Origin of the sequence: Pseudomonas sp. LPB4.O (assembly GCF_038383825.1) — a bacterium.
In the GTDB taxonomy this organism is placed as follows: domain Bacteria; phylum Pseudomonadota; class Gammaproteobacteria; order Pseudomonadales; family Pseudomonadaceae; genus Aquipseudomonas; species Aquipseudomonas putida.
Map to the genome: position 1 here is coordinate 358,187 of NZ_CP151298.1, position 114,435 is coordinate 472,621.

95 protein-coding genes, 1 tRNA gene and 2 pseudogenes (2 of these 98 only partly in view) are annotated in these 114,435 nt (G+C 62.7%); 43 read left to right on the top strand and 55 right to left on the bottom strand.

Going from position 1 to position 114,435, the window contains the following annotated elements; translation table 11 throughout:
* Nucleotides 1–240, bottom strand: partial view of a glycine-betaine demethylase subunit GbcA gene (gene gbcA, locus MRBLPB4O_RS01530; RefSeq protein WP_059394973.1) — the beginning only. 1,053 nt of this gene lie to the left of the window's left edge; 240 of the gene's 1,293 nt are visible here — the first part of the coding sequence; it begins with the start codon at nt 238–240; its stop codon lies beyond the left edge, outside the window.
* A 308-nt stretch (nt 241–548) separates the two neighbouring features.
* On the opposite strand from gbcA, the gene gbcB reads away from it, so the two are divergent.
* On the top strand, nt 549–1,649 hold the full coding sequence (gbcB, locus tag MRBLPB4O_RS01535) for a glycine-betaine demethylase subunit GbcB (protein WP_049274014.1): 1,101 nt from the start codon (nt 549–551) through the stop codon (nt 1,647–1,649).
* A 47-nt stretch (nt 1,650–1,696) separates the two neighbouring features.
* Here the strand turns inward: gbcB and MRBLPB4O_RS01540 are convergent, their stop codons facing one another.
* On the bottom strand, nt 1,697–3,322 hold the full coding sequence (locus MRBLPB4O_RS01540; RefSeq protein WP_341797341.1) for a methyl-accepting chemotaxis protein: 1,626 nt from the start codon (nt 3,320–3,322) through the stop codon (nt 1,697–1,699).
* A gap of 276 nt (nt 3,323–3,598) precedes the next feature.
* On the opposite strand from MRBLPB4O_RS01540, the gene MRBLPB4O_RS01545 reads away from it, so the two are divergent.
* The 3 genes from MRBLPB4O_RS01545 to mcpH all read left to right on the top strand — a co-directional run bounded on the left by MRBLPB4O_RS01545 (nt 3,599) and on the right by mcpH (nt 6,253).
* Nucleotides 3,599–3,829 carry a hypothetical protein gene (locus MRBLPB4O_RS01545; protein ID WP_019470193.1) on the top strand — a complete coding sequence of 77 codons (231 nt, stop codon included), beginning with the start codon at nt 3,599–3,601 and terminating at the stop codon, nt 3,827–3,829.
* Nucleotides 3,826–4,128, top strand: coding sequence for a cell division protein ZapA (locus tag MRBLPB4O_RS01550; protein ID WP_016484532.1), 303 nt, complete (start codon nt 3,826–3,828; stop codon nt 4,126–4,128). Before MRBLPB4O_RS01545 ends, MRBLPB4O_RS01550 begins: the two co-directional genes overlap by 4 nt.
* Nucleotides 4,129–4,315: 187 nt before the next feature.
* Nucleotides 4,316–6,253 carry a methyl-accepting chemotaxis protein McpH gene (gene mcpH / locus MRBLPB4O_RS01555; protein ID WP_341797342.1) on the top strand — a complete coding sequence of 646 codons (1,938 nt, stop codon included), beginning with the start codon at nt 4,316–4,318 and terminating at the stop codon, nt 6,251–6,253.
* A gap of 105 nt (nt 6,254–6,358) precedes the next feature.
* Here the strand turns inward: mcpH and MRBLPB4O_RS01560 are convergent, their stop codons facing one another.
* Entirely contained in the window at nt 6,359–7,399 is a 1,041-nt protein-coding gene (locus MRBLPB4O_RS01560) for a low specificity L-threonine aldolase (RefSeq protein WP_341797343.1), read from the bottom strand.
* Between the two features lie 324 nt (nt 7,400–7,723).
* Here MRBLPB4O_RS01560 and MRBLPB4O_RS01565 point away from each other — a divergent pair, with 324 nt between their 5' ends.
* The 7 genes from MRBLPB4O_RS01565 to fdhA all read left to right on the top strand — a co-directional run bounded on the left by MRBLPB4O_RS01565 (nt 7,724) and on the right by fdhA (nt 16,745).
* The gene (locus MRBLPB4O_RS01565) at nt 7,724–8,977 is read left to right on the top strand and encodes a serine hydroxymethyltransferase (RefSeq protein WP_341797344.1); all 1,254 of its coding nucleotides are present in this window, start codon (nt 7,724–7,726) and stop codon (nt 8,975–8,977) included.
* Nucleotides 8,978–8,992: 15 nt separating this feature from the next.
* Nucleotides 8,993–10,243 (top strand): sarcosine oxidase subunit beta family protein, encoded by a 1,251-nt coding sequence (locus MRBLPB4O_RS01570; protein WP_016484536.1) that lies wholly within the window; start codon nt 8,993–8,995, stop codon nt 10,241–10,243.
* A 14-nt stretch (nt 10,244–10,257) separates the two neighbouring features.
* Complete coding sequence (locus tag MRBLPB4O_RS01575) at nt 10,258–10,593, top strand: sarcosine oxidase subunit delta (RefSeq protein WP_016484537.1); 336 nt, start codon at nt 10,258–10,260, stop codon at nt 10,591–10,593.
* The gene (locus MRBLPB4O_RS01580; RefSeq protein WP_341797345.1) at nt 10,590–13,604 is read left to right on the top strand and encodes a sarcosine oxidase subunit alpha; all 3,015 of its coding nucleotides are present in this window, start codon (nt 10,590–10,592) and stop codon (nt 13,602–13,604) included. Before MRBLPB4O_RS01575 ends, MRBLPB4O_RS01580 begins: the two co-directional genes overlap by 4 nt.
* A 169-nt stretch (nt 13,605–13,773) precedes the next feature.
* Nucleotides 13,774–14,406, top strand: coding sequence for a sarcosine oxidase subunit gamma family protein (gene soxG, locus MRBLPB4O_RS01585; RefSeq protein ID WP_341797346.1), 633 nt, complete (start codon nt 13,774–13,776; stop codon nt 14,404–14,406).
* Between the two features lie 11 nt (nt 14,407–14,417).
* A complete protein-coding gene (purU, locus tag MRBLPB4O_RS01590) occupies nt 14,418–15,275 on the top strand; it encodes a formyltetrahydrofolate deformylase (protein WP_016714526.1) in 858 nt (285 codons plus the stop codon).
* Nucleotides 15,276–15,545: 270 nt separating this feature from the next.
* Nucleotides 15,546–16,745 carry a formaldehyde dehydrogenase, glutathione-independent gene (gene fdhA, locus MRBLPB4O_RS01595; RefSeq protein WP_016497631.1) on the top strand — a complete coding sequence of 400 codons (1,200 nt, stop codon included), beginning with the start codon at nt 15,546–15,548 and terminating at the stop codon, nt 16,743–16,745.
* A 202-nt stretch (nt 16,746–16,947) separates the two neighbouring features.
* Here fdhA and MRBLPB4O_RS01600 read toward each other — a convergent pair whose 3' ends face one another.
* Entirely contained in the window at nt 16,948–17,871 is a 924-nt protein-coding gene (locus MRBLPB4O_RS01600; RefSeq protein ID WP_341797347.1) for an RHS repeat-associated core domain-containing protein, read from the bottom strand.
* Nucleotides 17,872–18,064: 193 nt separating this feature from the next.
* Between MRBLPB4O_RS01600 and MRBLPB4O_RS01605 the strand changes: the two genes are divergently transcribed.
* A complete protein-coding gene (locus MRBLPB4O_RS01605) occupies nt 18,065–18,640 on the top strand; it encodes a DUF2780 domain-containing protein (RefSeq protein ID WP_341797348.1) in 576 nt (191 codons plus the stop codon).
* A 47-nt stretch (nt 18,641–18,687) separates the two neighbouring features.
* Here MRBLPB4O_RS01605 and MRBLPB4O_RS01610 read toward each other — a convergent pair.
* Both MRBLPB4O_RS01610 and MRBLPB4O_RS01615 read right to left on the bottom strand, forming a co-directional pair.
* Nucleotides 18,688–18,843 (bottom strand): annotated as a pseudogene (locus MRBLPB4O_RS01610) (Putrescine importer PuuP); the annotation flags it as partial.
* 195 nt (nt 18,844–19,038) lie between these two features.
* Complete coding sequence (locus MRBLPB4O_RS01615; protein ID WP_341797349.1) at nt 19,039–19,821, bottom strand: RHS repeat-associated core domain-containing protein; 783 nt, start codon at nt 19,819–19,821, stop codon at nt 19,039–19,041.
* 170 nt (nt 19,822–19,991) lie between these two features.
* On the opposite strand from MRBLPB4O_RS01615, the gene MRBLPB4O_RS01620 reads away from it, so the two are divergent.
* On the top strand, nt 19,992–20,567 hold the full coding sequence (locus MRBLPB4O_RS01620; RefSeq protein ID WP_341797350.1) for a DUF2780 domain-containing protein: 576 nt from the start codon (nt 19,992–19,994) through the stop codon (nt 20,565–20,567).
* A 510-nt stretch (nt 20,568–21,077) separates the two neighbouring features.
* Here MRBLPB4O_RS01620 and MRBLPB4O_RS01625 read toward each other — a convergent pair.
* The 3 genes and pseudogenes from MRBLPB4O_RS01625 to MRBLPB4O_RS01635 all read right to left on the bottom strand — a co-directional run.
* Nucleotides 21,078–21,338, bottom strand: a pseudogene (locus tag MRBLPB4O_RS01625) (RHS repeat-associated core domain-containing protein); the annotation flags it as partial.
* A gap of 89 nt (nt 21,339–21,427) precedes the next feature.
* The gene (locus MRBLPB4O_RS01630) at nt 21,428–22,777 is read right to left on the bottom strand and encodes an APC family permease (RefSeq protein ID WP_341797351.1); all 1,350 of its coding nucleotides are present in this window, start codon (nt 22,775–22,777) and stop codon (nt 21,428–21,430) included.
* 230 nt (nt 22,778–23,007) lie between these two features.
* A complete protein-coding gene (locus MRBLPB4O_RS01635) occupies nt 23,008–23,895 on the bottom strand; it encodes an acyltransferase (RefSeq protein ID WP_341797352.1) in 888 nt (295 codons plus the stop codon).
* A 182-nt stretch (nt 23,896–24,077) separates the two neighbouring features.
* Between MRBLPB4O_RS01635 and MRBLPB4O_RS01640 the strand changes: the two genes are divergently transcribed.
* From MRBLPB4O_RS01640 to creD, 4 genes are all read left to right on the top strand, one after another.
* Complete coding sequence (locus MRBLPB4O_RS01640) at nt 24,078–24,578, top strand: ATP-dependent zinc protease (protein ID WP_341797353.1); 501 nt, start codon at nt 24,078–24,080, stop codon at nt 24,576–24,578.
* A gap of 92 nt (nt 24,579–24,670) precedes the next feature.
* Nucleotides 24,671–25,351: a two-component system response regulator CreB gene (gene creB / locus MRBLPB4O_RS01645; protein WP_341797354.1), complete on the top strand. Its 681-nt coding sequence runs from the start codon at nt 24,671–24,673 to the stop codon at nt 25,349–25,351.
* Nucleotides 25,351–26,787 carry a two-component system sensor histidine kinase CreC gene (gene creC / locus MRBLPB4O_RS01650; RefSeq protein ID WP_341797355.1) on the top strand — a complete coding sequence of 479 codons (1,437 nt, stop codon included), beginning with the start codon at nt 25,351–25,353 and terminating at the stop codon, nt 26,785–26,787. The genes creB and creC overlap by 1 nt, the downstream gene beginning before the upstream one ends.
* Nucleotides 26,788–26,975: 188 nt before the next feature.
* Nucleotides 26,976–28,304, top strand: coding sequence for a cell envelope integrity protein CreD (gene creD, locus MRBLPB4O_RS01655; protein ID WP_341797356.1), 1,329 nt, complete (start codon nt 26,976–26,978; stop codon nt 28,302–28,304).
* Nucleotides 28,305–28,452: 148 nt separating this feature from the next.
* Here the strand turns inward: creD and MRBLPB4O_RS01660 are convergent, their stop codons facing one another.
* The 5 genes from MRBLPB4O_RS01660 to aceE form a co-directional block, all read right to left on the bottom strand.
* Nucleotides 28,453–29,076, bottom strand: coding sequence for a glutathione S-transferase (locus MRBLPB4O_RS01660; RefSeq protein ID WP_041167498.1), 624 nt, complete (start codon nt 29,074–29,076; stop codon nt 28,453–28,455).
* 3 nt (nt 29,077–29,079) lie between these two features.
* Nucleotides 29,080–29,748 carry a peptide-methionine (S)-S-oxide reductase MsrA gene (gene msrA / locus MRBLPB4O_RS01665; protein ID WP_341797357.1) on the bottom strand — a complete coding sequence of 223 codons (669 nt, stop codon included), beginning with the start codon at nt 29,746–29,748 and terminating at the stop codon, nt 29,080–29,082.
* A 151-nt stretch (nt 29,749–29,899) separates the two neighbouring features.
* Nucleotides 29,900–32,587, bottom strand: coding sequence for an EAL domain-containing protein (locus tag MRBLPB4O_RS01670; RefSeq protein WP_016497643.1), 2,688 nt, complete (start codon nt 32,585–32,587; stop codon nt 29,900–29,902).
* Nucleotides 32,588–32,902: 315 nt separating this feature from the next.
* Nucleotides 32,903–34,540, bottom strand: coding sequence for a dihydrolipoyllysine-residue acetyltransferase (gene aceF / locus MRBLPB4O_RS01675; protein WP_016497644.1), 1,638 nt, complete (start codon nt 34,538–34,540; stop codon nt 32,903–32,905).
* Between the two features lie 13 nt (nt 34,541–34,553).
* Entirely contained in the window at nt 34,554–37,199 is a 2,646-nt protein-coding gene (aceE, locus tag MRBLPB4O_RS01680) for a pyruvate dehydrogenase (acetyl-transferring), homodimeric type (RefSeq protein WP_019470533.1), read from the bottom strand.
* Nucleotides 37,200–37,582: 383 nt separating this feature from the next.
* Between aceE and glnE the strand changes: the two genes are divergently transcribed.
* From glnE to MRBLPB4O_RS01720, 8 genes are all read left to right on the top strand, one after another.
* Nucleotides 37,583–40,516 carry a bifunctional [glutamate--ammonia ligase]-adenylyl-L-tyrosine phosphorylase/[glutamate--ammonia-ligase] adenylyltransferase gene (gene glnE / locus MRBLPB4O_RS01685; protein WP_341797358.1) on the top strand — a complete coding sequence of 978 codons (2,934 nt, stop codon included), beginning with the start codon at nt 37,583–37,585 and terminating at the stop codon, nt 40,514–40,516.
* Nucleotides 40,517–40,742: 226 nt separating this feature from the next.
* A complete protein-coding gene (waaF, locus tag MRBLPB4O_RS01690; RefSeq protein ID WP_016497647.1) occupies nt 40,743–41,792 on the top strand; it encodes a lipopolysaccharide heptosyltransferase II in 1,050 nt (349 codons plus the stop codon).
* Nucleotides 41,793–42,851, top strand: a complete 1,059-nt coding sequence (gene waaC / locus MRBLPB4O_RS01695; protein ID WP_016497648.1) for a lipopolysaccharide heptosyltransferase I — start codon at nt 41,793–41,795, stop codon at nt 42,849–42,851. It begins immediately after the preceding gene.
* Nucleotides 42,851–43,975 (top strand): glycosyltransferase family 4 protein, encoded by a 1,125-nt coding sequence (locus MRBLPB4O_RS01700; RefSeq protein ID WP_016497649.1) that lies wholly within the window; start codon nt 42,851–42,853, stop codon nt 43,973–43,975. The genes waaC and MRBLPB4O_RS01700 overlap by 1 nt, the downstream gene beginning before the upstream one ends.
* The gene (gene rfaP, locus MRBLPB4O_RS01705) at nt 43,972–44,778 is read left to right on the top strand and encodes a lipopolysaccharide core heptose(I) kinase RfaP (RefSeq protein ID WP_341797359.1); all 807 of its coding nucleotides are present in this window, start codon (nt 43,972–43,974) and stop codon (nt 44,776–44,778) included. The genes MRBLPB4O_RS01700 and rfaP overlap by 4 nt, the downstream gene beginning before the upstream one ends.
* On the top strand, nt 44,778–45,512 hold the full coding sequence (locus tag MRBLPB4O_RS01710) for a lipopolysaccharide kinase InaA family protein (RefSeq protein ID WP_016497651.1): 735 nt from the start codon (nt 44,778–44,780) through the stop codon (nt 45,510–45,512). Before rfaP ends, MRBLPB4O_RS01710 begins: the two co-directional genes overlap by 1 nt.
* The gene (locus tag MRBLPB4O_RS01715) at nt 45,509–46,261 is read left to right on the top strand and encodes a lipopolysaccharide kinase InaA family protein (RefSeq protein WP_049272914.1); all 753 of its coding nucleotides are present in this window, start codon (nt 45,509–45,511) and stop codon (nt 46,259–46,261) included. The genes MRBLPB4O_RS01710 and MRBLPB4O_RS01715 overlap by 4 nt, the downstream gene beginning before the upstream one ends.
* Nucleotides 46,261–47,703 (top strand): lipopolysaccharide kinase InaA family protein, encoded by a 1,443-nt coding sequence (locus MRBLPB4O_RS01720; protein WP_341797360.1) that lies wholly within the window; start codon nt 46,261–46,263, stop codon nt 47,701–47,703. The genes MRBLPB4O_RS01715 and MRBLPB4O_RS01720 overlap by 1 nt, the downstream gene beginning before the upstream one ends.
* An 18-nt stretch (nt 47,704–47,721) precedes the next feature.
* Here MRBLPB4O_RS01720 and MRBLPB4O_RS01725 read toward each other — a convergent pair whose 3' ends face one another.
* The 8 genes from MRBLPB4O_RS01725 to MRBLPB4O_RS01760 form a co-directional block, all read right to left on the bottom strand.
* Nucleotides 47,722–50,505, bottom strand: coding sequence for a DUF6543 domain-containing protein (locus MRBLPB4O_RS01725; protein WP_341797361.1), 2,784 nt, complete (start codon nt 50,503–50,505; stop codon nt 47,722–47,724).
* A 67-nt stretch (nt 50,506–50,572) separates the two neighbouring features.
* The gene (locus tag MRBLPB4O_RS01730; protein WP_016497655.1) at nt 50,573–50,758 is read right to left on the bottom strand and encodes a hypothetical protein; all 186 of its coding nucleotides are present in this window, start codon (nt 50,756–50,758) and stop codon (nt 50,573–50,575) included.
* A complete protein-coding gene (locus tag MRBLPB4O_RS01735) occupies nt 50,755–51,867 on the bottom strand; it encodes a PepSY-associated TM helix domain-containing protein (protein WP_341797362.1) in 1,113 nt (370 codons plus the stop codon). Before MRBLPB4O_RS01735 ends, MRBLPB4O_RS01730 begins: the two co-directional genes overlap by 4 nt.
* A 55-nt stretch (nt 51,868–51,922) precedes the next feature.
* On the bottom strand, nt 51,923–54,355 hold the full coding sequence (locus tag MRBLPB4O_RS01740) for a TonB-dependent siderophore receptor (RefSeq protein ID WP_341797363.1): 2,433 nt from the start codon (nt 54,353–54,355) through the stop codon (nt 51,923–51,925).
* A gap of 158 nt (nt 54,356–54,513) precedes the next feature.
* Nucleotides 54,514–55,470, bottom strand: a complete 957-nt coding sequence (locus MRBLPB4O_RS01745; protein ID WP_341797364.1) for a FecR family protein — start codon at nt 55,468–55,470, stop codon at nt 54,514–54,516.
* On the bottom strand, nt 55,467–55,985 hold the full coding sequence (locus tag MRBLPB4O_RS01750) for an RNA polymerase sigma factor (protein WP_341797365.1): 519 nt from the start codon (nt 55,983–55,985) through the stop codon (nt 55,467–55,469). Before MRBLPB4O_RS01750 ends, MRBLPB4O_RS01745 begins: the two co-directional genes overlap by 4 nt.
* A 130-nt stretch (nt 55,986–56,115) precedes the next feature.
* A complete protein-coding gene (locus MRBLPB4O_RS01755; RefSeq protein WP_341797366.1) occupies nt 56,116–56,826 on the bottom strand; it encodes a 3'-5' exonuclease in 711 nt (236 codons plus the stop codon).
* The gene (locus MRBLPB4O_RS01760; protein ID WP_341797367.1) at nt 56,823–58,760 is read right to left on the bottom strand and encodes a DUF294 nucleotidyltransferase-like domain-containing protein; all 1,938 of its coding nucleotides are present in this window, start codon (nt 58,758–58,760) and stop codon (nt 56,823–56,825) included. Before MRBLPB4O_RS01760 ends, MRBLPB4O_RS01755 begins: the two co-directional genes overlap by 4 nt.
* Nucleotides 58,761–58,876: 116 nt before the next feature.
* Between MRBLPB4O_RS01760 and MRBLPB4O_RS01765 the strand changes: the two genes are divergently transcribed.
* Nucleotides 58,877–59,416, top strand: a complete 540-nt coding sequence (locus MRBLPB4O_RS01765) for a response regulator (RefSeq protein ID WP_341797368.1) — start codon at nt 58,877–58,879, stop codon at nt 59,414–59,416.
* A gap of 120 nt (nt 59,417–59,536) precedes the next feature.
* On the opposite strand, the gene MRBLPB4O_RS01770 is transcribed toward MRBLPB4O_RS01765, so the two are convergent.
* A complete protein-coding gene (locus tag MRBLPB4O_RS01770) occupies nt 59,537–61,714 on the bottom strand; it encodes a malate synthase G (protein ID WP_341797369.1) in 2,178 nt (725 codons plus the stop codon).
* A 449-nt stretch (nt 61,715–62,163) separates the two neighbouring features.
* Between MRBLPB4O_RS01770 and MRBLPB4O_RS01775 the strand changes: the two genes are divergently transcribed.
* Nucleotides 62,164–62,682 (top strand): ACT domain-containing protein, encoded by a 519-nt coding sequence (locus MRBLPB4O_RS01775; protein ID WP_341797370.1) that lies wholly within the window; start codon nt 62,164–62,166, stop codon nt 62,680–62,682.
* Nucleotides 62,683–63,016: 334 nt separating this feature from the next.
* Here the strand turns inward: MRBLPB4O_RS01775 and rarD are convergent, their stop codons facing one another.
* The 4 genes from rarD to MRBLPB4O_RS01795 form a co-directional block, all read right to left on the bottom strand.
* On the bottom strand, nt 63,017–63,904 hold the full coding sequence (gene rarD / locus MRBLPB4O_RS01780) for an EamA family transporter RarD (RefSeq protein ID WP_016497665.1): 888 nt from the start codon (nt 63,902–63,904) through the stop codon (nt 63,017–63,019).
* 64 nt (nt 63,905–63,968) lie between these two features.
* Nucleotides 63,969–64,943: a serine/threonine protein kinase gene (locus MRBLPB4O_RS01785; RefSeq protein ID WP_019470553.1), complete on the bottom strand. Its 975-nt coding sequence runs from the start codon at nt 64,941–64,943 to the stop codon at nt 63,969–63,971.
* Between the two features lie 152 nt (nt 64,944–65,095).
* Nucleotides 65,096–65,860, bottom strand: coding sequence for a TOBE domain-containing protein (locus MRBLPB4O_RS01790; RefSeq protein WP_341797371.1), 765 nt, complete (start codon nt 65,858–65,860; stop codon nt 65,096–65,098).
* A 59-nt stretch (nt 65,861–65,919) separates the two neighbouring features.
* On the bottom strand, nt 65,920–66,651 hold the full coding sequence (locus tag MRBLPB4O_RS01795; RefSeq protein ID WP_341797372.1) for a ComF family protein: 732 nt from the start codon (nt 66,649–66,651) through the stop codon (nt 65,920–65,922).
* Nucleotides 66,652–66,740: 89 nt separating this feature from the next.
* Here MRBLPB4O_RS01795 and bioB point away from each other — a divergent pair, with 89 nt between their 5' ends.
* The 9 genes from bioB (at nt 66,741) to MRBLPB4O_RS01840 (ending at nt 77,235) form a co-directional block, all read left to right on the top strand.
* On the top strand, nt 66,741–67,799 hold the full coding sequence (bioB, locus tag MRBLPB4O_RS01800; protein ID WP_016497669.1) for a biotin synthase BioB: 1,059 nt from the start codon (nt 66,741–66,743) through the stop codon (nt 67,797–67,799).
* A 1-nt stretch (nt 67,800) separates the two neighbouring features.
* Nucleotides 67,801–68,973, top strand: a complete 1,173-nt coding sequence (gene bioF, locus MRBLPB4O_RS01805) for an 8-amino-7-oxononanoate synthase (protein ID WP_341797373.1) — start codon at nt 67,801–67,803, stop codon at nt 68,971–68,973.
* A complete protein-coding gene (locus MRBLPB4O_RS01810) occupies nt 68,966–69,697 on the top strand; it encodes an alpha/beta fold hydrolase (RefSeq protein ID WP_341797374.1) in 732 nt (243 codons plus the stop codon). The genes bioF and MRBLPB4O_RS01810 overlap by 8 nt, the downstream gene beginning before the upstream one ends.
* Nucleotides 69,690–70,508: a malonyl-ACP O-methyltransferase BioC gene (bioC, locus tag MRBLPB4O_RS01815; protein ID WP_197898037.1), complete on the top strand. Its 819-nt coding sequence runs from the start codon at nt 69,690–69,692 to the stop codon at nt 70,506–70,508. The genes MRBLPB4O_RS01810 and bioC overlap by 8 nt, the downstream gene beginning before the upstream one ends.
* A 10-nt stretch (nt 70,509–70,518) precedes the next feature.
* Nucleotides 70,519–71,199, top strand: a complete 681-nt coding sequence (gene bioD, locus MRBLPB4O_RS01820) for a dethiobiotin synthase (RefSeq protein ID WP_019472548.1) — start codon at nt 70,519–70,521, stop codon at nt 71,197–71,199.
* Between the two features lie 191 nt (nt 71,200–71,390).
* Nucleotides 71,391–71,687, top strand: coding sequence for a hypothetical protein (locus tag MRBLPB4O_RS01825; protein ID WP_016497674.1), 297 nt, complete (start codon nt 71,391–71,393; stop codon nt 71,685–71,687).
* Between the two features lie 288 nt (nt 71,688–71,975).
* Nucleotides 71,976–73,781, top strand: a complete 1,806-nt coding sequence (locus tag MRBLPB4O_RS01830; protein ID WP_341797375.1) for a phenylacyl-CoA dehydrogenase — start codon at nt 71,976–71,978, stop codon at nt 73,779–73,781.
* A 267-nt stretch (nt 73,782–74,048) separates the two neighbouring features.
* Nucleotides 74,049–75,332: a GGDEF domain-containing protein gene (locus MRBLPB4O_RS01835; RefSeq protein ID WP_341797376.1), complete on the top strand. Its 1,284-nt coding sequence runs from the start codon at nt 74,049–74,051 to the stop codon at nt 75,330–75,332.
* 124 nt (nt 75,333–75,456) lie between these two features.
* A complete protein-coding gene (locus MRBLPB4O_RS01840) occupies nt 75,457–77,235 on the top strand; it encodes an acyl-CoA dehydrogenase C-terminal domain-containing protein (protein WP_341797377.1) in 1,779 nt (592 codons plus the stop codon).
* Nucleotides 77,236–77,606: 371 nt separating this feature from the next.
* Here the strand turns inward: MRBLPB4O_RS01840 and MRBLPB4O_RS01845 are convergent, their stop codons facing one another.
* Nucleotides 77,607–78,530: a LysR family transcriptional regulator gene (locus MRBLPB4O_RS01845; RefSeq protein WP_016484586.1), complete on the bottom strand. Its 924-nt coding sequence runs from the start codon at nt 78,528–78,530 to the stop codon at nt 77,607–77,609.
* Nucleotides 78,531–78,740: 210 nt separating this feature from the next.
* Here MRBLPB4O_RS01845 and MRBLPB4O_RS01850 point away from each other — a divergent pair, with 210 nt between their 5' ends.
* Together MRBLPB4O_RS01850 and MRBLPB4O_RS01855 are read left to right on the top strand one after the other, a co-directional pair.
* The gene (locus MRBLPB4O_RS01850) at nt 78,741–80,021 is read left to right on the top strand and encodes an aminotransferase class III-fold pyridoxal phosphate-dependent enzyme (RefSeq protein WP_341797378.1); all 1,281 of its coding nucleotides are present in this window, start codon (nt 78,741–78,743) and stop codon (nt 80,019–80,021) included.
* 152 nt (nt 80,022–80,173) lie between these two features.
* Nucleotides 80,174–80,332: a YqaE/Pmp3 family membrane protein gene (locus MRBLPB4O_RS01855; protein WP_003177654.1), complete on the top strand. Its 159-nt coding sequence runs from the start codon at nt 80,174–80,176 to the stop codon at nt 80,330–80,332.
* Between the two features lie 126 nt (nt 80,333–80,458).
* On the opposite strand, the gene MRBLPB4O_RS01860 is transcribed toward MRBLPB4O_RS01855, so the two are convergent.
* From MRBLPB4O_RS01860 to MRBLPB4O_RS01915, 12 genes are all read right to left on the bottom strand, one after another.
* Nucleotides 80,459–82,282, bottom strand: a complete 1,824-nt coding sequence (locus MRBLPB4O_RS01860) for a S9 family peptidase (protein ID WP_341797379.1) — start codon at nt 82,280–82,282, stop codon at nt 80,459–80,461.
* Nucleotides 82,248–83,408 (bottom strand): pyrroloquinoline quinone biosynthesis protein PqqE, encoded by a 1,161-nt coding sequence (pqqE, locus tag MRBLPB4O_RS01865; protein ID WP_341797380.1) that lies wholly within the window; start codon nt 83,406–83,408, stop codon nt 82,248–82,250. Before pqqE ends, MRBLPB4O_RS01860 begins: the two co-directional genes overlap by 35 nt.
* Nucleotides 83,380–83,655: a pyrroloquinoline quinone biosynthesis peptide chaperone PqqD gene (gene pqqD, locus MRBLPB4O_RS01870; protein ID WP_341797381.1), complete on the bottom strand. Its 276-nt coding sequence runs from the start codon at nt 83,653–83,655 to the stop codon at nt 83,380–83,382. The genes pqqE and pqqD overlap by 29 nt, the downstream gene beginning before the upstream one ends.
* The gene (gene pqqC / locus MRBLPB4O_RS01875; protein ID WP_012270176.1) at nt 83,652–84,407 is read right to left on the bottom strand and encodes a pyrroloquinoline-quinone synthase PqqC; all 756 of its coding nucleotides are present in this window, start codon (nt 84,405–84,407) and stop codon (nt 83,652–83,654) included. The genes pqqD and pqqC overlap by 4 nt, the downstream gene beginning before the upstream one ends.
* Before the next feature lie 155 nt (nt 84,408–84,562).
* The gene (gene pqqB / locus MRBLPB4O_RS01880) at nt 84,563–85,474 is read right to left on the bottom strand and encodes a pyrroloquinoline quinone biosynthesis protein PqqB (protein ID WP_063424396.1); all 912 of its coding nucleotides are present in this window, start codon (nt 85,472–85,474) and stop codon (nt 84,563–84,565) included.
* Between the two features lie 79 nt (nt 85,475–85,553).
* The gene (gene pqqA, locus MRBLPB4O_RS01885; protein ID WP_008365141.1) at nt 85,554–85,625 is read right to left on the bottom strand and encodes a pyrroloquinoline quinone precursor peptide PqqA; all 72 of its coding nucleotides are present in this window, start codon (nt 85,623–85,625) and stop codon (nt 85,554–85,556) included.
* A gap of 171 nt (nt 85,626–85,796) precedes the next feature.
* Nucleotides 85,797–88,085 carry a pyrroloquinoline quinone biosynthesis protein PqqF gene (gene pqqF / locus MRBLPB4O_RS01890; RefSeq protein WP_341797382.1) on the bottom strand — a complete coding sequence of 763 codons (2,289 nt, stop codon included), beginning with the start codon at nt 88,083–88,085 and terminating at the stop codon, nt 85,797–85,799.
* Between the two features lie 143 nt (nt 88,086–88,228).
* Nucleotides 88,229–89,023: a carbon-nitrogen hydrolase family protein gene (locus MRBLPB4O_RS01895; protein WP_341797383.1), complete on the bottom strand. Its 795-nt coding sequence runs from the start codon at nt 89,021–89,023 to the stop codon at nt 88,229–88,231.
* Between the two features lie 14 nt (nt 89,024–89,037).
* On the bottom strand, nt 89,038–90,720 hold the full coding sequence (locus MRBLPB4O_RS01900; RefSeq protein ID WP_132843037.1) for an NAD(P)/FAD-dependent oxidoreductase: 1,683 nt from the start codon (nt 90,718–90,720) through the stop codon (nt 89,038–89,040).
* Between the two features lie 162 nt (nt 90,721–90,882).
* The gene (locus tag MRBLPB4O_RS01905; protein WP_341797384.1) at nt 90,883–91,197 is read right to left on the bottom strand and encodes a transcriptional regulator; all 315 of its coding nucleotides are present in this window, start codon (nt 91,195–91,197) and stop codon (nt 90,883–90,885) included.
* Nucleotides 91,175–91,537, bottom strand: a complete 363-nt coding sequence (locus tag MRBLPB4O_RS01910) for a toxin (protein WP_341797385.1) — start codon at nt 91,535–91,537, stop codon at nt 91,175–91,177. Before MRBLPB4O_RS01910 ends, MRBLPB4O_RS01905 begins: the two co-directional genes overlap by 23 nt.
* Nucleotides 91,538–91,725: 188 nt before the next feature.
* Nucleotides 91,726–92,187 (bottom strand): Lrp/AsnC family transcriptional regulator, encoded by a 462-nt coding sequence (locus tag MRBLPB4O_RS01915; protein WP_341797386.1) that lies wholly within the window; start codon nt 92,185–92,187, stop codon nt 91,726–91,728.
* A 159-nt stretch (nt 92,188–92,346) separates the two neighbouring features.
* On the opposite strand from MRBLPB4O_RS01915, the gene MRBLPB4O_RS01920 reads away from it, so the two are divergent.
* Both MRBLPB4O_RS01920 and MRBLPB4O_RS01925 read left to right on the top strand, forming a co-directional pair.
* Nucleotides 92,347–92,901, top strand: a complete 555-nt coding sequence (locus tag MRBLPB4O_RS01920; RefSeq protein ID WP_341797387.1) for a serine acetyltransferase — start codon at nt 92,347–92,349, stop codon at nt 92,899–92,901.
* Nucleotides 92,902–93,066: 165 nt separating this feature from the next.
* Nucleotides 93,067–93,189, top strand: coding sequence for a hypothetical protein (locus MRBLPB4O_RS01925; RefSeq protein WP_341797388.1), 123 nt, complete (start codon nt 93,067–93,069; stop codon nt 93,187–93,189).
* A gap of 230 nt (nt 93,190–93,419) precedes the next feature.
* Here MRBLPB4O_RS01925 and MRBLPB4O_RS01930 read toward each other — a convergent pair.
* From MRBLPB4O_RS01930 to rpsU, 5 genes are all read right to left on the bottom strand, one after another.
* Nucleotides 93,420–93,496 (bottom strand) — tRNA-Ile (locus MRBLPB4O_RS01930).
* 16 nt (nt 93,497–93,512) lie between these two features.
* Nucleotides 93,513–97,256, bottom strand: coding sequence for an EAL domain-containing protein (locus MRBLPB4O_RS01935; protein ID WP_341797389.1), 3,744 nt, complete (start codon nt 97,254–97,256; stop codon nt 93,513–93,515).
* A 229-nt stretch (nt 97,257–97,485) separates the two neighbouring features.
* Nucleotides 97,486–99,336: an RNA polymerase sigma factor RpoD gene (gene rpoD, locus MRBLPB4O_RS01940; protein WP_016497695.1), complete on the bottom strand. Its 1,851-nt coding sequence runs from the start codon at nt 99,334–99,336 to the stop codon at nt 97,486–97,488.
* A gap of 67 nt (nt 99,337–99,403) precedes the next feature.
* A complete protein-coding gene (dnaG, locus tag MRBLPB4O_RS01945; RefSeq protein WP_341797390.1) occupies nt 99,404–101,386 on the bottom strand; it encodes a DNA primase in 1,983 nt (660 codons plus the stop codon).
* 304 nt (nt 101,387–101,690) lie between these two features.
* Nucleotides 101,691–101,906, bottom strand: coding sequence for a 30S ribosomal protein S21 (gene rpsU / locus MRBLPB4O_RS01950; protein WP_003255575.1), 216 nt, complete (start codon nt 101,904–101,906; stop codon nt 101,691–101,693).
* 204 nt (nt 101,907–102,110) lie between these two features.
* On the opposite strand from rpsU, the gene tsaD reads away from it, so the two are divergent.
* The gene (tsaD, locus tag MRBLPB4O_RS01955; protein ID WP_016497697.1) at nt 102,111–103,136 is read left to right on the top strand and encodes a tRNA (adenosine(37)-N6)-threonylcarbamoyltransferase complex transferase subunit TsaD; all 1,026 of its coding nucleotides are present in this window, start codon (nt 102,111–102,113) and stop codon (nt 103,134–103,136) included.
* Nucleotides 103,137–103,153: 17 nt separating this feature from the next.
* Here tsaD and plsY read toward each other — a convergent pair whose 3' ends face one another.
* On the bottom strand, nt 103,154–103,723 hold the full coding sequence (gene plsY / locus MRBLPB4O_RS01960; RefSeq protein ID WP_043202462.1) for a glycerol-3-phosphate 1-O-acyltransferase PlsY: 570 nt from the start codon (nt 103,721–103,723) through the stop codon (nt 103,154–103,156).
* A 74-nt stretch (nt 103,724–103,797) separates the two neighbouring features.
* Here plsY and folB point away from each other — a divergent pair, with 74 nt between their 5' ends.
* Both folB and folK read left to right on the top strand, forming a co-directional pair.
* The gene (gene folB / locus MRBLPB4O_RS01965) at nt 103,798–104,154 is read left to right on the top strand and encodes a dihydroneopterin aldolase (RefSeq protein ID WP_004375185.1); all 357 of its coding nucleotides are present in this window, start codon (nt 103,798–103,800) and stop codon (nt 104,152–104,154) included.
* Nucleotides 104,145–104,654 (top strand): 2-amino-4-hydroxy-6-hydroxymethyldihydropteridine diphosphokinase, encoded by a 510-nt coding sequence (folK, locus tag MRBLPB4O_RS01970; RefSeq protein WP_341797391.1) that lies wholly within the window; start codon nt 104,145–104,147, stop codon nt 104,652–104,654. Before folB ends, folK begins: the two co-directional genes overlap by 10 nt.
* 108 nt (nt 104,655–104,762) lie before the next feature.
* Here folK and MRBLPB4O_RS01975 read toward each other — a convergent pair whose 3' ends face one another.
* From MRBLPB4O_RS01975 to pdxA, 9 genes are all read right to left on the bottom strand, one after another.
* A complete protein-coding gene (locus MRBLPB4O_RS01975; protein ID WP_341797392.1) occupies nt 104,763–105,869 on the bottom strand; it encodes a multifunctional CCA addition/repair protein in 1,107 nt (368 codons plus the stop codon).
* A 55-nt stretch (nt 105,870–105,924) separates the two neighbouring features.
* A complete protein-coding gene (locus MRBLPB4O_RS01980; RefSeq protein WP_043202470.1) occupies nt 105,925–107,493 on the bottom strand; it encodes a SpoVR family protein in 1,569 nt (522 codons plus the stop codon).
* On the bottom strand, nt 107,490–108,764 hold the full coding sequence (locus MRBLPB4O_RS01985; RefSeq protein WP_016497702.1) for a YeaH/YhbH family protein: 1,275 nt from the start codon (nt 108,762–108,764) through the stop codon (nt 107,490–107,492). Before MRBLPB4O_RS01985 ends, MRBLPB4O_RS01980 begins: the two co-directional genes overlap by 4 nt.
* A 131-nt stretch (nt 108,765–108,895) precedes the next feature.
* On the bottom strand, nt 108,896–110,818 hold the full coding sequence (locus tag MRBLPB4O_RS01990; protein WP_016497703.1) for a PrkA family serine protein kinase: 1,923 nt from the start codon (nt 110,816–110,818) through the stop codon (nt 108,896–108,898).
* A gap of 284 nt (nt 110,819–111,102) precedes the next feature.
* Nucleotides 111,103–111,435, bottom strand: a complete 333-nt coding sequence (glpE, locus tag MRBLPB4O_RS01995; RefSeq protein WP_341797393.1) for a thiosulfate sulfurtransferase GlpE — start codon at nt 111,433–111,435, stop codon at nt 111,103–111,105.
* A gap of 14 nt (nt 111,436–111,449) precedes the next feature.
* Nucleotides 111,450–112,316, bottom strand: a complete 867-nt coding sequence (locus MRBLPB4O_RS02000; protein ID WP_341797394.1) for a symmetrical bis(5'-nucleosyl)-tetraphosphatase — start codon at nt 112,314–112,316, stop codon at nt 111,450–111,452.
* Complete coding sequence (gene apaG / locus MRBLPB4O_RS02005; protein ID WP_016497705.1) at nt 112,316–112,696, bottom strand: Co2+/Mg2+ efflux protein ApaG; 381 nt, start codon at nt 112,694–112,696, stop codon at nt 112,316–112,318. The genes MRBLPB4O_RS02000 and apaG overlap by 1 nt, the downstream gene beginning before the upstream one ends.
* 201 nt (nt 112,697–112,897) lie before the next feature.
* Nucleotides 112,898–113,701, bottom strand: coding sequence for a 16S rRNA (adenine(1518)-N(6)/adenine(1519)-N(6))-dimethyltransferase RsmA (rsmA, locus tag MRBLPB4O_RS02010; protein WP_016497706.1), 804 nt, complete (start codon nt 113,699–113,701; stop codon nt 112,898–112,900).
* Nucleotides 113,698–114,435, bottom strand: partial view of a 4-hydroxythreonine-4-phosphate dehydrogenase PdxA gene (pdxA, locus tag MRBLPB4O_RS02015; RefSeq protein ID WP_341797395.1) — the 3' portion only. It continues 252 nt past the right edge of the window; 738 of the gene's 990 nt are visible here — the last part of the coding sequence; its start codon lies beyond the right edge, outside the window; its stop codon occupies nt 113,698–113,700. The genes rsmA and pdxA overlap by 4 nt, the downstream gene beginning before the upstream one ends.

The window sequence follows — 114,435 nt, forward strand, 5'->3', positions numbered from 1 at the left end:
CGGGTTTTTGCCGATCTGCAGGGTGATGTAGTTACCTTTCGCCGGAATTTCGCAAGTCATGCCGGCGATCAACCATTCTTTCTGGAAGATCTCCTGCATGTCGATCTGGAACAGACGCTCGTCGGTGTAGAAAGGCTGGGGCAGCGAGTAGGTGCGCTCGCGGGTCTGCAGCATCTCGGCGGTAGCCTTGCGTGCAGGTTCCAGTGGATCGCCCAGGCTCAGGGTTGCGGTGACGTCCATCGTGTATTCCTCGGGGCCGTGTGCGGCCGGCAAAAGGTGGCTAATCGTTGTTGTTGCCGCAAGGCTTTTTTCAGCGGCTCTTTGTTTAAACAGCTGGCGTGTTTATTTGCCGTGGAGTGTGCGTCCGAAGCTGCTACGAACCGTATCCATGGGCGACATGGCCGATTTGAATTACGACGCGCCAGCCCTTGTAGCGCGGGGCTGGTCGCGATAAGCACGCCGATGTCGCTGGCAGGAATGTACGTCGCTCTCAGCTTGCGCATTATCCAAGCCATAAAAAGCCCGATAGTCGGCTGCTGGAGATGAACATGTCCGATACCTTCCTCAATCCGGTCACCACCCAGACCTGGGCCAACGGCCGCCACATCGTGCGCTGCGTCAAGGTCATCCAGGAGACCTGGGACGTGCGCACTTTCTGCTTCATGGCCGATCAGCCGATCATGTTTTTCTTCAAGCCCGGGCAGTTCGTCACCCTGGAGCTGGAGATCGAAGGCAAGCCGGTGATGCGCTCCTACACCATCTCCAGTTCGCCGTCGGTGCCGTACAGCTTCTCGATCACCGTCAAGCGCGTGCCGGGCGGCCTGGTGTCAAACTTCCTGCACGACACCATGCACGAAGGCGCCGAGCTGCCGGTGCACGGCCCGGTGGGGCTGTTCAACGCCATCGACTTCCCGGCGGGCAAGGCGCTGTACCTGTCTGGCGGTGTGGGCATTACCCCGGTGATGTCGATGGCGCGCTGGTTCTACGACACCAACGCCAATGTCGACATGGTGTTCGTGCACAGCGCCCGTTCGCCGAAGGACATCATCTACCACCGCGAGCTGGAACAGATGGCTTCGCGCATCCCCAACTTCAGCCTGCACATCATTTGCGAAAAGCATGGCCTGGGCGAGCCATGGGCGGGGTACCGCGGTTACCTGAACCAGCGGCTGATGGAGCTGATTGCGCCGGACTACATGGAGCGCGTGGTGTTCTGCTGCGGCCCGACGCCTTACATGACGGCAGTCAAGCGCATGCTCGAAGCGGTCGGCTTCGACATGAAGAACTACCACGAGGAGTCGTTCGGCGCGACGCCACCAGAGGCCAAGGCCGATGCAGTGGAGCACGCCGAGCAGGCGGCCGATGCACCGGAGCTGGATATTTCCGACCTCAACCTGGTGGAGTTCATCGGCAGCGACAAGAGCATCCGCGTTGCCCCGGGCGAGACCGTGCATGCTGCGGCAGCCAAAGTTGGCCTGATGATCCCCAAAGCTTGCGGCATGGGCATCTGCGGCACCTGCAAGGTGCTCAAACTGGGCGGCGAAGTAGAGATGGAGCACAACGGCGGCATTACCGAAGAGGATGAAGCCGAGGGCTACATCCTGTCGTGCTGCAGCGTGCCGAAAGGGGATGTGCGGATCGATTACTGATCCACTGATCCGAGATTGCCGGGGGCCGCAAAGCGGCCCCAACTTTTTCAGGTGCGGAAACGGGCTACCAGACCATTCAGGTCCACAGCCAGGCGCGACAGCTCTGCACTCGCCGCACTGGTCTGATGGGCACCGGTAGCGCTCTGCACCGACAGGTCATTGATGTTCACCAGGTTGCGGTCCACTTCCCGCGCCACCTGCGCCTGCTCTTCCGCCGCGCTGGCGATTACCAGGTTACGTTCGTTGATTTGCGCGACCGCACCGGCAATGGTGTCCAGCGCCATGCCGGCGCCTTTGGCGATGTTCAGCGTCGACTCGGCGCGTTCGGTGCTGGTGCGCATCGATTCGACCGCCTCTTCGGTACCGCCCTGGATGCTGCCGATCATCCGCTCGATTTCGCTGGTCGACTGCTGGGTGCGGTGCGCCAGTGCGCGCACTTCATCCGCCACCACGGCAAAACCACGGCCCGCTTCGCCAGCACGCGCCGCCTCGATGGCAGCGTTGAGCGCCAGCAGGTTGGTCTGGTCGGCCAGGCCACGGATCACGTCGAGTACCTTGCCAATGTCGCGCGACTGTTCGGCCAGGTGAGTGATCAGTTTGGCAGTGGCCTGCACATCACCGCTCATGCGCTCGATGGCGCCCACGGTCTCCATCACCAGGTCGCGGCCGTCGCCGGTGGAGCGGCTGGCTTCACTGGACGCTTCCGAGGTGCTCACGGCGTTGCGCGCCACTTCCTCCACCGCGCTGGTCATTTCGGTGACGGCGGTGGCGGCCTGTTCAATCTCGTTGTTCTGCTGTTGCAGGCCACGGGCACTTTCGTCGGTGACGGCATTCAGCTCTTCGGCGGCTGAGGCCAGCTGGGTGGCAGAGCCTGCGATCTGCTGCAGGGTGTCGCGCAGCTTGTCCTGCATGCGGGCCATGGCGCGCAGCAAACGCGCGGCTTCATCAGTACCCTCGGCGCGGATGACATGGGTCAGGTCACCGTCGGCGACTTGCTCTGCGCACTTGAGCGCCTCATCGATCGGCTTGACGATGCTGCGGGTCAGCAGGAAGGCGCAGGCGAAGGTCAGCACGGTGGCGGCAACCAGCAGGCCGATAACCAAGGCAAAGGCCGCAGCGTATTGGCTGGCGGCTTTCTCGTTAGTGGCGCGGGTCTGGTCGGTGTTGATGCGCACCAGCGTGTCCATGACCTTGTTGATCTGTTCGGAGTTGGCCAACAGGTCGCGGTTGAGCAGGTCGCGCAGTTCGTCGACGCGGTCGGCCTGGCTCAGGCTGCGCATGCGCGATTCCAGTTGGCGGTACTGGTCAAGCAACTGGCCGTACTGGTCGAACGCGGCCTGTTCGTCGGCGGCACCGATCATTGGCAGGTAGGCCTGGCGTGCGCGGTCGATCTGGCTGTTGCGCTGGGCCAGCAGGTTGAGGGTATCGCTTTGGATTGCAGGCTCGCGGTTGGTCAGCAGGCGGTAGGAGAGCGTGCGCATGCGCAGGTTAAGCGCGGTGATTTCGTCGAGGATCTTGATGCTGGGCACACTGACTTGCTCGATGGCCACGCCCGCCTGACGGATGTTGCCCATCTGCACCAGCGAGAAGACACCGAGGCCAAGCATCAGCAGGCCGATAAGCGCAAAGCCGAGCAGCGCGCGCGGGGCGATATTCATGTTACGTAGAGACATGGAGAGGAGGATCCAGGCAAGGGATAAAGAGTGCGCAAAGTGCGACAAAACATGACTTGCCGGGCTATCGGTCGTGACTGGCCAGTCTTGAGTGCAACCCGCAAAAATTGTGAGGTAGCTAACCTTTTCCTGACCGGCGGTTGACCCAGGTCGGAACAAGGGGGTGATTACCCTGTCAATCTGCGGGCCAGACACCTTGTGAATCCGATTTTTAATGGCGATGGGCCGCGCTTTTCTTTATCGTGTGCGCCCCTCGCAACAACCTGAGATAGACCCATGCTGGAAGCTTCCCTGAATCAAATCGAGCAACTGGTCAGCGACCTGATGCAGAAAAACGCTCAACTCACCGAGCAGAACGCTGCCCTCGGCACGCAACTGGCCCAGGCCAAGGAAGAGAACGAAACCCTGCAGCTGTCGCTGATGGAGCAGGAAGAGAAGAACGGCAGCACCGCCGCTCGCCTGCAGGCCCTGGTTGATCGCGCCAGCGCTGGCGTTGTTGGCGCATGAGATTGCAAGAGCAGCCGGTCAATGTGGTGTCGATTCTCGGCATCGACTATTCGATCAAGGCGCCCGAAGGCCAGGAAGAAACCCTGGCCCAGGCGGTGCGGATGCTCAACACCGCCCTGAACGAAACCAAGCGTCAGTACCCGACCCTGATCGGTGACAAATTGCTGGTGCTGGCTGCCCTTAACCTGTGCTCCAAACAGGTTGAACTGCAGAAAGAACACCAGCAGACCCTTGCGCGTACCCAGGCGCAGATCGACGCCACGGTGGACGCCATCGTGCGGACTATTGCAGAGTCCTGATCGATAGCTGAAAGGCCCAAGGCCGCTCCTCCAGGGGTTATGCATTCCCCTGTAGGAGCAGCCTTGTGCTGCGAATGGGCTGCGCAGCAGCCCCAAAGCCCCATCTCATTGTTCCAGGTCACTGGATTAACTGGATACGCAAGTGTATACACTTCTCGCAAAACAATAATGTGCGGGGGGTAGGGGCATGCGTATCTTGCGTAAAAGCATCCAGTGGCAGTTGATCACCAGCATGGGCGCCGCCCTGCTGGCCAGCATCCTGGTGGTGGTCATCATCTTCACCGTGGCGCTCAACCGCCTCACCGACCGCTACCTGGTCGACACTGCCCTGCCCGCCAGTGTCGAGGCGATCCGCAACGACATCGAACGCATGCTCGGCCAGCCACTGGTGGCTGCGGCGGACATTGCCGGCAACACCTTGCTGCGCGACTGGCTGGCAGCCGGTGAAGACCCCGCCCAGGCTGCGGCATTCATCGAATACCTGGGCGCCGCCAAACAGCGTAACCGGGCCTTCACCACCTTGTTTGCCTCGACCGAAACCGGCCACTACTACAACGAGAATGGCCTGGACCGCACCCTCAGCCGCAGCAACTCCAAGGACAAATGGTTCTACGGCTACATCGACAGCGGCGCCGAACGGTTTATCAATATCGACATTGACGGTGCCACTGGCGAGCTGGCGCTGTTTATCGACTATCGCGTGGAAAAGGCCGGCAAGCTGGTGGGCGTGGCCGGCATGGGCCTGCGCATGACCGAGCTGTCGCAGCTGATTCACGACTTCAGCTTTGGCGAGCATGGCAAGGTCTTCCTGGTACGTAACGACGGCCTGATCCAGGTGCACCCGGACGCTGCTTTCAGCGGCAAGCGCCAGCTCGCCGAGCAGCTCGGCACGGACGCTGCCAAGGCCGTGATGACCGGCGGCGAAGGCCTGCGCAACAGCCGTTTCAGCCGTGACGGCGAGCGCTACCTGGCGCTGGGCCTGCCCCTGCGTGACCTCAACTGGACGCTGGTGGCCGAGGTGCCGGAGTCGGAAATCTACGCACAAATGCATCAGGCGGTATGGCTGACCAGCCTGATCGGTGGCGCCGTGGCGCTTGTGTCGCTGCTGCTGGTGGTGCTGCTGGCGCGGGGCCTGGTGCGGCCTGTGCGCCGCGTTACCGCTGCGCTGGTGCAGATTGGCAGTGGCGCAGGCGACCTCAGCCACCGCCTGGATGATTCGCGCCAGGACGAACTGGGTGACCTGGCCCGGGGCTTCAACCGCTTTCTCGACAGCCAGCGCAGCCTGATTGGCGAGGTGTTGCAGACTTCCGAACGGCTGCATCGGGCGGTTGAGCAGGTGACCCAGGTGGTGGAAAACACGGCCGAGCGCTCCGGGCGACAGCAGGAAATGACCGAAATGGTTGCCACTGCGGTACATGAAATGGGCCTGACCGTGCAGGACATAGCCCGCAATGCCGGTGATGCAGCGCAGGCCTCGCAGTCGGCACGGGATGAGGCCTTGCAGGCGCGCGAGGTGGTACGGCGTTCAATTCAGGGCATCGAGGGCATGTCGGGCGACATCGGCAAGGCAGCCGATGCAGTCAGCCAATTGGCCAACGAAGTCGCCTCTATCGATGAAGTGCTGGCGGTTATCCGCAGTATTTCCGAGCAAACCAATTTGCTGGCGCTGAACGCCGCCATCGAGGCCGCGCGGGCAGGGGAAATGGGCCGCGGGTTTGCTGTGGTGGCCGACGAAGTTCGCACGCTGGCGCGGCGCACGCAGCTATCCACCGACGAAGTGCAACAGATGATCCAGCGCCTGAAGCAGGGCGCGGGTTCGGCGGTGAGCTCGATGCAGGCGGGGCAGCAGGCGACCGGCAGTGGGGTGGAGTCGAGCCAGCGCACCGGGGCGTCGCTGGGGGCGATTACCGACCAGGTGGAACACATCAGCGACATGAACCATCAGGTGGCCACGGCGACTGAAGAGCAGTCGGCGGTGACTGAGGAAATCAACCGCACGGTGCAGGGCATTTCCGACCTGGCGCGGGAGACGGCGGCAGAGGTGCAGGGCTGCCGCGAGGAGTGCCAGGCGTTGCGTGGCTTGGCTGATGACCTGGCTCGGCAGATGGGCGGGTTCAGGCTTTAGATCGGTGTGGGCTTCATCGCCGGCAAACCAGCTCCCACAGGATCACCACAGGCTTGAGCGTTGTGGGGTCCATGTGGGCGCTGGCCTGCCGGCGATTGGGGTCTGTCAGGCGGTGATGATGCTGCGGATATCCGCCGCCAGCTCGCGCACCCGCTCTTCCTGGGTATCCCAGGAACACATGAACCGCGCCCCGCCGCTGCCGATAAAGGTATAGAACCGCCAGCCCTTGGCGCGCAGCGCTTCAATCGCGTGCTCCGGCATTTGCAGGAACACCCCGTTGGCCTCCACCGGGAACATCAGTTCCACCCCCGGCAAGTCACTCACCAGCAACGCCAGCAGCTGCGCGCAATGGTTGGCGTGGTTGCCATGGCGCAACCAGGCGCCATCTTCCAGCAGGCCCACCCACGGCGCGGACAGGAAGCGCATTTTGGACGCCAGTTGCCCGGCCTGCTTGCAGCGGTAGTCGAAGTCCTCGGCCAGTTGGCGGTTGAAGAACAGGATCGCCTCGCCCACCGCCATGCCGTTCTTGGTGCCGCCAAAGCACAACACGTCGACGCCGGCCTTCCAGGTCAGCTCGGCCGGGCTACAGCCCAGGAACGCGCAGGCATTGGTAAAGCGCGCGCCGTCCATGTGCAGGTTCAGGCCCAGCTCCTTGCAGGTGGCGCTGATGGCCTTGAGCTCATCGGGGCGGTACACCGTACCCACCTCGGTGGCCTGGGTGATGGTTACCACGCGCGGCTTTGGGTAGTGGATGTCCTGGCGCTTCAGTGCCACTTCGCGGATCGACTGCGGGGTCAACTTGCCGTTGACGCTGGCCGCCGTCAGCAGCTTGGAGCCGTTGGAGAAAAACTCCGGCGCGCCGCATTCGTCGGTTTCGACGTGGGCAGTCTCGGAACAGATCACGCTGTGGTAGCTCTGGCACAGCGAGGCCAGGGCCAGGGAGTTGGCGGCGGTACCGTTGAAGGCGAAAAACACCTCGCAGTCGGTTTCGAACAGGTTGCGGAAGTATTCCGAGGCGCGCTCGGTCCACTGATCGTCGCCATAGGCGCGGTCGTGGCCGTGGTTGGCCTTCTCCATCGCCGCCCAGGCTTCGGGGCAGATACCGGAATAGTTGTCGCTGGCGAATTGTTGGCTCTTATCTGTCATGACACGGTCCTGTGAACGACGCAGAACAGCACTCTAAACCATCGATTCAGCGGTTGCCTATACAACCCGTACAGCGATTTCTGTTCATTCTGTGCCGGCCTCTTCGCGGGCACGCCCGCTCCCACAATGGTCCTGCACACGCCAATCACTGTGGGAGCGGGCGCGCCCGCGAAGGGGCCAGCATGGGCGGCACAAAGAGAATGTCGTAAACGCGCCATTGCAAGGCGTGCGCAGGCATCTGACCCGACCCCGCCAGTCATACCATCGCCACAAAGGGTCACAGTGCCCCACGACAAAAAAACGATCGCTGCCGGGAGATACACGATGTTCAGCAAGCAAGACCAGATCCAGGGTTACGACGACGCACTGCTGGCGGCGATGAATGCCGAAGAACAGCGCCAGGAAGATCACATCGAGCTGATCGCTTCGGAGAACTACACCAGCAAGCGCGTCATGCAGGCCCAAGGCAGCGGCCTGACCAACAAGTACGCCGAGGGCTACCCAGGCAAGCGCTACTACGGTGGCTGCGAGCACGTGGACAAGGTAGAAGCCCTGGCCATCGAGCGCGCCAAGCAGCTGTTCGGTGCCGACTACGCCAACGTCCAGCCGCACTCCGGCTCGTCGGCCAACGGCGCCGTCTACCTGGCCCTGCTGCAAGCCGGTGACACCATCCTCGGCATGAGCCTGGCCCACGGTGGCCACCTGACCCACGGCGCAAAAGTGTCGTCCTCGGGCAAGCTGTACAACGCCGTGCAGTACGGCATCAACACCGACACCGGCCTGATCGACTACGACGAAGTCGAGCGCCTGGCGGTCGAGCACAAGCCGAAAATGATCGTTGCCGGTTTCTCGGCCTACTCCAAGATCCTCGACTTCCCACGCTTCCGCGCCATTGCCGACAAGGTCGGTGCGCTGCTGTTCGTCGACATGGCCCACGTAGCCGGCCTGGTTGCCGCTGGCCTGTACCCGAACCCGATCCCGTTCGCCGATGTGGTGACCACCACCACCCACAAGACCCTGCGCGGCCCTCGTGGCGGCCTGATCCTGGCCAAGTCGAACGAAGAGATCGAGAAGAAGCTGAACGCCGCTGTATTCCCGGGCGCCCAGGGCGGCCCGCTGATGCACGTGATTGCCGCCAAGGCCGTGTGCTTCAAGGAAGCGCTGGAGCCTGGCTTCAAGGCCTACCAGCAACAAGTGATCGAAAACGCCCAGGCCATGGCCCAGGTGTTCATCGACCGCGGCTACGACGTGGTGTCCGGTGGCACCGACAACCACCTGTTCCTGGTCAGCCTGATCCGCCAGGGCCTCACCGGCAAAGATGCCGACGCCGCCCTGGGCCGCGCGCACATCACCGTCAACAAGAACGCCGTGCCGAACGACCCACAGTCGCCGTTCGTCACCTCGGGCCTGCGCATCGGCACCCCGGCCGTCACCACCCGCGGCTTCAAGGTTGCGCAGTGCGTGGCCCTGGCCGGCTGGATCTGCGACATCCTCGACAACCTCGGTGACGCAGACGTCGAAGCCGATGTGGCGAAGAACGTCGCGGCGCTGTGCGCAGACTTCCCTGTTTACCGCTGAGTGGAGTAAACGACCATGCAACGCTACTCGGGCTTCGGCCTCTTCAAACACTCCCTCAGCCACCACGAAAACTGGCAGCGCATGTGGCGCACGCCAACCCCTAAAAAGGTTTACGACGTGGTTATCGTCGGCGGTGGCGGGCATGGCCTGGCCACGGCCTACTACCTGGCCAAAGAGCACGGCATCACCAACGTTGCCGTGATCGAGAAAGGTTACCTGGGCGGCGGCAACACCGCCCGTAACACCACCATCGTGCGCTCCAACTACCTGTGGGACGAGTCGGCGCAGCTGTACGAGCACGCCATGAAGCTGTGGGAAGGCCTGTCCCAGGACATCAACTACAACGTGATGTTCTCCCAGCGCGGCGTGTACAACCTGTGCCACACCCTGCAGGACATTCGTGACTCCGAGCGCCGCGTCAGCGCCAACCGCCTCAACGGTGTCGATGGCGAGCTGCTGAACACCGCCCAGGTCGCGGCCGAAATCCCGTACCTGGACTGCTCGAAGAACACCCGTTACCCGATCCTTGGCGCAACCGTTCAGCGCCGTGGTGGCGTAGCCCGCCACGACGCCGTGGCCTGGGGCTATGCCCGCGCTGCCGACGCCCTGGGCGTGGACCTGATCCAGCAGACCGAAGTGATCGGCTTCCGCAAGGAAAACGGCGCGGTCATTGGTGTGGAAACCAACAAAGGCTTCATCGGCGCCAAGCGCGTTGGCGTGGTCACCGCGGGTAACTCCGGGCACATGGCCAAGCTGGCCGGTTTCCGCCTGCCGCTGGAATCGCACCCGCTGCAAGCGCTGGTATCCGAGCCGATCAAGCCGATCATCGACAGCGTGATCATGTCCAACGCCGTGCACGGCTACATCAGCCAGTCCGACAAGGGCGACCTGGTAATCGGTGCTGGTATCGACGGCTGGGTCGGCTACGGCCAGCGCGGTTCGTACCCGGTGATCGAGCACACCCTGCAGGCCATCGTCGAGATGTTCCCCAACCTCTCGCGCGTGCGCATGAACCGCCAGTGGGGCGGCATCGTCGACACCTCGCCGGACGCCTGCCCGATCATCACCAAGACCCCGGTCAAGAACATGTTCTTCAACTGCGGTTGGGGTACTGGCGGCTTCAAGGCGACCCCGGGTTCGGGCAACGTCTTCGCCGCGAGCCTGGCCAAGGGCGAAATGCACCCACTGGCCGCGCCGTTCTCCATGGACCGTTTCTACAACGGCGCACTGATCGACGAACACGGCGCCGCCGCCGTCGCCCACTAACCGGAGACACCGTCATGTTGCATATTTTCTGTCCCCACTGCGGCGAGCTGCGCTCCGAAGAAGAGTTTCACGCCTCTGGCCAGGCGCACATCGCCCGCCCGCTGGACCCCGCCGCCTGCTCCGACGAGGAGTGGGGTACCTACATGTTCTACCGTGATAACCCACGCGGTATTCACCATGAACTGTGGGACCACGTTGCCGGTTGCCGCCAGTACTTCAACGTCACCCGCGACACCGTGACCTACGAAATTCTGGAAACCTACAAGATTGGCGAAAAGCCGCAAGTGACCGCCAACGGTAAAGCTGCGAACGCACCGTCGACCGTCAAAGGCCAAGGGGAAAAAGTATGAGCCAGACCTATCGCCTCGCCAGCGGCGGCCGCATCGACCGCAGCAAGGTCCTGAATTTCACTTTCAACGGCAAGACCTACCAGGGTTATGCCGGTGACAGCCTGGCCGCTGCGTTGCTGGCCAACGGCGTAGACATCGTCGGCCGCAGCTTCAAGTATTCGCGCCCACGCGGCATCATCGCTGCCGGTACCGAAGAACCGAACGCCATCCTGCAGATCGGTTCCAGCGAAGCCACCCAGATCCCGAACGTGCGCGCTACTCAACAAGCGCTGTATGCAGGCCTTGTCGCCACCAGCACCAACGGCTGGCCGAACGTCAACAATGACGTGATGGGCATCCTCGGCAAGGTGGGCGGCAGCATGATGCCGCCGGGCTTCTACTACAAAACCTTCATGTACCCGAAATCGTTCTGGATGACGTACGAGAAGTACATCCGCAAAGCTGCAGGCCTTGGCCGTGCACCGCTGCAGAACGACCCGGACAGCTACGACTACATGAACCAGCACTGCGATGTGCTGATTGTCGGCGCCGGCCCTGCTGGCCTGGCCGCTGCACTGGCTGCTGCGCGCAGCGGCGCACGGGTGATCCTGGCTGACGAGCAGGAAGAGTTTGGCGGCAGCCTGCTCGACAGCCGCGAAACCCTCGACGGCAAGCCTGCCGCCGACTGGGTCAATGCCGTGGTCAAAGAGCTGGAAGGCCTGCCGGACGTGACCCTGCTGCCACGTGCCACGGTCAACGGCTACCACGATCATAACTTCCTGACCATTCATGAGCGCCTTACCGACCACCTCGGCGACCGCGCCCCGATCGGCCAGGTACGTCACCGTGTGCACCGTGTACGCGCCAAGCGCGTGGTACTGGCGCCCGGCGCCCACGAGCGGCCGCTGGTGTACGGCAACAACGACGTACCGGGCAACATGCTGGCCGGTGCCGTTTCCACCTACGTTCGCCGCTACGGCGTGGCACCGGGCCGCAAGCTGGTGCTGTCGACCAACAACGATCACGCCTACCGCGCCGCGCTGGACTGGCACGACGCTGGCCTGCAAGTGGTCGCCATCGCCGACGCCCGCCACAACCCACGTGGCTCGCTGGTTGAAGAAGCGCGTGCCAAAGGCATCCGCATCCTCACCTCCAGCGCCGTGGTCGAGGCCAAAGGCAGCAAGCATGTCACCGGCGCCCGCGTGGCGGCCATCGATGTGCAGGCGCACAAAGTCACCAGCCCAGGCGAAACCCTTGAGTGCGACCTGATCGCAACCTCCGGTGGCTACAGCCCGATCGTGCACCTGGCTTCGCACCTGGGCGGTCGCCCAGTGTGGCGTGACGACATCCTCGGCTTCGTACCGGGCGATGCGCCGCAGAAACGCGAGTGCGTGGGCGGTATCAATGGCGTCTACGCCCTCGGTGACGTGATTGCCGATGGCTTCGAAGGCGGCGTTCGCGCAGCCACCGAGGCGGGCTTCAAGGCCTCTGTCGGCACCCTGCCAAAAACCGTGGCGCGCAAGGAAGAGGCCACCGTGGCACTGTTCCAGGTGCCGCACGACAAAGGCACCAAGGGGCCGAAGCAGTTCGTCGACCAGCAGAACGACGTGACCGCCGCAGGTATCGAGCTGGCCACCCGTGAAGGCTTCGAGTCGGTCGAGCACGTAAAACGCTACACCGCGCTGGGTTTCGGTACCGATCAGGGCAAACTGGGCAACATCAACGGCCTGGCCATCGCCGCCCGTTCGATCGGCATCACCATCCCGGAAATGGGCACCACCATGTTCCGCCCCAACTACACGCCGGTGACGTTCGGCGCGGTAGCGGGCCGTCACTGTGGCCACCTGTTCGAGCCCGTACGCTTCACCGCCCTGCATGCCTGGCACGTGAAGAATGGCGCCGAGTTCGAAGACGTTGGCCAGTGGAAGCGCCCTTGGTACTTCCCCAAAGCCGGTGAAGACATCCATGCCGCCGTGGCCCGCGAGTGCAAGGCCGTGCGCGACAGCGTGGGCCTGCTGGACGCCTCGACCCTGGGCAAGATCGACATCCAGGGCCCGGACGCGCGTGAGTTCCTCAACCGCATCTATACCAATGCCTGGACCAAGCTGGACGTGGGTAAGGCCCGCTACGGCCTGATGTGCAAGGAAGACGGCATGGTCTTCGACGACGGCGTAACCGCCTGCGTCGGCGACAACCACTTCATCATGACCACCACCACCGGCGGCGCCGCCCGTGTGCTGCAGTGGATGGAGCTGTACCACCAGACCGAATGGCCAGAGCTGAAGGTGTACTTCACCTCGGTTACCGACCACTGGGCCACCATGACCCTGTCCGGCCCTAACAGCCGCAAGCTGCTGAGTGAGCTGACCGACATCGACATGGACAAGGAAGCCTTCCCGTTCATGACCTGGAAGGAAGGCAACGTCGGTGGCGTGCCGGCCCGTGTGTTCCGTATCTCGTTCACCGGCGAGCTGTCGTACGAAGTGAACGTGCAGGCCAACTACGCCATGGGCGTGCTGGAACAGATCATCGAGGCGGGCAAGAAGTACAACCTGACCCCGTACGGCACCGAGACCATGCACGTACTGCGTGCCGAGAAGGGCTTCATCATCGTGGGCCAGGACACCGATGGTTCGATGAACCCGGACGACCTGAACATGAGCTGGTGCGTTGGCCGCAACAAGCCGTTCTCGTGGATCGGCCTGCGTGGCATGAACCGCGAAGACTGCGTACGTGAGAACCGCAAGCAGCTGGTGGGCCTGAAGCCGGTCGACCCGACCAAGTGGCTGCCGGAAGGCGCCCAGCTGGTGTTCGACCCGAAACAGCCGATTCCGATGGACATGGTCGGCCACGTCACCTCCAGCTACGCGTCCAACTCCCTGGGCTACTCGTTCGCCATGGGTGTGGTCAAAGGCGGCCTCAAGCGCATGGGCGAGCGTGTCTACTCGCCGCAGGCAGATGGCAGCGTGATCGAGGCGGAAATCGTGTCTTCGGTGTTCTTCGATCCGAAGGGTGAGCGGCAGAACGTCTAAGGCCCCGGTCCAACCGGTGTCAGGCGTGGAATGAGGTCTCTGTGGGAGCGGGCGTGCCCGCGAAGAGGGCGGTGAATTCAACATCGCATTCGCGGGCATGCCCGCTCCCACAGGATGGCCGCCTCCCGCAGGCATCGTGGTCGAATCCAGAATTCAAGGCAGGTAAGAAATGAGCGCTATCAACGTCTTCCAGCAAAACCCCGGCGCCGAGGCCAAAGCCCAGTCGCCACTGCACCATGCCGACCTGGCCAGCCTGGTAGGCAAAGGCCGCAAGAACGCAGGCGTGACCCTGCGTGAACGCAAGTTCCTCGGCCACCTCACCCTGCGCGGTGATGGCCACAACCCGGAATTCGCCGCCGGCGTGCACAAGGCCCTGGGCCTTGAGCTGCCAGTGGCCCTGACCGTGGTTGCCCACAACGAAATGTCGCTGCAATGGGTCGGCCCCGACGAGTGGCTGCTGATCGTGCCCGGCGGCCAGGAACTGGCGGTCGAGCAAAAGCTGCGTGCAGCCCTTGAAGGCCAGCACATCCAGGTGGTCAACGTCAGCGGCGGGCAAAGCCTGCTGGAACTGCGCGGCCCGAACGTGCGCGAAGTGCTGATGAAATCCACCAGCTATGATGTTCACCCGAACAACTTCCCGGTGGGCAAGGCCGTGGGCACCGTGTTCGCCAAGTCGCAACTGGTGATCCGCCGTACCGCCGAAGACACTTGGGAGCTGGTGATTCGCCGCAGCTTCGCCGATTACTGGTGGCTGTGGCTGCAGGACGCTTCTGCCGAATACGGCCTGAGCATCGAAGCCTAAGGAGCAAGAACATGAGTCGGGCACCGGATACCTGGATTCTCACCGCCGACTGCCCGAGCATGCTCGGCACCGTCGACGTGGTGACGCGTTACCTCTTCGAGCAGCGCTGCTACGTGACGGAGCACCACTCCTTCGATGACCGGCAGTCGGGGCGCTTCTTCATTCGCGTCGAGTTCCGTCAGCCGGACGATTTCGACGAGGCGGGCTTCCGGGCCGGCCTCGCCGAGCGCAGCGAAGCGTTCGGCATGGCCTTCGAGCTGACCGCGCCCAACCACCGCCCCAAGGTGGTGATCATGGTGTCCAAGGCTGACCATTGCCTGAATGACCTGCTGTATCGTCAGCGGATTGGGCAACTGGGCATGGACGTGGTCGCGGTGGTGTCCAACCACCCTGATCTCGAACCGCTGGCGCAGTGGCACAAGATCCCTTACTACCACTTCGCCCTCGACCCCAAGGACAAGCCTGGGCAAGAACGCAAGGTGCTGCAGGTGATCGAGGAAACCGGCGCCGAGCTGGTGATCCTCGCGCGCTATATGCAGGTACTGTCGCCCGAGCTTTGCCGCCGTCTGGATGGTTGGGCGATCAATATTCACCACTCGCTGTTGCCAGGGTTCAAGGGCGCCAAGCCTTACCACCAGGCCTACAACAAGGGCGTGAAGATGGTCGGTGCCACGGCGCACTACATCAACAACGACCTGGACGAGGGGCCGATCATTGCCCAGGGTGTCGAGGTGGTGGATCACAGTCACTATCCCGAAGACCTGATTGCCAAGGGGCGGGATATCGAATGCCTGACCCTGGCGCGTGCGGTGGGGTATCACATCGAGCGGCGGGTGTTCCTCAACGCCAACCGCACGGTCGTGCTCTGACATCCTGTACCGGCCTCTTCGCGGGACAAGCCCGCTCCCACAGGTTCATCGCCATGTTCGAAAGAGCGGTGAGCCTGTGGGAGCGGGCTTGCCCGCGAATGGCCTCACACCTTTGTACCTGCCGCTAAAAGACATCCCCCTGTCGTTTCCAGTCAGTGCAGCCCGGCCTATCAGGCCCACAATTCCCTGCATTCCAGTAACACAAGCCGCCCATGGATGGCGGCGCGTTCAACCACCGCTGCATAAATAAAAATCAAGCGAGGTAAGAGCATGTCTGGCAATCGTGGAGTGGTATATCTCGGCGCCGGCAAGGTCGAAGTGCAACACATCGACTACCCGAAAATGCAGGACCCGCGTGGCAAGAAGATCGAGCACGGCGTCATCCTGAAGGTGGTCTCCACCAACATCTGCGGTTCTGACCAGCACATGGTCCGTGGCCGCACCACTGCCCAGGTCGGCCTGGTCCTGGGCCACGAAATCACCGGTGAAATCGTCGAGATCGGGCGTGACGTCGAACGCCTGAAAATCGGTGACCTGGTGTCGGTGCCGTTCAACGTTGCCTGCGGCCGCTGCCGCTCCTGCAAAGAGATGCACACCGGCGTCTGCCTCACCGTCAACCCGGCTCGCGCCGGTGGTGCCTACGGCTACGTCGACATGGGCGACTGGACCGGCGGCCAGGCTGAGTACGTGCTGGTGCCATACGCCGACTTCAACCTGCTGAAACTGCCGGACCGCGACAAGGCCATGGAAAAGATCCGTGACCTTACCTGCCTGTCCGACATCCTGCCCACCGGCTACCACGGTGCCGTGACGGCTGGCGTAGGCCCAGGCAGCACCGTTTACGTTGCGGGCGCTGGCCCTGTCGGCCTGGCCGCTGCTGCCTCGGCCCGCCTGCTGGGCGCCGCCTGCGTCATCGTCGGTGACCTGAACCCGGCCCGCCTGGCCCACGCCAAGTCGCAAGGCTTCGAAGTGGTCGACCTGTCCAAGGACACCCCGCTGCACGAGCAGATCATCGACATCCTCGGTGAGCCGGAAGTGGACTGCGCCGTCGACGCCGTCGGCTTCGAGGCCCGTGGGCATGGCCACGAAGGTGCCAAGCACGAGGCCCCTGCCACCGTGCTGAACTCGCTGATGCAAGTGACCCGCGTGGCCGGCAACATCGGTATCCCGGGCCTGTACGTGACCGAAGACCCGGGCGCGGTGGATGCCGCTGCCAAGATCGGCGCGCTGAGCATCCGCTTTGGCCTGGGCTGGGCGAAATCGCACAGCTTCCACACCGGCCAGACCCCGACCATGAAATACAACCGCCAGCTGATGCAGGCGATCATGTGGGACCGCATCAACATTGCTGAAGTGGTGGGTGTGCAGGTGATCAACCTGGATCAGGCGCCGGAAGGGTATGGCGAGTTTGATGCCGGTGTGCCTAAGAAGTTTGTGATCGACCCGCACAAAATGTGGGGCGCGGCGTAATCAGCGTCGAGTAAAAAGAGCCCCTCGCATTGAGGGGCTTTTTGTCCATTCTGATAAGGCATCTCGGCCGGAGGTGCTTGTCACAAAATTTTCATCGCTTTGAGATCGAGCGCCGCCCGCACATACCCCATCAGTTCCGAAGCCTGGAGAGTGGCGGTGGAGCGAAGAGCCACTGCGCAGTCATTTTCATGCAGACAGTTAATTACTTCGATTGTGGCCGGCGCGTCTCATTATTTGCGTCGATTGCCCCGAATTGGTAGTTTCTGTCGTCATTAGGATCGTCATATTTTTTTTGCGTGTAGAACATGTTTCTTCTATCGGTGTTCCCGCTCGTTGGGCGGTTAGTATCAGGGGTTGAATTTGTTATAGCTTGTTGGGCATGGTAATGTTCGGAGAAAATGTATGCATGATCTTTACTTTCTACGTATCTATTTATGCCGCGTGCCTTTCTTAAACCCCTGTCAAGCGTTTTTTGGAGGGTTTTTCTAGCGGCCTCAATTCTTGGGGCGACTGTTTTTCCTCCGTATTCTCTTTTGTTGACTAAATTATTGAGTTCGGCGGTTTGCGTTTTCATTGTTTCATTAATGATCTCTATGCTTGCCAGGCGCTGATCCATTTTTGCTTGGTCACTACGAAACCACGTTCTAGGCTTGAAAAGAGCCCACATCCCCGTTTCGTCTTTCCGATTGACTGGGTCGTTCACACAGTACGCGAAAGCATTGACCCCGCCTCGGGCGAATGGGCTTTCAGCATTGTCCGGTCCGATGAACCGTCTCATCTCGGTGCTAAAGCCACGGTGTCCTTGGCCTAGGAGATAAAGGTGCATGTTGTCCAATATGAACTCGCCGTTGAATCCCATCGCTGTGGATCCTGATGGCAGTTTGTCGTTGTATCCAAAGGGGGTGTAGTTGTGATTGTTTTGCTTTCCGTCAGGCGTGCTCACGACAAGCACTGAGTCCATCTCATCCGTTGCGAAAAGCTGGGAGCTTCTTGCTTCTTTGCCAGCGGACTCAGCAAGAGGGAGCGTTCCAATCCGCAGGAATGAACGCTTCTGATCGTTTCCAATGACAGTGGTCAGTTTGCTGGTCTGGTAGAAATATTTGGGGGTATCAGGACTGTTTTTCACCGACGTGCTCCCGTTGTCTGCAGTTGGCCCCGGAAATGTATGGCGTGGGCTCTACGATTATCTGGGGTGTCTTGAGCAATTGACTACTGGCAGAAATGTCAGGTGTGCGCCTTTTGGGGCTCGGAACAATCCCTCAGATTTCCAGTCAAACCCTTCGTTTTCGAGGCCATCCCGGCCGACGAGGTCCCTTCCGATGAAAGCACTCACCTTGGCAACCCTGATGACCCTGGCCGCCAGCCCGGTGTTCGCCTTCAACCTCAGCGACGCCGCCAATGCCGTGTCCGCCATGCAGACCCAGAACCAGCAAGGCCAGGTGCAAGCGCCCGAGGCCCAGGCCAACCTGCTCAATACCTTGGGCAGCGAATTGAAGATCACCCCCGAACAGGCCGTGGGCGGAGCTGGGGCTATGTTGGGGCTGGCGCGCAACAACCTGAGCAGCGATGACTACGGCCAACTGACCAAGGCAGTGCCGGGGCTGGACCTGCTGGCCGGTGCGAATGCGCTGGGGGGCTTGAGCGGCTTAGGCGATTTGCTGGGTAAGAACAGCGAAAATCAGTCGGCATTGAGCAATGCGCTGGGCAACAACGTGGAAAACCGCAGCGACCTGGACAGTGCGTTCAAGGCGTTGGGGATGGACACCGGGATGATCGGGCAGTTCGCCCCGTTGATTCTGCAGTACCTGGGGCAGCAGGGGATTGCTGGTTCGCTATTGCAAAACCTGGGGAGCTTGTGGACTGCCCCAGCGCCCTTGACCCAGCCTTCGGTCTAGTGGGTTTTAGGGGCAGTGTGGGTATCACAGCCGTTGAAGGCTGGCGCCCCCTTGAGGTTACGCTGAGCACCATTATCCAACAGATGCGTCTTCACCACCGCTTGGTTCACCGCCGGAAATGGCACCAGCGCCCCAAAGCTTATCAACGATGCCAAGTTGGCCAGGTCAATTACCAACGCCAGCAGCGAGAACGCAGACATCAGCGCTGAAGTGGTGGGCGGCTTTTTTTGGGGGAGTTGTTCCCCCTGGCAGATTTGGCGCTCGATTCAACAGGCTTCGAACCTGTCAAAGCGAGCACTTAGCGCCTCAACTCAGCATCATCCATCAGTGCTTGTTCCAAGCGCAGATGGATGATGTGAAGCGCGGAGCAAGCGCTGCGCAGCGCATACTTCCCGCCCCTAGTAAGGCGGGGTGACGGTTCTCATGTCGTAAGAGTTGGGGATGCTCAGATCCACGCCATCGCGAATCAGGCGGAGTAATTCTGGACTGAGTGGCACCTTGATCTTTGGCCGGAATAAATTTTGCTCTGTCATTGCCTGAATCACGCCTGCATATCGTTCGGTTATCTTTGTATTCAGTGCTTCCACCAACCGATGGTGGCGATTTTCCAACGAGATGAATCGTTTGGTAGCAGCTGCACCGGTTTCGTCGGGGCTACTCAGCATCAGACGTTTAGCATTGTTCAGTTCGGCTTTTGAAATCCTGGTCCGATATCGAAGTTCGGCATAAGTCATCGTATTCAAACGTGTTGTACTAAAATTCTTGCCAGCGAGACGTGGGAGGGGCTGGGGCAATGTTGGTTCTGGACCACGCTTGGGTAATTGAATAAGCGGCGTAGGGGTGGGCTTCTGGATGTAATGATTGTGGAGGTAAGAGCGTCCAGTTGGGTCGGTGCGGTTCACCGGGTCGCCTGCGCAGTAGGCGTAGGTGTTGATCCCTCCGTCGCCAAACGGGCTCAAACTGTCAGGCGAAAGGAAGCGCATCAACTCGGTGCCGTAACTTCTGTGACCGGAACCCAGCATATATAACAATGTTAGGGCTTGCGCGTATTCGCCATTGAACCCGAGCATCTTTTTTACTGAATGGAGCGATACTGTAAAACCATAGGGAGAGTAAGCATGTACGCCGCATTTGTTCATGTTGTTGTACTCGCTATCAGAGGGCGTGTCTTTTTCGCCCATTTGTCTTGACCTCTTCAAGTATCTAAATGATCTGAGCATGCCGCTACTGGCAAAAATAACAGGTTGGTGCCACTGCTTGATAGTCTCGACAACCGGCTCGGAACAAACCCCGGAACGCCGAGTTAAAAGCCTCGTTTCCGCGGCCATCCAGGCCCACGAGGTCTCTCCCGATGAAAGCATTCACCCTGGCAACCCTGATGACTCTGGCCGCAAGCCCGGTGTTCGCCTTCTACCTCAGCGACGCTGCCAACGCCGTGTCCGCCATGCAAGCTCAGAAGCAGCAGGGCCAAGTACAGGCACCTGAGGCACAGGCCAATCTGATGAACACCTTGGACAGCGAATTGAAGATCACCCCCGAACAGGCCGTGGGCGGAGCTGGGGCGATGTTGGGGCTGGCGCGCAACAACCTTAGCAGCGATGACTATGGGCAACTGACCAAGGCAGTGCCAGGGCTGGACCTGCTGGCCGGAGCCAATGCGCTGGGTGGCTTGAGCGGCTTGGGCGACTTGCTGGGCAAGAACAGCGAAAGCGAGTCGGCCTTGAGCAACGCGCTGGGCAACAACGTGGAAAACCGCAGCGACCTGGACGGTGCGTTCAAGGCGCTGGGGATGGATACCGGGATGATCGGGCAGTTTGCGCCACTGATTCTGCAGTATTTGGGGCAGCAGGGGATTGCTGGGTCATTGTTGCCGAACCTGAGTAGCCTGTGGACCGCGCCGGCATCTACACCAGCCCCTTCGGTGTAAAAATAGGGGGCACTGAAACGTATTCATATTCAGCGCTTAGGCGCGAGATCAGTGCCCTTTGCTTTAGTCTCATGTTTAAATTGAGCGGGTTTTACCGATCTCCTTTCTGAGTTGATCAAATCGTAGTTTCGTATTTTCAAGAATTCCAAATCTTTCTTGATCTGCTACGTCAATCTTAATTCCATTGGACGCGCGCATTTCGATTTTTTTGCGGAGGTCAGCGAACTCATTTAGCAATGGCTCATTTTTCATGAGCTCTCTTTCGTAATATTTTATGAGTTCTGCCCGGTATCGAAACTGGTCAGGTCTAGTCAGCTCTGCTTCATCTGGATAGGTTATGCGGGAGGGTAGATTACTGAATCGTGTTATTTTTTTGGTCGCTGTGACTGGCGTGCTCAGAGTGTCCGGTATTACCTTGGTCCCCACAGTAGGAGAAGCGGGTCGATCAAAAATCGATACCAGGCGTTTTAACGCTTCCTTGGAACTTAGCCATATGCTCGCCCCTCGCATATGGCCTGTGGGGTCTTGATAATTGACCGGGTCACCTTCGCAAAAAGCGTAAGCGTTGAGCCCGCCCTGCTCAAACGGGCTGAGGTGGTCCGGAGCATGGAAGCGCATCAGAACAGGACTATAACTGCGGTAGCCTTGGCCCAACGCATAGGCGCGGGCGGCAAGATCATATCGCTCACCGTTAAAGCCAAGCACAGGGTTCTGGTTTGTGTGGTTATTACTCTGCCCATATGGGCAATACGTAAACACTGCTACTGACATAGGGCTGGCCTCGCAAGACGGTCTGCCTCAGTCTTGATGTTTGCAAGGCCATGCACAACTAGCAGAATTATCAGTACCCGTCTTTGAGGTCAGCCGGCTTCGGAGAAATCCACCATACGCACTGGGCGGCGGAAGCCGGCAGTCAGTGTTGCCAGATAGACCAACCCCAGGGCAAACCAGCACAACCCGATCACCAGCGTCACCGCCGACAGGCTGGTCCACAGCCACAAGGTCAGCCCCAACCCCACCAGCGGCACCACCCCATAGCTCAACAGCCCCTTGGCATTACGCTGGCTTGCATCGTCCATCAGATGCGTCTTCACCACCGCCAGGTTCACCGCCGAGAACGCCACCAGCGCGCCGAAGCTGATCAGCGAGGCGAGGGTAGCCAGGTCGATCACCAGCGCCAGCAGCGAGAAGGCTGACACCAGCAAGATAGCGAACACTGGCGTACCAAAGCGCGGCGACAGGTAGCCGAAGCTACGGCGTGGCAGCACGTTGTCGCGGCCCATGGTGAACAGGATGCGCGACACCGCCGCCTGCGAGGCCAGCGCCGAACCCAGGCTGCCCGCAACATAAGCGGCGGTGAAGAAGTTGGTCAGGAACTGCCCGCCAGCCTTGAACATCACTTCGTTGGCCGCTGCATCGGCATTGGCGAAGCTGCTGCCTGGCAGCACCAGCTGGCTGACGTAAGCCAGCAGGGTGAACAGCAAGCCGGCAAACAGGGTGGTGAGGATGATCGCCCGTGGCACGTCGCGGCGTGCGTCGCGGCATTCTTCGGCCAGGGTCGACACAGCGTCGAAGCCCAGGAACGACAAGCACAGCACCGCCGCGCCAGCCATCAGGTGGCCGAAGCCCGGTTTGCTGCCATCACCGATTAGCGGCGATAGCAGGTCGAGCGGCTGGCCGGCCAGCGTTTGGCAGGACAGCGCGACAAACACACCGATAAACACGATCTGCGCGCCGACGATCAGGTTGCTGGTCTTGGCCACCGAGTTGATGCCGACCACGTTCAGCACTGTCACCAGGGCGATGCAGGCGAGCACGAAGGCCCAGGCGGGCACTGCCGGGAACGCGATGTTGAGGAACAGGCCGATCAGCAGGTAGTTGATCATCGGCAGGAACAGGTAGTCGAGCAGCAGCGACCAGCCGGCAAGGAAGCCGATATTGGGGCCGAAGGCCATGTTGGTGTAGGAATACGCCGAGCCCGCCACCGGGAAGCGTTTGACCATGAAGCTGTAGGACGCAGCGGTGAACAGCATGGCCACCAGGGTGACCAGGTAGGCGCCGGCGGTGCGGCCACCGGTGAGTTCGGTGACGATGCCGTAGGTGGTGAAGATGGTCAGTGGGACCATGTAGACCAGGCCGAAGAACACCAGGGCGGGCAGGCCGAGGACACGGCGGAGTTGGGCGGGGGCGGAGCTAGGTTGGTTGGCCATTGATCGATCCAGGCTTTTTGTAATTGTGCTTTGATCGATTTTTATCCACTTAGGTGGGGTGTGACAAAGAAGTAATCCTTATGTCGATTATTAGCCTGGGTTTTAATCGGGCTTTGCAGTGGGTTCACCGGCCCTATCGCCGGCAAGCCAGGTCCCACAGAATGCCCGCATTGGCCAATGCTGTGCAGTCCCTGTGGGAGCTGGCTTGCCGGCGATAGGGCCAGTCCAGATCAGCCCAGCTCTCCCCGCAGCGCCTCGATCCGCTGGTCCTTCGCCGCCCACAGCTGGTTCACCCAGGCCTGTACGGTCTGCCGGAACTCGGGGTCATTCTCGTAATCGCCCGCCCACAATGCCGGGTCCAGCTCTCGCACTTGAATGTCGATAATCACCCGGCTAATGCTGCCATTGAGCAACGCCCAGAACCCCGGTGCCTGGTTGCCGGGGTACACGATGGTCACATCCAGCAGGGCATCCAGTTGCTCGCCCAATGCCGCGAGCACAAACGCCACCCCACCCGCCTTGGGCTTGAGCAGGTAGCGATACGGTGACTGCTGTTCCTGGCGCTTGGTTTCGGTAAACCGGGTGCCCTCCAGGTAGTTCACCACGGTCACTGGCTGACGCTTGAACAGCTCGCAGGCCGCCTTGGTGATCTCCAGGTCCTTGCCCTTGAGCTCGGGGTGCTTTTCCAGAAACGCCTTGCTGTAGCGCTTCATGAACGGGTAATCCAGCCCCCACCAGGCAAGGCCCAGCAGCGGAACCCAGATCAATTCCTTCTTGAGGAAGAACTTGAAGAACGGCGTGCGGCGGTTGAGGCTTTCGATCAACGCCGGGATATCGACCCAGGTCTGGTGGTTGCTTACCGCAAGATAGGAGGTGTCCTTACGCAGGTTCTCTACGCCGCGGATGTCCCAGTTTGTAGGAATGCACAGGGCGAAGATGGCCTTGTCGATTTCCGACCAGGTTTCGGCCACCCACATCACTGCCCACGAGGCATAGTCGCGGCCACGGCCCGGCAGCACCAGCTTGAGCAGGGCAAAGACCAGCAGCGGGCAGATCAACACAACTGTATTGAGCAGCAGCAGAGTGGTAGTAAGAATGCCGGTCAGCAGGCGACGCATAAAGAGACTCTTGTTGTGGGAAATAAACGGCTGGCAATGATAAGCAGGGCAGTGGCCTACGCCAAATGTCCAATGCCCTGCGGCGGCAACAAATGTTTCACATTATGTTGATTAGGCTTGGGACAGCGAACCTATCCTGCCAGTGCAGTCTAAGCACTGACCCTTCTCAAGGAAGCCTGCTTGTGAAATCTCTGTTAGCCATGTTGTCACTGTTGGCGCTGCCAGTAATGGCCGCCGAACCTACGATCTACGGCCGGTACGAGAACATCGCCCTGCCCGAGCTGGGCGAAACCCTGAAGGCCAAGATGGACACCGGTGCCTTCACCGCGTCGCTGTCGGCCAAGGACATTGAGCTGTTCAACCGCGATGGCGACGAGTGGGTACGTTTCCGCTTGGCGACCAAGGACTCGGACGGCAAGGTGTACGAGCACAAGGTCTCGCGCATCAGCAAGATCAAGGGCCGTGCCGATGAAGAGGAAGAGGGCGATGCGCCGGAAATTTCCAAGCGCCCGGTGGTGGACCTGGAGCTGTGCCTGGGTGACGTGAAGCGCACCGTGGAAGTGAACTTGGTGGACCGCAGCAGCTTCAACTACCCGCTGCTGGTGGGGTCCAAAGCGCTGCGTGAGTTCAAGGCCGCGGTCAACCCGGCCAAGAAGTTTACCGCTGGCAAGCCTGACTGCTAAGCAGTAGCTGCAAGCTGCAAGTGAGAACAGATCAGTGTAAGTTCACGTGATCCGCTTTTACTTGAAGCTTGCAGCTTGAGGCTTGTAGCTCGATGCCCCATATCCTCATCGTCGAAGACGAAGCCGCCATCGCCGACACCCTGGTCTACGCCCTGCAGGCCGACGGCCACAGTACCGAATGGGTGACCCTGGGCGGCGCTGCACTCGACCAGCAGCGCCAGCGCCCGGCCGACCTGATCATCCTCGACATCGGCCTGCCCGACATCAGTGGCTTCGAAACCTGCCGCCAATTGCGCCGTTTCACCGAGGTGCCAGTGATGTTCCTCAGCGCCCGTGACGGTGAAATCGACCGGGTGGTGGGCCTGGAAATTGGTGCCGACGACTACGTCGTTAAACCCTTCAGCCCGCGTGAAGTGGCTGCGCGGGTGCGCGCGATCCTCAAACGCATGGGCCCCAGGGCCGACCCGGCTATCGATGCGGCGTTGTTCCAGCTCGACACCCTGCGCATGCAGATCACCTATCGCGGCCAGCCACTCACGCTGACCCGCCACGAATTCCGCCTGCTGCAATCCCTGCTGGAGCAGCCGCAGCGGGTGTTCAGCCGAGAACAGCTGCTTGATGCCCTGGGGGTGGCCTCCGATGCAGGGTACGAGCGCACCATCGACAGCCATATCAAAAGCCTGCGCGCCAAGCTGCGCCAGGTCGCGGGTGACGCCGAGCCGATCCAGACCCACCGCGGCCTTGGCTACAGCTACAGCCCGGACCATGCCTGATGCGCCTGGGCATCCGGATCTTCCTGGTGTATTTCCTGTTCGTCGGCCTGGCGGGCTACTTTCTGCTCAACACGGTGCGTGAACAGATCCGCCCGGTGGTACGCCAGTCTTCCGAAGAAACACTGGTCGACACCGCCAACCTGCTGGCCGAGATCCTGCGCGATGACGTCAAGGCCGGCACCTTGAGCCAGAGCCGCCTGCCGCAAGTACTCAGGGCCTACGGCTCGCGCAGCCCGGGCGCGCAGATCTGGGGCCTGGCCAAGAACCAGGTCAGCCACCGCATCTATGTGACTGACGCCAAGGGCATCGTGCTGCTGGACTCCAGCGGTGAGGCGCTGGGTAAGGATTACTCGCAATGGAATGACGTGCTGCTGACCCTGCGTGGCCAGTACGGCGCCCGCTCCACCCGCAGCGACCCCAATGATGAAAGCACCTCGGTGATGCACGTTGGCGCACCGATCATCGACGACGGCAAGGTCATCGGCGTGGTCACCGTGGCCAAACCCAACAGCTCGCTGCAGCCGTACATCGACCGTTCCGAGCGGCGCCTGCTCACGCTGGGCCTGGGGCTGATCGGCCTCGGCTTGCTGATCGGCGCGGCGTTATCCTGGTGGCTGGCGCGCTCGCTGCGCCGGCTGGCGCGTTATGCCCAGGCGGTCAGTGAGGGTGAGCGGGCTGCGTTGCCGCACTACAAGGGCGGCGAGCTGGCGCACCTGGCCCAGGCGGTGGAACGCATGCGCACCCAGCTGGAGGGCAAGGCTTATGTAGAGCGCTATGTGCATACCCTGACGCACGAACTGAAAAGCCCGCTGGCGGCCATTCGTGGGGCTTGCGAGCTGCTGCAGGACGAGGGCATGCCCGCCGACCAGCGCACGCGCTTTGCCGGCAATATCGAGCGCGAGAGCGAGCGCTTGCAGCAGATGGTCGAGCGCCTGCTCAACCTGGCCAGGGTCGAGCAGATGCAGGCCCTGGAGGATGAACAGCAGGTGGCGCTGGCGGCACTGGTGGACGAGTTGCTGTTGGCTCACGGGGCGCGAATCGAAGGCGCCGGTTTGCACGTGCGTCAGCGGGTGCCGGCTGGCTTGCGCTTGCTGTGTGATCCGTTCCTGATGCGCCAGGCGCTGGCCAACCTGCTGGATAACGCACTGGATTTCACCCCCGCAGGTGGCGCACTGCTGTTTGACCTGGAGCGCGACGGCGATCGGGTGGCATTGAGCCTGTTCAACCAGGGGCAGGCGATACCGGCGTATGCCATCGGGCGGGTCAGCGAGCGCTTCTACTCGCTGCCGCGGCCAGGGAGCGGGCGCAAGAGCACCGGGCTGGGGCTGAATTTTGTGGCCGAGGTAATGCAACTGCATGGCGGGGCGTTGGCGGTGGATAACGTTGATGGCGGGGTGCGGGTGCGGTTGTGGTTGCCGGTGCGGCGTATCAGCTGAGATAGCCGGGGCTGCTTTGCAGCCCATCGCCGGCAAGCCAGCTCCCACAGGTACTGGGCCTTGCGCTGGACCTGTGGGAGCTGGGTTGCCGGCGATTTGGCCCTTGAAAGTACACACGATCTCCACACAAGCTCCCCAAAGCCTCCACGCAAGGCGCAGACACTGCGCCCACTGCCAAAGGAGGCCCCATGACCAAGACCCTCGGTTACAAACTCGGCATGATCGCCGTGCTCATGTTGCTGCTGCTCATCCCGCTGCTGCTGATCAACGGCCTGATCGATGAACGCCAGGCCCTGCGCGACAACGTGCTGCGCGACATCGCCCAAAGCGCCAGCTTCGACCAACAGCTCAGCGGCCCGCTGCTGGTGGTGCCGTACCGCAAGTACCAGCGCCGCTGGATCGAAAAGGACGGCGAGCGCACCCAGGAAACCAGCACCATTGCCGGCCACTTGTACTTCCTGCCGGACACCTTCGCCGCCGACCTGGGCGTGGACACCGAACTGCGTGCCCGCGGCATCTATCAGGCCCGGCTGTTCCACGCCAAGGGGCGTATCAGCGGCCGCTTCAAGCTCCCGGAGCGTTGGGGCATCGACAAAGACTTCGACGACTACCGCTTCGACAAACCCTTCCTGGTGGTGGGCATCAGCGATATCCGCGGCATCGAGAATGGCCTGGAACTGAGCATGGACGAACAGAAGGTGCCGTTCGAGGCCGGCACCCAGCTCGACTGGATGCGCGGTGGCGTGCATGCCAGCCTGCCGGGTTTGGACGGTATGCAGGCACGGGAATTCAGCTACGGCTTCGACCTTGCTTTGCAAGGCACCGGCCAGTTGCACATCGTGCCGGTGGGCCGCACCAGCAGCGTTGACATGCGTGCCAACTGGCCGCATCCGAGCTTTGTCGGCAGCTATCTGCCCAACCGCCGCGACATCGATGCGCAAGGCTTCAGCGCCCACTGGCAGACGTCGTTCTTCGCCACCAACCTTGAAGATGCCCTGCGCCAATGCGCCACTGCCGGCCAGTGCGAAGACTTCAGCGAGCGCAGCTTCGGCGTGAGCTTTGTCGACCCGGTGGACCAGTACCTGAAGAGTGAGCGGGCGATCAAGTACGCGTTGCTGTTCATCGCGCTGACCTTTGCTGGCTTCTTCCTGTTCGAAGTGTTGAAAAACCTGAGCGTGCACCCGGTGCAGTACATCCTGGTGGGTGTGGCGCTGGCGTTCTTCTACCTGCTGCTGTTGTCATTGTCCGAGCACATAGGCTTTGGCCTGGCGTACGGGCTGTCGGCTTCGGCGTGTGTGCTGCTGATCGGCTTCTACCTCAGCCATGTGTTGCGCAGCCTGGGACGAGGGATCGGGTTTGCGGCGGGGCTGGCGGCGCTGTATGCGCTGCTGTACGGGCTGCTGAGTGCCGAAGACTATGCGCTGCTGATGGGGTCGCTGCTGTGCTTTGGCTTGCTGGGGGTGTTCATGGTGCTGACCCGGCGGCTGGACTGGGCGCGGGTGGGGAGGTCGGCATGAGGGAGGATAGAGAGATCGGGCGGTGGTTGGCCTTCAGGATCGGGCTGTTGTTTCCTGTGACAGCCAAGTGAGGCATTCGCAGCGCAAGGCTGCTCCTACAGGCGGTCGCATCCCCTGTAGGAGCAGCCTTGTGCTGCGAATGTCCCTGTCAGGCTGTCGGCGCTGTGGCGACCATCGACGGCCGCTTGGCCACCTCGGCATACCATGCCGCCAGGCCTGGTTGGCGTTCACGCCAGCCAAACTCCGGCTGACGCAAATCCAGATACCCCAGCGCACAGGCCACGCCAATCGCCGCCAGGTCGAACCCGGACACCAGCTCGGGCAGGTGCTCCTGCTCCAGGTTGGCCAGGCTACGGCGGATCTTGTCGCCCTGCGCCTGCAACCAGCCGTCCCAGCGTTTGTCTTCTGGGCGCAGGAAGCTTTCATAGCGCGACGACACTGCTGCGTCCATGATCGCATCGGCCTGCGACACCAGGGTCAGGCGCCGCCAGCGCGCCGAGCCTTCGCGGGGCAGCAATGGCAGGCCGACATGTTGCAGATCGAGGTATTCGCAGATCACCCGGCTGTCATGCAGCACGGTGCCGTCGTCCAGGCGCAGGGCCGGGATCTTGCCGATCGGGTTGTCGTGGTTGAGCTGCGGGTCGCCGCTGACCGGGCTGATGTTGACCGGTTGCAGCGTCACGCGCTCAAGCTGGGCGGTCTCGTGCAGCACCACCATGACCTTGCGCACGAAAGGCGACAATGGCGAGTGGAACAGGGTCATCGTGGCCATGGTTCAGTTGCCCTGCAGGCTGGGTGGCAGGCATACACCGGTGCCGCCGATGCCGCAGTAGCCGTCCGGGTTCTTGGCCAGGTACTGCTGGTGGTAGGCCTCGGCAAAGTACACGGTCGGTGCCTGGTCGATTTCGGTGGTGATCTCACCGAAGCCGGCCTTGGTCAGTTCGGCCTGGAAGGCGTCGCGGCTGGCCTTGGCCTGTTCCAGCTGTTCAGGGCTGGTGCAGTAGATGGCCGAGCGATACTGGGTGCCGACGTCGTTGCCCTGGCGCATGCCTTGGGTCGGGTTGTGCAGTTCCCAGAACATCCCCAGCAGCTCGCGGTAGCTGACCTTGTCTTTGTCGAACACCACCAGCACCACTTCAGTGTGGCCGGTCAGGCCCGAGCAGACTTCTTCGTAGGTCGGGTTCGGGGTGTAACCACCGGCGTAGCCGACCACGGTGCTGACCACACCTTCACGCTGCCAGAAGCGCCGCTCCGCCCCCCAGAAGCAACCCAGGCCGAAGATGGCGAAGTCGATGGCGCCCTCAAAGAAGGGGCCGAGCAGCGGGGTGCCTTCGAACACGTAGTGGAACTCGGGCAGGCTCATTGGCGTTTCGCGGCCAGGCAGGGCCTGTTCCGCAGTTGGCATGACGTTTTTGTTCACCAGGATTTCCGAACGCAGGACCATGGCCGTTCCTCTGTGTTAATTCAGTGGGATAGGTGTTGGGGCATTCGCAGCACAAGGCTGCTCCTACAGGGGACGCGCTTTTCTGTAGGAGCAGCCTTGCGCTGCGAAAGGGCCCGAATGACCTCTATAGTGCCCGAGGTTTGAGCTGCTGTCAGGCCACCGGGCCACGTGGATAACGCTTCAGCCGCTCGGCCAGCTCGCGCCCCGGAATCGGCCGGTCGAACAGGTAGCCCTGGCCTACGTCGCAGCGGTGCCGGCGCAGGAACGCCAGCTGCTCCGGCGTCTCGATACCTTCGGCCACCACCTTCAGCTTGAGGTTATGGGCCATGGCCACCACCGCCGAGGTGATTTCCATGTCGTCCTGGTTATCCGGGATTTCGTTGATGAAGCTGCGGTCGATCTTGAGGATGTCGATCGGAAACTTCTTCAGGTAGCTCAGCGACGAATAGCCGGTGCCGAAGTCGTCCATGGCCAGGGTCAGGCCCAGGGCCTTCAGTTCGTCCAGCTGGCGGTGGGTGTCTTCGCTGGCTTCCAGCAGCAGGCCTTCGGTCAGCTCCAGCTCAAGCAAGTGCGGGGGCAGGGCTTCTTCGTTGAGGATGGTGCTGATGGACGCCACCAGGTCCGGGTCGGAGAACTGCTTGGGCGACAGGTTGATGGCCACGTGCAGGTTGCCCAGCCCGGCCTCGCGCAGTTGCTTGCTCATGCGGCACGACTGGCGTACCACCCACTTGCCGATGGGTATGATCAGGCCGGTTTCTTCTGCCACGCTGATGAACTGGTCCGGGCGGATCATGCCGCGCTCGGGGTGGTTCCAGCGCAGCAATGCCTCCAGCCCCAGCAGGCGGCCGCTGCGCAGGCAGATCTTGGGCTGGTAGAACACTTCCAGCTCGTTCTGGGTCAGGGCGCGGCGCAGGTTGTTCTCGACGAACAGCTTGTAGCTGGCCTCGGCGTTCAGCACCTCGGTAAACACCTGTACCTGGTGCTTGCCGTTGGCCTTGGCCTTGTGCAGCGCAAGGCCGGCGTTTTTCATCAGGCTGGCGGGGTCGACGCCGTGCAGTGGTGCACAAGCCAGGCCTACCGAGGCGGTGACGTTGATCAGCTGGTTGTCGACGAACATCGGCTTGTCGAGTGTGCTCAGCAACTGTAGCGCAACGCCCTGGCCATCTTCCAGGCTGGTGTCATCGAGCAGCACGGCGAACTCGTTACTGGCAAAGCGCGCCAGGATGCCACCGCTGTGCAGGCTGTTGCGCAGGCGCCGGGCCAGGCTGATCAGCAGCTTGTCGCCGGTCTGATGGCCGAGGCTGTCGTTGATGCGCTTGAAGTTGTCGATGTCCACCAGCAGCAGGCACATCGCGCTTTCGCCATCGCGGACGAAGCGCTCGTCCAGGCTGCGGATGAACGCCGGGCGGTTGCCCAGGTTGGTCAGGTTGTCGGTGTAGGCCAGGCGCTCGATGCGCTGCTGGGCCAGCTTGGTCTGGGTGACGTCTTCGTAGATGCCGATGTAATGGGTCAGCTCACGGTTGTCGCCGTACACCTTGGAAATCGACAACTGGCCCCAGTAGGGCTCCAGGTTTTTACGCCGGCTCTTGAATTCACCCTGCCAGCTATTGCCCATGGCCAGGCTGGAGGGCGAGTCGAACAGCAGTTCGCTCAGGTTTTCCAGTGCAGGCAGCTCGCCCAACTGGCGGCCTTGCACTTCGTCGGTGCTGTACTGGGTGATGGCGGTGAAGCTTGGGTTGACGTACTCCACCCGGCCATCGCGGTTGACCAGCAGGAAGGCGCTGGCGCTTTGCTCCACCGCACGCTGGAACAGGTGCAGTGCGCTGGCCGCCGCGCGCCGGTTGTGGTTGGTGATGACCTGGGCGAACTGGTCGGCCAGCTCGCCGGCAAAGGCTATCTCGTCCGATTGCCAGGCCCGTGGCTGGCCGCTCTGCTCCAGGCACAACACGCCGACCACCTGGCCATCGACGCGGATACTGGCATCGAGCATGGCCTTGTTTTCCGGGCGCAGGCTTTGCGTGAGGGCGCGGGTGCGCGGGTCGTGGCCGGCGTTGTGGGCGTCGATGGCGCGGCTGGCGTGCAGTGCTTCAAGGTAGTCGGGGAAGCGGCTTGCATCGATGGCCTCGGGCTGGCGATGCTCCTGCGCGTCGCGGTACCAGGCGGTGATCGGTTCCAGGCGCTGGTCGTCCAGGTGCCAGATGCTGGCGCTGTCGACCTTGTAAATTTCGCAGGCGCTTTGGGTGATCAGCTGGGCGGCTTCCAGCAGGGAGTTCTCGGCGCTGTAGCGCTGGCGTGCCAGGCGCAGGATCAGGTCTTGCTGGCCGCGTACCCGCTCCAGGTGTTCCAGTTGTTCCTGCTGGGCACGCTGGTTCAGTTGCAGGGCCAGTTGCAGGCGGTTGTTGCGCGACTCCAGGTCGCTGGCACTCTCGCCTGCGTCGTCGGGCTGGTCGTCGAGCACGCTCAGGTAACCGCGCAACAGCTGGCGGTTGTGCTGCTTGTAGGCTTCACCGGTTTCCAGCAGGCGCAGCGAGGTGGTTGGCGTGTGCAGGGAGTAGCGCACGCGGTAGTAGCCGCGCTGGGCCAGTTGCAGCTGGATCTCGTCGTGCAGCCGGTAGCGGGCCTCGGGCTCCATCAGGCTGGCGTAGGGCGCGTCCACCAGGGCACACAGGTCGGCGGCGTGCAGGCCAAACTGGCGCTCGCAGGCCGGGTCAAGGTAGAGCATGGACCAGGTGGCTTCGTTGAGCCTTTCGAAACGCAGCATACCGAGCCGCGAGGGCACGGGTAACGGCGTGACGACCTCGGCCGCCACACGGCTGGCGGCATCGGGTTGGCTTTTCATCGAAGACTCGCTTGAACAGGGAGCGCGGCCTTGGAGCGGCGGCGGATTCGGCAAGGTTGCATCATGTCCCGAGGGCTGGCAAGCGGCCATGCTTGATGCTGTGGACAGGTTATCGGCGGGTGGGGCGGAAAACTTAGATCGCGTTGGGATTTTTGCCGCCTGGGAGATCGAGCGCCGCGCGGGCGGCGGTCGATCTCCCAGGCGGCAAAACCCTATCGGCGGACAAAAAAAGCCCCGCCAATTGGCGGGGTTGAGGTACGAGCGTGGCAGCTCGAAAAGGGTACTGCCCCTCGCAAGGAGGGGCAGCGGGCTGCCTTACAGCAGCATGGTACGGATATCGCCCAGCACGTCGCCCAGGCGCTTGGTGAAGCGCGCGGCGGCAGCGCCGTTGATCACACGGTGATCGTAGGACAGCGACAGCGGCAGCATCAGCTTCGGCTGGAAGGCCTTGCCATCCCACACTGGCTGCATGGTCGCCTTCGAGACGCCCAGGATAGCCACTTCCGGCGCGTTGACGATCGGCGTGAAGCCGGTGCCGCCAATGTGACCGAGGCTGGAGATGGTGAAGCAGGCACCTTGCATGTCGTCGGCCGACAGCTTTTTGGTACGCGCCTTCTCGGCCAGTGCAGCGGCTTCGGCAGCCAGTTGCAGCAGGCTCTTCTGGTCGACGTTCTTGATCACAGGGACCAGCAGGCCGTCCGGGGTGTCCACGGCGAAGCCGATGTGCACGTACTTCTTGCGGATGATGGCCTTGCCGCTTGGCGCCAGCGAGCTGTTGAAGTCCGGCAGTTCCTTGAGCAGGAAGGCGCAGGCCTTGAGCAGCAGTGGCAGCACGGTCAGCTTCACGCCAGCTTTTTCGGCCACGGCCTTCTGCGCAACGCGGAAGGCTTCCAGCTCGGTGATGTCGGCGGAGTCGAACTGGGTCACGTGCGGCACGTTCAGCCAGCTGCGGTGCAGGTTGGCGGCACCGACCTGCATCAGGCGGGTCAGGGCCACTTCTTCCACTTCACCGAACTTGCTGAAGTCCACCACCGGGATCGGCGGGATGCCAGCGCCACCGGTTGCACCGGCGGCTGCCGGGGCTTCCTTGGCCTTTTGCATCATCGCCTTGACGTAAACCTGCACGTCTTCCTTCAGGATACGGCCGTGCGGGCCGGTGGCAGCCACTGCGCCCAGCTCGACACCGAATTCACGGGCCAGCTGACGAACAGCCGGGCCTGCGTGAACCTTGGCATTGTTGCCAGCAGCCGGTGCGGTAGCAGCCGGTGCAGGGGCAGCAGCAGGGGCAGCAGCGGCAGGCGCGGCGGCCGGAGCAGCCTCAGCCTTGGCTGGCGCCGGTGCAGCAGCAGGTGCCGGCGCAGCAGCCGGGGCAGCGCCCGCGACTTTCAGCTTGAAGATCAGGTCGCCAGTGCCGACTTCGTCTTCCAGCTTGCACAGTACTTCTTCGACCACGCCGGCAGCCGGCGACGGGATTTCCATGGAGGCCTTGTCGGACTCCAGGGTAATCAGCGACTGGTCGGCTTCGACGGTGTCGCCGACCTTGACCAGCACTTCGATGATCTTGGCCTTGCCCGACGAGCCGATGTCCGGCACGTGGATGTCCTGCACGCTGGCAGCAGCCGGGGCTGCGGCAGGAGCAGGGGCGGCTTCGGCGGCAGGCGCTGGAGCAGCAGCCGGGGCAGCGGCCGCGGCCGGAGCCTCAGGCGCCGCAGCAGCGGCACCTTCGACTTCCAGCACCAGCAGCTCGTCGCCTTCTTTCAGGCGATCGCCCAGCTTGACCTTGAGTTCCTTGACGATACCGGCCTTGGGGGCCGGGATCTCCATGGAGGCCTTGTCGGACTCCAGGGTCAGCAGGCTCTGGTCAGCCTCGATACGGTCACCGACCTTGACGAACAGCTCGATGATTTCACCTTCACCGCTGCCGATGTCAGGTACGCGAATGAGTTCGCTCACTTAAAAATACTCCTCAGCAGTCCAGTGGGTTGCGCTTGTCCGGGTCGATGCCGAACTTGACGATGGCGTCAGCCACAACCTTGGGTTCGATCTCGCCACGGTCAGCCAGGGCTTCCAGGGCAGCCAGTACCACGAAGTGGCGGTCGACTTCAAAGAAGTGACGCAGCTTCTTGCGGCTGTCGCTGCGACCGTAACCGTCGGTACCCAGGACTTTGAACTCTTTGCTCGGCACCCACTGGCGAATCTGCTCGGCGAACAGCTTCATGTAGTCGGTAGAGGCGATGACCGGGCCTTTGCGGCCGTTCAGGCACTGCTCGACGTAGGTCTGCTGTGGCTTCTGGCCAGGCTTCAGGCGGTTGGCGCGCTCTACGGCCAGGCCGTCGCGACGCAGTTCGTTGAAGCTGGTGACGCTCCATACGTCGGCACCGACGTTGAACTCTTCACGCAGGATCTTCGCCGCTTCGCGGACTTCGCGCAGGATGGTGCCGGAGCCCATCAGCTGTACGTGGTGCGCGGCTTCGCGGGTGTCTTCTTCCAGCAGGTACATGCCCTTGATGATGCCTTCCTCGACACCGGCCGGCATGGCAGGCTGCTGGTAGGATTCGTTCATCACGGTGATGTAGTAGAAGATGTCCTGTTGCTCTTCGGTCATCTTCTTCATGCCGTCCTGGATGATCACCGCCAGCTCGTAGCCGTAGGTTGGATCGTAGGTGCGGCAGTTCGGGATGGTACCCGCCATCATGTGGCTGTGACCGTCTTCGTGCTGCAGACCTTCACCGTTCAGGGTGGTGCGGCCGGCGGTACCGCCGATCAGGAAGCCACGGGTGCGGCTGTCGCCAGCGGCCCAGGCCAGGTCGCCAATGCGCTGGAAGCCGAACATCGAGTAGAAGATGTAGAACGGCAGCATCGGCTGGTTGTGGCAGCTGTACGAGGTACCGGCAGCGATGAACGACGACATGGCGCCGGCTTCGTTGATGCCTTCCTCGAGAATCTGGCCCTTCTTGTCTTCGCGGTAGAACATCACCTGGTCTTTATCGACTGGCTCGTAGAGCTGGCCGACCGACGAGTAGATGCCCAGCTGGCGGAACATGCCTTCCATACCGAAGGTACGGGCTTCGTCCGGGATGATCGGCACGATGCGCTGGCCGATTTCCTTGTCCTTGACCAGCTGCGCCAGAATACGCACGAAGGCCATGGTGGTGGAGATTTCGCGGTCGCCCGAGCCGTCCAGGATCGCTTTCAGCGTTTCCAGGGATGGGGTCGGTACGCTGAAGCTCTTGGCACGGCGCTGTGGTACGAAGCCGCCCAGGGCAGCGCGACGCTCGGCCAGGTACTTGGCTTCGGCAGAACCTTCTTCCGGCTTGAAGAACGGCAGGTTCTCCAGGTCGGCATCCTTGACCGGGATGTCGAAGCGGTCACGGAAGTGACGCAGGCTGTCGACGTCGACCTTCTTGGTGTTGTGCGCGGTGTTCTTGGCTTCGCCAGCACCGGTGCCGTAACCCTTGATGGTCTTGGCCAGGATGACGGTCGGCTGCTCTTTGTGGTTCACAGCCTGGTGGTACGCCGCGTAGACCTTGTACGGGTCGTGGCCGCCACGGTTGAGCTTCCAGATCTCGTCGTCGGACAGGTCTTCGACCATGGCCTTGAGTTCTGGCGTGTTGAAGAAGTTCTCACGAACGTACGCGCCGTCTTTGGCTTTGTAGTTCTGGTACTCGCCGTCGATGACTTCGTCCATGCGGCGCTGCAGGGCACCGTTGGTGTCCTTGGCCAGCAGTGGGTCCCAGAAACGGCCCCAGACCACTTTGTTGACGTTCCAGCCACCGCCACGGAACACGCCTTCGAGTTCCTGGATGATCTTGCCGTTGCCGCGAACCGGGCCGTCGAGGCGCTGCAGGTTGCAGTTGATGACGAAGATCAGGTTGTCCAGCTTCTCGCGGCCGGCCAGGGCGATTGCGCCCAGGGATTCCGGCTCGTCGCACTCGCCGTCGCCCATGAAGCACCAGACCTTCTGCTTGCCGGCCGGGATGAAGCCACGGGCTTCCAGGTACTTCATGAAGCGCGCCTGGTAGATGGCCTGGATCGGGCCCAGACCCATCGATACGGTCGGGAACTGCCAGAAGTCAGGCATCAGCCATGGGTGCGGGTACGAAGACAGGCCGTTGCCGTCCACTTCCTGACGGAAGTTGTTCATCTGGTCTTCGTTGATGCGGCCTTCCATGAAGGCGCGGGCGTAGACGCCTGGCGAAGCGTGGCCCTGGAAGAAGATCAGGTCGCCGCCGTGTTCTTCGGTCGGGGCCTGGAAGAAGTAGTTGAAGCCGATGTCGTACAGGGTGGCGCTGGAGGCGAAGCTGGAGATGTGTCCGCCCAGGTCCGAGTCTTTCAGGTTGGTGCGCATGACCATGGCCAAGGCGTTCCAACGCACCATCGAGCGAATGCGGCGTTCCATGAACAGGTCGCCAGGCATGCGTGCTTCGTGGGTGACAGGGATGGTGTTGCGGTATGGCGTGGTGATCGCATACGGCAGCTGGGAGCCACTGCGGGTGGCCAGCTCGCCCATACGGGTCATCAGGTAATGAGCGCGGTCTTCGCCTTCTTTGTCGAGGACCGACTCCAGGGCATCCAGCCATTCCTGGGTTTCGATTGGATCGAGGTCTTGCATGGCTTGCTCCAGGGCGGAAAGGCAACCAGAATCGATTGCCTGAAGTTGCGACTGGCCTTATGGGCAGACGTCGTGAATTCTTGGATTACCGGGGTGTCTTCCGGCGCCGTGTAGTTTTACTACATTTGCTTGCGCATTTCATGCTTTTACACGACATGAGTAGTAGTAAAACTACATTTCTGCGACGTTTGGTCGCACCTTGGCTTGTGAGGAAAAACGTTCATGGTGGTTGGCATTGTGACGCGAACGGGTGCTTCTTGATGTTTGTTGCCAAGTTTTCGTTTTTTTCAGCTATTTCCAACTTTTGTACGACAGTCCAACCGTGGTCCGGCTTCCCCTTGGCCGCTTTTTCCCTTCTATTTCACGCCGATCAAGGATAGACCATGCGCCTGCCTTTGCCGTCCGATCTACCCGCCACCCTCCAGCCATTGCTGGCCCGCAACCGGCAATTCCTCAGTGATGCAGTGGCCGCTCACGCCGACCTCGACCTGAATGCCTGGAGCCCGGTGCACCGGCAACAATTCGACCAGGTTGCCGCCGCCAGCGACTTTGTTCTGGGCCTGGCCCAGCGCGAGCCGGCCATGCTGTTCGAGCTGCTGGCCAGTGGCGAGCTGGAGCGGCGTTATGCGCCGGGTGAGCTGCGTGGGCAAATCGCGGCGGCCGCCCAGGCTGCGCAGAGCGACGACGAGCTGGCGCGCAACCTGCGCCGCGCGCGCAACCGCCAGCAACTGCGCATCATCTGGCGCGACATCTCCCGCCAGGCAGAGCTGGGCGAAACCTGCCGCGACCTGTCGGACCTTGCCGATGCCGCCATCGACGAAGCCTACCAATGGTTGTACCCGCGCCATTGCCAGCAGTTCGGCACGCCCATCGGCAACCGCAGCGGCCAGCCGCAGCACATGGTGGTGCTAGGCATGGGCAAGCTGGGGGCGGTGGAGCTGAACCTGTCGTCGGACATCGACCTGATCTTCGGCTTCCCCGAAGGTGGCGAAACCGAAGGGGTGAAGCGCTCGCTGGAAAACCAGGAGTTCTTCACCCGGCTTGGCCAGCGGCTGATCAAGGCGCTGGACCCCGTGACCGTCGATGGCTTCGTGTTCCGCGTCGACATGCGCCTGCGCCCCTATGGCTCGGCCGGCGCACTGGTGCTCAGCTTCAATGCCCTGGAGCAGTATTACCAGGACCAGGGCCGCGACTGGGAACGCTACGCCATGATCAAGGCGCGGGTGGTGGCGGGCGACCAGGTGGCCGGGGCGCAGTTGCAGGAGGTGCTGCGGCCGTTCGTGTACCGCCGTTACCTGGACTTTTCCGCGATCGAAGCGCTGCGCACCATGAAGCAGCTGATCCAGCAGGAAGTGCGGCGCAAGGGCATGGCCGACAACATCAAGCTGGGTGCCGGTGGCATCCGCGAGGTGGAGTTCATCGCCCAGGCCTTCCAGCTGATCCACGGCGGGCGCGACCTCAGCCTGCAGCAGCGGCCGTTGCTCAAGGTGCTGGCCACCCTCGAGGGCCAGGGTTACCTGCCGCCGGCAGTGGTCGCCGAGCTGCGCGAGGGCTATGAGTTCCTGCGCTATACCGAGCACGCCATCCAGGCCATCGCCGACCGCCAGACGCAAATGCTGCCGGAAGGTGAGACCGACCAGGCGCGTGTGGCCTACATGCTCGGCTTTGCCGACTGGCAGAGCTTCCACGACCAGCTGATGTACTGGCGTGGCCGTATCGACTGGCACTTCCGCCAGGTGATCGCCGACCCGGATGACGAAGATGGTGAGGGCGAACTTGTGGTGGGCGGCGAATGGTCGCCGCTGTGGGAGCAGGCACAGGACGAGGAAGCCGCTGGCCGGCAGCTGGAGGAGGCCGGTTTCAAGCAGCCCGTCGAAGCCCTGCGGCGCCTGGCCGGGTTGCGCTCCAGCCCGCAGCTGCGCTCGATGCAGCGTATCGGCCGTGAGCGCCTGGATGCCTTCATCCCACGCCTGCTGGCCCAGGCGGTGGAGCATGACAACCCTGACCTGGTGCTTGAGCGCGTGTTGCCGCTGGTCGAGGCCGTGGCGCGGCGTTCTGCCTATCTGGTACTGCTGACCGAAAACCCCGGCGCCTTGCGCCGCCTGCTGACGTTGTGCGCCGCCAGCCCGTGGATTGCCGAGCAAATTGCGCTCTACCCGCTGCTGCTCGACGAACTGCTCAATGAAGGCCGCTTGTTCAGCCCGCCACTGGCCCCAGAGCTGGCCAGCGAGTTGCGCGAGCGCCTGACGCGCATCCCCGAGGACGACCTGGAGCAGCAGATGGAAGCGCTGCGCCACTTCAAGCTGGCGCATAGCCTGCGCGTGGCGGCTTCGGAAATCAGCGGCAACCTGCCGTTGATGAAGGTCAGCGACTACCTGACCTGGCTGGCCGAAGCCATCCTCGACCAGGTGTTGGCCCTGGCCTGGCGCCAGACCGTGGCCCGCCACGGCCAGCCCAGGCGCAGCGACGGCAGCCTGTGCGACCCAGGGTTCATCATCATTGGCTACGGCAAGGTCGGCGGCCTGGAGCTGGGCCATGGCTCGGACCTGGACCTGGTGTTCATCCACGACGGCGACCCGCACGCAGAAACCGACGGCAGCAAGCCCATCGACAGTGCGCAGTTCTTCACCCGCCTGGGCCAGCGCATCATTCACTTGCTGACCACCCAGACCAACTCGGGCCAGCTGTATGACGTGGACATGCGCCTGCGCCCGTCCGGTGCTTCCGGCCTGCTGGTCAGTTCGCTGGGCGCATTCGAGCGCTACCAGCAGAACGAAGCCTGGACCTGGGAGCACCAGGCGCTGGTGCGGGCCCGCGTACTGGTGGGTTGCAAGCAGGTGGGCGCGGCGTTCGAAGGCGTGCGCGCCAAGGTGCTGGGCCAGGCGCGAGACCTGGAAAAACTGCGCACAGAAGTAAGTGAAATGCGCGCCAAGATGCGCGGCAACCTCGGTACCAAGGCCACGGCTGCCGGTACCGCGGCCAATGCCTTCGAGGCCGGTGTGCCGTTTGATATCAAGCAGGATGCCGGCGGTATCGTCGATATCGAATTTATGGTGCAATACGCCGCTTTGGCCTGGTCTCACGACCATCCGGCCATACTCCGATGGACCGATAACATCCGCATTCTGGAAGAGCTGGAGCAGGCGAACCTGATGCCGGCCAGTGACGCGGTGCTGTTGCGTGAAGTGTACAAGGCGTTCCGCTCGGCCTCGCACCGCCAGGCCCTGCAGAAGCAGGCCGGGGTGATCGATGCGACGCAATTTGCCGATGAACGCCGTGAAGTGCGGCGGATCTGGGGTGAATTGGGTTTGACTTGATATTGCTGGGGCCGCTTTGCGGCCCATTCGCAGCACAAGGCTGCTCCTACAGGGGAACGCGATCCCTTGTAGGAGCAGCCTTGTGCTGCGAATGGGCTGCAAAGCAGCCCTAAAGGCTCATGCCTCACCACCGGTGGTACACTGTCCGCCACATAGCCTGAATATAAAGAGGGGAGGCCAGGCTGTACCGCAGCCTGTAGCCTCCCTGAGCGTTTCTGGACTAAGCATGAGAATACTGATCATTGGCCCCAGCTGGGTCGGCGACATGGTGATGGCGCAGACCTTGTTCCAGTGCCTGAAACAGCAGCACCCCGACTGCGTGATCGACGTGCTGGCCCCCGAGTGGAGCCGGCCGATCCTGGAGCGTATGCCCGAAGTACGTCAGGCCTTGAGCTTCCCGCTCGGCCACGGCGCACTGGAGCTGGCTACGCGGCGGCGCATCGGCAAATCCCTGGCCGGCCAGTACGACCAGGCCATCTTGCTGCCCAACTCGCTGAAGTCGGCGTTGGTGCCGTTCTTCGCTGGCATCCCCAAGCGTACTGGCTGGCGCGGTGAACTGCGCTTCGGCCTGCTGAACGATGTGCGCAAGCTGGACAAGGCCCGCTACCCGCTGATGATCGAGCGCTTCATGGCCTTGGCCTACGCGCCCGGCGCCGAGCTGCCGCAGCCGTACCCGCGCCCCAGCCTGCAGATCGAAGCGCAAAGCCGCGATGCTGCACTGGCCAAGTTCGGCCTGGAGCTGGACCGCCCGGTGCTGGCGCTGTGCCCTGGCGCCGAGTTCGGGGAGGCCAAGCGTTGGCCGGTCGAGCATTACGCTGCGGTGGCCGACGCGATGGTCCGCCAGGGCTGGCAGGTATGGCTGTTCGGCTCGAAGAACGACCACCCGGTCGGTGAGCAGATCCGCGACCGGCTGATCCCGGGTTTGCGTGAAGAATCGTCCAACCTCGCCGGTGAAACCTCGCTGGCCGAGGCCATCGACCTGATGTCCTGTGCGCATGCCGTGGTGTCCAACGACTCCGGCCTGATGCACGTGGCCGCCGCGCTTAACCGCCCGCTGGTGGCGGTGTACGGCTCGACGTCGCCCGGCTTCACCCCGCCGCTGGCCGACCAGGTAGAGGTGGTGCGTACCGGTATCGAGTGCAGCCCATGCTTCGACCGTACCTGCCGTTTCGGCCACTACAACTGCCTGCGCCTGCTGGAACCGGGCAAAGTCATCGCCGCCCTGCACAGCCTGAGCGGGCCGGACCTGATCGATACCGTGGCTGAGGTCGACTAAGTGCGGGTACTGATCATCAAGACCTCGTCGCTGGGTGATGTGATCCACACCCTGCCGGCGCTCACCGATGCCGCCCACGCCATCCCGGGCATTCGTTTCGACTGGGTAGTGGAGGAAGGCTTCGCCGAAATCCCCAGCTGGCACCCTGCGGTCGACCAGGTTATCCCGGTGGCCATTCGCCGCTGGCGCAAGAACCTTTGGCAAACCCTCAAGAGCGGCGAGTGGAAGGCGTTCAAGCAGCGTGTGCGCGAGCGCAAGTACGACCTGGTGATTGACGCCCAGGGCCTGGTCAAGTCGGCTTGGCTGACCCGCTACGTGAAGGCCCCGGTCGCCGGCCTGGACCGCTATTCGGCCCGTGAAGGCTGGGCCAGCCGCTTCTATGACCGGCGCCTGTCGGTTGCCACCGGCCAGCACGCGGTGGAGCGGGTGCGCCAGCTGTTCGCCATGGCCCTGGCCTACGACTTGCCAGAAGGCATTGGCGACTACGGGCTGGACCTGGAGCGCCTGCAATTGCCGCCCGCCGCGCCTTACGTGGTGTTCTTGCATGGCACCACCTGGGCGACCAAGCACTGGCCCGAAGCCTACTGGCGCGAACTGGCCGAGCGCATGGGCCGGCGCAAGCTGGAAGTGCGCCTGCCATGGGGCAACCCTGCCGAGAAGGCACGGGCCGAGCGCATTGCCCAGGGCTTGAACAACTGCCAGGTACTCCCCAAATTGAACCTTGCCGGCGTTGCACGTGTATTGGCGGCGGCAAAAGCCTGTGTGGCAGTCGATACCGGCCTTGGCCATCTGGCAGCGGCACTCGATGTGCCGACCATTTCGCTGTTCGGCCCGACCAACCCGGGCCTGACGGGTGCCTACGGACGGACCCAGATTCACCAAGCCAGTGACTGGCCTTGCGCTCCCTGCCTGCAGAAGAAGTGCACCTATAAACCGAGCGCCGACGACCTGCGCCGGTTCGATCTGAAACGCGAGTGGCCGCTGTGCTTCACTCGCCTGAATCCCGAGCATGTGGCGGGCCGCTTGAGCGCGTTGCTGCTGGCTGAGGATGTCCGTTGATGCAACTGGCTTTCGTGCTTTACAAATATTTCCCCTTTGGCGGGCTGCAGCGCGATTTCATGCGCATTGCCCTGGAATGCCAGAAGCGGGGCCACCAGATCCGTGTGTACACGCTGATCTGGGAGGGTGACATTCCGCCGGGCTTCGAAGTGCTGGTGGCGCCGGTGAAGGCGATTTTCAACCACCGTCGCAACGAGAAGCTCAGCGCCTGGATGGCCGCCGACCTGGCCAAGCGCCCGGTCGACCGCCTGATCGGCTTCAACAAGATGCCGGGGCTGGACGTGTACTACGCCGCCGACGGCTGCTTCGAAGACAAGGCGCAAACCCTGCGTGGCGGCCTGTACCGCCGCTGGGGCCGCTACCGGCACTTTGCCGAGTACGAGCGTGCGGTGTTCGCCAAGGACGCCCACACCGAAGTGTTGATGATTTCCGAGGTGCAGCAGCCGCTGTTCATCAAGCATTACGGCACCCCGGTGGAGCGCTTCCACCTGCTGCCGCCGGGCATTTCCCAGGATCGCCGTGCGCCGGCCAACGCTGCCGAGATCCGCGCCGAGTTCCGCAAGGAATTCAACCTGGGCGATGACGACCTGTTGCTGGTACAGATTGGCTCGGGCTTCAAGACCAAGGGTGTGGACCGTAGCCTCAAGGCGCTGGCCGCGCTGCCATCGGCTCTGCGCAAACGCACGAAGCTGATGGTGATCGGCCAGGACGACCCCAAGGTGTTCCAGCTGCAAAGCGCCACCCTGGGGCTGGGCGACCAAGTGCAGTTCCTCAAGGGCCGCAGCGACATCCCGCGCTTCCTGCTGGGTGCCGACGTGCTGATTCACCCGGCGTACAACGAGAACACCGGCACCGTGCTGCTTGAAGCGCTGGTGGCCGGCCTGCCAGTACTGGTGTCCAAAGTGTGCGGTTACGCCCACTACATTGCCGAGGCCGACTGCGGCCTGGTGCTGGACGAACCGTTCGAACAGGACCAGCTCAACGGTTACCTGCAACGCATGCTCGAAGACCCGCAGGCCCGCGCCAGCTGGTCGCGCAACGGCCTGGCGTTTGCTGAAACCGCCGATCTGTACAGCATGCCGCAGCATGCTGCCGACGTGATCCTGGGGCAGAAAACCGTATGAAGCTGATACTGGCCGAACCGTTCAAGCGCCTGTGGGCCGGGCGTGATGCCTTCGATGCCGTAGAAGCGCTGCAAGGCGAGGTTTATCGCGAGCTGGAAGGGCGCCGCACGCTGCGCACCGTAGTGGCTGGCGAGGGTTTTTTCGTCAAGATCCACCGCGGCATCGGCTGGGGCGAGATCTTCAAGAACCTGTTCACCGCCAAGCTGCCGGTGCTCGGTGCCGGCCAGGAATGGCGGGCTATCCAGCGCCTGCACGAGGTGGGTGTGCCGACCATGACCGCTGTCGCCTATGGCGAGCGGGGCAGCAACCCGGCCACGCAGCACTCGTTCATCATCACCGAAGAATTGGCGCCCACCATCAGCCTGGAAGACTTCAGTATCGACTGGGTCAAGCAGCCGCCAGAGCCGCGCCTGAAGCGTGCGCTGATCGCCGAAGTGGCGAAGATGACTGGCGGCATGCACCGCGCCGGGGTCAACCACCGCGACTGTTACATCTGCCATTTCTTGCTGCACACCGACCGCCCGGTGACGGCGGACGATTTCAAACTGTCGGTGATCGACCTGCACCGCGCCCAGACCCGTGTAACCATCAGCCGCCGCTGGCGCGACAAGGACCTGGCCGCGCTGTACTTCTCGGCGCTGGACATCGGCCTGACCCAACGCGACAAGCTGCGCTTCCTGCGGGGTTACTTCCAGCGCCCGCTGCGCCAAGTGCTGAAGGACGAAGCCCAGTTGCTCGCCTGGCTGGAGCGCAAGGCGCAGAAACTCTACGACCGCAAACAACGCTACGGGGATGCGCTCTGATGGCGGGCTGGACACTGGCGCCGGGTTACGAACACCTGGCGACGGACTTCGGCAGCCTCGATGCGGTATTTGCCCTGCAAGGCGAGCGCCTGACCCGCGACCCGCTCAGCGAGGTGGTGCGCATCGAGCGTGATGGGGTCAACTACTACGTCAAGCGCTACACCGGCGCCGGCAAGCACATGCGCCGCTATCTGGGCCGGCCGCGCATCAAGGCCGAATGGCAGAACCTCAAGCAATTCGCCAAGTGGGGCATCCCTACCGCGGAAGTGGTGGCCTGGGGGCTGGAGCGCAAGGGCCTGGCCTTTGGTCGTGGGGCGATGATCACCCGCGAGCTGCCGAACACCGAAGACCTGTCGGCACTCGCCGAGCGCAACGATGCGCGCCTGGCCGACCGCGCCTGGGTCGACCACCTCAGCCGCCAGCTGGCGCGCCATACCCGGGTCATGCACGAGCACCGCTTTGCTCACAACGACCTGAAGTGGCGCAACCTGCTGGTCGATGACCAAGGCACGCTATTCTTCATCGACTGCCCCACAGGCGACTTCTGGCGCGGCTTCATGTGGCGGCACCGGATGATCAAGGACCTGGCGTGCCTGGACAAAGTGGCCAAATACCACCTGTCGGCCACCCAGCGCCTGCGTTTCTATCTGCAATACCGCGGCCGCGACCGGCTGAATGAGCGTGACAAGAAGCGCATTCGCCAGGTGCTGGGCTTTTTCGAGGGAAGGGAATGACCGATTACCTGGCCAGCGCGGACCTCGCGCTGCTCAAACGCCATGGCCTGGACGACTTCGAGGCGCTGTGGGCCTTGCAACTTGAGGCAGTGGATGAACCCAACACCGGCCGTGGCGGCTGGAGCAGCGTGTTCCGCCTGGAACTCGAAGGCAAGGGCTACTATCTCAAGCGCCAGAGCGACTACCTGACCCGCACCCTGCACCGACCGTTTGGCGAGCCCACCTTCGCCCGCGAATTCCGCAACATCAGCCGCTACCAGAAGCTGCACATTCCGGCCTTGCAGGCGGTGTTCTATGGCGAGCGCAAGCAGGGCGGCAAGCACCGGGCCATCCTGATGACCCGCGCGCTGGACGAGTGGGCCGACCTCGACAGCCTGCTGGCCCAGTGGCCACAGCTGGGCGATGCGGAACGCAATGGCATCCTCAAGGCATGCGGCCAGCTGGCGCGCACCCTGCACAGCGCCGGCCAAGTGCATGGCTGCTTTTACCCCAAGCACATTTTCCTGCGCCAGCGCCGTGAAGGCTGGGACGCGCAACTGATCGACCTGGAAAAGACCCGGCCATTGCTGTTCGGCATGCGTGACCGCCTCAAGGACCTGGAGCCGCTGCTGCGCCGCGCCCCGGCCTGGAGCGAGGCCGATGTGCGCACAATGCTGGCGACCTACCTGGCGCAGCCGGCTGACAGCACGCTGGTCAACAACTGGTTGCAACGCCTGACGCAACGCCGTCGTGAAAAAGAGGCCCGCTGATGCGTTTGTCCGAACTGAAAGATGCCGGGCGCAGCCCGTCGTTGCCCCTGAGCATCACCCTGGCGGATGCCGCCGGCAGCGCCGAGTTGCAACTGCTCAGCCTGCTGCGCGTGTTGCCGGGCCAGCGCTATGTTGGCGCCGGAGTGTGGCGCGGGACCCAGGTGCTGGCCAAGCTGCTGGTGGGCGGTAACGCCGCCCGGCATTTCCAGCGCGAACTGCAAGGTGTGAAGCTGCTGGCCGAGCAAGGCCTGACCACGCCAAAACTGTTGGCCGATGGCCTCAAGGAAGGCGAGGGCGGCTGGCTGCTGTTCGAATTCCTCGACGGCGCCGAAAGCCTGGCCGATGCCTGGGCGGCGGTGGAAAACCTGCCGGTGCTGGCTGACGAGCAACATCTGGTATTGGGTGAAGCACTGACGGCTGTCGCGCACATGCACGCCCAGGGCCTTTGGCAGGAAGACCTGCACCTGGACAACCTGCTGCGCCATGGCGGCAAGCTGTACCTGATCGACGGCGCTGGTATCAAGGCCGAAACGCCTGGCCAGCAGCTGTCGCGCCCGCGCGTGCTGGAAAACCTCGGGGTGTTCTTCGCCCAGCTGCCCAAGCGCCTGGAACCGTTCATCGAAGAGCTGCTGGTGCACTATCTGCTGGCCAACGCCGAGCATGCGTTGCCCCTGGAAGCCCTGCAAAAGCAGGTGGACAAGGTGCGCAACTGGCGGCAGAAGGACTACCTGGACAAAGCGGGCCGCGAGTGCAGCCTGTTCAGCGTCCAGCGCAGCCTCTCGGGCTTGCAGGCGATCCGCCGCAGCGAAGTCGACGCCATGCAGCCGGTGCTGGAGCAGGCCGATGCGCTGATCGACAAGGGCCACCTGTACAAGACCGGTGGCGCCGCCAGCGTGGCGCGTATCGAGGTGAACGGTCGCAAGCTGGTGCTCAAGCGCTACAACATCAAGAACACCGCGCACTGGTTCAAGCGCTTCTGGCGCCCGAGCCGGGCCTGGCATTCGTGGATCGAAGGCCACCGCCTGGAATTCCTCGGCATCGCCACGCCTCGCCCTCTCGCGGTGCTGGAACAGCGGGTGCTGGGCCTGCGTAGCCGTGCCTATCTGGTCACCGAGTATGTCGACGGCCCGGACCTGACGGCATGCTTCGCGCCCTACGTCGAAAGTGGCGATGCACCCGAGGAGCAAGTGGATGCCTTGGTCCATGTGATGCAGCAGCTGATTCGCGAGCGTATCAGCCACGGTGACTTCAAAGGCCATAACCTGTTCTGGCACAACGGCCAGTGGTCGCTGATCGACCTTGATGCCATGTGCCAGCACGCCACCCAGCTCAGCTTCGCCCCGGCCTATGCCCGCGACCGGGCACGGCTGCTGCGCAACTGGCCGAGTGGCAGTGCCTTGCATCAGCGACTGGACCGACTTTTGCCAAAACTGGTCGAGTAAGGCCGCCAGTTCGGGCTTTTATTGGGCTGGTGGTGGTTGGTCTGGCAGTGTCAGCCAGTCACTGCTGCGCCCTGCCTGGCGAACGCGTATCAGCCACTGGCCGTTTTCGTGACGCATCACCGCCCACGGCACCACCCCGGCGTTGTCGGGGCTAGCCATCTGCAAGTGGTAATGATCCGGCAGCAGGTGGCGGCGCACCGGCAACTGCCCGTTCTCGAGCCCCAGGTACAACTGATCGTCAGCCTCGAAAAGCCCTTGTTCGATGTTCAGTGGCAGGCCAGCCACAGGCACCTGCAGGTAGCAGTCTTGCAGTAACTGCTTAAGGTCGGGCAGCCCGTCGTACCAGAGTACCGGTGAGTCGATGACCCACTGCCCGTCGGCCTTGCGCTTGAGCGGCTGCTGCAGGTAGGCGTCTGGCTGGCCAGGGTCGATGGCCCGCCAGCGGTAGCCATCGAAGCTGACCTGGTAATAGCGGTTGTCGTTGTCCTTGACGAAGTACAGCGATTGCCCGCCAAACACCGAGCTTTGCTCGTATACACCTTCACCGTAGATACCGTCGATGCGATAGCGCAGGCTGCTGCTGGCCGGTTGTACCTCGTGGCGTGCGGGTAGCGGCAGTGGCGGTTGTTTGGGGATCCCGCGCAGGGATCGGCGTAGCACTCTGGAACCCAGAAAACTGGTACCCGCATCGTTGAGGTGGCTAAGCGCCTGATACGCATGCCGCATCACCCCTTCGACATCCTCTTGCTTGAAAGCCTCGGCGCCGTCCCAGATATCGATTGCCATGCGGCCGATCGACAGCACCAGCAGCGGACGGTTCGGCAGCAGCAGGCTGATGAAGTCCAGTAAGCGCCAGCTCAGCGCTATGACCGATTCCACGTTCACTTCCCTGGTCGTCATGCTGTCGGCATCGGCCTGAGCGATCAGCGCCCGGGCTTCGGCCATGTAGTAAACGAAGAAAAGATCGTCCTTGATCTCAGGTGTCGTCAAATGCGTGCTCATGCGCCCCTTGTCCAGCAGCCGCTGCACCGTGACGGCAGGTAGCAATGGCAGGCGCTGGGCTACGTATGCTCTCAATGCGGGCTGTTGGCGCAATGTGCGAAGCAGTTCGCGGGTTGTTCGGAAACGCCGCCAGGCCCTGCGGTCCGGGGCATCCGGGGTGTACAGCACACATGCCGGAGACTTGTAGGTGATGCTGTTGAGCAGAAGTACGCCCTGCAGGGTATGGCCCATGATGTTCAGCTGCCGGACAGTGACCGGGTAGCCTGCTACCGGCGCACGCAAGGCATTGTGTGGTTGGTCCAGCACTGCGCGCACCCAGTTGTAGCCGTGTTCGAAAGGGTCTTCGCCAAAGTGCCCTGCGTAGCGCGCCTTGACTGCTTCAGCGTGCATGCGTGCACGGTTGACCTTGCTGTGCGCAGTGAGGCGCCATTTGCCCGCTCTGGAACTGATGAGTTGGGTGCGCAGGTACTCTGCGTAACTGTCACCCACGTTCAGTTCCCGGACCATGTGCTTGACATACTGCGGCGTGAGCCCGGCGGGCATGGCTTTGCCATGGGCATGGATCACCCGGGCAGTAAGCCAGTAGTCGGTATCGAACCACGGCAAGTTCTTGAGGGCGATCTCTTCGAAGGTGTTTATTTCCTCGACCATTTCGACCATCTCGTCGCCCACGCGTCGCATGCCTGCATAGGTGACATAGGACGAGATGGCGAAGGGATGCATGACGGCGCCAGTGCGGCGGGTACGCACGACCACGATCTTGATATCGCGGGGATCTGCGGCGTACCCCAGGTCATGGCGCAGTCGCTCGCGAAGGCGTGCGTTGGCCCAGCCCAGCAGGCTATTGCGTTGCTTGAAGTCGTTGAAGCTCAGCACTCCCGGGGCGGCAGCCTGCTCGGCGATTGCCACCAGCTCTTGCATCGCCTGCATCATATGGCTCAGGCCTTGCGCAGATGTATTGCGCAGCCAGTTCGGCAGGTTCTTCTCAAGCAATCGGGAGTAACGTGTCTGCAGGATGGGTTTGGCGCCGACTTCGTGCCAGAGCTCCATGGCTTTATGTATTCGGGTGTGCTGGTGGGGTGAGCTGCTCCACAAGCCGGTGTCACTCAAGCGTTGGCGCTGGGCTTCTATCACACTGTCGATCTGGGCCTCCAGCAGGCTATCGGCGTACCAGTCATAGCGCAGGCGCTGTGACAGCCGCACGCGGTCCGCCTGCGCGTCAGTGTACAGATGCAGCAGCGGTTTGCTCTGGAGTGGGTCTTCCAGGCGTTCGCAAAGCTCCTGGTGCAGCGCGGCAAGGGACTCGAAGGCTTCAATGCCTTGTGAGAGGCTGCACAGCAAGGCCATGCCTGCGGCATCCTCGGGTGTGAGCATAGGGCCCTCGGCGGTGCCGGCAACGATGATCAGTGTGCCTGGCAGGTAGCTTCGCCAGTTGGGCCGTAGGCCTTCCAGCAGAACGCGGTAGACCTGTGGCCTTTTGGCCAGGGGCATATGCCTGCGCTGGGAGGGTAGTGGCTGTTGCAGGCAGGCCCATAGTTGATCGGCTGAGCGGTAGCCCAAGGTCTCGTCGCCCAGGCGCAATTCAACCTCGGCCAGCATCAGCGCCTTGCGCAGTGCCAGCAGCTTTTGTCTTGGGGTTTCGCCTTGCTCATCGGCCGTGGTCCAGAAGCTGGCCACTTCGCCGTGCAACCAGGTGCGTGTGTCGGGGTTGATGGGGTGCTGAAGGTCAATCGTCGGAAGGCCGCCGAGCAGGTCACTGATCTGTCGGTCGATCCGTTCCAGTTGTTCGAGGGGGCGCATGGGGCGGGTCCTTGGTTGAGGAAAACCCCATGCTTGGCAATACCTGCGGTTGCGTGGCGGTAGCGGGCTAGCGCCCGCGACGCCAGAGCAGCCCGCGCAGGCTCAACAGGGCCGGCAGGCCCAGGCCGGCCCATGCCAGAACGTCCCAGCCACCGTCGCCAAGCAGTGCGGCGAACAGGCCCAGGAACCCAAGCATGGCAATCAACGCCGGCCAGGCGAAGAGGCGTGCAGTGGATTGCGACCTGTGGCTCATGCGCGCACCTCCCTGGGTTTGCGCTGCTTGCCCCACCACAGGTAGAGGCCGCTGCCGAGCACGATGATTGTCAGCACGTCCAGCAAAGCCCAGAGGATTTGCATCGGTCGCCCGCCGTAATCGCCGAAATGCAATGGCTGCGACAGGCCCATGGCATCCATGTACCAGGGACGGTCGCCTACGGCAGTCACAGCAAGGGTGCGAGCATCGATCAATACCGGCGTGAACAGGTGAGAACTCAGGTGTGTGGCACCGTTCATGAATACCGCATAGTGGTGCTCGCTGGAGAACCGCGTGCCCGGAAAGGCGATGAAGTCCGGGCGCATGCCGGGGGCGGCCTGTTCGGCAATTTTCAGCAGGCGAGTGGCTGGGGCGCGATCGACGAGCGGCGGCGCGTCGCGGTAGGGGGCAACCATCGCTGCCAGGCTGTCGTTGCGCCAGGCCGCGATGACCAGGTCGGACAGGGCACTGATCACGCCCGTCACGCCCACGGTCAACGCCCAGGCCAGGGTAACTGCGCCGATCAGGTTATGCAGGTCGAGCCAGCGCAGGCGGCGGGACTTTTCGTGGCGCACGGTGCCGAACGCCAGACGGCGCATGAACGGCGCATAGAGCACGGTGCCGGAGACAATCGCGACGATGAACAGCACGCCCATGAAGGCCAGCAGCAGCTTGCCAGGCAGGCCGGCGAACATGTCCACGTGCAGGCGCAGCATGATCATCATGAAGCCGCCATTGGCAGCCGGCATGGCCACTGCTTCGCCGGTGCGGGCGTCGAGCATGAAGGTGTGCGACAGGTTGGGGTCGGTGCCAGCGGTAGCGGCGGTGATGGCCACCACGCCGTTGGGTTCGTCCTCCTCGTAGCCGAAGTACTGCACCACCTCGCCGGGGCGGTGTTGTTCGGCTTTCAGTACAAGCTGCTGGAGGTCGAGGTGCGGGGTGCCAGCTGGCATTTCACGCAGTTCGGGGGCGTCGCCGAGCAGGTGTTCGAGTTCGTGGTGGAAGATCAGCGGCAGGCCGGTGAGTGCCAGCAACAACAGGAACAGGGTACAGACCAGGCTGCTCCAGGTATGGATCACGGACCAGCGGCGGATGGTTGGGCTTTTCATCACGGTACCGATTTTTGTCTGTTGGATCGAGGGCCGCAAAGCGGCCCCCGTTCACTCAGAACTTGTAAGTGGCGCTGGCGACAACACTGCGCTCATCGCCGTAGTAGCAGTAGTACGAGTCACAGGTAGAGAGGTAATCCTTGTTCAGCAAGTTGGTGGCATTGACCGCCACCGACGCGCCCTTCAGGCTGCTGTCCAGGCGACCCAGGTCGTAATGCACCGACGCGTCGAACACGGTGTAGGCCTTGGCCTTGCCCAGGTAGGTATTGCCCTGGTCACCGTAGGTATTGCCGGTATAGCGCGCGCCCAGGCCGATGCCGAAGCCGTCGAGCACGCCGGCGTGCCAGGTGTAGTCACTCCATACCGAGGCTTGCTGGTTAGGCATCAATTGCAGGCGGTTACCTTTGTAGAGGCCGTCCTGCACTTCAGATTTGGCCAAGGTGTAAGCGGCAATCACTTTCAGGTTTTCGGTAACGTCGGAAACTGCTTCAAGCTCAAGGCCGTGGACTTTCACTTCGCCGCTCTGGCTGGTGACGGTTACGCCACCCACGTTGTTGGTGACCGAGACGTTCTTCTGGGTCAGGTCATACACAGCTGCCGACAGCAGCGTGTTGGAGCCCGGTGGCTGGTACTTGACGCCCAACTCCCACTGCTGGCCCTCGGTCGGCTTGAACGACTCGGTCGCAGAGGCGCTGGCATTGCTGGCAGGTTGGAAGGACTCGGCATACGAGAGGTACGGCACGAAGCCCGAATCGAACACGTAGCTGAGAGCCGCGTTGCCGCTGAACTTCTTGTCGCGCTGGGTATTGGTGGCATCACCCTGGTTGAGATACCTGGTACCGGTATGTACCCAGTCCTCACGACCGCCCAAGGTCAGGCGCCAATTGCCCAGCGCCATCTGGTCCTGAACGTACAAGCCGGTCTGGCGGGATTTCTGGTTGTAGTCGTAGAACGCCGTGGAGCGGTCCGGGCGGGTGATCGGCACCCCGTAGACCGGGTTGTTGACGTTGCTGTCCGGCACGTTGAAGCCGAAGATCGACAGGTAATTGGTGTTGATGCGCTGGTGGTCCAGGCCGAGCAGCAGGGTGTGGGTGATGTCACCGGTGGCGAAATCTGCCTGGAAGTTGTTGTCCACGGCGAACTGGCTGATGTCTTCGTCAGTGTTGGTGGACATGCGGCTTACCGTGCCATCGTCTTTCACCGGGCCGCCGGGCTGGTAGTAGCTGCCTGGTGTGATGGTCTGGAACGCCAGGTCTGTCTTGGTGTAACGCAAATTCTGACGGAACTGCCACACGTCGTTGATGCGGTGTTCGAAGGCGTAGCCCAGGGCGTAGTAGGTACGGTCGTAGAATTCGTAGTCCGGGTCACCCAGGTTCTTGTGGTGCGAGATCTTGCCGAACGGCATGTCGATCTTGGTGCCCTGGATTGGCCGGAACTGGCTGGTGGCGCCGGTATCGTCGCGGGTGAACTGGGTGAGGAAGGTCAGCGTGGTGTCTTCGTCAATGTTCCAGGTCAGGCTCGGGGCGATGTTGTAGCGCTTGTCGTCGATGTGGTCGATCTGCGTGCCGCCGTCGCGGATCACACCGCTGACGCCGTACAGGAAGCGGCCTTCATCGTCGATCTTGCCAGTGCTGGCAAAGTTGATCTGGCGATGGTTGTCGCTGCCGTACTGCAGTTCGATCTCGTGCTCGCTTTCGGCTTGCGGGCGACGGCTGACCATGTCCAGCAGGCCGCCGGGCGGGGTTTGGCCATAGATCGAGGAGGCCGGGCCACGCAGCAGGGCGAGGCGGTCGAGGTTCCAGGTTTCGGCTTTCGGGTTGGCGTACACGCCGCGTGGCAGCGGCAGGCCATCGAGGAACTGGGTGGGCTCGAAGCCGCGAACGCGCATCCAGTCATAGCGCGTGTCGCTGCCGAAGCTGGCCGACACGATGCCGGGCATGTAGCGCACGGCGTCATCCAGGCTGTGCACACCGCGGTCTTTCATCTGCTCGCGGGTGGCGATGGAGATGGAACGGGGGGCCTCCACCAGCGCGGTGTCGGTCTTGGTGCCAGCGGCGGTGCGCTTGGCCAGGTAACCCTCTACCGGGCCCCAGGCACTTTCAGAAACGCTGGCGGCGTCCACGGTGGTTTCCGGTAGCGCCAGGGTGCCGTCCGGCACGGCCACCAGGCTGTAGCTACCCACGCTGCTCTGTTGCAACTGCAGGCCGGTACCACGCAGGGCCGCTTGCAGGGCGCCGAGGCCGTCGTACTGGCCGCTTACCGGGGCCGAGGTGCGGCCGCTTACCAGTGCCGGGTCGATGGCCAGGGCAATGCCGGCCTGGCTGGCGATCTGGTTGAGGGTGGTGGCTAGCGGCGCGCTGGGCAGGTTGTAGGCGCGCGGCGTGGATAGCTCGGCGGCGAACAAGACGGAGCTTGCCAGCGGGGCGGCCAGGCCGATGGCCAGGGCCATCAGGCTGGGGCGCAGGATACGATCAACGGCACGGGACATGCGGCGGTTCCTCGACGGGTAAGTGCTTGCTGCTTCCTTGCCGAGCGAGAATTGAAAAGTGACAGGGGAAATCTGAAAAATATTGAGAATTATTTGGTATGTGTATTTGCCTGCACTGGCCTCTTCGCGGGTTCACCCGCGAAGAGGCCGTTACAGGTCTACTTGGGAACGACGTTGACCCACCACTGGGTATGCCGCTCGATTTTCACCGGCAAGGCCGGCACCAGCGACTCCAGCGCCAAGTCGGTGTTGGTCAGCGGGAAGCTGCCAGTCACGCGCAAATCGGCGACCTGCTCGGCTACCCCGAGGTGGCCGCTGCGGTACTTGCCCAGTGCGGCCAGCAAGTCGCCCAGCCGCACGTTGTCCACCACCAGCATGCCGCGGGTCCAGGCATCGGCCCCGACCGGTACTGCGCCGACCTGGCCGAGGCCGTTGGCGTTCATCAGTACCTGCTGGCCTTCGCGCAGCACATGCTCGTCGCCACTGTTGTGCGGCATGGCTGCAACCGAGGCTTGCAGTACTTCCAGGCGGGTACCGTCGGCTTCGCGGCGCACCAAAAAGCGCGTGCCTAAAGGCCGCAGGCGGCCATCGTCGGTGCGTACCAGCAGCGGGCGCGGGTCCTGGTGGCCGGTTTCAACCGAGATCTCGCCCTGATGCAGCACGATTACCCGCTGCTCGCCGGCGTAGTCGATGTCTACGGCGGTGTGGGTGTTCAGGCTCAGCAGTGTGCCGTCTTCCAGACGCAGGGTACGCAGCTCGCCGGTAGCGGTACGCTGGTCGGCCAGCCAGTAGCTTGGGGCCAGCGACGGTGCGCCGACCCAGGCCAGCAGCGAGCCGAGCAGGAACATGCCGGCCAGCCCGCCGCCCACTTTGCCGATGCGTCGACGCAAACCGGCGCGTGATTGCAGCAAGGCCTGACGTGCCGGCCCGGCTGCCGCACTGACGCGCTGGTCCATGGCGCCGAGCTGGCGCCAGGCACGCGCGTGTTCTTCGCTGGCGGCATGCCAGCGCATGAATTCGTTGCGTTCATCGGGCGTGCCGCTGGCGTCGCCGAGGCTGAGTTTCCAGGCGATGGCGGCTTCCAGTACCTGGGACGAAACCGGTGCATTGCTCACGTCGGTTCCCCGTACAGGGCCACATAGCACTGGCGCATGCCTTGGGCGATGTACTGGCGCACCCGCGACACCGACACACCCAGGCGCTCGGCGATTTCGCCATGGCCCATGCCGTCCAGGCGGTTGTGCAGGAATGCCGCGCGGGCCTTGCTCGATAGCTTGCCGAGCAGCCGGTCGATGGCCTTGAGGTCTTCGAGGATCAGCAACTGCACTTCCGGGGAAGGTTGTTCGGCTTCCGGGATCAGCGCCAGCTCGGCCAAATAGGCCTGTTCCAGCGCGGCGCGGCGAAAGTGGTCGAACATCAGCCCTTTGGCCACGGCGGCCAGAAACGCACGGGGTTCGCGGGGCGTGTCCAGCTGCTCACGGCCGAGCAGGCGCACGAAGGTGTCCTGGCTCAGATCTTCGGCACGTTGGCGGCAGGCCATGCTGCGTTGCAGCCAGGCGAGCAGCCAGCCGCGGTGGTCGCGGTACAGCGCACCGACCAGATCGGCGTGTGGGCTCTGTGCTGAAAACAAGCAGCGTCCCCCCGGAACGAATGCATTAACTAACGATAATTATTCGCGATTGTTGCAGAGGGGAGGGGGTGGGTGCAATGGACGCTTATCGGATTGCCACCATGGAAAAGGCTGATGGCCCAATGCAAAGCTACAGGCCATGACTCTGTGCTTTGCGCCGCCGCCACCCACGCAACCGCTGCTCCAGCTGCAATGGGCTGTCCAGCTGCTGGCGCCGGGCCTGGCTCAACAGGATCAGCGCCAGCTCTGCGGTCACTTGGGCATCGGCACTGGCATGGTGGCGCTCTTCAACCTGCAAACCAAACCGCGCCACCCAGTCATCCAGCCCGGCCTCGCGCAGCACCGTGTCGGGGTTTAGCATCGGCGCCAGTTCGGCAACGTCGAGGAACAGTGACTGCAGACGATGCCCAAGGCTCTCCTTCAGCGCACGGGCCAGCATGCGCTGGTCGAAGGGCGCATGAAACGCCAGCACCGGGCTGTTGCCAATGAAATCGAGCAAGTCGAGCAGGGCCTCGGCCGGGTCGCAACCGGCGGCCAGGGCGCCAGGGCCCAGGCCATGAATCAGCACGCTGGCGTTGGTCTTCTGCAAAGGCCTGTGCAGGGTGCGTTCGAACTGCTGGGCAAAATCGATGGCGCCGTCTTCGATGGCCACTGCGCCAATCGACAATACCTGGTCCCGGTTGGGGTTGAGCCCGCTGGTTTCGAGGTCCAGCACCACCCAGCGCTGTTCACGCAGGGTGCATACCCCCAGCGGCGTGGGCTTGGGTAACCGGCTCAGGCGCTGGCGTGTGGCGGGGTCCAGTTCGGGCGCGCTGGGGCGCAGCCAGGTGAACAGGCTCATAGCTGGTACCGCAGGGCCAGGCTGCTTTGCAGGCGCTGGGCCTGGCGCAGCGCCTCGCGCAGGATGCGCCGGTCCAGGTGGTTGAGGCTGTCCGGGTCGAGGCGGTTGGAGTAAGGCAGGTTGTCGCGAGCCTGGCGCTGGTGCTGCTGCATGCGGGTTTGCTGGATGAAGTGGTAAGCCTCTTCATAGGCCGCGCCATCCAGTGGCTCGATCACGCCCTTGGCCACCAGCTGGCGCAGCCGCTCCAGGGTGTTGCACGCACCGACGCCATTGGCCAACGCCAATAGCCGGGCACCGTCGACGAAGGGCGTCAGGCCCTGAACCTTGAGGTCGAGGGTGGCGGCCTTGTCATTGCCCTGGCGGGTCAGCACGAACTCGCGCAGGCGGCCCACCGGCGGGCGCTGGCGCAAGGCGTTTTCGGCCAGCATGCGCTGGAAGATGCGGTTGTCGGCCACTTGGTCCAACAGGCGTTGGCGCAGTTGTTCGCAACCTTGCTCATCGCCCCACACCACGCGCAGGTCGAAGTAGATGCTCGAACCCAGCAGGTTCTCCGGGCTGGCTTCACGAACAAAGCCGGCAAAGCGCCGTGCCCACTCGCTGCGCGACAGGCACAGGTCAGGGTTGCCGGCCATGACGTTGCCCTTGCACAGGGTAAAGCCGCACTGGGCCAGGCACTGGTTGATGTACTGCGCCAGCGGCAGCAGGCGGGCACGGATGGCGTCGGCTTCAGCGCTGTCGGCCGCCTCGAAGAGGATGCCGTTGTCCTGGTCGGTGTGCAGGGTCTGCTCGCGGCGCCCTTCGCTGCCAAAGCACAACCAGCTGAACGGCACGCCCGGGTCGCCGCGCTCGGCCAGCGCCAGCTCGATTACCCGGCACACGGTGTGGTCGTTGAGCAGGGTGATGATCTGGGTGATCTGCGTGGACGATGCGCCATGGGCCAGCATGCGCTCCACAAGCTGGCTGATTTCCCCGCGCAGCGAGACCAGGGTGTCCAGCCGAGGCGCATGGCGGATGGTGCGCGCCAGGTGCACCAGGTCGACCCGTTGCAGCGAGAACAGGTCACGCTCGGAAACCACCCCGCACAAGCGCCGGTTTTCCACCAGGCACACGTGGGCGATATGCCGCTCGGTCATGGCCATGGCCGCGTCGAAGGCGCTGGCCTGAGGGCTGAGGTAGAAGGGTTTGACCGTCATGTGCCGCTCGATGGGCGCGCCCAGGTCGGCATCCGCCGAGGCCACCACCTGGCGCAGGTCGCGCAGGGTGAAGATGCCGGTGGGGTAGCGCTGCGCGTCGACCACCACGATGCTGCCGACCTGCTGCTCGTGCATCAGCCGCACGGCTTCGCGCAGCGGGGTTTGTGCCGTGCACACCACCGGGTGACGCATGGCCAGCTCACCCAAGGGCGTGTTCAGCGAATACTGGGTGCCGAGGGTTTCCACAGCGCGCTGTCGCACCTGCTGGTTGACCTGGTCGAGCAGGCTGCTGACCCCGCGCAGGGCAAAATCCCGAAACACTTCAGACATCGAGAACACGCGGATGAACGCGGCCTTGTTCAACTGCAGGCAGAAGGTATCTTCACCGGCCAGGTGCTCGGTGCGGGTGGCTCGCTCGCCCAGCAGGGCGGCCAGCGGGAAGCACTCGCCACTGGTGATTTCGAAGGTGGTTTCCACCCCAGGCTTGACCAGGTGCTGGCGCTCGCCAACCACGCGGCCCTGCTTGACGATGTAGAAGTGCTCGACCGGCCCGTCGGCAGGTTTGACGATGCTTTCGCCGCAGGCATAGAAGCGCAGCTGGCACTGCTCGACCAGGTAGGCCAGGTGGCTGTGCTCCATCTGGTTGAACGGCGGAAAGCGCTGCAGGAACTGCAGGGTGCCTTGAATGTTCTGCAGTACTGCTGTCCTGCCCGCCTGGCTGTAGGCGTCCTTTTTGCTCATGAAACTGACCGTATCGCTACGCCGAACTATATATATCTATATATAGGTGCCGGCCTTGTTGTTCTCTGCCTCCATGGTCGGCTTGCGGCGGGGTGGTGCCCATTGGACGTAAGTCTATGAACGCCCCTGTCAAAGACCCGACGAAAGGCGAAACGGGTTACGCGAGTAATGTGGTCCTAAGGCTGAAGCGGAATTTTTTTGACGAGATGAGCATGCCTGAGCACACCGACATCCTGAGCGACGCCGAGCGTGAGGCCTTGGCCGTGGTAAGTGCGCCTGTGGCACCTAGGCCGTTGGTGCTGGTGGTGGATGACAACGCGGTCAACCGTGAGGCGCTGATCCTGTACCTGAAAAGCCGGGGCATCGATGCGGTGGGGGCGGACGGGGCGGAGGAAGCCAGGTTGTACCTGCATTATCAGCAGCGGATCAGTTTGATGATCACGGATTTACGCATGCAGCCAGAGGATGGCCTGGATTTGATCCGCACGATTCGTGAGTCGGAGCGCGCAGCGTTGTCGATCATCGTGGTGTCGGGCGACACCGATGTAGAAGAGGCGGTGGACGTGATGCACCTGGGGGTGGTGGATTTCCTGCTCAAGCCGGTGGACCTGGGCAAGCTGCTGGAACTGGTGAAGAAGGAATTGAAAATAGAGTGATGCACAAAGGGGCTGCTTTGCAGCCCATTCGCGGCACAAGGCCGCTCCTACAAGGGTTATGCGTTCCCCTGTAGGAGCGGCCTTGTGCCGCGAATGGGCCGCAAAGCGGCCCCTTGCGGTTTACAACCCGTTACGCGCCTTGAACTCGCGGCGACGGCGGTGCAGCACCGGCTCGGTGTAGCCGTTCGGCTGCTTGCCACCTTCCACCACCAACTCTACAGCCGCCTGGAACGCGACGTTGTCGTCGAAGTTCGGCGCCATCGGGCGGTACAGGGCGTCACCGGCGTTCTGCTGGTCCACCACCACGGCCATGCGCTTGAGGCTTTCCAGCACCTGATCCTGGCTGACCACGCCATGGCGCAGCCAGTTGGCCAGCAACTGGGCAGAAATGCGCAGGGTGGCACGGTCTTCCATCAGGCCGACGTTGTTGATGTCCGGCACCTTCGAGCAACCCACACCCTGGTCGATCCAGCGCACCACGTAGCCGAGGATGCCCTGAGCGTTGTTGTCCAGCTCGTTGCGGATTTCTTCGTCCGACCAGTTCGTGTCGGCGGCCAGCGGGATGGCGAGGATGTCGTCCACCGACGCCGGGGTACGCGAAGCCAGCTCACGCTGGCGCGCCTGCACGTCCACCTTGTGGTAGTGCAGGGCGTGCAGGGTGGCGGCAGTCGGCGACGGCACCCAGGCGGTGTTGGCACCGGCCAGCGGGTGGGCGATCTTCTGCTCGAGCATGGCAGCCATCAGGTCGGGCATGGCCCACATGCCTTTGCCGATTTGCGCACGGCCTTGCAGGCCGGTGGCCAGGCCAACGTCGACGTTGTTGTTCTCGTAGGCGCCGATCCACTTCTCGTTTTTCATGGCGCCTTTGCGCACCACGGCGCCGGCTTCCATCGAGGTGTGGATTTCATCGCCAGTGCGGTCGAGGAAACCGGTGTTGATGAACGCTACGCGCTCGGCGGCAGCCTTGATGCAGGACTTGAGGTTGACCGTGGTACGGCGCTCCTCGTCCATGATGCCGACCTTGACGGTGTTGCGTGGCATGCCCAGCAGGTCTTCGACCTGGCTGAAGATTTCGGCGGCGAAAGCGACTTCTTCCGGGCCATGCATCTTCGGCTTGACGATGTACACGCTGCCGGTGCGGGTGTTCTTGCGGCTGGTGTTGCCGTTGAGGTTGTGCAGGGCGATCAGGTTGGTGAACAGGCCGTCCTGGATACCTTCGGGGATTTCGTTGCCCTGGGCATCGAGGATCGCCGGGTTGGTCATCAGGTGGCCAACGTTGCGTACGAACAGCAGCGAACGGCCATGCAGGGTGACGCTGCCGCCATTGGGCGCGGCGTACTCGCGGTCCGGGTTCATGGTGCGGGTGAAGGTTTTGCCACCCTTGCTCACGCTTTCGGCCAAGTCGCCTTTCATCAGGCCCAGCCAGTTGCGGTAGACGATAACCTTGTCGTCAGCGTCGACGGCGGCAACCGAGTCTTCGCAGTCCATGATGGTGGTCAGTGCCGATTCCATCAGGATGTCTTTCACGCTGGCGGCGTCGGTGCTGCCAACCGGGGTGTTGGCATCGACCTGGATTTCGAAGTGCAGGCCGTTGTGCTTGAGCAGCACGGCGGTTGGTGCGGCGGCGTCACCGTGGAAGCCGATGAGCTGGGCATCGTCACGCAGGCCGCTGTTGCTGCCGCCTTTCAGGGCAACAACCAGCTTGCCGCCTTCGATGCGGTAGCCGGTGGAGTCGACGTGCGAGCCGGCAGCCAGTGGCGCAGCTTCGTCGAGGAAGGCGCGGGCGAAGGCGATGACCTTGTCGCCACGGACCTTGTTGTAACCCTGGCCTTTTTCGGCGCCGCCTTCATCGCTGATGGCGTCGGTGCCGTACAGGGCGTCATACAGCGAACCCCAGCGTGCATTGGCGGCGTTCAGGGCGAAGCGGGCATTCATTACCGGCACCACCAGCTGCGGGCCGGCCATGTGGGCGATTTCTTCGTCCACGTTCTGGGTGGTGGCCTGGAAATCGTCGGCTTGTGGCAGCAGGTAGCCGATTTCCTGGAGGAATGCTTTATAGGCGACGGCGTCGTGGGCCTGGCCTTTGCGTGCCTGATGGTAGGCGTCGATCTTGGCTTGCAGCTCGTCGCGCTTGGCGAGCAGGGCTTTGTTCTTTGGAGCGAGGTCATTGATGATCTTCTCTGCACCCGCCCAGAACTGCTCGGCGACGATGCCGGTCCCGGGGATGGCTTCGTTGTTCACGAAGTCGTACAGGACCTTGGCGACCTGAAGGCCACCGACTTGAACGTATCCAGTCATTGCTTGCCTCACTCTGCTCAGCTATTTCGCTCTTCTGTATTAAGCCTGTAGCGCTTCTCTAAACACGGCACCAGTGCGTGCCCCCGGGTTGTACCGGGCGCGGCTGGGTGCGGCTTGCCAGACATGCCGGCAGGCAGTGTGCGTATTTTCACAGGCGCCTTGGCAGACATCCAAACGACGTTTTGTAGTCCGCGCCACGGGATACTACATTAAGCAGTAGGCGGGGCAAAATCAGACTAAAAGCGCCGTTATGCGACCCGTTGGTCGCGTATGGTCACGCTGGGAGTGGGTATGTTCGCAAAAAACAGGTGGATTGTTCCAGATAAATCTTGAAACAGTACACGATTCGTTGTGCAGGACGCCCTGCGGCAGGTTGCCGCGCCTTGCCTATACTGACTCGATCCCCCGATTTTCTGCCGCCGGGCGCGGTCCGACACGAGGAAGGGCTTGTGGATCATCTTGTACTGACTGTTATCGCCCCTGACAAGGCCGGCCAGGTCGAACGCATTGCCCAGTGCATCGCCGACCACAGTGGCAACTGGCTGGAAAGCCGCATGTCGCGTATGGCCGGGCAGTTTGCCGGCATCTTGCGGGTGGCGGTGCCGGCTGAGAATTACGCTGAACTGGTGGCATCGTTGCAGGGGCTGGCCCGGTATGACATTCGCGTGCTGATTGCCGAGAGCGGCATCGAGCCGTCGTGTACCTGGAAGCCGATTGCCATGGAACTGGTGGGGAATGACCGGCCGGGGATCGTGCGGGACATTACCCGGTTGCTGGCGGATCTTGGGGTGAACCTTGAGCGGTTTACCACTGAGGTGCGGCCGGCACCGATGAGCAGCGAGGCGCTGTTTCATGCCGATGCATTGCTGGCGCTGCCGTTGACCCTTTCGCTGGATGAACTGCAGCAGAAGCTGGAGAGCCTGGCGGACGATTTGATGGTGGAGTTGCAGTTGCGGGCGGAGGATTGATTCGGGATCGCCGGGGCCGCTTTGCGGCGCATTCGCAGCACAAGGCTGCTCCTACAGGGAATTGCATAACTCCTGTAGGAGCAGCCTTGTGCTGCGAACGGGCTGCATCGCAGCCCCTTGCGGTTATCCCGATATCACGGGGAAGGCCCTGTGGATAACCTGGGGGTGTACCTCTCCACCCCAGGCCCTCTGTGCCCTGCGCAGTTTTGATCAAAAAACACCCAATAATCAGCAGCTTGTGCACAAAGCACGGGGACGAGGGTGTGGATAACCTTTGGAGATGTCGCTGCAGGCCTCGAACCGCATGGCCTGCAGAGTTTTGATCGTTTTTTGATCAGCTGCGCTTGCGCAAATTCATCCACGCATCGACGCTGTAGATCGCCAAACCCGCCCAGATGAACATGAACGCCACCAATGTGCTCGACGACAAATGCTCATCGAACAACAGCACTGCCTGCAGCAATACCAGCGTCGGCGCCAGGTACTGCAGGAAGCCCAGGGTGGTATATGGCAGGTGCCGGGCCGCAGCGTTGAAGCACACCAGCGGTATCAGCGTCACCGGCCCGGCCGCCATCAACCACAGTGCTTCGCTGCTGGTGTAAAACGCCCCCTGGGCACTCATCGCCGCCGGGTGCAGTAGCAGCCAGCCAAGGGCCAGCGGCACCAGCATCCAGGTTTCCACCACCAGGCCCGGCAATGCCGCCACTGGCGCCTGTTTGCGAATCAGCCCGTAGAAGCCGAAGCTCAGCGCCAGCACCAGCGACACCCAAGGCAGGCTGCCTACCTGCCACACCTGCTGGGCTACGCCTACGGCGGCCATGCCCACCGCCAGCCATTGCAGGCGGCGCAGGCGCTCGCCAAGAATCAGCATGCCCAGTACCACATTGATCAGCGGGTTGATGTAGTAACCCAGGCTGGCTTCGAGCATGCGGCCGTTGTTTACCGACCAAACATAGGTCAGCCAGTTACCCGCAATCAATGCTCCGCTCAGCGCCAGGATGCCCAGCCGGCGCGGGTTGTCGCGCAGTTCGCGCCACCAGCCCGGGTGTTTCCACACCAGTAGCAGCAGCGAGCCGAACAGCGCCGACCAGAGCACCCGGTGGACAATGATCTCGACCGCCGGGACGTTCTGGATTGCCTTGAAATAGATGGGGAACAGGCCCCAGATGATGTAGGCGCTCAGGCCCAGGATGTACCCGCGACGCGGGTTTGCGGCGTGCATGCAGAATCCTTGCTTAGGTAGCTAAATAAAGCGACGCCTATTGTAGACAGACGTAGGCATGCTTCTAGAACAATTTCAGCGGTGCTTCATCCAGCGCGGCCATTTGTTCGCGCAAGGCGAGAATCTGGTCCCCCCAGTAGCGGGGTTGGCCGAACCACGGGAAGCTGGGCGGGAACGCCGGGTCGCTCCAGCGCCGTGCCAGCCACGCGCTGTAGTGAAGCTGGCGCAGGGCGCGCAGGGGCTCGATCAGGGCCAGTTCGCGCGGGTCGAAGTCGTGGAACTCGTTGTAGCCGTCGATCAGCTCGGCCAGTTGCCCCAGGCGCTCCTCGCGGCTGCCGGCCAGCATCATCCACAGGTCTTGCACCGCCGGGCCCATACGGCAGTCGTCGAGGTCGACCACGTGGTACACCTCGTCACGGTGCATCAGGTTGCCGGGGTGCAGGTCGCCGTGCAGGCGGATCAGCTGGTGCGGAGTGCGGGCGTAGATATCCTCGACACGTTTTAGCAGGTCGCGGGCCACGGACTCGAAGGCGGGCAACAGTTCGCGAGGGACAAAACCACCGTCCAGCAGGGTGTTCAGCGAGGCGTGGCCGAAGTTGTCCACAGCCAGGGCCTCACGGTGCTCGAATGGTTTGGTGGCGCCCACGGCATGCAGGCGGCCGAGCAACTGGCCAAGGCGGTAGAGCTGGTCGAGGTTGCCCGGCTCCGGAGCGTGGCCGCCGCGGCGCGGGAACAGAGTGAAACGGAAGCCTTGATGCTCGAACAAGGTGCGGCCGTCGTGCTGCATCGGCGCAACCACCGGCACCTCGCAGTCGGCGAGTTCGGCGGTGAAGCTGTGTTCTTCGAGGATCGCCGCATCGCTCCAGCGGCCTGGGCGGTAGAACTTGGCGATCAGCGGCTGCGCGTCTTCGATGCCCACCTGATAGACGCGGTTCTCGTAGCTGTTCAGTGCCAGCACCCGGGCGTCGCTGAGAAAGCCGATGCTTTCCACTGCGTCCAGGACCAGGTCGGGGGTGAGGGTGTCGAAGGGGTGGGACATGGTGACTCCGGAGGGTAAGCAGCGTGGGGCCATGGTAACGCGTTATGCCTGTACCGGCCTCTTCGCGGGCATGCCCGCTCCCACAGGTACAGCGCACGTTTCAGGATTTGTGGGAGCGGGCGCGCCCGCGAACCGCGCAATGCGCGGCCAGGCTATGCAGGAACCCCGATCAACACATAGGACGGATGAAACTGCACCTGCACCGCACTGCCCGCCGCCACCGGATGACCAGCCAACCAGTCCGCCTCCGCGATGGCACACAATGTCTGCCCATTGCCCAACGCCAGCCGCACCTCACTGGGCCCCTCATCCTCTGCCAACACTTCTTCCACCGTTGCACTCAAGCAGTTGCTGCCCGCGTCGGCTGCTTCCCCCTCCGGCAGCAACCGTACCCACCCGGCCTTGAGCAGCGCCACCACCATCGTCCCCAGTGTCAGCTCCAGCCGCGCGGTGCTGTCGTGGGTGATCAGCGCATCAATCTCCAGCCCACCGCCCAATGCCAGGCTGACGCGGTCATACCGGCCCTCGCGGCGCAAGCCGCTGACCTGGCCCTGGAGTTGGTTGCGCGCACTGGTACGCAGCATCAGGCGGCCGAGCAGGTCGAGGTCACTGGATTCTTCGGCGGCCTCAAGAATTTCCGCCTGCAGGGCCTGCAACCTTTGATACAGACGCAACACCCGCTCGCCTTCCGGCGACAAACGCGCACCGCCACCGCCACGGCCACCGGTACTGCGCTCGACCAAGGGCTGGCTGGCCAGGTTGTTGAGCTCGTCGATGGCATCCCAGGCAGCTTTGTAGCTAATGCCTGCGGCTTTGGCGGCTCGGGTGATCGAGCCTTGCTCGGCAATGTGCTGCAGCAGGGCGATGCGCTGGGGGCGGCGGGCGATGTGCTGGGTAAGCAGGGTGGGTAGGGGCATGGGTATTGAGTCGTTATATGTGAAGGTCCTGAAAGCGGATTGTGGAGGACTGCGCAGGGTCATGCATACCCCGGCTTGGGCGTGCGTGCCAGGCAATACACATCCACCCGCCGCGCTCCGGCCTTGCGCAGCACCTCGGCGATTGCCTGCGCGGTGGCACCGGTGGTGAACACATCATCGACAATAGCGACATGTTTGCCCGTCAGTTCACCCGAGAGAGCAAACGCTTGTCGCAAATTGCGCCGCCTTGCCCGGGCATCCAGCTGTTGCTGCGCAGGCGTCTCGCGCGTGCGCAGCAACAATCGCTCATCGCACGGTAGCCCAAGTTGCGTGGACAACCACCGCCCGAGCATCCCGGCCTGGTTGAACCCGCGCTCGCGCAGTCGACGCTTGGCCAAGGGCACAGGCAACAGCAGGTCAGGGCGGGGTAGCCCTTCGGCAAAGCGATGCAGCAGCCCAAACCCCAGCAGCTCAGCCATCAAACGCCCCAGAGGCCACTGCCGGTTGTGCTTGAAGCGGCTGACCAGCGTGTCGACCGGAAAGCCGAATTGCCATGGTGCAATCACGCTCTCGAACGGCGGCAAGTGCCGGCAACAGTGGGCGCAGGTCAGGCCAGCCATAGGCAGCGGCAGGGCGCAGCGCAGGCATTGATCGCCCAGCCAAGGCAGTTCCTGCTCGCAGGCGATGCACATCGGGTAGGCCTGATCGGCAGGCTCGTCACACAACAAACACATCTGATTAATAAGTGAGCACTTGTAAACCAGTCTTTTCCAGCGTGGTTGACAGTTCATGGGCCTTCCGTAACTATGCGGGCTATCCGTGATGCGCTTGTGGGCTTTCCTGTCCCGGCGCCAGCTACAGCCTAAACAAGGAAACGCCGATGAGCGCCAGCACAACTGCAACAACACGTCACGACTGGTCCCTGGCCGAGGTCAAGGCGCTGTTCCAGCAACCGTTCAATGACTTGCTGTTCCAGGCGCAGACTGTGCACCGCGCGCATTTCGACCCTAACCGGGTGCAGGTTTCGACCCTGCTGTCGATCAAGACCGGCGCCTGCCCGGAAGATTGCAAATATTGTCCACAGTCCGGCCACTACAACACCGGGCTGGAAAAACAGAAGCTGATGGAAGTGCAGAAGGTGCTGGAAGAGGCTGCTCGCGCCAAAGCCATCGGTTCCACCCGCTTCTGCATGGGCGCGGCGTGGAAGCACCCGTCTGCCAAAGACATGCCTTACGTGCTGGAGATGGTCAAAGGGGTGAAGGCCATGGGCCTGGAAACCTGCATGACCCTCGGCAAGCTCGACCAGGAGCAGACCGCAGCCTTGGCCCAGGCTGGCCTGGATTACTACAACCACAACCTCGACACCTCGCCGGAGTTCTACGGCAGCATCATCACCACCCGCACCTACAGCGAGCGCCTGCAGACCTTGGCCTACGTGCGCGATGCGGGGATGAAGATCTGCTCCGGAGGCATCCTGGGCATGGGCGAATCGCTGGACGACCGCGCCGGCCTGCTGATCCAGTTGGCCAACCTGCCCGAGCACCCCGAGTCGGTGCCGATCAACATGCTGGTCAAGGTTGCCGGCACGCCGCTGGCCGAGGAAGAGGACGTCGACCCATTCGATTTTATCCGCATGCTGGCCGTCGCCCGCCTGTTGATGCCCAAGTCGCACGTGCGGCTGTCCGCCGGCCGCGAGCAGATGAACGAGCAGATGCAGGCCCTGGCGTTCATGGCGGGTGCCAACTCGATCTTCTACGGCGAAAAACTGCTGACCACCGCCAACCCGCAGGCCGACAAGGACATGCAGTTGTTCGCACGCCTGGGCATCAAGCCCGAAGCGCGTGAAGAGCACGCCGACGAAGTGCATCAGGCGGCCATCGAGCAGGCGTTGGTCGAACAGCGCAGCAGTGAGATGTTCTACAACGCTGCATCGGCCTGACATGGCCTTCGACCTGGCGGCGCGCCTGGCCGAACGGCGCGCCGCAGACCTGTATCGGCAGCGGCCACTGCTGGAGAGCCCGCAGGGGCCGGAAGTGGTGGTCGACGGCCAGCGGTTGCTGGCCTTCTGCAGCAATGACTACCTTGGCCTGGCCAACCACCCCGAAGTTATCGCCGCCTGGCAGGCTGGCGCCGAGCGCTGGGGTGTCGGTGGCGGTGCCTCGCACCTGGTGGTCGGCCACAGCACGCCACACCACCAGGTTGAAGAAGCGTTGGCCGAACTCACTGGCCGCCCGCGTGCGTTGCTCTTCTCTACGGGCTACATGGCCAACCTGGGCGCCATCACCGCGCTCGTGGGGCAGGGCGATACCGTGCTGCAAGACCGCCTGAACCACGCCTCGCTGCTGGATGGCGGGCTGCTCAGCGGTGCACGCTTCAATCGCTACCTGCATAACGATGCGGCCAGCCTGGCCAGCCGCCTGGACAAGGCGGTCGGTAATACGCTGGTGGTGACCGATGGCGTGTTCAGCATGGACGGCGACCTGGCCGACCTGCCGGCACTGGCCGATGTCGCTCGCGCCCGCGGTGCCTGGCTGATGGTCGATGACGCCCATGGCCTGGGCACACTCGGCGCACAGGGCGGCGGCATCGTCGAGCACTTCGGCCTGAGCGTGGATGACGTACCGGTGCTGATCGGCACGCTGGGCAAGGCTTGCGGTACTGCGGGTGCCTTTGTTGCCGGCAGCGAAGAGCTGATCGAGGCGCTGGTGCAGTTCGCCCGCCCTTACATCTACACCACCAGCCAGCCACCGGCGCTGGCCTGTGCCACGCTGAAGAGCCTGCAACTGTTGCGTCACGAAACCTGGCGCCGCGAGCACCTGGCGGCGTTGATTCGCCAGTTCCGCGAAGGCGCACAGCAGATCGGGCTGGCGTTGATGGACAGCCCGACGCCGATCCAGCCGATCATGATCGGCGACAGCGCACAGGCCCTGCGCCTGTCGCGCATGCTGCGCGAGCGCGGCTTGCTGGTGACGGCCATCCGCCCACCCACCGTGCCAGCGGGCGGCGCACGCCTGCGGGTGACCCTGAGCGCCGCGCACAGCGAGGCGCAGGTGCAGCTATTGTTGAATGCATTGGCCGAGTGTTATCCACAGTTGGAGAACGCCGATGCGTAATCGTCTTGTATTGCTGCCCGGCTGGGGCCTGGGCGCTGCCTCACTGGAGCCGCTGGCAGCCAGCCTGCGCGCCCAGGATGCCCGCTTGCAGGTAGAGCTGATGCCCTTGCCCGAATTGGACCACAGCGATGTGCAGGGTTGGGTCGACCACCTGGACCGCAAGCTGCCCAGCGATGTCTGGCTGGGTGGCTGGTCGTTGGGTGGCATGCTTGCCAGCGCGCTGGCGCACCAGCGCGGCGACCACTGCTGTGGCCTGCTGACCCTGGCCAGCAACCCCAGCTTCGTCGCCCGGCCAGACTGGCCCCACGGCATGCCCGAAGACACCTTCGGCACCTTCCTCGACGGCTGCCGCAGCCATACCCAGGTCACCCTCAAACGCTTCCGTACCTTGTGCAGTGATGGCGCCCAGCAGCCACGTACGTTGCTGCGCCAACTGGGTGTCGGGGTGCCGGACACCGACCCGCTGTACCTGGCAACCGGCCTTGAGGTGCTGGCCAAGCTGGACACCCGCGAAGCCCTGCAGGCATACGCCGGCCCGCAATTGCACCTGTTTGCCGGCAGCGATGCGCTGGTGCCGGCAGAGGCAGCCAAGGCGTTGAGCGAGCTGCTGCCGGATGTGGAAGTGGGCCTGGTCGAAGACAGTTCCCACGCGTTCCTGCTGGAGTACCCGCAGGAGCTGGCGGCGGGCATCAAGAGTTTCCTGCATGAGAGTGGCGATGACTGACCTTTCCCGTCCAACCCTGCCCGGCGCGTTGCCCGACAAACGCCAGGTGGCGGCTTCGTTCTCCCGCGCTGCGGCCAGCTACGACAGCGTGGCGGCCTTGCAGCGCGCTGTAGGGTTGAACCTGCTGGAGCAGTTGCCGGCAGGCTTGCAGCCGTCGCACTGGCTGGATCTGGGCAGCGGAACCGGCCATTTCAGCCGAAAACTGGCCGAGTGTTTCGCACAGGCCAGCGGTGTGGCAGTGGACATTGCCGAAGGCATGCTGCGCCACGCGCGGGATGAACAAGGTGGGGCGCACTACCACGTGGCCGGTGACGCCGAGCGCTTGCCGCTGCGCGATGCCAGTGTCGACCTTGTGTTCACCAGCCTGGCCGTGCAGTGGTGCGACCAGTTCGCCTGTGTGCTGGCAGAGGCGTTGCGAGTACTGCGCCCGGGTGGCGTGCTGGCTTTCAGCAGCCTGTGCGTGGGTACCCTCGACGAGTTGCGTGCCAGCTGGCAGGCCGTGGATGGCCTGGTGCATGTGAACCGCTTCCGCCGGTTCGAGGATTACCAACGCCTGTGTGCCGGCAGCGGCTTTGAACAACTTGGGCTGCAGCGCTGCCCGCATGTGCTGCACTACCCGGATGTTCGCAGCCTGACCCATGAGCTGAAGGCACTGGGCGCGCACAACCTCAACCCGGGCCGCCCTTCAGGCCTCACCGGTCGGGCCCGCATGCAGGGCCTGTTGCAGGCCTACGAAGCATTTCGCCAGCCCGAGGGGCTGCCAGCCACCTATCAGGTGGTCTATGGTGTGTTGCGCAAGCCACAGGCGTAAGGGGAGCGAGATGAGCCAGGCCTATTTCATTGCCGGTACCGATACCGATGTCGGCAAGACCACCATCGCCGCCGGGCTTTTGCACGCGGCGCGCTTGCAGGGCATGAGCACTCTGGGTGCCAAACCGGTGGCCTCCGGCTGCACCATGACACCTAAGGGCTTGCGCAACAGTGATGCGCAGGCGCTGATCGACGAAAGCACGATCAAGTTGCCATACGAGCAGGTCAACCCGTTTGCCTTCGAGCCTGCCATTGCCCCGCATGTGGCGGCGCGTGAGGCGGGGGTGACGCTGGCTGTTCCGGAGTTGCTGGCGGCAATGCGCAATGTGCTGCAACAAAATGCCGATTTCACTTTGGTCGAAGGGGCCGGTGGCTGGCGTGTGCCGCTGTCGGGCCTGGAGAACCTTTCCGACCTCGCCGTTGCCCTGCAGTTGCCGGTGATTCTTGTTGTGGGGGTGCGGTTGGGTTGCATCAGCCATGCCTTGCTCAGCGCCGAGGCGATCGAGCGGGATGGGCTGCAATTGGCCGGGTGGGTGGCGAACATCATCGAGCCCCGTACTTCGCGTCTTGAAGAGAACCTTGCCAGCCTGGCAGAGCGCTTGCCTGCGCCTTGCCTTGGGCGGGTGCCCAAACTGAAGCAAGCCAGTGCCGATATGGTGGCTGAACACCTTCAGCTGGATCTGCTGGATTAGCCGTTTCCACGCCCGGCCTATCGCGGGCTTGCCCGCTCTTGCAGGAGCTGGCTTGCCGGCGATGGGGCCAGAGCAGGAATACCCAAGGCCTATCAACTGGCACCAGGCCATTAGGGTTTTAAACGGGCCTTTTCGCGCCCAGCCTGCTTTAATTGGGGCTGTTCGTTATCCAGCGTCAATGGAGTCCTGACATGGAAATCACCGGTAGCTCCGCCTATTACGCGGGCCTGAGTGCGATTCAAACCGGCCAGAACCGCGTCGATCAGGCCGCAGGCCAGATCGCCAACACCACAGCCGAACGTACCGCCACCAGCCAGTCCAGCGATTTTCAGGCTGAACGCCTGCGCGCAGTAGATCGCAGCCAGCAGATGGACCTGGCCACCAGCACCGTGCAAATGGTTGTTGGCAAAACCGAAGTCGAGCTTGGTGCAAAGGTGGTCAAGGCATCCGACGAAATGCTCGGTCGGATCATCGACACCTACGCCTGACGGGTCACCCCTCCCATTAAACACAGCCCCTGTGGGAGCGGGCGTGCCCGCGAAAGCGTCAGGTCAGGCATCTCTGTTGTCTGGCCGGGCCCTTTCGCGGGCACGCCCGCTCCCACAGGGGCGGCGGTTTTTCTGGGCGTGGCGTAAACGCCATTTTTCGTGGCGCAAATGGCACCATAGTCCCTCCTTGACATAAGCCGGAGCTAAACGTAAGTTTCAAACAACTGTTTGATAGACGGCCGCCAAGAGCTGGTCACCCCCACAGAACTGACCCAGAGGTTCATCGCAATGCCTGATTACAAAGCCCCCTTGCGTGATATCCGCTTCGTTCGCGACGAACTGCTTGGCTATGAGGCGCACTATCAGAGCCTGCCGGGCTGCCAGGACGCCACGCCCGACATGGTCGATGCGATCCTCGAAGAAGGCGCGAAGTTCTGTGAGCAGGTGCTGGCCCCGCTGAACCGTGTCGGTGACCAGGAAGGCTGCACCTGGAGCGAATCGGGCGTTAAAACCCCGACTGGCTTCAAGGCAGCCTACGAGCAGTTCGTCGAAGGCGGCTGGCCGAGCCTGGCCCATGACGTCGCCCATGGCGGTCAAGGCCTGCCGGAGTCGCTGGGCCTTGCGTTGAGCGAGATGGTGGGTGAGTCGAACTGGTCGTGGGGCATGTACCCAGGCCTGTCGCATGGCGCGATGAACACCATTTCCGCGCACGGTACCCATGAGCAGCAAGAGACCTACCTGACCAAACTGGTTTCCGGTGAGTGGACCGGCACCATGTGCCTGACCGAACCGCACTGCGGTACCGATCTGGGCATGCTGCGCACCAAGGCCGAGCCACAGGCCGACGGCAGCTACAAAGTGTCGGGCACCAAGATCTTCATTTCGGCCGGTGAACACGACATGGCCGACAACATCGTCCATATCGTCCTGGCCCGCCTGCCGGACGCACCAGCCGGCACGAAAGGCATTTCGCTGTTCATCGTGCCGAAGTTCCTGCCCAATGCCGAAGGCGGCGTGGGCGAGCGCAACGGCGTGAGCTGCGGTTCCATCGAGCACAAGATGGGCATCCACGGCAACGCTACCTGCGTGATGAACTTCGATGCGGCAACCGGCTACCTGATCGGCCCGGCCAACAAAGGCCTGAACTGCATGTTCACCTTCATGAACACTGCTCGCCTGGGTACCGCGCTGCAAGGCCTGGCGCATGCCGAGGTGGCCTTCCAGGGTGGCCTGAAGTACGCCCGTGAGCGCCTGCAGATGCGTTCCCTGACTGGCCCGAAAGCGCCGGACAAGGCTGCCGACCCGATCATCGTCCACCCGGACGTGCGCCGCATGCTGCTGACCATGAAGGCCTTCGCCGAAGGCAACCGTGCGATGGTGTACTTCACTGCCAAGCAGGTGGACATCGTCAAGTACAGCCAGGACGAAGAAGAGCGCAAAAAGGCTGACGCCCTGCTGGCGTTCCTGACCCCGATCGCCAAGGCGTTCATGACCGAAGTCGGTTTCGAAGCGGCCAACCACGGCGTGCAGATCTACGGCGGCCATGGCTTCATCGCCGAGTGGGGCATGGAGCAGAACGTGCGCGACAGCCGTATCTCCATGCTGTACGAAGGCACCACCGGCATCCAGGCCCTCGACCTGCTCGGCCGTAAAGTGCTGATGACCCAGGGCGAGGCTCTGAAGGGCTTCACCAAGATCGTGCACAAGTTCTGCCAGGCGCAGGAAGGCAATGAAGCGGTCAAGGAGTTCGTTGAACCGCTGGCGGCAATCAACAAGGAGTGGGGCGAGCTGACCATGAAAGTGGGCATGGCCGCCATGAAGGACCGCGAAGAAGTGGGGGCGGCGTCGGTGGATTACCTGATGTACTCCGGCTACGCCTGCCTGGCCTACTTCTGGGCCGACATCGCCCGCCTGGCGGCCGAGAAGCTGGCAGCCGGCACCAGCGAAGAGGCGTTCTACACCGCTAAGCTGCAGACTGCGCGCTTCTACTTCCAGCGCATCTTGCCGCGTACCCGTACGCATGTGGCGACCATGCTGTCGGGTGCCAACAACCTGATGGCGATGGACGAAGAGCACTTCGGCCTGTCGTACTGATTCACCCGCTGTACCCAAAACCCGCCTGCCGTCATCGGCAGGCGGGTTTTTTCATTCTGCGGGCGGATGCCTATCCCTGGTAGGAGCAGCCTCGTGCTGCGAAGAGGGCATAACTGCCAAAGCAAACCTTCTGTCATACCGGACCATTCGCAGCACAAGGCTGCTCCTACAGGGGCCGTGGCGGAACGGAAATTCAACTGTTCATGTGCACTGCCGATGAAGTAAGGGCACAATGCCACTATTGATCTGCCGGGTTGGAGATTACCCTTGTTTCGTCTTAACGCTGTTCGCGCAAGCCACTTCCTGCCTTCGCTGTTTCTGTTGCTGGCAGGGCTCGCCGCAGCCTATGTGAGAGACCTCAGTGTCTTTTTCACATCGCTGTTCAACGTCCTGCCCACCTTGGTCCTGTTGCTGGGCGGTGCCTACTGCGCGGTTTACCGCCGCCAGCGTGAGCTGTTCATGATGCTCACGGTGTACATCGCGTACTACCTGCTCGATACCCAGACCGACTTCTACCGTGACCATGGCCGCGTGCGCGAGGACGCGGCAGTGATCTTCCACCTGGTGTGCCTGCTGCTGCCCGCCCTGTTCGGGCTGTATGGCGCCTGGCAGGAACGCACCCACCTGCTGCAGGACATGGTCGCCCGCGGTGCCGTGCTGTTCGCCGTGGGCAGCGTGGCGGTAGCCCTCGAACAAAGCTACCCCGAAGCGCTGCTGACCTGGCTGGCGGAGATCCGCTGGCCAACCTTGCATGGCCAGTGGATGAGCCTGATCCAGATCGTCTACCCCTTGTTCCTCGGCGTGTTCATCCTGCTGGTGGTGCAATACCTGCGCGCACCGCGGCCGCTGCACGCTGCCTTGATAACCGGCCTGCTGGGCATTTTCTGGATGCTGCCGCAAACCTTCATCCTGCCGTTCACCCTGAACATCATGTGCAGCCAGGTGATGTTGATGATCGCCGCAGCGGTTGCGCACGAGGCCTACCAGATGGCCTTCCGTGACGAGCTGACCGGCCTGCCGGGGCGCCGTGCGCTTAACGAGCGCATGCAGCGCCTGGGGCGCAACTACGTGATCGCCATGACCGATGTCGACCACTTCAAGAAATTCAACGATACCCACGGGCACGACGTGGGCGATCAGGTGTTGCGCCTGGTCGCCAGCCGCTTGTCCAAGGTGACCGGCGGTGGCCGCGCTTATCGATATGGTGGCGAGGAGTTCGCCCTGGTGTTCGCCGGCAAGACCGCCGAGGAATGCGTGCCCCACGTGGAGGCCGTGCGCGAGGTGATTGCCAACTATGTGATGCACCTGCGCGACCAGAGCAGCCGCCCACAGGACGATACAAGCGGGCGCCAGCGCCGGGCGGGCAACAGCGGCGGGACGGTGTCGGTCACCATCAGCATCGGTGTGGCCGAGCGCCAGGTTGACCACCGTAACCCTGAGGCGGTGCTCAAATCCGCTGACCAGGCGCTGTACAGCGCCAAGGGCGCAGGGCGCAATTGTGTCATGGTGCATGGGCAACAATCGCAGCGCGGAGCAGTGCGCACGGCGTGACTGGGTGAGACCGTGTGGTCAGTTGATGACCCTATGTCTCGTAAAAGTTGTTCGGTTACACTGCCGGTAACCCCAGTGTCGCGGTTCCCCGAGACCGCCCCGACCCGACTAGCGAGAGGTTGTCATGGCTGACTATAAAGCGCCCCTGCGCGACATGCGCTTCGTACTGAATGAAGTCTTCAATGTGGCCGAGCAGTGGGCGCAGTTGCCCGGGCTGGCTGAGGTAGTCGATGCCGAGACGGCCATGGCCGTGCTGGAAGAAGCCGGCAAGGTCACCGCCAAGACCATCGCGCCGCTCAGCCGCGGCGCCGATGAAGAAGGCTGCCACTGGGACAACGGTGCGGTAAGCACACCGGCCGGTTTCATCGAGGCCTACAACACCTACGCCGAAGGCGGCTGGGTAGGCGTGGGCGGCGACCCGGTGTTCGGCGGCATGGGCATGCCCAAGGCCATCTCGGCCCAGGTCGAGGAAATGGTCAACGCCTCCAGCCTGGCGTTTGGCCTGTACCCGATGCTGACCGCTGGCGCCTGCCTGTCGATCAATGCCCACGCCAGCGAAGCGCTGAAGGCCAAGTACCTGCCGAACATGTACGCCGGCGTTTGGGCAGGTTCAATGTGCCTGACCGAGCCGCATGCCGGTACCGATCTGGGCATCATCCGCACCAAGGCCGAGCCGCAGGCCGACGGCAGCTACAAGGTCAGCGGCACCAAGATCTTCATCACCGGTGGCGAGCACGACCTGACCGAGAACATCATTCACCTGGTGCTGGCCAAGCTGCCGGATGCACCGGCAGGGGCGAAAGGCATTTCGCTGTTTCTGGTGCCGAAGTTCCTGGTCAACGAAGACGGCAGCCTGGGGGCGCGCAACCCGGCTACTTGCGGCTCGATCGAGCACAAGATGGGCATCCAGGCCTCGGCTACTTGCGTGATGAACTTCGACGAGGCAGTCGGCTACATCGTCGGTGAGCCGAACAAGGGCCTGGCGGCCATGTTCACCATGATGAACTACGAGCGCCTGGGCGTTGGCATTCAGGGCCTGGCCTCGGCCGAACGCTCGTACCAGAACGCCGTGGAATACGCCCGCGACCGCCTGCAGAGCCGCGCCCCGACCGGCCCGCAAGCCAAGGAAAAAGCCGCCGACCCGATAATCGTCCACCCGGACGTGCGCCGCATGCTGCTGACCATGAAGGCACAGATCGAGGGTGGCCGCGCCTTTTCCACCTATGTAGCCATGCAGCTGGACAGTGCCAAATTCAGCGAAGACGCCGCCGTGCGCAAGCGCAGCGAAGAGCTGGTGGCACTGCTGACACCGGTGGCCAAGGCCTTCCTCACCGACCTGGGGCTGGAGAGCACGGTGCACGGACAGCAGGTATTCGGTGGGCATGGTTATATCCGTGAGTGGGGGCAGGAGCAGCTGGTGCGTGATGTGCGCATTACGCAGATCTACGAAGGCACCAACGGTATCCAGGCCCTCGACCTGATGGGGCGCAAGGTGGTGGCCAGCGGTGGCGCGTACTACCGGTTGTTCTCCGACGAAATTCGCCACTTCATAGCCGGCGCGGGTGGCGAGCTGGGCGAATTTGCCAAGCCGTTGGCGGCCAGCCTCGACCAGCTCGATGGCTTGACCGAGTGGGTGCTGGAGCAGGCCAAGGGCAACCCGAATGAGATCGGAGCTGCGTCGGTTGAGTACCTGCATGCCTTTGGTTATGTGGCCTATGCCTACATGTGGGCACTGATGGCGCGGGCGGCCAAGGCGGGTGAAGGGGACGAGGCGTTCTACTCGGGCAAGCTGGGGACGGCGCGGTTCTACTTTGCGCGGCTGCTGCCACGGGTGGATTCGCTGGTGGCTTCGGTGAAGGCGGGGAGCGAGTCGCTTTACCTGCTGGATGCCGAACAGTTCTGACAGATTTTAGGGCCGCTTTGCGGCCCATTCGCGGCGCAAGGCCGCTCCTACAGTCACCGCGCGCGTCGTAAGGATTGTGCGGTCGCTGTAGGAGCGGCCTTGTGCCGCGATGGGCTGCGCAGCAGCCCCAATTCACGGCATGAATCCTCTTTGTAAGCTTTTTCCTACACGACGTGGTGACTTTTCACCACTGTTCTCAGATTGGATCCACGGTTAATCTTTACCACATGGACGTTGCGCAGGAAGTGCAAAGGACAGATCAAGGAAGACGACGAAGGACCACCTGCCAGGATGGCGGGGCGATACGGATGTCACAGGGAAACAGTCTGGAAAACCCCGCTTCGGCGGGGTTTTCTTTGTGCGCGTGTTTTTCAGGCCAGCACATCCAACGGCGATGCGCCCAACAGGCGGGCGTCCGTCTCTTCCTCCAGCAGGGTGCGCAGCAGCTCCACAGACGCCTGCTGGCGCTGGGCATCGCGAAACACCAGGCCAACCTTCAGCGGCACCCGCGGCTCGCTCAACGGCTTCCACAGCAGGCCCTGATCATCCTCGGCGGCTTCTTTGGCCCGGCCCGGCAGAATGGTGGCCAGTGCCGTGTGCGCCAGGCTGTCGAGAATCCCTGCCATGTTGTTCATCTCTGCCTGTACGTGTGGCCGCCGCCCCTGGCTGGCCAGCTGCGCCTGCCAGATCTGGCGGATCTGGAACTCTTCGCCCAGCATCAGCATGGGCAACTCGGCGGCCTGGCGGATGGACACCTTCTTGAAATCCTTCAGCGGGTGGGTATCGGGGATCACAAGCTGCAGCTCGTCTTCGTACAGCAGCAGGCCATGCAGCCCAGGTTGGCGCGGTGGCAGGTAGCTGATGCCGATATCCAGGCTGCCGTTGAGCAGCCGCCGTTCGATTTCCAGCCCCGACAACTCGTAGATCTGCACGACAAGGTGCGGCTGTGCCTTGCGCAGCCGTTCGAGCAGCTGTGGCACCAGGCTCGGCCGCACGGTCTGCAACACGCCGATAGCCAAGGTGCGAAGCGACTGGCCCTTGAAGTTGCGCATGGCCTCGTGGGCGCGCTGCAGGCCATCGAGCAATGGCAAGGCGTGGTTGTACAGGGTGTGGGCAGCCAGGGTGGGCAGCAGGCGCTTGTTGCTGCGCTCGAACAGGCTCAGGTCGAGGCTGTGTTCCAGCTGGCGGATCTGCTGGGAGAGTGCCGGCTGGGACAGTGACAGGCGCTCGGCGGCGCGGCCCACGTGGCCTTCTTCATACACCGCGACGAAATAACGCAGTTGGCGGAAATCCATAAGTAACACTTATCGAAAATGCTGGAAAAACGAAATGGTCGAAAACCGTCGCGAAGCCTAGTCTATCGCCGTATTCCAACGGGTTACAGCGATCATTGAGTCGATTGTTACCCCGGATGAAAAACACTTTTGATAGGCAAGGCAAAATATCGAGTGTCGGCACCAAGACCGCCCCGTAGCCGCCCTTTACCGTGATTGGTTGGAGCCCTGATGAACCTGTTCAACCTGCGCCGCTCGGCCCCTGCCGCTGTCGCCGAGCCCAAGCGCGCGCCGGTGATCGTGCCGCACGCTGATGAGTTGTCGCGTGATCGCCTGATGCCCAGCGCCGAACGGGCAGCGCAGGTGTTCGTACGTGGTCAGGGCTCCTGGTTGTGGGATAACGAAGGGCGTGCCTATCTGGACTTTACCCAGGGTGGTGCAGTCAACAGCCTGGGCCATAGCCCCAGCGTGCTGGTGAAGGCACTGGGAAACCAGGCCCAGGCGCTGATCAACCCGGGCTCGGGCTTCCACAGCCGGGGCCTGCTGGGGCTGGTCAACCGCCTGTGCCAGAGCACCGGCAGCGAGCAGGCCTACCTGCTGAACAGCGGTGCGGAGGCCTGTGAAGGTGCGATCAAACTGGCGCGCAAGTGGGGCCAGCTGCACCGCAACGGCGCCTACCACATCATCACTGCCACCCAGGCCTGCCATGGCCGTAGCCTGGGCGCCCTGTCGGCGTCCGACCCGCTGCCGTGCAACCGCTGCGAGCCTGGCCTGCCGGGCTTCAGCAAAGTGCCGTTCAACGACCTGGCCGCCCTGCACGCCGCCGTGGATTCGCGCACCGTGGCCATCATGCTTGAGCCAATCCAGGGCGAGGCGGGTGTTATCCCCGCCACCCAGGAATACCTCAAGGGCGTGGAAACACTGTGCCGTGAACTGGGCATCCTGTTGATCCTCGATGAAGTGCAGACCGGCATTGGCCGCTGTGGTGCGCTGCTGGCCGAGGAGCTGTATGGCGTGCGCGCCGACATCATCACCTTGGGCAAGGGCCTTGGCGGCGGTGTGCCCCTGGCTGCCTTGCTCGCCCGGGGCACGGCATGCTGCGCCGAGCCTGGCGAACTGGAAGGCAGCCACCATGGCAATGCGCTTATGTGCGCCGCCGGCCTGGCTGTGCTGGACACCGTGCTGGAGCCTGGCTTCTTCGCCCAGGTGCAGGATAACGGTCGCCATCTGCGTGAAGGCCTGAGCCGCCTGGCTGGGCGCTATGGGCAGGGTGAGGTGCGCGGGCAAGGCTTGCTGTGGGCACTGCAACTGAAAGAAAACCTGGCCAAAGAGCTGGTGGCAGCGGCCCTGCATGAAGGCCTGCTGCTCAATGCACCGCAAGCGGATGTGGTGCGTTTTTCGCCAGCGCTGACCGTGAGCAAGGGCAACATCGATGAAATGCTGTTGCGCCTGGCCCGCGCCTTTGCCCGCCTGCATGCCCAGCAGCAGGCCCGCCGCGAGGTGCCGGCTTAGCGGTATAGCAATACTGAGAATTCTACGAACCGTCTGGCGTTCCTGCGCATCGCCCCTGGCCTGTTTCATTCGGCCTGGGGCGTTTTTTTTTGCCTGTGGAACCTCTGTGGCGGGCGGCTAGTCTTTGATGTAACCCTTCAGGAGAGACTCGCATGGACTTTATTCGCATCATCATCGCCATTCTTCTGCCACCGCTGGGCGTGTTTCTGCAGGTGGGGTTTGGCGGGGCGTTCTGGCTGAATATTCTGCTGACCTTGCTGGGTTACATTCCGGGGATCGTGCACGCGGTGTACATCATCGCCAAACGGTAAGCGGCGTACACGGTCCCTGTAGGAGCAGCCTTGTGCTGCGAAGAGGCCATTACAGGCGCAGCAAATGCGCTGCCTGTGACGGCCCTTTCGCAGCACAAGGCTGCTCCTACAAAGGGCTAGCTCGGCTTAATGCGCCAAAACCCGGCAGTAGAACTTCCACTCTTCTTCCAACGCATGCGCCAGGTTCTGAGCCTGGCGGAACCCATGCCGCTCACCCGCATAGAAGTGCCCTTCAGCCTCGATGCCGTTAGCCTGCAACGCCGCCAGCATGGCGCGGGTCTGCTCTGGCACCACCACAGCATCCAGCTCACCCTGAAAGAAAATCACCGGCACCTTGATCTGCCCTGCATGCAGCAGCGGCGTGCGCTGGCGATAGCGTTCGGCATCCTGCTGCGGGTCGCCGATCAGCCAGTCCAGGTAATCCCCTTCGAACTTGTGGGTGGCACGGCCCAGGGCAACCGGGTCGCTGACCCCGTACAGGCTGGCGCCGGCGCGGAACACGTCATGGAACGCCAACGCGCACAGGGTGGTGTAGCCACCGGCGCTACCGCCGCGGATAAACGCCTTGTGCTTGTCGACCAGGCCTTGAGCAGCCAGGTATTCGACCGCCGCGCAGGCATCGGCCACATCGCTCTCGCCCCAGCGCAGGTGCAGTGCCTGGCGGTATTCCCGGCCATAGCCGGTGCTGCCCCGGTAGTTCAGGTCGGCCACGGCAAAGCCGCGTTGGGTCCAGTACTGGATGCGAGGGTCGAGCACGGGATAGCAGGCCGACGTCGGCCCGCCGTGGATGAACACCACCAGCGGCGCGGCGCCTTGCGCCTGCGCTGGCGGGTAGAAGAAACCATGGGCCTGCTCGCCGTCACTGCCATAGCGGATAGGCTGCGGCAGGCTGATCTGCTCCGCCGGCAGCATCTCGACACCACCGGCCAACACGCGGACCTCGTGGTTGCGGCGGTCGATGGCAATCACTGCCGGCGGGCTGATGGGCGAGGCGGCAATGGCATACAGGTTTTCGCTGTCCATGGCCAGGCTGCGAAAGCGTGTGTAGGCACTGGCGTAACGCGCCATGCGGCCATCTTCATGACGCAGCCCCAGTTGCCCGAAGCCATCTTTGAACCAGCTGGCCAGATAGCTGTGCGGCCCCAGCGCCAACCAGGTACAGGTGCCCAGTTGCCAAGGCGCAGCCGCGTGGTCGGCAGGCTCGGCAGGCAACGCCTGCCAGCGGCCATCGACTTCCCCCCAGGGCTGCCAGAAGCCATTGCGGTCGGACATGCAGTAGAGCCGGCCTTCGGCATCGAAGCGCGGCTGTTGCAGCGACTCATCATCGCTGGCTACACACTGCGCGGGCCCCCAGTGGCCACTGCTGTCGCGTACGCGGCACATCAATCGGGTGAGGGTCCAGGGCTGTGCCGGGCGGTCCCATTCCACCCATGCCAGGCGTTGGCCATCGGCACTCACAGTGGGTGAGGCGTAGAAATCGGCGCCCTCGGCGAGCACTTCGCGGCTGCTTCCAGCCAAAGCCACCAGGCGATGCTCTACCTGCTCGGCATGGCGTTCCTCGACGGCCAGCACCTGGCCATGGTGCCACTGCACATCGCCGTAGCGGCAGCTGGCATCCTGGGTCAGCGCACGCGGTGGCACATCGTCCAGCGGCTGGGTGTAGACCTGCTGGTCCTTTTCGTTGACGAACACCAGCCCGTCGTCACCCAGGCAAAAGCTGCCACCGCCATATTCGTAGACCCGGCTGCGCACGCTGAAACCATCCGGGGTCAGGCAGCGGGCCTGGTGGTACAGCCAGTGCCAGATACGGCAAGCACCGTCGGCGGGGCGAAATTCTATCCAGAACAGCCCGTCGGCACTGACTTTGAGTTCGGCGAAGTCGGTACCGGCGGCAACTGCCTGGGCCGCGCTGAATTCAGCCGCGGGCGATGACACGGGAGTTTCGATCATTGCGGAAGGTCATCTGTTCAATGGCGAGCTGGGCGGTTTCCGCCTCCTCGCGGGCCTTGAGGATGATGCCGTGGTCGACCGACTTGGCGCACACAGGGTCGGCGTTGCTGGCATCGCCGGTCAGCATGAAGGCCTGGCAGCGACAGCCGCCGAAGTCCTTTTCTTTTTCGTCACACGAGCGGCACGGTTCGCGCATCCACTCATAACCACGGAAGCGGTTGAAGCCAAACGACTCATACCAGATATGGTGCAGGTCGTGGTCGCGGACATTGGGGAACTGCACGGGCAACTGGCGGGCGCCGTGGCAGGGCAGCGCGGTGCCGTCCGGGGTAATGGTGAGGAACAGGTTGCCCCAGCCATTCATGCAGGCCTTGGGGCGCTCTTCGTAGTAGTCCGGGGTGACGAAGATCAGCTTGCACGGGTTGCCCTCGGCCTTGAGCTTTTCCCGGTACTCGTTGGTGATGCGCTCGGCCCGCTCCAGTTGCTCGCGGGTTGGCAGCAGCCCCAGGCGGTTGAGGTGCGCCCAGCCGTAGAACTGGCAGGTGGCAAGCTCGACGAAGTCGGCTTCCAGGGCAATGCACAGCTCGATGATGCGGTCGATCTTGTCGATGTTGTGCCGATGGGTGACGAAGTTGAGCACCATCGGGTAGCCGTGGGCCTTTACCGCACGGGCCATCTCCAGCTTTTGCGCAAAGGCCTTCTTCGAGCCGGCCAGCAGGTTGTTGACCTGCTCGTCGCTGGCCTGGAAGCTGATCTGGATATGGTCCAGGCCGGCCTTCTTGAAATCGGCGATGCGCGCTTCGGTCAGGCCGATACCCGAGGTGATCAGGTTGGTGTAGTACCCCAGCCGGCGGGCTTCGCCGATCAGCTCGGCAAGGTCCTGGCGCACCAGCGGTTCACCGCCGGAAAAGCCGATTTGCGCGGCGCCCATTTCCCGCGCTTCGGCCATCACCTTGAACCACTGTGCGGTGCTCAGCTCCTGGCCCTGGGCGGCAAAGTCCAGCGGGTTGGAGCAATAGGGGCACTGCAGTGGGCAGCGGTAGGTGAGCTCGGCCAGCAGCCACAGCGGCAGGCCGACCTCGGGCGTAGGCGGCAACTCAGGCGAGGACGATCCAGTGTTCGGCACGGGCCACCTCCATGAACTGCTCGATGTCAACGGCGACTTCCGGGACATCGGGGAATTGCTGTTCGAGTTCGCTGATGATGGCTGCCACGTCACGCTGCCCGTCGATCAGGCCACCGATCAGGCTGGCGCTTTCGTTGAGCTTGATCATGCCCTCGGGGTACAGCAACACATGGCCCTTTTGTGCCGGCTCGTACTGGAAGCGGTAGCCGGGGCGCCAGCTCGGCACCTGATTGCGATCAAGACTCATAGGGTGATCCCCTTGTGCCACACCCGGTCCTGGGTGACGGAGTGATAAGGCGGGCGGTTCAACTCGTAGGCCATGCTCATGGCGTCGAGCATGCTCCAGAGAATATCCAGCTTGAACTGAAGTATCTCCAGCATACGCTCCTGGCCCGCGCGGGTGGTGTAGTGCTGCAGGGTAATCGCCAGGCCGTGCTCCACGTCACGCCGGGCTTGGCCCAGGCGGGTGCGGAAGTACTCGTAGCCGGCCGGGTCGATCCACGGGTAGTGCTGTGGCCAGCTGTCCAGCCGCGACTGGTGGATTTGCGGGGCGAACAGTTCGGTCAGCGAGCTGCTGGCCGCTTCCTGCCAGCTGGCGCGGCGGGCGAAGTTGACGTAGGCATCCACGGCAAAGCGTACGCCGGGCAGTACCAGCTCCTGGGAGCGCAGCTGGTCCGGGTCGAGGCCGACCGCCTGGCCAAGGCGCAGCCAGGCTTCGATGCCACCGTCCTCGCCGGGTGCGCCGTCGTGGTCGAGCAGGCGCTGGATCCACTCGCGGCGTACTTCGCGGTCCGGGCAGTTGGCCAGGATCGCGGCATCCTTCATCGGGATGTTGACCTGGTAGTAGAAGCGGTTGGCTACCCAGCCCTGGATCTGCTCCCGGGTGGCGCGCCCCTGGTACATCGCCACGTGGTACGGGTGATGGATGTGGTAATAGGCGCCCTTGGCGCGCAGGGCCTGCTCGAATTCGGCAGGGGACATTGGCAGTGCGTCGCTCATTCGGCTGGCTCCTGTAAAGCTGAGTCTCGGCTCGATCCCTGTGGGAGCGGGTTTACCCGCGAACACCGGCGAAGCCGGTGCCATACACTGTGTTGGATTCTTCGCGGGTGAACCCGCTCCCACAGGGGAACTGTGTTGCTTGTGCGATCTCGGTTTTACAACTCGATGCTCATGCCATCGAAGGCAACTTCGACGCCCCGGCGCAGGACTTCGGCGCGCTCGGGTGAGTCTTCGTCGAGAATCGGGTTGGTGTTGTTGATGTGGATAAGTACCTTGCGCTGGCGCGGGAAGCCGTCGAGCACTTCCAGCATGCCGCCAGGGCCGTTCTGGGCCAGGTGACCCATCTCGCGGCCGGTGCGGGTGCCCACGCCACGGCGCTGCATTTCGTCGTCTTCCCACAGGGTGCCGTCGACCAGCAGGCAGTCGGCACCGTGCATCATCGCCAGCAGCTTTTCGTCTACCTGGCCCAGGCCCGGTGCGTAGAACAGCTTGCCGCCGGTGCGGGTGTCTTCGACCATCAAACCCAGGTTATCGCCCGGGTGCGGGTCGAAGCGGTGCGGGGAGTAGGGCGGCGCGGCGCTGCGCAGCGGAAACGGGGTGAACTTGAGGTTTGGGCAGGCGTCGATCACGAAGCTGCCTTCCAGCTCGATGCGGTTCCACTGCAGGCCACCGTTCCAGTGGCTGAGCATGTTGAACAGCGGGAAACCGGTGGTCAGGTCCTGGTGGACCATGTCGGTGCACCACACCTGGTGCGGGCAACCTTCGCGCAGGCTGAGCAGGCCGGTGGTGTGGTCGATCTGGCTGTCCAGCAGGACGATGGCGTTGATGCCGGTGTCGCGCAGGGCACGGGCCGGCTGCATCGGCGCAAAGGCCTGGAGCTGGGCGCGGATGTCGGGCGAGGCATTGCACAGCACCCAGTGCACGCCGTCGTCGGACAGGGCGATGGACGATTGGGTGCGCGCCGTGGCCCGCAGGGTGCCGTCACGGTAGCCCTTGCAGTTGACGCAGTTGCAGTTCCACTGCGGGAACCCGCCACCGGCGGCGGAGCCGAGAACCTGGATGTACATGGCCACTCTCTATGCAGAAAACCGTGTCGTAAAAACGAAAACGCCCCGGCGGGCCGAGGCGTTGAGGCGCAAGCCTGGCTTAGCGGCTTGCGAAGTACATGGTGACTTCGAAACCGATACGCAGGTCAGTGTAAGCAGGTTTGGTCCACATGGAATTACTCCTTCCGAATGAGGGTTGGGTTGCTCAGCTACTACTTGGGTACCGCCATGGGCCGGCAGTTCCCTGAAACTGGGATTGCGCTATCTTACAAGAAAAATTTGTACCGAAAGGTTAATTATTCGAAAAGCGCCGTTGTAATTGGCGTAACAATCGCGAGGTTGTTCACGGCCATTCAAGGGCTGGCGCGGCAGCGTTGGCCAAGCAGAGCCAAGGGCAGTCCTTATCGAGCAGGGTGCCCAGCAGCTGGTCCAGATCCGTCTGCCGCGTCTTCAAGATAGCCCTGCGCAGCTCATCCAACGTGCCCGGTTGTGTAGCCAGGTGTGTCTGCCATGCCCATTCGGCAACGTCGGCGTTGGCCATGGCGGGCTCGTCGAATTGCTCGGCCAACGCCACGCGAGCGCCCGGATCCAGCGTGATGCCTTGACGCAGGAGGGCAAGCAGGTGCTCGAGAATCTGCGCCTGGCGGGTATGCGGCGACTGCACCCCGAACAACAGGCCGCCGACACCCTCGACCTGACGAAAGGTACTGAACACCGCGTAGCCGAGTTGCAGCTCTACCCGCAGCCGTTGGTAAACCGGCCCTTGCAGCAATTGCGCAAGCACGCGGCCGCTGGCTTCGCTGGCCGCAGGGAGCGGGCAGAACAGCAACAGGGCGTGTTCACTGCCGGGTACTTCGGCGTGCTGCCAACGGTGGCTGGCCCATGTAGGCGGGGGGGCAGGCAGCGAGGCTTGCCCAGGGCAGTGCTGTAACGCAGTGCCCAAAGCGCTCAGCGCAGCAGCGTCGAAACCTGTGGCAAGGCCATGCCAGCGGGCGTGCTGCCACAGGCTGTCGAGTTGTGACTGCGTCGGCATGCCGGCAGGCGCACTTGCGGGGTGGGCGCCCAGTACCGCGTCGGGCAGTTGCTTGAGCAAGGCCCTGATGGGGATCAGTGGCGGTGGCGTCGCCGTGCTGGGCTGCCAGCAACTGGTTGCTGGCTTGAGCATCAGGGCCAAGGCCTGCTCCACTGCCCGAAGCACCGCTGCCGGTTGCCCGGCGCAGCGCAATTGCCAGTATTCGCCAACGGCAGTGAACAGCAGTTGCACCGACGCGCGTTCGCAGCGCTCCTGCAGTGGGGCCAGCGCCTGTTCCAGCACGCCCTGCAAGCGCTGGCGCAAGGGCGAAGGCAGGTGCCAGCGCAGGTAAAGCGCGGCGTACTGACGGGTGCCAGGCAGCAGGTCGCTGGTCTTCAGGGCCGCCGGTAGAGGTTGCGCCGGGGCATTGGGCAAATCTGCCATCAGCAAGGGGTCGACGGGGGGCAGTTGCCATTGCCCATGCGCTTGGCCCGGCAGGCCCTGGAGGAGAGCGCTGAGGGCGCCCAGGCCTTGCGCATCCAGCTTGGCGAACGGCTGGCCCGTGCTGTCCCGGCGAGCCAGCTCAAGCGCGCCGGCGCTGCGTTCACGGCTGAGCTGCAGCAGGCCGAATGCGTGGTTCATCTGCTCAAGGTCGGCCTGGCGGATGAAGCTGAACCAACCTTGCAGCAGGGCATCTGCTTCGTCCGGGTTGGCGCTTACGCTGAGCTGCAGGTCCATGTGCCAAAGTAACTGCCCGGCGAAGCTGTACAGCATCTCGGCCTTGAAGCTTTGCAGCCAGCCACGTTGGCGCAGCGCATGCAGCCAGGTACCCGGGCGGTTGTCGCCCAGGCAACTGATCAGTAATTCCAGGGCCTGCTCGGCACCTGCCGGGAGCTTTTCATGGGTGAACACCAGGCGCGCGTTCGGTGGCGACAGTGGCGGCGGCAGCGTTTGTGGCGCCTGCGTGCCCGTGGCGAACAGGCTGGCATGTTGCCTGCCTTGCTGCTCCATTTCATCCAGCGACTGTGGGCCACACAGGCTCAGGGTCATCTGGCCGCCCTGGTAATACCGTTGGTGAAAGCCTTTGAGGGCGTGCTGGAAGGCAGCATTCTGCAAGGCCAGGGTGTGCCGGTTACCAGCGTGAAAAGCGCCTAGCGGATGGCCCGGCGAAACCGATTGCAGCAAGGCGAACTGCTGCTGAGCCTGCGGGTTGCGCGACCAGGCAATGAATTCGGCGTGGATCACTTCGCGTTCGCGGCGCTGGCGCTCGATGCCCAGGTCCGGTTCGGCCAGCATCTGGCACAGGCGCTCAAGGCCCCCGGCCAAGGCATTGGTCGGCACTTCGAAGAAAAAATCGGTGGCGCGTTCCCGGGTGCTGGCGTTGACTTGGCCACCGAGGGCCTGGACGTAGCGCATCAGGCCGTCGTTCAGGGGGAACTGCGCGGTGCCAAGGAAGAAAAGGTGTTCAAGGAAGTGGGCCAGGCCGGGCCACCTGGCGGGAGCGTCATGGCTGCCCGCGTGCACCCGCAATGCGGCGGCCGAGCGCTTAAGGCGCGGGGCGTGGCGCAGGGTCAGCTGCAGGCCGTTGGCGAGGGTGAGGTGGCGGGTGGTGTCAGGCATGGAAACTCCGGGTAGGTGTTCATGCTAACCCATTTGTATGAGCAGGCCCGGCCTCTTCGCGGGCGCGCCCGCTCCTACAGGTATGGTGTGGCTTGCAGACTGACCCCAATCCTGTGGGAGCGGGCATGCCCGCGAATGGGACGTCAGCTTTTACGCAGGTGCAGTTCCTGGCGCAGGTCTGTCAGGTAAGGAAATGCCTCCCGCCCCTGCACCACCTGTTCATGCTCCAGTTCCGCCAGCAACAGGCATTCATCCCGCCCACCCATGGCCAGCAGGCTGCCATCAGGGCCGATGATGCTGCTCTGCCCGCAATACTGGATCTCGTCTTCCGAGCCGCAATAATTGGCATACACCAGGTAGCACTGGTTTTCCTGCGCCCGCGCCCTCACGGTCACCTGGCAGACGAAGTCGTACGGGGCCATGTTCGCCGTCGGCACCAGGATCAGTTCGGCACCACCCAACGCCAGGCGTCGGGCGTTCTCCGGGAACTCGATGTCGTAACAGATCAGCAGGCCGACTTTCCAGCCGTCCAGTTCCACCACCGGGAAGTGGTCTGGGCCTGCGCTGAACATCGCGCGGTCCAGCTCACCGAACAGGTGAGTCTTGCGGTAGTTACACAGGCTGCGCCCGTGCGCGTCGATCAACTGCACACTGTTGTAGAGCGCCCCATCATCACCACGCTCGGGGTAGCCATAGACGATCGCGATGCGGTGCGCCTGGGCTATTTCCACCACGTCCATCGCCGCCGGGCCATCGTCGGCTTCGGCCAACCGCTCGACCTGGGCCAGGCCGATGTTGTAGCCGGTCAGGAACATTTCCGGGCACACCAGCAACTGGGCGCCGCGGTCGGCTGCCAACTGCGCCTGGTGGCGCAGCCGTTGCAAGTTGCCGGGCACGTCCAGTGGCTTGGGGGCGCCCTGGAACAGAGCAATGCGCATGGTGCCTCCTTGTGTCAGTCTGCGAGGGCGATCGGGCCGATCTCGTCAAACACATCGCCCGGGCCGGGGTTGTCCGGGTGGGTCTGGCCACCGAAGTGGTTCATGATACCCCACACCGCATTCAGCGACGTCTGCACCGCGCCTTCCACCCACGCCGGGGTCCACGACACGTCGTCACCGGCGATGAACATGCCGCGCTGCTCGGCAGGCATGTCTTGCTGCATGAAGTGCGCGTACATGCGCTGGTTGTAGCGGTAGTGGCCCGGCAGGGCTCCCTTGAAGGCGCCGAGGAAGTGCGGGTCGGCCTCCCAGGAAATGGTGATCGGGTCGCCGATGATGTGCCCGGCGATATCGGTCTTGGGGTAGATCTTCTTCAGCGCATCCAGGGCCAGCTGCACGCGCTTTTCCACCGGGTGCGGCAGCATCTTCAGCGCGTCGCTCATCCAGGCGTAGGACAGGCAGATGACCCCCGGCTTGTCGTCGCCGTTGTCGAACAGGTAGGTGCCGCGGGTGAGGCGGTCGGTGAGGGTCATGCTCATCAGGTCACGGCCGGTTTGCGGGTCCTTGTCCTTCCAGAACGGCCGGTCGACCATGACGAACGTCTTCGACGATTGCATGTAGCGGGTGCGGTCCAGGGCCATCCACATTTTTTGCGAGAACAGCGATTCCTCGCAGTCGATCTGGGTGGTCAGCAGCCAGGTCTGGCAGGTGGCGAGCACGGCGCCGTAGTGCCGGGTGTCGCCCCAGTTGTCGGTGACCGCCAGGCGGCCATCGGCGGCACGGGCAATGCGCTTGACCCCGGTGCGCGGCGCGCCGCCATGCAGGCCGCTGAGGCTGGTGCCCTCCGGCCAGTGGGCGCAGCGCTCGGGCACATGGCGCCAGATACCTTGCGGCACCTGCTCCACACCGCCGACGACCAGGTGCTGGTGGTCGTCGCAGTTGGTCATCACCACGCGGAAGATTTCCAGCATCGAGTTGGGGAAGTCCGAGTCCCATCCGCCGGTGCCAAAGCCGACCTGGCCGAACACTTCGCGGTGCTGGAAGCTCAGTTTGGCGAACGAGCGCGAGGTGGCCACGAAGTCGTAGAAGGTGCGGTCGTCCCACAGCGGCACCAGCTTGTTCCACAACTCCTTGAGCCGCGGTACATCGCGGTCGCGGATAGCTTGCTGGATGTCGGCGAACTGGGCGCCACTTTCCAGGGCGTCGGCCCAGGCGTCGGCCACTTCGTGGAACAGCTTGGGCAGGTCGGTGGTTTTTTCGGCGTAGTAGGTCTGGCCTTCCAGGTCGATCACTGTGCTGCCCGAGGCCGGGGTCAGGGGGTTGGGGAAGGGCTTGGTCTCCAGGCCCAGCTTGTCCACGTAGTGATAGAACGCCGTGGACGACACCGGGAAACGCATGCCGCCGAGTTCGGCGATGATCCCGTCGGTGCCGTTGAAGGCTTGCGAACGCAGCCGGCCACCCAGCTTGGAGGCCTCGTACACCACCGGCTTCAAGCCCAGTTTCATCAGCTCGTAGGCCGCCACCAGGCCGGCGATACCGGCACCCACGATGGCCACTTCTTCACCCTGGCGCTCGGCTGGAATGCTGCCCAGGCCTGCGGGGTGTTCCAGCCAGTCGTCGAAGGCGAAGGGGAAGTCCGGACCAAAGATGGTGATGGGCTGCTTGCCGTCGGCGGGGTGGCGGTTTTTCTTGTTCATGAAGTGACCTTGCCAGAGAGGCTGCGCGGGGAGCGGAGCCTGAGTATAGGAGATGCCTGGTGGTCATTTTAGGGAGCAGGGCGTTCGTAATTAAGGTTCAGAGTGGTGTCTGAATGTAGCTTTATTCGTCATATTTACTAATAAAAGATCAATTATGATGAATCAGATAAGGGATGCGAGGTGATCCACGGTCTCGGGGTATTTCTGCACAAGGCGAATGAGCGCAACAGCCTGCGCATTAGGTCTGGAACGGCCTTGCTCCCAGTTCTCCAGTGTTCTGGCGTTGGTCCGTAGACAGTTCGCGAACAGTGCCCTGGACATGTTGAGGCGCTGGCGCAGTTCCAACAGTTCATTAGGCGCCAAGGGGGCCAGTTCGATGGAGCTGACTTTGTGCGAGCGCAGGGTCTTCTTGCCTTGGCGTTCTTCGGCCAAGGCGTCGAAGCCTTCAGTGAGTTCAGTGAACAGGTTGCGTGGCATGGTGGGTCCTCGACAGGTATTCGCGTTCGAGCATGGTTCTCAGAGCTTTTCGCTGGGAGTCGGTCAAGTCATCCTGCATGCCTTTGCCGTATAGGGTAAACAGCCAGAATTGAGTCCCCGGAAGCCAGAAGTAGTAGATGACGCGGATACCGCCCCGCTTGCCCTTTTGGCGTTGGGAGTCCGAAAATCGCAGCTTCCGGAGGCCACCTGTACCTTGGATCAAATCTCCAGCAAGCGGATTCTTCAACAAAAACTGTTGCAAGGAGCGAAAGTCTTCGTCGCTCAGGTAACTGGGACGATGACGTTCGAACGGGGGAAGCTCAACAAAAACGGCGTCCATGCTGTGTACGTTATCTGCGTATAGTTTGGAAGAGGTGGTGAGGCCTGTCAATCCGGCCTCTAACCAGCCTATTACGCATTGACGCTACGCCTCAGCACGAATGAATTGCAGCAAGTAACGCAGGTATAGGCCTCGATCGGTCGATACAGCGTTTCACTCAAGATATTGACGGTGCTGGAGGATGTCGCTCAGATTGGCTGACCGCGATCCACCTTGCTGCTGAGAATGATCGACGTGGTGGTTTTTTCCACCCCGTCGACACTGCCGATCTGGTCGAGCAGCTGGTCCAGTTGCTCGGGCGAGTCCGTACGCAGCCAGGCCACATAGTCGAATTCGCCGCTTACTGCACACAGCTGCTGCACCTGGCCCATGGCACTCAGACGGCGTACCACTTCCTTCCCGGAGCGAGGCTGCACCTTGATCCCCACGTACGCTTGCAGCCCGCCACCCATCACACTCTGACCCAAGCGCACGCCATAGCCTGAGATGACCTTGTTCTTCTCCAGCCGTTCCAGGCGCGAGTTGACGGTGGTGCGGGCGATGCCCAGCTGGCGCGCGAGGGTAGCGACGCTTTCGCGGGCGTTGATTTGCAGCAGGGCGATCAGCTGGCGATCGATTTCATCCAGCGTGATAGAGCGGGGATCCGACATGGCGAGTCTCTACGGTTGGCCTGCTAGCCTAGCCAGCGAGGGCCAATCAGGGCAAGGCCGGGCACAGCTGAACAATCCGACGCGCTCCTACAACGACTGCGCTGGCCTGGTGGCTGTGCCTTCGGCATGATGAAGCGCTAGCTCAACGGGAACCTCAGCGTGAACCTCGACCACCTGCTCGAATGCTGGCGACTGGAAGTCGCCAACAAGAAAAGGCCCGGGCGCCGTATAAGCCTGCTGTTCAACGTGCTGCGCCGTGCGCGCAAGGACAACAAACTGCGTTTCCTCTTTGCCTACCGCCTGGCCCAGTACCTCGACGCCCGCGGCGGCCTGGCGCGGCGTCACGCCCGGCGCATGCAACAGCGGCTCAACCTCAAGTACGCGCTGGACATCGACATCGGCGCACAGATCGCACCCGGTCTGCGCATCGCGCACCTGCCGGGGGTAGTAATTACCCGACACGTGAGCATCGGGCGCAACTTCTTCGTCCGGCAGAACTGCTCGATCGGTATCAAGACACTAGGGTTGGACGATTACGCGCTGCGCATTGGTGACAACGTGAGCATGGGGGCTAACAGTTGCATCGTTGCCGACTGCATCGATATTGGCGACGACGTGGTGATTGGCGCGATGTCGTTGGTTACGCGGGATATTCCGGCTGGCATGACCTTCTACAACCCGCGGCAGGTCGAGATGCGGTCAAGAGGTGAGTAAGAAGAGTTACATTTCCGGAGCTGTGGGCGGGATGCTCGAATAATACTGTCTGGTGCAACCATTGCACTGTATCCATTGACGGCCTCGGTGGGTCGCAAGTAAGGCACTTGAATGGGCTTCGCGAAACAGGGCTCGACTGGTAGCAATGTGGGAGGAGTTGAATCCATGACCAACAAGCATTTCCAGCTGACCGAGGTAACCGTGGTGGGCCCCGCTTCATTGCTGCTCACCTTCGCGGACGGGGGAGTGTTCACACGAGCTCATCTGGAGCTGGATGGCCAAACATGAGCTGACGTTGGATCGAGCAGCTGAAGAGCTAGGGCTGAGCAGGCGTATGTTGGCTTATTACCGTAAGGGCGAAAAACCGGTGCCGAAGACAGTTGGCCTGGCCATGAAGGGTTGGGAAGCACTTTGGTTGCCTGAGACGCAGGCAAATAGCGTATCGAAGAAGCGGGCATAACGGCCCGGCTGATCGATAGGCATGAAAAAGCCGCGGAATCGCGCGGCTTTCTGGTATTTGGTGGGCCCACACGGACTTGAACCGTGGACCAAAGGATTATGAGTCCTCTGCTCTAACCAACTGAGCTATAGGCCCTCAGTAAGTGGCCGGATTATAACGAGGGTTTCGCACCTGTGCCATCTGAAAGATCCGATAGTGCTATGCGAAGAAACGTTGCCGCGAACTCGCCTGGCGGCAGCGGCAGGCTGACGATGTAGCCCTGGATCTGCTCGCAGCCTTCGGCCGCCAGGAAGCGTTGCTGAGCCTGGTTTTCCACGCCCTCGGCAATGATGGTCAGTTGCATGCTGCGGCCCAGGGCAATGATCGCACGGGCGATGGCGGCGTCGTGGGGGTCGTCGGGCAGGCCGCGGATGAACGACTTGTCGATCTTGAGAATGTCCAGTGGCAGGCGCTTGAGATAGCTCAGCGATGAATAGCCGGTGCCAAAGTCGTCGATGGCCAGCTGCACGCCCAGCTTTTTCAGCTGGTACAGCACGGCCAGTGCTTCTTCCGCCTGGCTCATGATGAAGTTTTCGGTGATCTCCAGTTGCAGGTCACCCGCCTTGAGCTGGTAGTGCTTGAGCAACTGTTCGATGCGCCGGGCCAGGTGTGGCTGGCGAAGCTGGGCGCCGGCGAGGTTGATCGACAATGGGCCGAAGGGTTCGTAGTGCTGCTTCCAGGCCTGCATCTGCCGGCAGGCTTGTTCCAGTACCCAGTCGCCGAGCTGGAGGATGGTGCCGTTCTCTTCTGCCAGGTGGATGAAGTGCTCTGGCGGCACTTCACCAAAGGTCGGGTGGCTCCAGCGGATCAGCGCCTCGGCGCCTACCAGGTTCTGGGTCTTGAGGCTGAGCTTGGGCTGGAAGCACAGGCTCATTTCGTTGCGTTCGACGGCGCGGCGTAGCTCGTGCTCCAGGGCGATGCGCTCGCTGGCCTGGGCGGTCAGGTCGCGGGTGTAGGCTTCGACGCGGTTGCGGCCTTTGGCTTTGGAGCGGTACATGGCAGCGTCGGCGTTGCGGATCAGCGTGGCCACGTCGGTGCCGTCCTGCGGATACAGGCTGATGCCGATGCTGGCGCTGGTGAAGAACTCGTGCTCACCGGCCTGGAACGGTGCGACAAAGCAGGCCAGCAGCTTGTTGGCGATGGTGCTGGCGTCACTGGGCTTGTGCAGGCCGGGCAGCAGGATGATGAACTCGTCACCGCCCAGGCGGGCCACGGTGTCGACGTCCCGCACCTGTTCTTTCAGGCGCTGTGCAATGCCCTTGAGCAGCAGGTCGCCGACCGGGTGGCCAAGGCTGTCGTTGATGTGCTTGAAGCGGTCGAGGTCAAGGAACAGCACCGCGCCCTGGCGGTTGGACACCTGCGCGCAAGTGAGCACGGCCTGCAGGCGGTTCTCGAACAAGGCACGGTTCGGCAGGCCGGTCAGCGGGTCGTGGTGGGCCTGGTAGTCGAGCTTGGCCTGGGCGTGCTTGAGGCTGGAAATGTCGGCGAACACGGCAACGAAGTGGGTGATCTCGCGTTCGCTGTTGCGCACCGCACTGATGGTCAGCCAGCCGGGGTACAGTTCGCCGTTCTTGCGCTTGTTGTAGATCTCACCTTGCCAGTGGCCCTCGGCAGTAAGCTGGTGCCACATGGCGGCATAGAAGGCGCTGTCGTGCTGGCCGGAGGCAAGCAGGCGCGGGGTCTGGCCGAGGGCTTCGATCTCGCTGTAGCCGGTGATTTCACTGAAGGCGCGGTTGACGGCACTGATGCGTTGGTCGATGTCGGTGATCAGCACGCCTTCGGCGGTGTTCTCGAACACGGTGGCGGCCAGCTGCAGTTTTTCCTGCATCAGGTGGCGCTCGGTGATGTCGCGGGCGATGGTCAGCATGCAGTCGACACCGGCAATCGGCAGGGGCCTGGCGGACAGCTCGCACAGGCGGATCTGCCCGTCGCTGCGGCGGATGTGGCAGGTGAAGTCGCGCACGAAGCCGTCGCGGTTGAGCTGGTCGACCATGCGTTTGCGTTCGTTGAGGTCGACCCAGATACCCAGGTCAAGCGAGGTCTGGTCGATGGTCGGGTTGAGGTCGTAGCCTGTGAGGCGGCAGAAGCCTTCGTTCACCTCAAGCAGCAAACCGTCGCTCTGGCGCGACAGCAGCAGGCCGTCGGGCGAAGCGTGGAACGCCTTGGCGAATTTCTCTTCCGAGGTTTGCAACTGCCCCTGGGTTTCCTTGAGCTGGCTGATGTCGCGCACCGCCACCACCAGCGCAGGTGTGCCGTCGAGTTCGAAGGTTTCGGCCGAGGTGAGGCCGGTGAACAGTTGGCCATTGCTGCGCCGGAAGCTCATTTCCAGGTTGCGGATGCCGCCCTGGTGCAGGCGCTCAAGCAGCGGGGGGCCGGAGCCTTCGACACCCCACAGGTGCAGATCCGTAGCGCTGCGGCCAAGCACCTGTCCCGCGGTCAGGCCGATCTGCTCTTCGAAGGCTTCGTTCACCTCCAGCAGGCAGCCGTCGCTGTGGCGGGCGATCAGCAGAATGTCGGGGCACTGCTGGAACACCGAGGCAAACTTTTGTTCGGAAAGGCGCAGGGCGTCCTCGGTACGCTTGGTTTCGCTGATGTCGATCATCAGCCCGCGCATCACCGGCTGGTGCCCGTGTTCGATCATGCTGACGATATTGCGTACCCACAGGGGCTGGCCGTCAGCCCGGATTACCCGATAGTCCAGGCTATGGTCGCGTCCGGCTGCGGTTTCGCTGTCGCAGTAGGCCTGGGCCCAGAGGGCGTCCTCCGGGTGCAGGATGCTGCGCCAGAAGCCCGGCCTGAGCCAGTCGCTCAGCGGGTAGCCAAGCAAGTCTTCGGCATGTGGGGAGACGTAGCTGTAGGTAAAGTCGTTGGCATCGGCTTCCCAGGCGATGGCGGACAGGCTCTCGACCAGTCCGCGGTAGTGGTACTCGCTGCTGCGCAGCTCCTGCTCCAGTGCGATACGCCGGGAAATTTCCGAGCTGAGCCGACGGTTGATTCGGATCACCACGGCCAGCACGGCCATCAGCAACAGCACCGTTGGCAGGCCATACACCAGCAGGTCAGACCAGAACATCCGTTGGTCGATCACATTACCCACCCAGCGCTGCTGGATCTGGCTGACTTCGCCGCTGCTCATGTCGGCCATGACTTTGTCCAGAATGCCCACCAGCACTTTGTTGTCGCGTGGTGCGGCCATGGCCAACTGGTAGCGGTAGGGCGTTTCGCCACTGACATAGAGCCCATCGAGCTTGAGCTGGCGCAGGCTCCAGATGCTTGAAGCGAGGTCGCCGACCACGGCGTCCACCTGATCGGTGGCCAAGGCCTGCAAGGTGGAGCTCACATTGGGCAGTGCCACCAGGTTGAGGTCGGGGTGATGGGTACGCAGCAGTTCGTGCGGGGCGTAGTTTTCGACCACGGCTATCTTCAGGCCGTACAGGTCGTCCAGTTTGCGCGGTTGTGCGCCGCCTTTGTGGGCGAGGATGACGATGGGGAAGTCGAGGTACGGGCGGGTGAAGGCCAGATAGCCTTGGCGTTCGGGGGTGGACATGATACCGGGCAGCAGGTCGATGCGGTTTTCCCGCGCTTGCGCCAGTACCTCGGTCCAGCTGCTGGGCTCGACCGGTTTGAGCGTCACGCCCAGGCGTTGCTGGATCGCGGCGATGTAATCGGCGGCCAATCCCTGGTACCGGCCCTCCTGGTCGCGAAACTCGAACGGTGGCCAAGAGGCGTCTACGCCCAGGCTCAGCTGTTGGTGGGCAGCCAGCCAGGCTTTCTCCTCGTCTGTCAGGGTCAGGGCGCCGGCCGTTGTGTTCCACAAAATCAGGAGCAGCAGCAGAATGGCCGGCATGAGCGGCATAGCGGCCTCGCACTTTTTGGGGTCTGACGTCGAGTGTAGACGGGCATTGCGCAAGCGTGGGGTAAGCGAGATATGTGTAGGAGCAGCCTTGTGCTGCGAAAGCGCCGTATGGGCGGAGGTGTACGGTGACCCGGATGGCTTCTTCGCAGCACAAGGCTGCTCCTACAGGGACCGCGAGTGTTTCAAAAGGCAGAAAAGAAAAACCCCGGCCTGGGCCGGGGTTTTGTCATCACTCGTCGAGGAAGGAGCGCAGATGCTCGCTGCGAGTGGGGTGGCGCAGTTTGCGCAACGCCTTCGCTTCGATCTGACGGATCCGCTCACGCGTTACGTCAAACTGCTTACCTACCTCTTCGAGGGTGTGGTCGGTGTTCATGTCGATACCGAAGCGCATGCGCAGCACCTTGGCTTCGCGTGCAGTCAGGCCCGAGAGCACGTCACGGGTGGCTTCCTTGAGGCTTTCGACCGTGGCCACGTCGATCGGGGACTGCATGGTCGAGTCCTCGATGAAGTCGCCCAGGTGCGAATCTTCGTCGTCACCGATCGGGGTTTCCATGGAGATCGGCTCTTTGGCGATCTTCAGTACCTTGCGGATCTTGTCCTCAGGCATTTCCATGCGCTCGCCCAGCTCTTCCGGGGTCGGTTCGCGACCCATTTCCTGCAGCATCTGGCGGGAAATACGGTTGAGCTTGTTGATCGTCTCGATCATGTGCACCGGAATACGGATGGTGCGTGCCTGGTCGGCGATCGAGCGGGTGATCGCCTGACGGATCCACCAGGTGGCGTAGGTCGAGAACTTGTAGCCGCGACGGTATTCGAACTTGTCCACCGCTTTCATCAAGCCGATGTTGCCTTCCTGGATCAGGTCGAGGAACTGCAGGCCACGGTTGGTGTACTTCTTGGCGATGGAGATCACCAGACGCAGGTTCGCCTCGACCATTTCTTTCTTGGCGCGACGGGCCTTGGCTTCACCGATCGACATGCGACGGTTGATGTCCTTGATCTCGGCAACGGTCAGGCCGGTTTCGGTCTCAAGGTCGATCAGCTTCTGCTGGCAAGCGACGATGGCGGCGTCCTTTTCACCCAGGGCAGCAGCCCACTTGGTGTTGCGCTTGGCCAGGTCACCGCTCCAGGTCTGGTCGGTTTCGTTGCTCGGGAACATGCGCAGGAAGTCGGCACGCGGCATGCGGGCATCACGCACGCACAGCTGCATGATGGCGCGCTCTTGCTGACGCAGACGGTTCAGGGCATCACGAACACGCTCTACCAGGACCTCGAACTGCTTGGGTACCAGCTTGATCGGCATGAACAGGTCGGCGAGGGCTTGCAGGGCCGCGATGCTTTCCTTGTGGGCACGACCGTGCTTCTTCACGACCTTGAAGGTCGCCTGAAGCTGGTCGGATACCGCACCGAAACGTTGGGCTGCGACTACCGGGTCCGGACCGCTCTCGGTCTCTTCCTCGTCGTCACTGCTCTCGGCTTCTTCCTCTTCGTCGTCAGACTCTTCCTTCGCAGCTGCGGCCTTGGCGCCAGGGATCGGCACCTCTTCGGTCGGCGCGGCGATGTTGTCGTCAGGGTCGATGTAACCGCTGAGCACGTCCGACAGGCGGCCGCCCTCGGTGGTGACGCGGTCATATTCGCCGAGAATGTAATCGACAGTGCCCGGGAAGTGAGCGATGGCGCCCATGACTTCACGGATGCCTTCCTCGATACGCTTGGCGATTTCGATCTCGCCTTCGCGGGTCAGAAGCTCGACGGTACCCATTTCACGCATGTACATGCGCACCGGGTCGGTCGTGCGGCCGATATCGGTTTCAACTGCCGCCAACGCAGCAGCGGCTTCTTCGGCCGCGGCTTCGTCGGTGTCGGCTTCCGCCAACAGAAGGGCATCCGCATCCGGAGCACTCTCGAATACGTTGATCCCCATGTCGTTGATCATGCGGATGATGTCTTCCACCTGTTCAGGATCTGAAATATCCTCAGGCAGGTGGTCGTTGACCTCCGCGTAAGTCAGGTAGCCCTGCTCACGACCGCGGGTGATCAACTCTTTGATACGAGACTGCTGTTGCGCTTTTCCGGACATAACACCCTATCCACTGAAGGTCTTGGCGGGCAAAAAACAAGCCGAGGATTATACCCGAGCATGGGCCTCACGCGCCAGATGAGGTCGGCGTTTGTGCGGGAACATTCCGGCTCAGCAGGGCGAGGAGCTGGGTTTTTTCCTCGCTGGTCAACTCACTTTGACGTGATTTCCTGAGCAGTTGTTCCAGGCTGCGCTCGCGTTGGCGGGCGGACAAGCTAGTTATAGTGTCGAAAAACTGTTGTTCAAGGTTGTCGGCTACGATCAGCCATTCCTTTTCCGCCAGGGCCCGCAGCAGGCGGCCCTGTTCGGTGCCATGCCAGCGTGCGATCAACTGCATTGAGCTTAGCCCAGGATTTTTCTGTGCGGCTTCGATCAATGACACCAGCAGCTGGCTGTACAGGTGTTCTTCGTCGGCAAAGTGGCTGGCATCTTCCACCTTGCCGGCCAGCAACGGGTGGTGCAGCAGAGTGCGCAGGGCGGCCAGGGTAGGCGGCTCGACCGGGGCTGGCACGCGCGGTGGCGCTTCATCTCGTTGCTGCCAGGCTTTGCCGCCTTTGCGATTCTTGTCCCAGGGTTTGTCGCTCCACTGCTTTTTGCCCCCGCCCTTGTTCGGCTTCCACGCCTGCTCCTGCTGAGCGGGGACGAAGTCGTGCTGCGGCATGTCGCCGTAGTCAGGGGTGTAGCTGGCCATGGCGTCGTAGTCGTAGCCAGGGTCGTAGTCCGGCACACCGCTGGCCGCTGGCGCTTGTTGGGCCAGTTGCTCGACCTGCTGCGGGTCCAGGCCGGTGATTTCCTTCAGGCGGTTGCGCATCAGTTGGCGCAGGTTGGCGCCAGGGATCTTTTCGATCAACGGTGCGGCCAGGGTCGCCATGTGCGCCTTGCCTTCCAGCGATCGCGGGTCGGCTTCAACGCCCAGTTGCTCGAAGAAGTAGTCGGCCAGCGGCTGGGCGTGCTGGTTGATGCGGGCCCTGAAGGCATCGGTACCTTCGGCGCGCACCAGGCTGTCCGGATCTTCGCCTTCGGGCAGGAACAGGAAGCGGGCGCGGCGGCCGTCCTGCAGGTTCGACAGGGTCGACTCCAGTGCACGCCAGGCGGCCTTGCGCCCGGCCTGGTCGCCGTCGAAGCAGAACAGCACGCTGGGCACTACCCGGAACAGGCGCTTGAGGTGCTCTTCGCTGGTGGCGGTGCCAAGGGTAGCCACGGCATTGCGCAGGCCCTGTTGAGCCAAGGCGATGACGTCCATGTAGCCCTCGACGACGATGATTTCGTCGAGGTTGCGGTTGTGCTTGCGCGCCTCGTACAGCCCGTACAGTTCCTGGCCCTTGTGGAACACCGGGGTTTCCGGGGAGTTCAGGTACTTGGGCTTGTCGTCGCCCAGTACCCGGCCACCGAAGGCGATGATGCGCCCGCGGCTGTCGCGAATGGGGAACATCACCCGGTCGCGGAAGCGGTCGTAGCGCTTGCCGCTTTCGGCGTTTTCGATCAGCAGGCCGGCATCGATCATCACCTTTTGCTGCAGGGCGTCAGCACCCAGGTGCTTGAGCAGGTTGTCCCAGCCGGGCGGGGCGAAGCCCAGGCAGAAATCGCGAGCGATCTCCCCGGACAGGCCGCGGCCCTTGAGATAGTCCACCGCGGCCTTGCGGGTCGGGTGGCTGCGCAGGGCCTGGCGGTAGAACTCCGAGGCGGCGTCCAGCAGCGGGTACAGCGGCGAGTCGGTTGGCTGGCGAGGCTTCTGGTCGCGGCGGCCTTGCTCGCGGGGCACTTCCATGCCAGCGGCGCGGGCCAGTTCTTCGACAGCCTGGGGGAAGTCCAGGTTGTCGTGGTCCATGACGAAGCCCAAAGCGTTGCCGCCGGCGCCGCAGCCGAAGCAGTAGTAGAACTGCTTGTCGGGGCTGACCGTGAAGGAAGGTGTCTTCTCTTTATGGAACGGGCAGCAGGCCGAGTAGTTTTTGCCGGTTTTTTTCAACTGGACGCGCGAACTCACCACGTCGACGATGTCGAGGCGGTTGATCAGGTCGTCAATGAAACTCTGGGGAATCAGCCCGGCCATGGCAGTCTCGTCATCTGGCAACTGGCAAGTCTAATCGCTCACGCGCCGAACGGGGCAGGTGATGCTTGGGGAAGTGCGAGGGAAATGTGTGCTCGTCGCCAGCCCCTAAGGGCCCGTCAGTCGGACGTGCACGTCTGGTCATACAGCAAGAAAGACCAGCTCTGACGTTTCAGGCAGGTTGCCCCTGTGCACTTCGCGTGAAGCTTGTGCGGGGCCTTGAGCTAGCTGCTCAAGTTTGAAACGACCGCTGCCATCACCCGGCGGTTAGCCGGGCAGGGCAGAAGCTTTGCGTAGAACGTCTGTATTAGTACAGACGAACGGCGCGGCGCTGTTCGCGCTGTACTTTCTTGGCGTGACGCTTAACAGCAGCAGCTGCTTTGCGCTTACGCTCGGCGGTCGGCTTCTCGTAAAACTCGCGGCTACGAACTTCAGCCAGTACACCGGCTTTTTCGCAGGAGCGCTTGAAACGACGCAGAGCTACGTCGAAGGGTTCGTTCTCTTTAACTTTGACGGCTGGCATCCAGGGCTACCTTAATTCATTACCGGGGTAGACGTGCTCCTGGCAAAACAAAGGTGTGCTGGAGAACGTCGGTTTTCAAGGGTTGCGGATGTTAACCCTTAGCAAGCCGGAATGCAAAGCCTCTGATCGAAAACCGCTGGTCGGCATCCGACACGGGGACTATCATGCGCGCCTTCGAATTCAGCCCCCACAAGGGACGAACCCATGCTAGTACTGGGATTGGAAACATCCTGCGACGAAACTGGCGTCGCATTATACGACAGTGAGCGCGGCTTGTTGGCCGACGCACTGTTCAGCCAGATTGACCTGCATCGCGTGTTTGGCGGTGTGGTGCCCGAGCTTGCCTCGCGTGACCACGTGAAGCGCATGTTGCCGCTGATTCGCCAGGTGCTGGAGGAGGCGGGCTGCGTCGCCACCGAGATCGACGCCATTGCCTACACCGCGGGCCCTGGCCTGGTCGGCGCATTGCTGGTGGGCGCCTCCTGCGCCCAGGCGCTGGCCTTTGCCTGGGACATTCCGGCGATTGGCGTGCACCACATGGAAGGCCACTTGCTGGCGCCCATGCTGGAAGAAAACCCCCCTGAGTTTCCGTTCGTCGCTTTGTTGGTTTCAGGCGGACACACCCAGCTGGTACGCGTCGATGGCATCGGTCAGTACGAACTGCTGGGCGAAAGCCTGGACGATGCCGCCGGCGAAGCGTTCGACAAGACCGCCAAGCTGATCGGCCTCAATTACCCCGGCGGCCCGGAAATCGCGCGCCTGGCCGAGCAGGGCGTACCTGGGCGCTTCGTGTTCCCGCGGCCGATGACCGACCGCCCGGGCCTGGAATTCAGCTTCAGTGGCCTCAAGACCTTCGCCCTCAACACCTGGCAGCAATGCAAGAACGCTGGCGACGACAGTGAGCAAACCCGTTGCGACCTGTCCCTGGCATTCCAGCAGGCGGTGGTGGAGACTTTGACCATCAAGTGCAAGCGGGCGCTCAAGCAGACCGGCCTCAAACGCCTGGTCATCGCGGGTGGTGTGAGTGCCAACAAGGCTTTGCGCGCGTCCCTCGAAGACATGCTCGGCAGCATCAAGGGCAATGTGTACTACGCGCGCCCGCAGTTCTGTACCGACAACGGCGCGATGATCGCCTACGCCGGTTGCCAGCGCCTGTTGGCGGGGCAGCACCAGGACCTGGCGATCAGCGTGCAGGCGCGCTGGCCGATGGAGCAGTTGCCGCCGCTGTAACGTGTGAAGCCGAACGGTCAGAAGTGCCGTTCGCGCCCGGCGAACAGGTCGCGCAGGTTTTTGCGGTGGCGCCATACGATCATCACGGTCAGCACGGTGATCGGCAGCAGGGCTTCGGGCTCGCGCCAGGCCAGCAATGGCAAGGTCAGCGGCGTGGCAATCAGCGCCGCCAGCGAGCTGGTGCGGGTGAGGTAGAACGTCAGCAGCCAAGCGCCGATGGCCAGCAGCGCGGCCGGGAAATACAGGCCCATGAGCATGCCGGCAGCCGTCGCCACGCCCTTGCCACCCCGGAAGCGGAAGTACAGGGGAAACAGGTGGCCCAGCACCGCGCACACGCCCACCCAGGCTTGCGCGTGCAGGTCCAGCCCGGCAAGGCGGGCGAGCAATACCGGCAAAAGGCCCTTGCACAGGTCGCCAAGCAGGGTCAGGATCGCCAGTTTACGGCCTGCCAGGCGTAGCATGTTGGTGGCGCCGGCATTGCCTGAACCACTGGAACGCGGGTCCGGGCTGCCCGAAAGGCGGCTGAGGAGAATGGCGAAGGACAGTGAGCCGAGCAGGTAGGCGAGCAACGCCAGTAACCAAAACATGCTAACTATTCCGGGCGAGGACGCCCTGATTCTAACGGCGCCAGTCGCCCTTGTCGTGCTGTGGAGAGAAGTGCTTGGACAGAGTGTTCATCGAAGGCCTGGAAGTCGATACCGTCATCGGTGCCTATGACTGGGAGCGGGATATTCGCCAGTGCTTGCGCCTGGACCTGAGCTTTGCCTGGGACAACCGCCCGGCCGCAGCGGGTGACGACCTGAACCTGGCGCTGGACTACGCCAGCGTCTCGGCACGCATCCAGGCGTTTGCCGAGCAGGCCCGTTTCGAGTTGGTGGAAACCTTTGCCGAGCGCCTGGTGGCAACCTTGATGGAAGAATTCCATATCCCCTGGGTGCGGTTGAAACTGACCAAGCCAGGTGCGGTACCGGCGGCCCGTGGCGGTGTAGGCGTGGAGATCGAGCGCGGATGTCTCTGAGCACGGTTTACCTTGGCCTCGGCAGCAACATCGACCGTGAGGCGCACTTGTGCGCCGGGCTAGATGCGTTGGCGGGCATCCTCACCGACATGCGCTGCTCGCCGGTGTTCGAAAGCCAGCCGGTGGGTATCAAGAGCGGGCCGTTCATCAATTTCGTGGTGACCGGGCAAACCGCACTGCCGCTGATCGAACTGGACCGTCGGCTGAAGTTCATCGAGGCCGAAAATGGCCGTTACGCGCCGGACCGCAAAGGGCTGCCGCTGGATATCGATGTGCTGATGTATGACGATCTGCACGGCACCTTCGATGGGCTGGTACTGCCCCGGGCCGAGATCATGAAGAATGCGTTTGTGCTGTGGCCGCTGTCGTTGCTGGCGCCTGAGCTGGTGCATCCGGGGGCAGGCAAGAGCATGGCCCGGTTGTGGCAAGAGGCACAGATTGACCAGGTGCTGGCCCCGGTCGCCTTCGAGTGGCGTGGGTTGCAGCTGACACCCGCTTAAGCCTGTTCCGGCCCTTTTGCGGTCAAAGCCACTCCCACAAGTACTACGCAGGTTTCTGGCCCACGTTGTACCTGCGGGAGCGGCTTTAGCCGCGAAGAGACCGTATGGTCAGTCGAGTTGGTAAGCCTCAAGCGCTTTCAGCCGCTCAGCCTTGAGCGCTTCGCCCAGTGCCTGCCCAGTCAGCCCGGCCTGCACCAACGGCTTCACATCCACCGCTCGCGCCGCTGCTGCTGCGCCACGCAGGTAATCGGCCTGTGGATAACCTGGCTGGCCATCACCTAGCGCCGCCATCTCGCAAGCGACCACAAAATCCTCGAACCGCTGCGGCCTTCGGTAAACATCGAACTTCTGCAACAGCTCCAGTAGCGCCGTGGCTGGCAGCTCCAGCGCCTGATTAGCTTGTGCCAGGCACTCTCCCGTCAGTAAGGCCAGCTCCTGGCAATCCCTTGGGGCCTTGAGGCGCTGGTTGACGGCTTTGATTGATGCCGGTGCCAGCCCGCGCAACAGGCACGCCCAGCGCACATGCAGGGGCTGTTCATGCGCCGCTGCCTGCTCCAGCGCCGCCAGGGCCTGGGCATCGTCAACAAGCTCAGGCAGCAGGGCCTGCAGGGCGTCGCAATCGCGCAGCACCTGGAAGAACACCTGGGGCTGTGCCTCCATCAGCGCCCGCTCGATTTCCTTCCAGCTGCGCTCTGCAGTCAGCGCCTGCAGCTCGCCAGAGGCGCTGATCTGGCGCATCAGCTCAAGCGTTTCTTCGGCAACCCGGAAACCAAGCGGTGCATAGCGGGCAGCAAAGCGCGCAACGCGCAGCACGCGCAAAGGATCTTCGGCGAATGCCGGTGAAACGTGGCGTAAAATTCGCCTTTCGAGATCGTCTTTGCCGTGGTAGAGATCGTACACCGTGCCTGCTTCGTCCTCGGCCATCGCGTTGATGGTCAGGTCACGGCGAATCAGGTCTTCCTCCAGTGTCACGTCAGGGCTGGCGTGAAAAGTGAACCCGCCATACCCGCGCCCGCTCTTGCGCTCGGTGCGCGCCAAGGCATATTCCTCGCCGGTTTTCGGGTGCAGGAATACCGGAAAATCAGCGCCCACCGGCCGATAACCCTTGGCGTGCATTTCTTCAACGGTGGCGCCTACCACCAGCCAGTCGATATCGCTGACAGGAAGGCCGAGCAGGCGGTCGCGCACGGCGCCGCCGACTTTGTAGATGTGCATGTGCAGCTCTCCATAACTGCCGACAGGATAACCCGTCGGCAGTTATGGTGTAGCACTAGAGGTGGTGAATGACAGCCAGGTCCATGCGCCCGTAGTCGGCGCTTTCGCCGTGCTCGCCACGGGGTGGCATGTGGTGGGTTTTCATCACTTGCTCGCCCTGTACGGTCTCCAGGTGGATATCGAAGCCCCACAGGCGATGCAGGTGCTTGAGCACTTCATCGGTTGAGTCGCCCAGCGGTTTGCGGTTGTGTTGCTGGTGGCGCAGCGTCAGCGAGCGGTCACCGCGACGGTCGACGCTCCAGATCTGCACGTTCGGTTCACGGTTACCCAGGTTGTACTGCGCGGCCAGCAGTTCACGAATCACCCGGTAGCCGGCTTCATCGTGAATGGCGGGCACCAGCAGGTCGTCGCGCTGGTCGTCGTCGAGGATGCTGAACAGCTTGAGGTCGCGCATCACCTTAGGCGAAAGGTATTGCAGGATGAAGCTCTCGTCCTTGAAGCTGCTCATGGCAAACTTGATGGTAGAAAGCCAGTCACTGCCGGCAATGTCGGGGAACCAGTGGCGATCTTCATCGGTAGGGTTTTCGCACATGCGGCGGATGTCGGTGTACATGGCGAAGCCCAGTGCGTAGGGGTTGATGCCGCTGTAGTAGGGGCTGTCGAAGCCGGGCTGGAACACCACGCTGGTGTGCGAGGTCAAGAACTCCATCATGAAGCCTTCGGTGATCAGCCCCTCGTCGTACAGGTCGTTCATGAGCGTGTAGTGCCAGAAGGTTGCCCAGCCTTCGTTCATGACTTGGGTCTGGCGCTGCGGGTAGAAGTACTGGGCGATCTTGCGCACGATGCGCACCACTTCACGCTGCCAGGGTTCGAGCAGAGGGGCATTCTTCTCGATGAAATACAGGATGTTCTCCTGTGGTTCGGCGGGGAAGCGCCCCTCATCGCGTTCGTTGCCCCTTTCGGCGCTTTTCGGGATGGTGCGCCACAGGTCGTTGATCTGGCGCTGCAGGTGCTCCTCACGCTCCTTCTGGCGCCGCCGTTCCTCTTCTGCGGAGATGGGGTAGGGGCGCTTGTAGCGGTCCACGCCGTAGTTCATCAGGGCATGGCAGGAGTCGATCAGGTCTTCCACGGCGTCGATGCCGTGGCGCTCTTCGCACTGGGCGATGTACTGCTTGGCAAACACCAGGTAATCGATAATGGAGCTGGCGTCGGTCCAGGTGCGGAACAGGTAGTTGCCTTTGAAGAAGCTGTTATGGCCATAGCAGGCGTGGGCAATCACCAGTGCCTGCATGCACATGGTGTTTTCTTCCATCAGGTAGGCGATGCAGGGGTCGGAGTTGATCACGATTTCGTAGGCCAGGCCCATCTGGCCACGGCTGTAGGACTTTTCTGTGCTGAGGAACTGTTTGCCGTAGGACCAGTGGTGGTAACCCAGAGGCATGCCGACCGAGGCATAGGCGTCCATCATCTGCTCGGCCGTGATCACCTCGATCTGGTTGGGGTAAGTGTCCAGGGCGTAACGTTCGGCCAGGCGGCCGATTTCCCGGTCGTAGGTCTGGATCAGCTCGAACGTCCACTCGGACCCGGTGGAAATGGGTTGGCGTCTCTGTGCTCTGGCGGTCATGTGGCTAACCTGCGCTGGAAGAGTTCACGGAAGACCGGGTAGATGTCGCCGGCCGATACCAACTGCTGCTGGGCGAACGTGTCGGGGAAGGCTTCGCCGATGCGTTCGTATTCGTACCACAGCGCCTGGTGCTCACGGGGGGTGATCTCGACGTAAGTGTAGTACTGCACGTGCGGCATGATTTGCTTGGACAGAATCTCGCGGCAGATCGGCGAGTCGTCGTTCCAGTTATCGCCGTCAGAAGCCTGAGCGGCGTAGATGTTCCAGTCGCTGGCCGGGTAGCGTTCGGCCATGATCTCCTGCATCAGCTTGAGCGCGCTGGAGACGATGGTGCCGCCGGTTTCCCGCGAGTAGAAAAACTCTTCCTCGTCGACTTCCCGGGCGCTGGTGTGGTGGCGGATGAACACCACTTCGATGCGGTCGTAGTTACGCTTGAGGAACAGGTACAGCAGGATGAAGAAGCGCTTGGCGATGTCCTTGGTGGCCTGGGTCATGGAGCCGGACACGTCCATCAGGCAGAACATCACTGCCTTGGAGCTGGGGTTGGGCTGCTTGACCAGCAGGTTGTACTTGAGGTCGAAGGTGTCGAGGAAGGGCAAGCGGTTGATGCGTGCCTTCAGGCGTTCGATTTCCTGTTCGACTTCCTGGATATCGGTGAAGTTGTCCGGCTCCTCGACCCGCAGGCGGTCGAGTTCCTTTTGTGCTTCGCGCAGCAGTGCGCGGCTGCTGCCGGTCAGGGCGATACGCCGGGCATGGGCCGAGCGAAGGGTGCGCACGATATTGATGCGTGACGGGTTGCCCTCGTTGGCGATGCCCGCACGCACGGTCTTGAAGGTGTCGGTCCCGGTCAGGTGACGTTTGACCAGGTTGGGCAGTTCGAGATCCTCGAACATGAATTCGAGGAACTCTTCCTGGGTGATCTGGAAGACGAAGTCGTCCATGCCGTCGCCGGAATTGCCCGCTTTACCGCGGCCGCCGCCACCCCCGCCACCACCTTGCGGCCTGGGGATATGTTCGCCGGCAGTGAATTCCTTGTTGCCCGGGTGCACGACGGTCTGTTTGCCGCCGCGACCGTGGTGGAGCACGGGTTCGTCAATGTCGCGCCCCGGAATGCTGATTTGTTCACCATGTTCCATGTCCATGATGGAACGGCGGCTTACCGCCTCTTCGACGGCTTTCTTGATATGTTCACGGTACCGCCGCAGAAAGCGCTGACGGTTGACCGTGCTCTTGTTCTTGCCGTTCAGGCGTCGGTCTATAACGTAGCTCATGGTCCCTCCGGTAGCTGGGAACAGCTGCACGCTTCAAGCTACGGGCTCGCTGCACCTAATGGCAGCAAGGCAGTTGCTGCCGCCCAAGGCTGGCTTGCCAGCCTTGGGCGCGCAGTGTGTAGCTTGTCGCTTTATTGCGATTTCCTGACCCGCAGGTACCATTCCGACAGCAGACGAACCTGTTTGTCGGTGTAGCCACGCTCCACCATGCGCGTGACGAAGTCGTTGTGCTTCTGTTGGTCCTCCTTGCTGGCCTTGGCGTTGAAGCTGATGACCGGCAGCAGGTCCTCGGTGTTGGAGAACATTTTCTTCTCGATCACCACCCGCAGCTTTTCATAGCTGAGCCAGCTCGGGTTCTTGCCGTTGTTGTTGGCACGGGCACGCAGCACGAAGTTGACGATTTCGTTGCGGAAATCTTTCGGGTTGCTGATCCCGGCCGGTTTCTCGATCTTCTCCAGTTCTTCGTTGAGGGCGATGCGGTTGAGGATTTCGCCGGTTTCCGGGTCGCGGTATTCCTGGTCCTGGATCCAGAAGTCGGCGTACAGCACGTAGCGGTCGAAAATGTTCTGGCCGTATTCGCTGTAGGACTCCAGGTAGGCAGTCTGGATTTCCTTGCCGATGAACTCGATATAGCGCGGTGCCAGGTACTCCTTCAGGTAGCGCAGGTAGCGTTCGCGCACTTCGGCCGGGAACTGTTCCTGTTCGATCTGCTGTTCGAGCACGTACAGCAGGTGAACCGGGTTGGCCGCAATCTCGTGTGGGTCGAAGTTGAAGACTTTGGAAAGGATCTTGAAGGCGAAGCGGGTCGACAGGCCGTTCATGCCCTCGTCGACGCCTGCCGAGTCCCGGTACTCCTGGATCGACTTGGCCTTCGGATCGGTGTCCTTGAGGTTCTCGCCGTCGTAGACGCGCATCTTCGAGTAGATGTTGGAGTTCTCTGGCTCCTTGAGGCGCGAGAGTACAGTGAACTGGGCGAGCATCTTGAGGGTGTCTGGCGCGCAATGGGCCTTGGCCAGCGAGCTGTTGATCAGCAACTTGTCGTAGATCTTGATCTCATCGCTGACGCGCAGGCAATACGGCACCTTGACGATGTAGATCCGGTCGATGAACGCCTCGTTGTTCTTGTTGTTGCGGAAGGTGTGCCACTCCGATTCGTTGGAGTGGGCCAACAGGATACCGGTGTAGGGAATGGCACCCAGCCCTTCGGTACTGTTGTAGTTACCTTCCTGGGTGGCCGTGAGCAGTGGGTGCAGGACCTTGATCGGGGCCTTGAACATCTCGACGAATTCCATCAGGCCCTGGTTGGCCCGGCACAGCGCGCCCGAATAGCTGTAGGCATCGGCGTCGTTCTGCGGGAATTCTTCGAGCTTGCGGATATCGACCTTGCCGACCAGGGCGGAAATGTCCTGGTTGTTCTCGTCGCCCGGTTCGGTCTTGGCGATGGCGATCTGGTTGAGGATCGACGGGTACAGCTTGACCACTTTGAACTTGCTGATGTCGCCGCCGAACTCCTGCAGGCGCTTGGTGGCCCAAGGCGACATGATGGTGTTCAGGTAGCGCCGCGAGATGCCGTACTCTTCCTCGAGGATGGCCCCGTCTTCGGTGGCGTTGAAAAGCCCAAGGGGCGACTCGAATACCGGCGAGCCCTTGATGGCATAGAACGGTACCTTTTCCATCAGCTGCTTGAGTTTTTCGGCCAGCGACGATTTACCGCCCCCCACTGGGCCCAGCAGATAGAGGATCTGTTTCTTTTCTTCCAGGCCTTGGGCGGCGTGGCGGAAATAAGACACGATCTGGTCGATGCACTCTTCCATGCCATGGAAGTCGGCAAAGGCCGGATAGCGGCGGATAACCTTGTTGGAGAAGATGCGCGACAGCCTGGAGTTGGTAGAGGTGTCGATCAGCTCTGGCTCACCGATGGCCAGCAACAGCCGTTCGGCCGCCGATGCGTAGGCACTGCGATCCCCTTTGCACAGCTCGAGGTACTCCTGCAGCGAGAGTTCTTCCTGGCGCGTGGACTCGAAACGTTGTTGGAAGTGGCTAAAAATACTCATGACGTCACCTCGCTCGATACGTGGAGACGACGCCGGATCAGTCAGCTGATGCTGGCATGCAACCGGTTTTGACGGTTGCTGTATACCCCCCAGAACACCCTGTAACGCTACCGATGACCCGCACGCCGGTGTACCGGCTCTCCCCTTTTTCTGGATGGCCTGCGCTTAAGAATAGTTGGTTATCGGTAAGTTCAAGGGCGGGGGGCGGAGAAGTTGCGAACGACCGTTCGTCAGATAAGCCGCAAGCCCGCACGTGGCGCGGGCTGCAGTAAAAATGAAAATATTTATTCGGCGATGCCTTGGGCGGTCTCGGCTGGGTAGGTAGCGCGCCACAGTTCAAAGCCACCGTCCACGCTGTACACGTCGGAAAAGCCCTGGCCTACCAGGTAGGCGGCAGCGCTCTGGCTGGAGTTGCCGTGGTAGCAGACCACCAGGGTCGGGGCGTCGAGGTCGGCGTTGCGGATGAAGTCTGCAACCGAATGGTTATCCAGGTGCCGGGCGCCGGTAATGTGGCCTGCGGCGAAGGCTTGCGAGTCACGAATGTCGACGACGACCGCACCTTCTTGCTTGCGAAGCTCCAAGGCCTGCTCGGGAGGGATGCGCTTGAATTCGCTCATGGGTACTACTTCCTTCAGGTGTGGTCGTTGAGTGTAGTGGGTTGTGCCGGCTGGCGCAGGGTGCCGTCGTCGGCGCAGTCGCAGCGGTGGTATTCGCCGCTGTCGACGTTGTACAGGGTCATGGCGCCGCCCCACACGCAACCGGTGTCCAGGGCGATGACGCCCGGCTCGTCGACGCGGCCTTCGAGGGCGGCCCAATGGCCGAAGATGATCTTCACATGCCGCGAGCGGCGGTCCTTGTGTGCAAACCAGGGCTTGTAACCCTTGGGCGCGGTGCCCAGGCCTTCCTTGCTCTTGAGGTCGAGCTTGCCCTCGGCGGTGCAGAAGCGCATGCGTGTGAAGTAGTTGGTAATGACCCGCAGGCGTTCGATGCCGGTGAGGCGCTTGCTCCACTTGTTCGGCTCGTTGCCGTACATACCGTCGAGATACAGCTTCAGGCGGCCATCGTCGCGCAGTACCTCTTCCACCTCAGCCGCAAGACCAAGGGCCTGGCCGAGCGTCCACTGTGGCGGAATGCCCGCGTGCGCCATGGCAATGCCGCGTGCCTCGTCGTAATGCAGCAGTTTTTGCTGGCGCAGCCAGTGGAACAGCAGGTCGGCGTCCGGTGCTTGGATGATCTCGCGCAGCGTGTCGCTTTTTTTCAGGCGCTCGACGTTGTGCCAGGCGGCCAGCAGGTGCAGGTCATGGTTGCCCAGCACGCAGACCAGCGACTGGCGGATCGAATACAGGAAGCGCAGGGTTTCCAGTGATTCGGGGCCGCGGTTTACCAAGTCACCGACCAGCCACAGGCGGTCGACGGCCGGGTTGAAGCTGACACGTTCGAGCAGGCACTTGAGGGGCTGCAGGCAGCCCTGCACGTCACCGACGGCGTAGGTTGCCATCAGTGCAGTGCCCCGGGCACCGCGAGGCGGAAGGGGGCGATCTCGGCGTCGAAGCGCTTACCGTCTTCGGCGAACATCTGGTAACTGCCCTGCATGGTGCCTACACGGGTGGTGATTACCGCACCGCTGCTATAGGTGTGGCTCTGGCCCGGATCGATGTTGGGTTGTTGGCCGACCACGCCGGAGCCGCGCACTTCCTCGACCTCGCCGTCACCATTGGTGATCAGCCAGTGGCGTGACAGCAGCTTGGCCTTGAGCGAGCCGCTGTTGTGCACGGTGATGGTGTAGGCGAAGGCGAAACGACTGTTTTCGGGGTCGGATTGTTCTTTGAGGTAGCGGGTCACGACGCTGACGTCGATCAGATAGCGAGGATCGGACATGCAATGGCCTTGGGCGAGCTGACGCAATAATGCAGTCTAGGCCATTGGGAGGGGGGAGGGCCAGCGGTGTGGGGGACTTGGGGGGTGTATGGGCTGGCCTCTTCGCCGGCATGCCCGCTCCCACAGGTTTTCACCACATTTGCAGGGGGTGATTTACCGGTGGGAGCGGGCGTGCCCGCGAAGAGGCCAGTGCAGGCTGGATCAGGCTTGTTGCTGATCAGCCAGCTGGTCGGCCAGGCGCACGAAGGCCGCCAGGTCCAGCTGTTCGGGGCGCAGGCTGCCATCCACGCCGGCTGCCTCGATGGCTGCGCTGTCGAGCAGGCCTTTCAGGGTGTTGCGCAGTGTCTTGCGACGCTGGTTGAAGGCTTCACGAACGACGCGCTCCAGCAGCAGGTGATCCTTGGCCGGGAATGGCAGCACTTCGTGCGGTACCAGGCGGACGATGGCCGAGTCCACTTTCGGCGGCGGGTTGAAGGCCCCAGGGCCTACGTTGAACAGGTGTTCGACGCGGCAGTGGTACTGCACCATGATCGACAAACGGCCCCAGTCACCACCACCAGGGCCGGCGGCCATGCGCTCGACCACTTCCTTTTGCAGCATGAAGTGCATGTCGCGGATCAGGCCGGCATGGCTGAGCAGGTGGAAGATCAGCGGGGTGGAGATGTTGTAGGGCAGGTTGCCCACCACCTTGAGGCTGCGCGGTGGCACGCCCAGCTGGTTGAAGTCGAACTTCAGGGCGTCGCCCTGGTGCAGCCGGAAGTTGCTGCGGTTACCGAACTTGTGCTGCAGGATCGGCACCAGGTCCTTGTCCAGCTCCACCACGTCCAGTTGTGCGCCGCTGCCCAGCAGGCCTTCGGTCAGGGCGCCCTGGCCCGGGCCGATTTCCAGCAGGTGTTCGCCGGCCTTGGCGTTGATGGCACGCAGGATGCGGTCGATGATGCCGGCGTCGTGCAGGAAGTTCTGGCCGAAGCGCTTGCGCGCCCGGTGTTGGTATTGCTCGTTCATGGTCGGTTCTCGGCCATCTGGTAGGCGGTTTCCAGCGCGACGCGCAGGCTGCCGGTGTCGACGTTGCCGGTGCCGGCGAGGTCCAGGGCGGTGCCGTGATCGACCGACGTGCGGATGATCGGCAGGCCCAGCGTCACGTTGACTGCAGCGCCGAAGCCTTTGTACTTGAGTACAGGCAGGCCTTGGTCGTGGTACATCGCCAGCACTGCGTCGCAGTGCTCCAGATATTTGGGGGTAAACAGGGTATCGGCCGGCAGCGGCCCGCGCAGGTCCATGCCTTCGGTGCGCAGGCGGGCCAAGGTCGGCTCGATGATGTCGATTTCTTCGCGGCCCAGGTGGCCGCCCTCGCCCGCGTGCGGGTTGAGGCCACACACCAGTATGCGCGGGTTGGCAATGCCGAACTTGTCGCGCATGTCGGCATGCAGGATACGGGTTACACGTTCGACGCGCTCGGCAGTGATGGCGTCGGCAATATCACGCAGCGGCAGGTGCGTGGTCACCAGGGCCACACGCAGGCCGCGGGTGGCCAGCATCATTACCACTTGCGCGGTGTGGGTCAGCTCGGCAAGGAACTCGGTATGCCCGGAGAAGGCGATACCGCTTTCGTTGATCACGCCCTTGTGCACAGGGGCGGTGATCATCCCGGCAAAATGGCCATCGAGGCAGCCTTGCCCGGCGCGGGTCAGGGTTTCCAGCACGAACGCCGCGTTGGCTTTGTCGAGCTGGCCTGGCAC

Bases quoted from the DNA above. Each gene is read 5' to 3' on its own strand.
- gbcB (WP_049274014.1), top strand. From the start codon at position 549: ATGTCCGATACCTTCCTCAATCCGGTCACCACCCAGACCTGGGCCAAC.
- MRBLPB4O_RS01540 (WP_341797341.1), bottom strand. From the start codon at position 3,322: ATGTCTCTACGTAACATGAATATCGCCCCGCGCGCGCTGCTCGGCTTT.
- MRBLPB4O_RS01545 (WP_019470193.1), top strand. From the start codon at position 3,599: ATGCTGGAAGCTTCCCTGAATCAAATCGAGCAACTGGTCAGCGACCTG.
- MRBLPB4O_RS01550 (WP_016484532.1), top strand. From the start codon at position 3,826: ATGAGATTGCAAGAGCAGCCGGTCAATGTGGTGTCGATTCTCGGCATC.
- mcpH (WP_341797342.1), top strand. From the start codon at position 4,316: ATGCGTATCTTGCGTAAAAGCATCCAGTGGCAGTTGATCACCAGCATG.
- MRBLPB4O_RS01560 (WP_341797343.1), bottom strand. From the start codon at position 7,399: ATGACAGATAAGAGCCAACAATTCGCCAGCGACAACTATTCCGGTATC.
- MRBLPB4O_RS01565 (WP_341797344.1), top strand. From the start codon at position 7,724: ATGTTCAGCAAGCAAGACCAGATCCAGGGTTACGACGACGCACTGCTG.
- MRBLPB4O_RS01570 (WP_016484536.1), top strand. From the start codon at position 8,993: ATGCAACGCTACTCGGGCTTCGGCCTCTTCAAACACTCCCTCAGCCAC.
- MRBLPB4O_RS01575 (WP_016484537.1), top strand. From the start codon at position 10,258: ATGTTGCATATTTTCTGTCCCCACTGCGGCGAGCTGCGCTCCGAAGAA.
- MRBLPB4O_RS01580 (WP_341797345.1), top strand. From the start codon at position 10,590: ATGAGCCAGACCTATCGCCTCGCCAGCGGCGGCCGCATCGACCGCAGC.
- soxG (WP_341797346.1), top strand. From the start codon at position 13,774: ATGAGCGCTATCAACGTCTTCCAGCAAAACCCCGGCGCCGAGGCCAAA.
- purU (WP_016714526.1), top strand. From the start codon at position 14,418: ATGAGTCGGGCACCGGATACCTGGATTCTCACCGCCGACTGCCCGAGC.
- fdhA (WP_016497631.1), top strand. From the start codon at position 15,546: ATGTCTGGCAATCGTGGAGTGGTATATCTCGGCGCCGGCAAGGTCGAA.
- MRBLPB4O_RS01605 (WP_341797348.1), top strand. From the start codon at position 18,065: ATGAAAGCACTCACCTTGGCAACCCTGATGACCCTGGCCGCCAGCCCG.
- MRBLPB4O_RS01615 (WP_341797349.1), bottom strand. From the start codon at position 19,821: ATGGGCGAAAAAGACACGCCCTCTGATAGCGAGTACAACAACATGAAC.
- MRBLPB4O_RS01620 (WP_341797350.1), top strand. From the start codon at position 19,992: ATGAAAGCATTCACCCTGGCAACCCTGATGACTCTGGCCGCAAGCCCG.
- MRBLPB4O_RS01630 (WP_341797351.1), bottom strand. From the start codon at position 22,777: ATGGCCAACCAACCTAGCTCCGCCCCCGCCCAACTCCGCCGTGTCCTC.
- MRBLPB4O_RS01635 (WP_341797352.1), bottom strand. From the start codon at position 23,895: ATGCGTCGCCTGCTGACCGGCATTCTTACTACCACTCTGCTGCTGCTC.
- creB (WP_341797354.1), top strand. From the start codon at position 24,671: ATGCCCCATATCCTCATCGTCGAAGACGAAGCCGCCATCGCCGACACC.
- creC (WP_341797355.1), top strand. From the start codon at position 25,351: ATGCGCCTGGGCATCCGGATCTTCCTGGTGTATTTCCTGTTCGTCGGC.
- creD (WP_341797356.1), top strand. From the start codon at position 26,976: ATGACCAAGACCCTCGGTTACAAACTCGGCATGATCGCCGTGCTCATG.
- MRBLPB4O_RS01660 (WP_041167498.1), bottom strand. From the start codon at position 29,076: ATGGCCACGATGACCCTGTTCCACTCGCCATTGTCGCCTTTCGTGCGC.
- msrA (WP_341797357.1), bottom strand. From the start codon at position 29,748: ATGGTCCTGCGTTCGGAAATCCTGGTGAACAAAAACGTCATGCCAACT.
- MRBLPB4O_RS01670 (WP_016497643.1), bottom strand. From the start codon at position 32,587: ATGAAAAGCCAACCCGATGCCGCCAGCCGTGTGGCGGCCGAGGTCGTC.
- aceE (WP_019470533.1), bottom strand. From the start codon at position 37,199: ATGCAAGACCTCGATCCAATCGAAACCCAGGAATGGCTGGATGCCCTG.
- glnE (WP_341797358.1), top strand. From the start codon at position 37,583: ATGCGCCTGCCTTTGCCGTCCGATCTACCCGCCACCCTCCAGCCATTG.
- waaF (WP_016497647.1), top strand. From the start codon at position 40,743: ATGAGAATACTGATCATTGGCCCCAGCTGGGTCGGCGACATGGTGATG.
- MRBLPB4O_RS01700 (WP_016497649.1), top strand. From the start codon at position 42,851: ATGCAACTGGCTTTCGTGCTTTACAAATATTTCCCCTTTGGCGGGCTG.
- rfaP (WP_341797359.1), top strand. From the start codon at position 43,972: ATGAAGCTGATACTGGCCGAACCGTTCAAGCGCCTGTGGGCCGGGCGT.
- MRBLPB4O_RS01710 (WP_016497651.1), top strand. From the start codon at position 44,778: ATGGCGGGCTGGACACTGGCGCCGGGTTACGAACACCTGGCGACGGAC.
- MRBLPB4O_RS01715 (WP_049272914.1), top strand. From the start codon at position 45,509: ATGACCGATTACCTGGCCAGCGCGGACCTCGCGCTGCTCAAACGCCAT.
- MRBLPB4O_RS01720 (WP_341797360.1), top strand. From the start codon at position 46,261: ATGCGTTTGTCCGAACTGAAAGATGCCGGGCGCAGCCCGTCGTTGCCC.
- MRBLPB4O_RS01725 (WP_341797361.1), bottom strand. From the start codon at position 50,505: ATGCGCCCCCTCGAACAACTGGAACGGATCGACCGACAGATCAGTGAC.
- MRBLPB4O_RS01730 (WP_016497655.1), bottom strand. From the start codon at position 50,758: ATGAGCCACAGGTCGCAATCCACTGCACGCCTCTTCGCCTGGCCGGCG.
- MRBLPB4O_RS01735 (WP_341797362.1), bottom strand. From the start codon at position 51,867: ATGAAAAGCCCAACCATCCGCCGCTGGTCCGTGATCCATACCTGGAGC.
- MRBLPB4O_RS01740 (WP_341797363.1), bottom strand. From the start codon at position 54,355: ATGTCCCGTGCCGTTGATCGTATCCTGCGCCCCAGCCTGATGGCCCTG.
- MRBLPB4O_RS01755 (WP_341797366.1), bottom strand. From the start codon at position 56,826: ATGAGCCTGTTCACCTGGCTGCGCCCCAGCGCGCCCGAACTGGACCCC.
- MRBLPB4O_RS01760 (WP_341797367.1), bottom strand. From the start codon at position 58,760: ATGAGCAAAAAGGACGCCTACAGCCAGGCGGGCAGGACAGCAGTACTG.
- MRBLPB4O_RS01765 (WP_341797368.1), top strand. From the start codon at position 58,877: ATGAACGCCCCTGTCAAAGACCCGACGAAAGGCGAAACGGGTTACGCG.
- MRBLPB4O_RS01770 (WP_341797369.1), bottom strand. From the start codon at position 61,714: ATGACTGGATACGTTCAAGTCGGTGGCCTTCAGGTCGCCAAGGTCCTG.
- rarD (WP_016497665.1), bottom strand. From the start codon at position 63,904: ATGCACGCCGCAAACCCGCGTCGCGGGTACATCCTGGGCCTGAGCGCC.
- MRBLPB4O_RS01785 (WP_019470553.1), bottom strand. From the start codon at position 64,943: ATGTCCCACCCCTTCGACACCCTCACCCCCGACCTGGTCCTGGACGCA.
- MRBLPB4O_RS01790 (WP_341797371.1), bottom strand. From the start codon at position 65,860: ATGCCCCTACCCACCCTGCTTACCCAGCACATCGCCCGCCGCCCCCAG.
- MRBLPB4O_RS01795 (WP_341797372.1), bottom strand. From the start codon at position 66,651: ATGAACTGTCAACCACGCTGGAAAAGACTGGTTTACAAGTGCTCACTT.
- bioB (WP_016497669.1), top strand. From the start codon at position 66,741: ATGAGCGCCAGCACAACTGCAACAACACGTCACGACTGGTCCCTGGCC.
- bioF (WP_341797373.1), top strand. From the start codon at position 67,801: ATGGCCTTCGACCTGGCGGCGCGCCTGGCCGAACGGCGCGCCGCAGAC.
- MRBLPB4O_RS01810 (WP_341797374.1), top strand. From the start codon at position 68,966: ATGCGTAATCGTCTTGTATTGCTGCCCGGCTGGGGCCTGGGCGCTGCC.
- bioC (WP_197898037.1), top strand. From the start codon at position 69,690: ATGACTGACCTTTCCCGTCCAACCCTGCCCGGCGCGTTGCCCGACAAA.
- bioD (WP_019472548.1), top strand. From the start codon at position 70,519: ATGAGCCAGGCCTATTTCATTGCCGGTACCGATACCGATGTCGGCAAG.
- MRBLPB4O_RS01825 (WP_016497674.1), top strand. From the start codon at position 71,391: ATGGAAATCACCGGTAGCTCCGCCTATTACGCGGGCCTGAGTGCGATT.
- MRBLPB4O_RS01830 (WP_341797375.1), top strand. From the start codon at position 71,976: ATGCCTGATTACAAAGCCCCCTTGCGTGATATCCGCTTCGTTCGCGAC.
- MRBLPB4O_RS01840 (WP_341797377.1), top strand. From the start codon at position 75,457: ATGGCTGACTATAAAGCGCCCCTGCGCGACATGCGCTTCGTACTGAAT.
- MRBLPB4O_RS01845 (WP_016484586.1), bottom strand. From the start codon at position 78,530: ATGGATTTCCGCCAACTGCGTTATTTCGTCGCGGTGTATGAAGAAGGC.
- MRBLPB4O_RS01850 (WP_341797378.1), top strand. From the start codon at position 78,741: ATGAACCTGTTCAACCTGCGCCGCTCGGCCCCTGCCGCTGTCGCCGAG.
- MRBLPB4O_RS01855 (WP_003177654.1), top strand. From the start codon at position 80,174: ATGGACTTTATTCGCATCATCATCGCCATTCTTCTGCCACCGCTGGGC.
- MRBLPB4O_RS01860 (WP_341797379.1), bottom strand. From the start codon at position 82,282: ATGATCGAAACTCCCGTGTCATCGCCCGCGGCTGAATTCAGCGCGGCC.
- pqqD (WP_341797381.1), bottom strand. From the start codon at position 83,655: ATGAGTCTTGATCGCAATCAGGTGCCGAGCTGGCGCCCCGGCTACCGC.
- pqqC (WP_012270176.1), bottom strand. From the start codon at position 84,407: ATGAGCGACGCACTGCCAATGTCCCCTGCCGAATTCGAGCAGGCCCTG.
- pqqB (WP_063424396.1), bottom strand. From the start codon at position 85,474: ATGTACATCCAGGTTCTCGGCTCCGCCGCCGGTGGCGGGTTCCCGCAG.
- pqqF (WP_341797382.1), bottom strand. From the start codon at position 88,085: ATGCCTGACACCACCCGCCACCTCACCCTCGCCAACGGCCTGCAGCTG.
- MRBLPB4O_RS01895 (WP_341797383.1), bottom strand. From the start codon at position 89,023: ATGCGCATTGCTCTGTTCCAGGGCGCCCCCAAGCCACTGGACGTGCCC.
- MRBLPB4O_RS01900 (WP_132843037.1), bottom strand. From the start codon at position 90,720: ATGAACAAGAAAAACCGCCACCCCGCCGACGGCAAGCAGCCCATCACC.
- MRBLPB4O_RS01905 (WP_341797384.1), bottom strand. From the start codon at position 91,197: ATGCCACGCAACCTGTTCACTGAACTCACTGAAGGCTTCGACGCCTTG.
- MRBLPB4O_RS01910 (WP_341797385.1), bottom strand. From the start codon at position 91,537: ATGGACGCCGTTTTTGTTGAGCTTCCCCCGTTCGAACGTCATCGTCCC.
- MRBLPB4O_RS01915 (WP_341797386.1), bottom strand. From the start codon at position 92,187: ATGTCGGATCCCCGCTCTATCACGCTGGATGAAATCGATCGCCAGCTG.
- MRBLPB4O_RS01925 (WP_341797388.1), top strand. From the start codon at position 93,067: ATGACCAACAAGCATTTCCAGCTGACCGAGGTAACCGTGGTGGGCCCC.
- MRBLPB4O_RS01935 (WP_341797389.1), bottom strand. From the start codon at position 97,256: ATGCCGCTCATGCCGGCCATTCTGCTGCTGCTCCTGATTTTGTGGAAC.
- rpoD (WP_016497695.1), bottom strand. From the start codon at position 99,336: ATGTCCGGAAAAGCGCAACAGCAGTCTCGTATCAAAGAGTTGATCACC.
- dnaG (WP_341797390.1), bottom strand. From the start codon at position 101,386: ATGGCCGGGCTGATTCCCCAGAGTTTCATTGACGACCTGATCAACCGC.
- rpsU (WP_003255575.1), bottom strand. From the start codon at position 101,906: ATGCCAGCCGTCAAAGTTAAAGAGAACGAACCCTTCGACGTAGCTCTG.
- tsaD (WP_016497697.1), top strand. From the start codon at position 102,111: ATGCTAGTACTGGGATTGGAAACATCCTGCGACGAAACTGGCGTCGCA.
- plsY (WP_043202462.1), bottom strand. From the start codon at position 103,723: ATGTTTTGGTTACTGGCGTTGCTCGCCTACCTGCTCGGCTCACTGTCC.
- folK (WP_341797391.1), top strand. From the start codon at position 104,145: ATGTCTCTGAGCACGGTTTACCTTGGCCTCGGCAGCAACATCGACCGT.
- MRBLPB4O_RS01975 (WP_341797392.1), bottom strand. From the start codon at position 105,869: ATGCACATCTACAAAGTCGGCGGCGCCGTGCGCGACCGCCTGCTCGGC.
- MRBLPB4O_RS01980 (WP_043202470.1), bottom strand. From the start codon at position 107,493: ATGACCGCCAGAGCACAGAGACGCCAACCCATTTCCACCGGGTCCGAG.
- MRBLPB4O_RS01985 (WP_016497702.1), bottom strand. From the start codon at position 108,764: ATGAGCTACGTTATAGACCGACGCCTGAACGGCAAGAACAAGAGCACG.
- MRBLPB4O_RS01990 (WP_016497703.1), bottom strand. From the start codon at position 110,818: ATGAGTATTTTTAGCCACTTCCAACAACGTTTCGAGTCCACGCGCCAG.
- glpE (WP_341797393.1), bottom strand. From the start codon at position 111,435: ATGAGCGAATTCAAGCGCATCCCTCCCGAGCAGGCCTTGGAGCTTCGC.
- MRBLPB4O_RS02000 (WP_341797394.1), bottom strand. From the start codon at position 112,316: ATGGCAACCTACGCCGTCGGTGACGTGCAGGGCTGCCTGCAGCCCCTC.
- apaG (WP_016497705.1), bottom strand. From the start codon at position 112,696: ATGTCCGATCCTCGCTATCTGATCGACGTCAGCGTCGTGACCCGCTAC.
- rsmA (WP_016497706.1), bottom strand. From the start codon at position 113,701: ATGAACGAGCAATACCAACACCGGGCGCGCAAGCGCTTCGGCCAGAAC.